119 protein-coding genes, 2 tRNA genes and 1 other RNA gene (2 of these 122 only partly in view) are annotated in these 110,764 nt (G+C 69.0%); 58 read left to right on the top strand and 64 right to left on the bottom strand.

Translation table 11 applies throughout. The features are described 5' to 3' along the window. Positions 1-43 carry the 3' end of a hypothetical protein gene (locus HD841_RS12660; RefSeq protein ID WP_179509224.1) on the top strand. The gene continues 299 nt to the left of window position 1, outside the view, so only the last 43 of its 342 coding nucleotides appear in the window; its start codon lies off the left edge, out of view; it ends in the stop codon at positions 41-43. A 303-nt stretch (positions 44-346) separates the two neighbouring features. Continuing rightward, the gene (locus tag HD841_RS12655) at positions 347-757 is read left to right on the top strand and encodes a hypothetical protein (protein ID WP_179509223.1); all 411 of its coding nucleotides are present in this window, start codon (positions 347-349) and stop codon (positions 755-757) included. 616 nt (positions 758-1,373) lie between these two features. Here the strand turns inward: HD841_RS12655 and lepA are convergent. Then, positions 1,374-3,197, bottom strand: coding sequence for a translation elongation factor 4 (gene lepA / locus HD841_RS12650; RefSeq protein WP_179509222.1), 1,824 nt, complete (start codon positions 3,195-3,197; stop codon positions 1,374-1,376). Between the two features lie 236 nt (positions 3,198-3,433). On the opposite strand from lepA, the gene HD841_RS12645 reads away from it, so the two are divergent. Then, a complete protein-coding gene (locus HD841_RS12645; RefSeq protein ID WP_218845545.1) occupies positions 3,434-4,276 on the top strand; it encodes an SH3 domain-containing protein in 843 nt (280 codons plus the stop codon). A 78-nt stretch (positions 4,277-4,354) separates the two neighbouring features. Here HD841_RS12645 and HD841_RS12640 read toward each other — a convergent pair whose 3' ends face one another. Further along, positions 4,355-4,879 carry an AAA family ATPase gene (locus tag HD841_RS12640; RefSeq protein WP_179509220.1) on the bottom strand — a complete coding sequence of 175 codons (525 nt, stop codon included), beginning with the start codon at positions 4,877-4,879 and terminating at the stop codon, positions 4,355-4,357. Then, a complete protein-coding gene (pnuC, locus tag HD841_RS12635) occupies positions 4,876-5,448 on the bottom strand; it encodes a nicotinamide riboside transporter PnuC (RefSeq protein WP_218845525.1) in 573 nt (190 codons plus the stop codon). Before pnuC ends, HD841_RS12640 begins: the two co-directional genes overlap by 4 nt. A 140-nt stretch (positions 5,449-5,588) precedes the next feature. Here pnuC and HD841_RS12630 point away from each other — a divergent pair. The 3 genes from HD841_RS12630 to HD841_RS12620 all read left to right on the top strand — a co-directional run bounded on the left by HD841_RS12630 (position 5,589) and on the right by HD841_RS12620 (position 6,253). After that, positions 5,589-5,665 (top strand) — tRNA-Pro (locus HD841_RS12630). Between the two features lie 33 nt (positions 5,666-5,698). Continuing rightward, positions 5,699-5,775: transfer RNA gene (locus HD841_RS12625), tRNA-Arg, on the top strand. Positions 5,776-5,803: 28 nt separating this feature from the next. Continuing rightward, a complete protein-coding gene (locus tag HD841_RS12620) occupies positions 5,804-6,253 on the top strand; it encodes a hypothetical protein (protein WP_179509218.1) in 450 nt (149 codons plus the stop codon). A gap of 567 nt (positions 6,254-6,820) precedes the next feature. Here HD841_RS12620 and HD841_RS12615 read toward each other — a convergent pair. Together HD841_RS12615 and HD841_RS12610 are read right to left on the bottom strand one after the other, a co-directional pair. Continuing rightward, positions 6,821-7,414: an isochorismatase family cysteine hydrolase gene (locus HD841_RS12615; RefSeq protein WP_179509217.1), complete on the bottom strand. Its 594-nt coding sequence runs from the start codon at positions 7,412-7,414 to the stop codon at positions 6,821-6,823. Positions 7,415-7,774: 360 nt separating this feature from the next. Beyond that, complete coding sequence (locus HD841_RS12610; RefSeq protein ID WP_179509216.1) at positions 7,775-8,185, bottom strand: GNAT family N-acetyltransferase; 411 nt, start codon at positions 8,183-8,185, stop codon at positions 7,775-7,777. A 632-nt stretch (positions 8,186-8,817) separates the two neighbouring features. Between HD841_RS12610 and HD841_RS12605 the strand changes: the two genes are divergently transcribed. Genes HD841_RS12605 through HD841_RS12595 form a run of 3 tightly spaced genes read left to right on the top strand, consistent with a single transcriptional unit; the run spans position 8,818 to position 11,025 of the window. Then, entirely contained in the window at positions 8,818-9,135 is a 318-nt protein-coding gene (locus HD841_RS12605) for an iron transporter (RefSeq protein ID WP_179509215.1), read from the top strand. Continuing rightward, a complete protein-coding gene (locus HD841_RS12600; RefSeq protein WP_179509214.1) occupies positions 9,132-10,679 on the top strand; it encodes a PepSY-associated TM helix domain-containing protein in 1,548 nt (515 codons plus the stop codon). Before HD841_RS12605 ends, HD841_RS12600 begins: the two co-directional genes overlap by 4 nt. Continuing rightward, complete coding sequence (locus HD841_RS12595) at positions 10,672-11,025, top strand: hypothetical protein (RefSeq protein WP_179509213.1); 354 nt, start codon at positions 10,672-10,674, stop codon at positions 11,023-11,025. The genes HD841_RS12600 and HD841_RS12595 overlap by 8 nt, the downstream gene beginning before the upstream one ends. A 61-nt stretch (positions 11,026-11,086) precedes the next feature. Here the strand turns inward: HD841_RS12595 and rplS are convergent, their stop codons facing one another. Together rplS and trmD are read right to left on the bottom strand one after the other, a co-directional pair. Continuing rightward, positions 11,087-11,479 (bottom strand): 50S ribosomal protein L19, encoded by a 393-nt coding sequence (rplS, locus tag HD841_RS12590; protein WP_037530145.1) that lies wholly within the window; start codon positions 11,477-11,479, stop codon positions 11,087-11,089. Positions 11,480-11,483: 4 nt separating this feature from the next. Continuing rightward, positions 11,484-12,209 carry a tRNA (guanosine(37)-N1)-methyltransferase TrmD gene (gene trmD, locus HD841_RS12585; RefSeq protein WP_179509212.1) on the bottom strand — a complete coding sequence of 242 codons (726 nt, stop codon included), beginning with the start codon at positions 12,207-12,209 and terminating at the stop codon, positions 11,484-11,486. Positions 12,210-12,324: 115 nt separating this feature from the next. On the opposite strand from trmD, the gene HD841_RS12580 reads away from it, so the two are divergent. Then, the gene (locus HD841_RS12580; RefSeq protein WP_179509211.1) at positions 12,325-13,230 is read left to right on the top strand and encodes an NAD(P)/FAD-dependent oxidoreductase; all 906 of its coding nucleotides are present in this window, start codon (positions 12,325-12,327) and stop codon (positions 13,228-13,230) included. A 388-nt stretch (positions 13,231-13,618) separates the two neighbouring features. On the opposite strand, the gene rimM is transcribed toward HD841_RS12580, so the two are convergent. The 5 genes from rimM to HD841_RS12555 form a co-directional block, all read right to left on the bottom strand. After that, positions 13,619-14,122, bottom strand: a complete 504-nt coding sequence (gene rimM, locus HD841_RS12575; protein WP_257015499.1) for a ribosome maturation factor RimM — start codon at positions 14,120-14,122, stop codon at positions 13,619-13,621. Further along, on the bottom strand, positions 14,085-14,231 hold the full coding sequence (locus HD841_RS12570; RefSeq protein ID WP_179509210.1) for a hypothetical protein: 147 nt from the start codon (positions 14,229-14,231) through the stop codon (positions 14,085-14,087). Before HD841_RS12570 ends, rimM begins: the two co-directional genes overlap by 38 nt. Positions 14,232-14,332: 101 nt before the next feature. Further along, positions 14,333-14,758, bottom strand: coding sequence for a 30S ribosomal protein S16 (gene rpsP, locus HD841_RS12565; RefSeq protein ID WP_179509209.1), 426 nt, complete (start codon positions 14,756-14,758; stop codon positions 14,333-14,335). 41 nt (positions 14,759-14,799) lie between these two features. Continuing rightward, positions 14,800-16,296, bottom strand: a complete 1,497-nt coding sequence (gene ffh / locus HD841_RS12560) for a signal recognition particle protein (protein WP_179509208.1) — start codon at positions 16,294-16,296, stop codon at positions 14,800-14,802. 508 nt (positions 16,297-16,804) lie between these two features. Beyond that, positions 16,805-17,380 carry a DUF924 family protein gene (locus tag HD841_RS12555; protein WP_373563012.1) on the bottom strand — a complete coding sequence of 192 codons (576 nt, stop codon included), beginning with the start codon at positions 17,378-17,380 and terminating at the stop codon, positions 16,805-16,807. Here HD841_RS12555 and mtaB point away from each other — a divergent pair. The 3 genes from mtaB (at position 17,379) to HD841_RS12540 (ending at position 20,438) form a co-directional block, all read left to right on the top strand. Beyond that, complete coding sequence (mtaB, locus tag HD841_RS12550) at positions 17,379-18,695, top strand: tRNA (N(6)-L-threonylcarbamoyladenosine(37)-C(2))-methylthiotransferase MtaB (protein WP_179509207.1); 1,317 nt, start codon at positions 17,379-17,381, stop codon at positions 18,693-18,695. The two genes, HD841_RS12555 and mtaB, sit on opposite strands and share 2 nt — an antisense overlap. Continuing rightward, positions 18,692-19,630 (top strand): signal recognition particle-docking protein FtsY, encoded by a 939-nt coding sequence (gene ftsY / locus HD841_RS12545; protein ID WP_179509206.1) that lies wholly within the window; start codon positions 18,692-18,694, stop codon positions 19,628-19,630. Before mtaB ends, ftsY begins: the two co-directional genes overlap by 4 nt. 136 nt (positions 19,631-19,766) lie before the next feature. Continuing rightward, positions 19,767-20,438 (top strand): inner membrane-spanning protein YciB, encoded by a 672-nt coding sequence (locus HD841_RS12540; protein ID WP_257015498.1) that lies wholly within the window; start codon positions 19,767-19,769, stop codon positions 20,436-20,438. A 155-nt stretch (positions 20,439-20,593) separates the two neighbouring features. On the opposite strand, the gene HD841_RS12535 is transcribed toward HD841_RS12540, so the two are convergent. Then, entirely contained in the window at positions 20,594-21,199 is a 606-nt protein-coding gene (locus HD841_RS12535; RefSeq protein WP_179509205.1) for a superoxide dismutase, read from the bottom strand. Positions 21,200-21,285: 86 nt separating this feature from the next. Then, positions 21,286-22,350: a phage shock protein operon transcriptional activator gene (gene pspF, locus HD841_RS12530; protein WP_179509204.1), complete on the bottom strand. Its 1,065-nt coding sequence runs from the start codon at positions 22,348-22,350 to the stop codon at positions 21,286-21,288. Positions 22,351-22,524: 174 nt separating this feature from the next. On the opposite strand from pspF, the gene HD841_RS12525 reads away from it, so the two are divergent. The 9 genes from HD841_RS12525 to HD841_RS12485 all read left to right on the top strand — a co-directional run bounded on the left by HD841_RS12525 (position 22,525) and on the right by HD841_RS12485 (position 25,802). Continuing rightward, the gene (locus tag HD841_RS12525) at positions 22,525-22,662 is read left to right on the top strand and encodes a hypothetical protein (RefSeq protein WP_179509203.1); all 138 of its coding nucleotides are present in this window, start codon (positions 22,525-22,527) and stop codon (positions 22,660-22,662) included. A 62-nt stretch (positions 22,663-22,724) separates the two neighbouring features. Further along, positions 22,725-23,390, top strand: a complete 666-nt coding sequence (pspA, locus tag HD841_RS12520) for a phage shock protein PspA (protein ID WP_179509202.1) — start codon at positions 22,725-22,727, stop codon at positions 23,388-23,390. Between the two features lies 1 nt (position 23,391). Continuing rightward, positions 23,392-23,655 (top strand): envelope stress response membrane protein PspB, encoded by a 264-nt coding sequence (pspB, locus tag HD841_RS12515; RefSeq protein ID WP_179509201.1) that lies wholly within the window; start codon positions 23,392-23,394, stop codon positions 23,653-23,655. Between the two features lies 1 nt (position 23,656). Continuing rightward, complete coding sequence (gene pspC / locus HD841_RS12510; protein ID WP_179509200.1) at positions 23,657-24,034, top strand: envelope stress response membrane protein PspC; 378 nt, start codon at positions 23,657-23,659, stop codon at positions 24,032-24,034. Between the two features lie 45 nt (positions 24,035-24,079). Continuing rightward, entirely contained in the window at positions 24,080-24,385 is a 306-nt protein-coding gene (locus tag HD841_RS12505; protein ID WP_373563022.1) for a hypothetical protein, read from the top strand. Between the two features lie 12 nt (positions 24,386-24,397). Next, positions 24,398-24,685 (top strand): hypothetical protein, encoded by a 288-nt coding sequence (locus HD841_RS12500; RefSeq protein ID WP_179509199.1) that lies wholly within the window; start codon positions 24,398-24,400, stop codon positions 24,683-24,685. An 18-nt stretch (positions 24,686-24,703) separates the two neighbouring features. After that, a complete protein-coding gene (locus HD841_RS12495; protein ID WP_179509198.1) occupies positions 24,704-24,946 on the top strand; it encodes a hypothetical protein in 243 nt (80 codons plus the stop codon). Between the two features lie 13 nt (positions 24,947-24,959). Continuing rightward, entirely contained in the window at positions 24,960-25,193 is a 234-nt protein-coding gene (locus HD841_RS12490) for a hypothetical protein (RefSeq protein WP_179509197.1), read from the top strand. A gap of 204 nt (positions 25,194-25,397) precedes the next feature. Continuing rightward, positions 25,398-25,802, top strand: coding sequence for a SufE family protein (locus HD841_RS12485; RefSeq protein WP_179509196.1), 405 nt, complete (start codon positions 25,398-25,400; stop codon positions 25,800-25,802). Positions 25,803-25,811: 9 nt separating this feature from the next. On the opposite strand, the gene HD841_RS12480 is transcribed toward HD841_RS12485, so the two are convergent. The 9 genes from HD841_RS12480 to HD841_RS12440 form a co-directional block, all read right to left on the bottom strand. Continuing rightward, positions 25,812-26,135: a (2Fe-2S) ferredoxin domain-containing protein gene (locus HD841_RS12480; RefSeq protein ID WP_179509195.1), complete on the bottom strand. Its 324-nt coding sequence runs from the start codon at positions 26,133-26,135 to the stop codon at positions 25,812-25,814. Continuing rightward, on the bottom strand, positions 26,120-26,659 hold the full coding sequence (locus HD841_RS12475; RefSeq protein ID WP_179509194.1) for a J domain-containing protein: 540 nt from the start codon (positions 26,657-26,659) through the stop codon (positions 26,120-26,122). The genes HD841_RS12480 and HD841_RS12475 overlap by 16 nt, the downstream gene beginning before the upstream one ends. Before the next feature lie 43 nt (positions 26,660-26,702). Continuing rightward, positions 26,703-27,085, bottom strand: an RNA gene (gene rnpB / locus HD841_RS12470) — RNase P RNA component class A. Between the two features lie 81 nt (positions 27,086-27,166). Further along, positions 27,167-27,856: an N-acetylmuramoyl-L-alanine amidase gene (locus HD841_RS12465; RefSeq protein WP_179509193.1), complete on the bottom strand. Its 690-nt coding sequence runs from the start codon at positions 27,854-27,856 to the stop codon at positions 27,167-27,169. Between the two features lie 41 nt (positions 27,857-27,897). Further along, the gene (locus tag HD841_RS12460; protein ID WP_179509192.1) at positions 27,898-28,752 is read right to left on the bottom strand and encodes a CheR family methyltransferase; all 855 of its coding nucleotides are present in this window, start codon (positions 28,750-28,752) and stop codon (positions 27,898-27,900) included. After that, a complete protein-coding gene (locus HD841_RS12455; RefSeq protein ID WP_179509191.1) occupies positions 28,749-29,849 on the bottom strand; it encodes a chemotaxis protein CheB in 1,101 nt (366 codons plus the stop codon). Before HD841_RS12455 ends, HD841_RS12460 begins: the two co-directional genes overlap by 4 nt. 18 nt (positions 29,850-29,867) lie before the next feature. Continuing rightward, positions 29,868-30,233, bottom strand: a complete 366-nt coding sequence (locus HD841_RS12450; RefSeq protein WP_179509190.1) for a response regulator — start codon at positions 30,231-30,233, stop codon at positions 29,868-29,870. Positions 30,234-30,298: 65 nt separating this feature from the next. Then, positions 30,299-30,724 (bottom strand): chemotaxis protein CheW, encoded by a 426-nt coding sequence (locus tag HD841_RS12445; protein ID WP_179509189.1) that lies wholly within the window; start codon positions 30,722-30,724, stop codon positions 30,299-30,301. Next, positions 30,724-33,018, bottom strand: a complete 2,295-nt coding sequence (locus tag HD841_RS12440) for a chemotaxis protein CheA (RefSeq protein ID WP_179509188.1) — start codon at positions 33,016-33,018, stop codon at positions 30,724-30,726. The genes HD841_RS12445 and HD841_RS12440 overlap by 1 nt, the downstream gene beginning before the upstream one ends. Before the next feature lie 264 nt (positions 33,019-33,282). On the opposite strand from HD841_RS12440, the gene HD841_RS12435 reads away from it, so the two are divergent. Continuing rightward, positions 33,283-33,771, top strand: a complete 489-nt coding sequence (locus tag HD841_RS12435) for an Hsp20 family protein (RefSeq protein ID WP_179509187.1) — start codon at positions 33,283-33,285, stop codon at positions 33,769-33,771. A gap of 59 nt (positions 33,772-33,830) precedes the next feature. Next, positions 33,831-34,355 (top strand): Hsp20/alpha crystallin family protein, encoded by a 525-nt coding sequence (locus HD841_RS12430; RefSeq protein ID WP_179509186.1) that lies wholly within the window; start codon positions 33,831-33,833, stop codon positions 34,353-34,355. 53 nt (positions 34,356-34,408) lie between these two features. On the opposite strand, the gene HD841_RS12425 is transcribed toward HD841_RS12430, so the two are convergent. Continuing rightward, on the bottom strand, positions 34,409-35,107 hold the full coding sequence (locus HD841_RS12425) for a Crp/Fnr family transcriptional regulator (protein ID WP_218845524.1): 699 nt from the start codon (positions 35,105-35,107) through the stop codon (positions 34,409-34,411). 82 nt (positions 35,108-35,189) lie between these two features. Between HD841_RS12425 and HD841_RS12420 the strand changes: the two genes are divergently transcribed. From HD841_RS12420 to HD841_RS12390, 7 genes are all read left to right on the top strand, one after another. Then, entirely contained in the window at positions 35,190-35,684 is a 495-nt protein-coding gene (locus HD841_RS12420; protein WP_179509185.1) for an Mpo1 family 2-hydroxy fatty acid dioxygenase, read from the top strand. A gap of 364 nt (positions 35,685-36,048) precedes the next feature. Next, positions 36,049-37,470 (top strand): coniferyl aldehyde dehydrogenase, encoded by a 1,422-nt coding sequence (locus HD841_RS12415; protein ID WP_179509184.1) that lies wholly within the window; start codon positions 36,049-36,051, stop codon positions 37,468-37,470. A 13-nt stretch (positions 37,471-37,483) separates the two neighbouring features. Further along, on the top strand, positions 37,484-38,560 hold the full coding sequence (locus tag HD841_RS12410) for an AraC family transcriptional regulator (RefSeq protein WP_179509183.1): 1,077 nt from the start codon (positions 37,484-37,486) through the stop codon (positions 38,558-38,560). Positions 38,561-38,691: 131 nt separating this feature from the next. After that, positions 38,692-39,768: an efflux RND transporter periplasmic adaptor subunit gene (locus tag HD841_RS12405; protein WP_179509182.1), complete on the top strand. Its 1,077-nt coding sequence runs from the start codon at positions 38,692-38,694 to the stop codon at positions 39,766-39,768. A 3-nt stretch (positions 39,769-39,771) separates the two neighbouring features. Then, positions 39,772-42,813 (top strand): efflux RND transporter permease subunit, encoded by a 3,042-nt coding sequence (locus HD841_RS12400; protein WP_179509181.1) that lies wholly within the window; start codon positions 39,772-39,774, stop codon positions 42,811-42,813. After that, on the top strand, positions 42,806-44,227 hold the full coding sequence (locus tag HD841_RS12395; RefSeq protein ID WP_179509180.1) for an efflux transporter outer membrane subunit: 1,422 nt from the start codon (positions 42,806-42,808) through the stop codon (positions 44,225-44,227). The genes HD841_RS12400 and HD841_RS12395 overlap by 8 nt, the downstream gene beginning before the upstream one ends. A 60-nt stretch (positions 44,228-44,287) precedes the next feature. Next, positions 44,288-45,589, top strand: coding sequence for an MFS transporter (locus HD841_RS12390; RefSeq protein ID WP_179509179.1), 1,302 nt, complete (start codon positions 44,288-44,290; stop codon positions 45,587-45,589). Here HD841_RS12390 and HD841_RS12385 read toward each other — a convergent pair. Then, positions 45,576-46,667 (bottom strand): aldose epimerase family protein, encoded by a 1,092-nt coding sequence (locus tag HD841_RS12385; RefSeq protein WP_218845523.1) that lies wholly within the window; start codon positions 46,665-46,667, stop codon positions 45,576-45,578. The genes HD841_RS12390 and HD841_RS12385 overlap by 14 nt on opposite strands. 142 nt (positions 46,668-46,809) lie before the next feature. Here HD841_RS12385 and HD841_RS12380 point away from each other — a divergent pair, with 142 nt between their 5' ends. Both HD841_RS12380 and HD841_RS12375 read left to right on the top strand, forming a co-directional pair. After that, positions 46,810-47,604 carry a hypothetical protein gene (locus tag HD841_RS12380; RefSeq protein ID WP_179509178.1) on the top strand — a complete coding sequence of 265 codons (795 nt, stop codon included), beginning with the start codon at positions 46,810-46,812 and terminating at the stop codon, positions 47,602-47,604. Beyond that, positions 47,601-48,392 carry a metallophosphoesterase gene (locus HD841_RS12375; protein ID WP_179509177.1) on the top strand — a complete coding sequence of 264 codons (792 nt, stop codon included), beginning with the start codon at positions 47,601-47,603 and terminating at the stop codon, positions 48,390-48,392. The genes HD841_RS12380 and HD841_RS12375 overlap by 4 nt, the downstream gene beginning before the upstream one ends. Positions 48,393-48,398: 6 nt before the next feature. On the opposite strand, the gene HD841_RS12370 is transcribed toward HD841_RS12375, so the two are convergent. Further along, complete coding sequence (locus HD841_RS12370) at positions 48,399-49,055, bottom strand: sulfite oxidase-like oxidoreductase (protein ID WP_179509410.1); 657 nt, start codon at positions 49,053-49,055, stop codon at positions 48,399-48,401. A 154-nt stretch (positions 49,056-49,209) separates the two neighbouring features. Here HD841_RS12370 and HD841_RS12365 point away from each other — a divergent pair, with 154 nt between their 5' ends. From HD841_RS12365 to HD841_RS12350, 4 genes are all read left to right on the top strand, one after another. Beyond that, on the top strand, positions 49,210-49,752 hold the full coding sequence (locus tag HD841_RS12365) for a DUF2076 domain-containing protein (protein ID WP_179509176.1): 543 nt from the start codon (positions 49,210-49,212) through the stop codon (positions 49,750-49,752). A gap of 313 nt (positions 49,753-50,065) precedes the next feature. Beyond that, positions 50,066-50,404, top strand: a complete 339-nt coding sequence (locus HD841_RS12360; RefSeq protein WP_179509175.1) for a hypothetical protein — start codon at positions 50,066-50,068, stop codon at positions 50,402-50,404. Between the two features lie 121 nt (positions 50,405-50,525). Continuing rightward, on the top strand, positions 50,526-51,593 hold the full coding sequence (locus tag HD841_RS12355; protein ID WP_373563011.1) for a potassium channel family protein: 1,068 nt from the start codon (positions 50,526-50,528) through the stop codon (positions 51,591-51,593). 7 nt (positions 51,594-51,600) lie between these two features. Then, entirely contained in the window at positions 51,601-52,035 is a 435-nt protein-coding gene (locus HD841_RS12350) for an HIRAN domain-containing protein (protein ID WP_179509174.1), read from the top strand. 617 nt (positions 52,036-52,652) lie between these two features. Here the strand turns inward: HD841_RS12350 and HD841_RS12345 are convergent. Continuing rightward, the gene (locus HD841_RS12345) at positions 52,653-52,874 is read right to left on the bottom strand and encodes a hypothetical protein (protein WP_179509173.1); all 222 of its coding nucleotides are present in this window, start codon (positions 52,872-52,874) and stop codon (positions 52,653-52,655) included. A 177-nt stretch (positions 52,875-53,051) separates the two neighbouring features. Here HD841_RS12345 and HD841_RS12340 point away from each other — a divergent pair, with 177 nt between their 5' ends. Further along, complete coding sequence (locus HD841_RS12340; protein ID WP_179509172.1) at positions 53,052-53,621, top strand: hemerythrin domain-containing protein; 570 nt, start codon at positions 53,052-53,054, stop codon at positions 53,619-53,621. A 36-nt stretch (positions 53,622-53,657) separates the two neighbouring features. Here HD841_RS12340 and HD841_RS12335 read toward each other — a convergent pair whose 3' ends face one another. Then, the gene (locus HD841_RS12335; RefSeq protein ID WP_179509171.1) at positions 53,658-53,885 is read right to left on the bottom strand and encodes a hypothetical protein; all 228 of its coding nucleotides are present in this window, start codon (positions 53,883-53,885) and stop codon (positions 53,658-53,660) included. Between the two features lie 134 nt (positions 53,886-54,019). Between HD841_RS12335 and HD841_RS12330 the strand changes: the two genes are divergently transcribed. From HD841_RS12330 to HD841_RS12310, 5 genes are all read left to right on the top strand, one after another. Next, positions 54,020-54,226: a hypothetical protein gene (locus HD841_RS12330; protein WP_179509170.1), complete on the top strand. Its 207-nt coding sequence runs from the start codon at positions 54,020-54,022 to the stop codon at positions 54,224-54,226. A gap of 79 nt (positions 54,227-54,305) precedes the next feature. After that, positions 54,306-54,848 (top strand): hypothetical protein, encoded by a 543-nt coding sequence (locus HD841_RS12325; RefSeq protein WP_179509169.1) that lies wholly within the window; start codon positions 54,306-54,308, stop codon positions 54,846-54,848. Between the two features lie 356 nt (positions 54,849-55,204). Next, a complete protein-coding gene (locus HD841_RS12320; RefSeq protein ID WP_179509168.1) occupies positions 55,205-55,426 on the top strand; it encodes a hypothetical protein in 222 nt (73 codons plus the stop codon). A gap of 141 nt (positions 55,427-55,567) precedes the next feature. Continuing rightward, positions 55,568-55,861 (top strand): hypothetical protein, encoded by a 294-nt coding sequence (locus HD841_RS12315; RefSeq protein WP_257015494.1) that lies wholly within the window; start codon positions 55,568-55,570, stop codon positions 55,859-55,861. A gap of 234 nt (positions 55,862-56,095) precedes the next feature. Continuing rightward, positions 56,096-56,950: an MBL fold metallo-hydrolase gene (locus HD841_RS12310; protein WP_179509167.1), complete on the top strand. Its 855-nt coding sequence runs from the start codon at positions 56,096-56,098 to the stop codon at positions 56,948-56,950. Between the two features lie 3 nt (positions 56,951-56,953). Here the strand turns inward: HD841_RS12310 and HD841_RS12305 are convergent, their stop codons facing one another. Together HD841_RS12305 and HD841_RS12300 are read right to left on the bottom strand one after the other, a co-directional pair. Beyond that, complete coding sequence (locus HD841_RS12305; protein ID WP_179509166.1) at positions 56,954-57,307, bottom strand: hypothetical protein; 354 nt, start codon at positions 57,305-57,307, stop codon at positions 56,954-56,956. 204 nt (positions 57,308-57,511) lie between these two features. After that, positions 57,512-60,730: a TonB-dependent receptor gene (locus HD841_RS12300; protein WP_179509165.1), complete on the bottom strand. Its 3,219-nt coding sequence runs from the start codon at positions 60,728-60,730 to the stop codon at positions 57,512-57,514. Between the two features lie 452 nt (positions 60,731-61,182). On the opposite strand from HD841_RS12300, the gene HD841_RS12295 reads away from it, so the two are divergent. Beyond that, positions 61,183-64,251, top strand: coding sequence for a family 78 glycoside hydrolase catalytic domain (locus HD841_RS12295; RefSeq protein ID WP_179509164.1), 3,069 nt, complete (start codon positions 61,183-61,185; stop codon positions 64,249-64,251). A 33-nt stretch (positions 64,252-64,284) separates the two neighbouring features. Here the strand turns inward: HD841_RS12295 and HD841_RS12290 are convergent, their stop codons facing one another. Continuing rightward, positions 64,285-65,175: a helix-turn-helix transcriptional regulator gene (locus tag HD841_RS12290; protein WP_179509163.1), complete on the bottom strand. Its 891-nt coding sequence runs from the start codon at positions 65,173-65,175 to the stop codon at positions 64,285-64,287. A gap of 133 nt (positions 65,176-65,308) precedes the next feature. On the opposite strand from HD841_RS12290, the gene HD841_RS12285 reads away from it, so the two are divergent. After that, on the top strand, positions 65,309-66,172 hold the full coding sequence (locus HD841_RS12285) for an N-acyl homoserine lactonase family protein (RefSeq protein ID WP_179509162.1): 864 nt from the start codon (positions 65,309-65,311) through the stop codon (positions 66,170-66,172). Between the two features lie 178 nt (positions 66,173-66,350). Here the strand turns inward: HD841_RS12285 and HD841_RS12280 are convergent, their stop codons facing one another. Continuing rightward, positions 66,351-67,010 (bottom strand): trimeric intracellular cation channel family protein, encoded by a 660-nt coding sequence (locus tag HD841_RS12280; protein WP_179509161.1) that lies wholly within the window; start codon positions 67,008-67,010, stop codon positions 66,351-66,353. Between the two features lie 53 nt (positions 67,011-67,063). Next, positions 67,064-67,657, bottom strand: coding sequence for a hypothetical protein (locus HD841_RS12275; protein ID WP_179509160.1), 594 nt, complete (start codon positions 67,655-67,657; stop codon positions 67,064-67,066). 218 nt (positions 67,658-67,875) lie between these two features. Between HD841_RS12275 and ychF the strand changes: the two genes are divergently transcribed. The 3 genes from ychF (at position 67,876) to HD841_RS12260 (ending at position 70,849) form a co-directional block, all read left to right on the top strand. Further along, positions 67,876-68,976 carry a redox-regulated ATPase YchF gene (gene ychF / locus HD841_RS12270; RefSeq protein ID WP_179509159.1) on the top strand — a complete coding sequence of 367 codons (1,101 nt, stop codon included), beginning with the start codon at positions 67,876-67,878 and terminating at the stop codon, positions 68,974-68,976. Positions 68,977-69,077: 101 nt separating this feature from the next. Continuing rightward, positions 69,078-70,391 carry an alkaline phosphatase family protein gene (locus tag HD841_RS12265; protein ID WP_373563010.1) on the top strand — a complete coding sequence of 438 codons (1,314 nt, stop codon included), beginning with the start codon at positions 69,078-69,080 and terminating at the stop codon, positions 70,389-70,391. 11 nt (positions 70,392-70,402) lie between these two features. Next, positions 70,403-70,849: a MaoC family dehydratase gene (locus HD841_RS12260; RefSeq protein ID WP_179509158.1), complete on the top strand. Its 447-nt coding sequence runs from the start codon at positions 70,403-70,405 to the stop codon at positions 70,847-70,849. Between the two features lie 41 nt (positions 70,850-70,890). Here HD841_RS12260 and HD841_RS12255 read toward each other — a convergent pair whose 3' ends face one another. The 5 genes from HD841_RS12255 to petA all read right to left on the bottom strand — a co-directional run bounded on the left by HD841_RS12255 (position 70,891) and on the right by petA (position 75,111). Further along, positions 70,891-71,565, bottom strand: a complete 675-nt coding sequence (locus HD841_RS12255) for a hypothetical protein (RefSeq protein ID WP_179509157.1) — start codon at positions 71,563-71,565, stop codon at positions 70,891-70,893. A gap of 94 nt (positions 71,566-71,659) precedes the next feature. After that, positions 71,660-72,190 (bottom strand): adenine phosphoribosyltransferase, encoded by a 531-nt coding sequence (locus tag HD841_RS12250; RefSeq protein ID WP_179509156.1) that lies wholly within the window; start codon positions 72,188-72,190, stop codon positions 71,660-71,662. Positions 72,191-72,375: 185 nt separating this feature from the next. Further along, on the bottom strand, positions 72,376-73,218 hold the full coding sequence (locus tag HD841_RS12245; RefSeq protein ID WP_179509155.1) for a cytochrome c1: 843 nt from the start codon (positions 73,216-73,218) through the stop codon (positions 72,376-72,378). Between the two features lie 25 nt (positions 73,219-73,243). Further along, positions 73,244-74,530, bottom strand: coding sequence for a cytochrome b (locus HD841_RS12240; RefSeq protein WP_179509154.1), 1,287 nt, complete (start codon positions 74,528-74,530; stop codon positions 73,244-73,246). A 14-nt stretch (positions 74,531-74,544) separates the two neighbouring features. Next, positions 74,545-75,111 carry a ubiquinol-cytochrome c reductase iron-sulfur subunit gene (gene petA / locus HD841_RS12235; protein ID WP_179509407.1) on the bottom strand — a complete coding sequence of 189 codons (567 nt, stop codon included), beginning with the start codon at positions 75,109-75,111 and terminating at the stop codon, positions 74,545-74,547. Between the two features lie 176 nt (positions 75,112-75,287). Between petA and HD841_RS12230 the strand changes: the two genes are divergently transcribed. Continuing rightward, a complete protein-coding gene (locus HD841_RS12230) occupies positions 75,288-75,752 on the top strand; it encodes a tRNA (cytidine(34)-2'-O)-methyltransferase (protein WP_179509153.1) in 465 nt (154 codons plus the stop codon). A 176-nt stretch (positions 75,753-75,928) separates the two neighbouring features. Here HD841_RS12230 and HD841_RS12225 read toward each other — a convergent pair whose 3' ends face one another. Then, positions 75,929-76,609 (bottom strand): AcvB/VirJ family lysyl-phosphatidylglycerol hydrolase, encoded by a 681-nt coding sequence (locus HD841_RS12225; RefSeq protein ID WP_373563009.1) that lies wholly within the window; start codon positions 76,607-76,609, stop codon positions 75,929-75,931. Between the two features lie 115 nt (positions 76,610-76,724). On the opposite strand from HD841_RS12225, the gene hemF reads away from it, so the two are divergent. Next, positions 76,725-77,567: an oxygen-dependent coproporphyrinogen oxidase gene (gene hemF / locus HD841_RS12220; RefSeq protein ID WP_179509152.1), complete on the top strand. Its 843-nt coding sequence runs from the start codon at positions 76,725-76,727 to the stop codon at positions 77,565-77,567. Next, positions 77,558-78,142, top strand: coding sequence for a GNAT family N-acetyltransferase (locus HD841_RS12215; RefSeq protein ID WP_179509151.1), 585 nt, complete (start codon positions 77,558-77,560; stop codon positions 78,140-78,142). The genes hemF and HD841_RS12215 overlap by 10 nt, the downstream gene beginning before the upstream one ends. Positions 78,143-78,148: 6 nt before the next feature. On the opposite strand, the gene HD841_RS12210 is transcribed toward HD841_RS12215, so the two are convergent. Both HD841_RS12210 and HD841_RS12205 read right to left on the bottom strand, forming a co-directional pair. Next, complete coding sequence (locus HD841_RS12210; RefSeq protein WP_179509150.1) at positions 78,149-78,901, bottom strand: hypothetical protein; 753 nt, start codon at positions 78,899-78,901, stop codon at positions 78,149-78,151. Next, entirely contained in the window at positions 78,898-79,746 is an 849-nt protein-coding gene (locus tag HD841_RS12205; RefSeq protein WP_179509149.1) for a hypothetical protein, read from the bottom strand. The genes HD841_RS12210 and HD841_RS12205 overlap by 4 nt, the downstream gene beginning before the upstream one ends. 102 nt (positions 79,747-79,848) lie before the next feature. Between HD841_RS12205 and lipB the strand changes: the two genes are divergently transcribed. From lipB to HD841_RS12190, 3 genes are all read left to right on the top strand, one after another. Then, positions 79,849-80,499 (top strand): lipoyl(octanoyl) transferase LipB, encoded by a 651-nt coding sequence (gene lipB / locus HD841_RS12200; protein WP_179509148.1) that lies wholly within the window; start codon positions 79,849-79,851, stop codon positions 80,497-80,499. 115 nt (positions 80,500-80,614) lie between these two features. Beyond that, on the top strand, positions 80,615-80,878 hold the full coding sequence (locus tag HD841_RS12195; protein WP_179509147.1) for a hypothetical protein: 264 nt from the start codon (positions 80,615-80,617) through the stop codon (positions 80,876-80,878). A gap of 186 nt (positions 80,879-81,064) precedes the next feature. Continuing rightward, positions 81,065-81,826 carry a hypothetical protein gene (locus HD841_RS12190; protein ID WP_179509146.1) on the top strand — a complete coding sequence of 254 codons (762 nt, stop codon included), beginning with the start codon at positions 81,065-81,067 and terminating at the stop codon, positions 81,824-81,826. 329 nt (positions 81,827-82,155) lie between these two features. Here HD841_RS12190 and queE read toward each other — a convergent pair whose 3' ends face one another. The 9 genes from queE to HD841_RS12145 all read right to left on the bottom strand — a co-directional run bounded on the left by queE (position 82,156) and on the right by HD841_RS12145 (position 91,955). Next, complete coding sequence (queE, locus tag HD841_RS12185; protein WP_179509145.1) at positions 82,156-82,788, bottom strand: 7-carboxy-7-deazaguanine synthase; 633 nt, start codon at positions 82,786-82,788, stop codon at positions 82,156-82,158. 4 nt (positions 82,789-82,792) lie between these two features. Beyond that, positions 82,793-83,482, bottom strand: coding sequence for a 7-cyano-7-deazaguanine synthase QueC (queC, locus tag HD841_RS12180; protein ID WP_373563008.1), 690 nt, complete (start codon positions 83,480-83,482; stop codon positions 82,793-82,795). A gap of 198 nt (positions 83,483-83,680) precedes the next feature. Beyond that, on the bottom strand, positions 83,681-84,586 hold the full coding sequence (hslO, locus tag HD841_RS12175) for an Hsp33 family molecular chaperone HslO (RefSeq protein WP_179509143.1): 906 nt from the start codon (positions 84,584-84,586) through the stop codon (positions 83,681-83,683). A gap of 573 nt (positions 84,587-85,159) precedes the next feature. Beyond that, the gene (argF, locus tag HD841_RS12170; RefSeq protein WP_179509142.1) at positions 85,160-86,077 is read right to left on the bottom strand and encodes an ornithine carbamoyltransferase; all 918 of its coding nucleotides are present in this window, start codon (positions 86,075-86,077) and stop codon (positions 85,160-85,162) included. 139 nt (positions 86,078-86,216) lie between these two features. Next, entirely contained in the window at positions 86,217-87,413 is a 1,197-nt protein-coding gene (locus HD841_RS12165) for an aspartate aminotransferase family protein (RefSeq protein ID WP_179509141.1), read from the bottom strand. A gap of 100 nt (positions 87,414-87,513) precedes the next feature. Continuing rightward, positions 87,514-90,000 (bottom strand): TonB-dependent receptor, encoded by a 2,487-nt coding sequence (locus HD841_RS12160; protein WP_179509140.1) that lies wholly within the window; start codon positions 89,998-90,000, stop codon positions 87,514-87,516. A gap of 154 nt (positions 90,001-90,154) precedes the next feature. Further along, positions 90,155-90,808: a sigma-70 family RNA polymerase sigma factor gene (locus HD841_RS12155; RefSeq protein ID WP_179509139.1), complete on the bottom strand. Its 654-nt coding sequence runs from the start codon at positions 90,806-90,808 to the stop codon at positions 90,155-90,157. A gap of 94 nt (positions 90,809-90,902) precedes the next feature. Then, on the bottom strand, positions 90,903-91,040 hold the full coding sequence (locus HD841_RS12150; protein ID WP_179509138.1) for a hypothetical protein: 138 nt from the start codon (positions 91,038-91,040) through the stop codon (positions 90,903-90,905). Between the two features lie 105 nt (positions 91,041-91,145). Beyond that, positions 91,146-91,955 carry a response regulator gene (locus tag HD841_RS12145; RefSeq protein ID WP_179509137.1) on the bottom strand — a complete coding sequence of 270 codons (810 nt, stop codon included), beginning with the start codon at positions 91,953-91,955 and terminating at the stop codon, positions 91,146-91,148. 272 nt (positions 91,956-92,227) lie between these two features. Here HD841_RS12145 and HD841_RS12140 point away from each other — a divergent pair, with 272 nt between their 5' ends. From HD841_RS12140 to HD841_RS12130, 3 genes are all read left to right on the top strand, one after another. Continuing rightward, positions 92,228-92,395: a NepR family anti-sigma factor gene (locus HD841_RS12140; protein WP_161773120.1), complete on the top strand. Its 168-nt coding sequence runs from the start codon at positions 92,228-92,230 to the stop codon at positions 92,393-92,395. Between the two features lie 8 nt (positions 92,396-92,403). Continuing rightward, positions 92,404-93,996 carry a sensor histidine kinase gene (locus tag HD841_RS12135; protein WP_373563007.1) on the top strand — a complete coding sequence of 531 codons (1,593 nt, stop codon included), beginning with the start codon at positions 92,404-92,406 and terminating at the stop codon, positions 93,994-93,996. A 266-nt stretch (positions 93,997-94,262) separates the two neighbouring features. Next, a complete protein-coding gene (locus tag HD841_RS12130) occupies positions 94,263-94,397 on the top strand; it encodes an entericidin A/B family lipoprotein (protein WP_038662115.1) in 135 nt (44 codons plus the stop codon). Positions 94,398-94,526: 129 nt separating this feature from the next. On the opposite strand, the gene tatC is transcribed toward HD841_RS12130, so the two are convergent. The 10 genes from tatC to HD841_RS12080 form a co-directional block, all read right to left on the bottom strand. Then, positions 94,527-95,303, bottom strand: coding sequence for a twin-arginine translocase subunit TatC (tatC, locus tag HD841_RS12125; RefSeq protein ID WP_373563021.1), 777 nt, complete (start codon positions 95,301-95,303; stop codon positions 94,527-94,529). 5 nt (positions 95,304-95,308) lie between these two features. Further along, positions 95,309-95,686, bottom strand: coding sequence for a Sec-independent protein translocase protein TatB (gene tatB, locus HD841_RS12120; RefSeq protein WP_179509135.1), 378 nt, complete (start codon positions 95,684-95,686; stop codon positions 95,309-95,311). A gap of 30 nt (positions 95,687-95,716) precedes the next feature. Beyond that, positions 95,717-95,956, bottom strand: coding sequence for a Sec-independent protein translocase subunit TatA (locus HD841_RS12115; protein WP_179509134.1), 240 nt, complete (start codon positions 95,954-95,956; stop codon positions 95,717-95,719). 27 nt (positions 95,957-95,983) lie between these two features. Further along, positions 95,984-96,562 carry an SMC-Scp complex subunit ScpB gene (gene scpB, locus HD841_RS12110; protein ID WP_179509133.1) on the bottom strand — a complete coding sequence of 193 codons (579 nt, stop codon included), beginning with the start codon at positions 96,560-96,562 and terminating at the stop codon, positions 95,984-95,986. Further along, positions 96,559-97,284, bottom strand: coding sequence for a segregation and condensation protein A (locus HD841_RS12105; RefSeq protein WP_179509132.1), 726 nt, complete (start codon positions 97,282-97,284; stop codon positions 96,559-96,561). The genes scpB and HD841_RS12105 overlap by 4 nt, the downstream gene beginning before the upstream one ends. Then, entirely contained in the window at positions 97,284-98,285 is a 1,002-nt protein-coding gene (locus HD841_RS12100; protein ID WP_179509131.1) for a glycoside hydrolase family 3 protein, read from the bottom strand. Before HD841_RS12100 ends, HD841_RS12105 begins: the two co-directional genes overlap by 1 nt. Positions 98,286-98,535: 250 nt before the next feature. Beyond that, complete coding sequence (locus HD841_RS12095) at positions 98,536-99,255, bottom strand: SPOR domain-containing protein (RefSeq protein WP_179509130.1); 720 nt, start codon at positions 99,253-99,255, stop codon at positions 98,536-98,538. Next, complete coding sequence (argS, locus tag HD841_RS12090) at positions 99,255-100,979, bottom strand: arginine--tRNA ligase (RefSeq protein ID WP_179509129.1); 1,725 nt, start codon at positions 100,977-100,979, stop codon at positions 99,255-99,257. The genes HD841_RS12095 and argS overlap by 1 nt, the downstream gene beginning before the upstream one ends. A gap of 250 nt (positions 100,980-101,229) precedes the next feature. Continuing rightward, positions 101,230-102,378: a DUF1501 domain-containing protein gene (locus tag HD841_RS12085; protein ID WP_179509128.1), complete on the bottom strand. Its 1,149-nt coding sequence runs from the start codon at positions 102,376-102,378 to the stop codon at positions 101,230-101,232. Positions 102,379-102,382: 4 nt separating this feature from the next. Beyond that, positions 102,383-103,879 carry a DUF1800 domain-containing protein gene (locus HD841_RS12080; protein ID WP_179509127.1) on the bottom strand — a complete coding sequence of 499 codons (1,497 nt, stop codon included), beginning with the start codon at positions 103,877-103,879 and terminating at the stop codon, positions 102,383-102,385. Between the two features lie 207 nt (positions 103,880-104,086). On the opposite strand from HD841_RS12080, the gene HD841_RS12075 reads away from it, so the two are divergent. Beyond that, entirely contained in the window at positions 104,087-104,383 is a 297-nt protein-coding gene (locus tag HD841_RS12075; protein WP_179509126.1) for a hypothetical protein, read from the top strand. Positions 104,384-104,459: 76 nt separating this feature from the next. Here HD841_RS12075 and HD841_RS12070 read toward each other — a convergent pair whose 3' ends face one another. The 4 genes from HD841_RS12070 to ftsA form a co-directional block, all read right to left on the bottom strand. After that, positions 104,460-105,626, bottom strand: a complete 1,167-nt coding sequence (locus tag HD841_RS12070; protein WP_179509125.1) for a deoxyguanosinetriphosphate triphosphohydrolase — start codon at positions 105,624-105,626, stop codon at positions 104,460-104,462. Beyond that, on the bottom strand, positions 105,623-107,623 hold the full coding sequence (locus HD841_RS12065; protein ID WP_257015484.1) for an SPOR domain-containing protein: 2,001 nt from the start codon (positions 107,621-107,623) through the stop codon (positions 105,623-105,625). Before HD841_RS12065 ends, HD841_RS12070 begins: the two co-directional genes overlap by 4 nt. A 342-nt stretch (positions 107,624-107,965) precedes the next feature. Continuing rightward, positions 107,966-109,480, bottom strand: a complete 1,515-nt coding sequence (ftsZ, locus tag HD841_RS12060) for a cell division protein FtsZ (protein WP_179509123.1) — start codon at positions 109,478-109,480, stop codon at positions 107,966-107,968. Between the two features lie 111 nt (positions 109,481-109,591). Beyond that, positions 109,592-110,764 carry the 3' portion of a cell division protein FtsA gene (gene ftsA / locus HD841_RS12055; protein WP_179509122.1) on the bottom strand. It continues 90 nt past the right edge of the window, so only the last 1,173 of its 1,263 coding nucleotides appear in the window; its start codon lies beyond the right edge, outside the window; its stop codon occupies positions 109,592-109,594.

The raw sequence follows: 110,764 nt of genomic DNA, 5'->3' as shown, positions 1-110,764 counted from the left end.
GAAAAAGCAACTGTCGAAGTCCGATCCCGGACTCGTCGTATAGGACGATTGGGCGTTCAGCCCCCCGGGAGCCCCGTCACGGAGCGATCTGTGTTCCCGGAGGCGCAGGGAACGCGGACATATTGCCCCTGCGGCATCACGGGCGTGCCGGAGCCCGTTACGATGACGGCAGTACGCCGCCCGGTGCGATATTCTCCACGCCCTCGCGTGACCCTCCTTGTCCTGTACGGATCGACGCATCAGACGTGGCGATCCTACGGGGCGGCATCGTAGCCAGCCGTCCCGCCCCCCTCCCGGAACCATCACTCCTCCCGCCCATTGTCGCGGGCGTAACGAGGAGTAAGACATGTTTCGCCCCATCCTGATCGGTGCTGCGCTGATTGCCGCCCCGGTCGTCGCGCAGACCACCGCACCCGCTCCGGCGACCTCACCTGCGGCCGACGCCGCCGCTACCGAGACCGCGCCGGAAGTCGCCGCCGCCAATCGTCAGGTCGGGGCCATGGCGAGCTTCGACAATGGTGCGGTGACGGCGGTCAACGCCGCCAACGCGGCGCGCTATCAAGCGGATGTCCGCCGCTACCGGGCGGCGATGCGCGCACGCCGGCAGACCATTGCCGCCGATGCCGCGTTGCAGGCCGATCGCGAGCGCGCCTATGCGATGGCGATGGCCGATTGGCGCGATCAGGTCGCCGCCTGCAAGCGCGGCCGCACCCGCGCCTGCCGCATGCCGAGCCCCAACCCCGCCAATTACATGTAACGCCGTCCGGCCCGACCCGCCGGACCTGAAACACGCAACGCCCGACGACGATCGGGCGTCGCACGCAGCCCACCAGACGGATCGCCCCCCCCCCAATTCCTCCCCCGCCAGGGGGAGGTGGCGCGGCGAAGCCGCGACGGAGGGGGAGGTAAAAGACTTCTTTGGTGGCGTGCCCCTGCCCCACCGGCATGCCAAAGTGCCGGGGTCGCACGTGCCCCCGGAAGCGGCTTGCACCGCCACCGGCAATCCAATCCGCCCCCCCCCCCGGCCGGAGGAGAAGTTCCCCCAAACCCTAAACGTCGATCCGCCATAGGCCGGATCGACATTCAGCCTAATTTCTTCCCCTCAAGAGGAAGGACTATCGCCTATGGCTCCGGTGACGAGGTTCGAACGGCGTCCACCTCGCATCCGTCACCCCGGACTCGTTCCGGGTTCCACCGGGCCACAAGAGAACGGTGTCCCATCGAGCCTCCCCCCCTCGCCGCAGAGTGGACCCCGGAACGAGTCCGGGGTGACGGGGCGGGATTGGGAGGCAGCGGACTCAAGCGAACGTCCACACGATAGCCTTGCCCTGCCGAGGCCGGCGTGATCTCCAAACCCTAAACCTCGATCCGCCCTAGCTCTCGTCGCCCATGCGCAGCGCGGCGATGAACGCCTCCTGCGGGATGCTGACCGAGCCGTATTCGCGCATCTTCGCCTTGCCCTTCTTCTGCTTGTCGAGCAGCTTGCGCTTGCGGGTGGCGTCGCCGCCATAGCATTTCGCGGTCACGTCCTTGCGCATCGCGCTGATCGTCTCGCGTGCGATCACCTTGCCGCCGATCGCCGCCTGGATCGGGATCTTGAACAGGTGGCGCGGAATCAGTTCCTTGAGCCGCTCGACCATGCCGCGCCCGCGCACCTCGGCGGTGCCGCGGTGGACGATCATGCTCAGCGCGTCGACCGGCTCTTCGTTGACCAGGATGCTCATCTTGACCAGATCGCCCTCGCGATAGCCGATCTGCGTATAGTCGAAGCTGGCATAGCCCTTCGACAGCGACTTCAGCCGGTCATAGAAGTCGAACACCACTTCGTTGAGCGGCAGTTCGTAGGTCGCCTGCGCCCGCCCGCCGACATAGGTCAAATTCTGCTGGATGCCGCGACGATCCTGGCACAATTTCAGGATCGAGCCGAGATATTCGTCGGGGACGTAGATCGTCGCATTGATCCACGGCTCGCTGATCGTCTTGATCTTGTTGACGTCGGGCATGTCGGCGGGATTGTGCAGGTCGATCTGCGTCACGCCCGCCGGATCGGGATGGGTCAGCTCGATCTGATAGACCACCGACGGCGCGGTGGTGATCAGGTCGAGGTCATATTCGCGGGTCAGCCGCTCCTGAATGATTTCCAGGTGCAGCAGGCCGAGGAAGCCGCAGCGGAAGCCGAAGCCGAGCGCCGCCGACGTCTCCATCTCGAAGCTGAAGCTCGCGTCGTTGAGGCGCAGCTTGCTGATCGACTCGCGCAGCTTCTCGAAGTCGTTGGCGTCGACCGGGAACAGGCCGCAGAACACCACCGGCTGCACTTCCTTGAACCCCGGCAGCGGCTCGGCGGCGGGGCGCTTGGTGTCGGTCAGCGTGTCGCCGACGCGCGCCTGCGCGACGTCCTTGATCTGCGCGGTGATGAAGCCGATCTCGCCGGGGCCGAGGTCGGTGAGCTGTTCGATCTTCGGCCGGAAACAGCCGACGCGATCGACCAGATGCGTCGTGCCGGCCTGCATGAAGCTGACCTGCTGGCCCTTCTTGAGCACGCCTTCCATGACGCGCACGAGGATGACGACGCCGAGATAGGGGTCGTACCAGCTATCGACCAGCATCGCCTTCAGCGGCGCGGTCGGATCGCCCTTGGGCGGCGGGATGCGCGTGACGATCGCCTCGAGGATCTCGTCGATGCCGATCCCCGACTTGGCGCTGGCGAGCACCGCCTGCGACGCGTCGAGGCCGATCACGTCCTCGATCTCCTTGCGCACCATCTCGGGCTCGGCGGCGGGCAGGTCGATCTTGTTGATCACCGGCACGATCTCGTGATCGTGCTCGATCGACTGATAGACGTTGGCGAGGGTCTGCGCCTCGACACCCTGCGCCGCGTCGACCACCAGCAGCGCGCCTTCGCACGCGGCGAGGCTGCGGCTGACCTCATAGGCGAAGTCGACGTGGCCCGGCGTATCCATCAGGTTGAGCGTATAGGTGACGCCGTCCTTGGCGGGGTAGGACAGGCGCACCGTCTGCGCCTTGATCGTGATCCCGCGCTCCTTCTCGATGTCCATGTTGTCAAGCACTTGGCTCGACATTTCACGATCGGACAGCCCCCCTGTCCTTTGGATCAGACGGTCGGCGAGGGTCGACTTGCCATGGTCGATATGCGCGATGATCGAGAAGTTACGGATCGTGTCGGGGGGAGTAGCCATATCGTTACGCGCCTAGCGCACCCGGCGGCCCGGTGCTAGATGCCGACGGCTCCGGGGCGGCGATCAGGGGGGCCCTGTGACGACGTCCCGAACGAGCGTTTCGCTTGGGAGGAACAGTGGAAGTGGGAAAGCAAACACTTGTCGCCGCATTGGCCGGCGTGGCCCTTGTCGTGTCCGGCACCGCCGACGCGCAGAAGCTGGCCCGCGAGTCGAGCGGGCAGAAGCTCCAGAACAAAATGTCCGCCGAAGTGCCGCATTGCACGCGCAAGCTCGGCACCCTGTCGATCGTCGACGGCGACGATCCGCAATGGTGGACGCAGTATAACCTCGCGCCGCCGTCCAAGCTGCTCAAGGTGCTGGTCCAGCGCTCGGGCTGCTTCAACCTTGTCGATCGCGGCAGCGGCCTCAATGCGGCGCAGATCGAGCGCAACATCGGCGGCAACCTCGGCATGCAGCGCGGCTCCAACGTCGGCCAGGGCCAGATCAAGGCGGCCGATTACGTGATGGTCGCCGAGATCCAGGGCGCCAACAACAACGTCAGCGGCAATGCCGTCGCCGGTATCGCCGGCGGTCTGCTCGGCGGCGCTGTCGGCGGCCTGCTCGGCGGCATCAAGAGCAAGAAGATGGAGGCGAACACCGTCCTCTCGCTGACCAACGTCCGCACGACCGAGACGATCGCCACCGAGGAGGGCTATGCCGCCAAGAACAACCTCGCCTTCGGCGGCGGCGGCTTCCTGTCGGTCGCCGGCGCGGCGGGCGGCGGCTATGACAATACCGACATCGGCCGGATCGTGACGCTGTCGTTCATCCAAGCCTATACGAAGCTGGTCACCGGCCTCGGCCTGGTGACGCCGGGCTCGGCCGGCACGGCGGAAGCGACCCCGGCCAAGACCTTCACGGCGCAGGCCCCGGTCGCGCTGCGCGCCACCGCGGTCGCCACCGGCAAGGTGCTGCGCACGCTGCCGACCGGCGCGATCGTCTATCCCACCGGCAAGAAGGACGGCCTGTGGTGGGAGGTCGCCGACGAGAACGACAATGTCGGCTGGGTGCTCAACACCAAGCTCGCCCCGTCGAGCTGATGCGTCGGGGGTGGTCCGTCGGGTGACGGATCGCCCCTACCGTCCGCTGCGGCCGCGCCCTTGGCGCGCGCCCCGCCCTCAATCCCGGCTCAGCGCCTCGATGGCGCGCAGCGCGTTGAGATAGCGCGCCGACCCCTCGCCCGACACCAGTGCCCAGCGCACGCCGCGCTCCTCCAGCACCGCCCGGCTGAGCGCGAAGAAGCGCTGCCGCTCCGCCGTGCTGCCGAACATGCGCGTGCCGTCGTCGACCCAGGGCAGATCGACGTCGAACAGCAGATAGATGTCGGCGGTGTTGGTCCAGGTCGCGAACCATGGATCGCGACGCCCGAACATCATGTCCGCCCAGACCGCGGTCATCAGCGGGTCGGTGTCGGTGATCACCGGATAGTTGCGCTCGGCGAGCGCGTGGCGCACCTTGGCGTCATGGCCTTTGCCGATCTCGACGAGGTCGGCCATCGTCAGGTCGGTACCGAACGCCTCGCAATAGGCGCGGCCGAATTCGGCGACGCACGGCACCCCGCCGAAATGCTGCGCCAGTCGCGGCATCATCGTCGATTTGCCGGTGCTTTCCGGCCCGTGCAGGCAGATCGATCGGAGCTTCATGCCAATGCCATCCTCACCTGCCGCGCCAGCGCGCGCCGCCAGTCGATCAGCCCCCATACCGACAGGCCGAGCAGCACGCCGTACAGGCCGGCGGTGAACCACAAGGCCTTGGCGGCGTAGAGCGGGATGCTGGCGACATCGACCGCGATCCACACCCACCAGCTCTCGATCGCCCGGCGCGCCTGCATCAGCTGCGCCGCGACCGACGCGATCGCGATCCCGCCGTCCCACCACGGATAGGACGCATCGGTATACCGGTGCATCACCGTTCCCCAGACGAGGCACGCCGCGACGCCGCCGCCGAGCCACGCCAGCCGCGTCGCAGGGTCGAGCCGTTCGACCACCACCTCGCCCGCGTCGGCCCGGCTGCGCGCCCAATTGGCCCAGCCGTACAGATTGGCGGCGAAGAAGAAGCCCTGCAGCAGCGCGTCGCTGTACAGGCGCGCGCCGACGAACACCCAGCCGTAGATCGCCACCGCCGCGAGCGCGACCGGGTAGTTCCACACGCTGCGCGCCGCGACCAGCGCGACGTTGACGATGACGAGGGCTGCGGCAAGCGCTTCGACCATGTTCACCCCATCCGCCTAAGACCTTGCCAAAGGATTTCGCAAGAGTGTGATTCCGGTGCTTGCATCCCCCCATCAGCGTGGGTATAGGCGCGCCTCCAAGCACGGACGGACCCTTTCCAAGGGCCCCGGACGTACTCCGTCGGGGAGTAGCTCAGCCTGGTAGAGCACTGTCTTCGGGAGGCAGGGGCCGGAGGTTCGAATCCTCTCTTCCCGACCATATATATCCGCCACGGCTCCCGCCGTGGCACATGCGCCCGTAGCTCAGCTGGATAGAGCATCAGACTACGAATCTGAGGGTCGGACGTTCGAATCGTTCCGGGCGCACCATTTTCCATCGATAGCCGGAGCCACGCACGTGGTGGACAAGAGCTGGGGCACGCCCTCGCCATCGCCGGACTTCCGTGTCCGCAGCAATCTCAGCCTCGAACAGCGCGTCGCCGAGCGCGCCGCCGCCCGCGAGGCGCGCGCCCGCGACCGCGCCGGCGAGATGGAACAGCGCCTCAAGGAGCGGCTGGAGAGCCGCGAGGTCGAGACGCGCGAGCGCGAACAGGCCCGCGAGGCGCGCCGCGCCGAAGAACAGAAACTAGCCGAGGGCGATCCGCATGCCGCCGCCGCGCAACGCCGCCGCGGCTCGGGCCGCAAGGACGTGGTGCGCGAGCAACGCGACACCCGCGGCTATACGACGGTGGTGGATGTCGCGCGGATGCGCGAACTGGCCAAGCGCGGCGCGTCCGTCACCGGCCTCGCCGGCGCGTTCGGGGTGTCGGTGGAAGAGGTCGAGGCGGCGCTCGCCGCCACCGACTGACCGGTCAGGCGCGGCGCTGGCGGCGGTAGGCGACGATTTGGACGATCAGACTGAACACGGCACACCTCGATGACGCCGCGGCACGCGGCGCGGTGCCTATGTCTCCCGCGTTGATGACGGGCAAATGCAACGTCGGTTGCGCTGCTTGCAGCGCAAGCAATTGTCCCGGGATGGATCGGCCTCCACGACGGGCGGACACATGGCGGCCGAAGAGGATCGCGCGCAGAGGCGCAGAGGACGCGGAGGTTTTCCGCCTATGGCATCCGCGATCCTGTCCACAATCTCGGCGATGACGGGGCAGGCTGTCCCGACCCCTACATCTCTGCGCCTCTGCGCCTCTGCGCGAACGACTCTCGGCCCCATCCCGACACGTGCAGCTCCGATGGATAGATAAGACTCAGGCCGGATCAACATTCAGCCCAATTCCTCCCCCGCCAGGGGGAGGTGGCGCGCCCGGAGGGCGTGACGGAGGGGGAGGTAAGCGATGTCCTCGGTGGCGGCCCCTTTGTCATGCCGTCGGCATGCCACCCCCCCGCGGGAAGGAATTACACTATATGCCCACCCCGCCTAATCCGCTGCGTCGATCCACTCGGCGAGCGTATAGTCGGTGGTGGGCCGGGTTTCCGCCTGCATGCTGTTCTTCATGATCTCGATGGCCCAGCGGCTGCGTCCCTCGTCGTCGCCGGCGATCGCATCGGCCGGCACCCAAAGGTCATATTGCCGCATATGCGCGTCGGCGGCGGTGAACAGCACGCAGATATCAGCCGCGACTCCGGCCAGCACGAGCCGGCTCGCCCCCAATTGCGGCAGCAGCACCGGCAGGTTGGTCGCATAGAAGCCGGAAAACTGCGGCTTGATGATGAAATAGTCGTTTTCGCGGGGCCGCAACGCGGCGGTCAGCGCGCGCCCCGGCGTGTCGCGCGACAAGGTGTCCTCGATCAGCCGTTCGCGGCCCGCATGCCATTGGCCGTCATTGTCGTTGACGTAGATCACCGGCACCCCGGCGCCATCCGCCGCCTCGCGCAGCGTCAGGATCGGCGCGATCGTCGCCTCCGCCGAGTTCTTCAGCCGGTCGCCGCCCTCGAAGTCGAGCGCATTGACCATGTCGATGATGACGAGCGCGGTATGCCCGGCAGCGGGAGGAAGTTGCTGTTGCGCCATGCGATCCGCGTAACGCTTTCGCAGCAGCAGCGCCTTGATCTGTAATGCGTCGGGTGCGTAACGGGATCACCGGTGACGGCAACGCGACCGCCGTCCGGCAGGCGCGGCTGGACGCTGCCCGGCGGCCGGTTTACTCTGCCTATTCAAAGCCGGGAGGGCCCCGGCGCATCGGTTTCATGATCGCATGCACATCAAGGGGCTGACGCAGATCGTGTCCGGCATCCCCTGACCCCGCCAGCGCTCGAGGCTGTTGATTGCGGGCTTCCTGAATAGCCCTTCCAACTGGTGTGCCCCCGCTCCGAGTGACGGCGTCGATCAACACTCTCGAAAAGCATCCCAAGGGAAGTGAGTGGAGGTCAATCAGGTCAGTAGGCGGTATCGCCGCATATGGCGGTCGCCTCGCGCATATAGGTCGCTGTCCGGCGGAACTGCAACCGTACCCTCGTAGCTCGCCCCCGCCTTATCCAACGTGCGGCAAGACGCCACGTTGTCCGGCCGAACGGTGATCCAGATCTCTCTGAAGCCGCGGCGGCGGGCGATCGGGCGCAATTCGGTCAGCGCCTCGCTCGCATAGCCATGCCCTCGATAGTCCGGCTCGACCCGATATCCCACATGCCCGCCATACAGGCGCATGTAGTCGGTGTTTCCAAGGCGAAGCTGGATGGTGCCAACGACCATTCCGGCAGCCGCCATGTCGTAGAATTCGGCCGGGACCCAACCACGTGTTGGGTCGGCCTCCGTCACTTTCTGCAACCTCAAGGTGATCGCCACGCCTCGCCCCTATTGCCGGACCGCCCTGGCCCATGACGTCATATGGTCCACCCTTTCCGCCTTCACCCTCTTCCCCGATTTCAAGCGAATGTCGGGAATGTCCGACTGCAACGGAAAACTTCGAGCGGGATAACGCCCAACCACGATTGGCCTTTTCACACCACCCGCCCCGCGGCACCGGCCAGCCCAATGTAGAAAACAGGCCCCAGAGCAGCGGGGTAAATCTGTATACGGGAGTTGCATCACACAGCTATCCCGTCCTTTCGACAGCAGCCTCCAAGCCCCGTCCCATTCCCTGCAACGCTGATGTTAGCGGCCTGCTCTTTCTCGTCGTCGTGTCACCGCACGCCTCAACGTTCTCCGCAGTGTCTGCCCCTTGGAAGCACGCATCGAGTTGCAACGGACGATGTGAGGGCTGGCTGCCCCCACCTGCCTCCGATCCGCCCAGTGGAAGCCGTTGGCATTCCTGCATCATCACCAAAACGAAAACGATGCGAGTGGATCGTCTTCGAATAAGCTTCGATGTAGCCGTCTTAATGAATTTCGCCACAACACCCAAACAAATTCCGCTATTGATAGGCACTCGCAAGACTGTCTATAAGGCCCGCCATGGCTGGCCCTACGACCCTTCCATGCTGATGCAATCGACCCCGCCCGGCCGGTCGTCCGTCGCGACGAGACCGGCGCGCTGGCCGATGGTCGTGCGCTGCGTCACCGCGCTGATCGGCAGCTATGCCGCCGCGGCGGCGCTGGCGGCGCTCCTTGCCCGGCTGCTGCCGATCGACCGGGCGGAGGCGACGGGCTGGGCCTTGATCCTCTCGGTCCTGCTCTATGCCGTCATCGGCCTGTGGTGTTTCCACGAGACGCGGCTCAGCCGGGTCGCGGGCTGGGTGTGGGGCACGGCGCTGGTCGGCGGCGCGCTGCTGTGGCTGCTCGGGGTGCGGCCATGACCGGGACGCTGCGCCGGAACATGGCCTGGATCCACGGCTGGCTCGGGCTGGTCGCCGGATGGATCCTGTTCGCGATGTTCCTGACCGGCACGGCCAGCTATTTCCGGCCGGAGATCACGCGCTGGATGCAACCCGAGCTGGCCTCGGTCCTGGTGCCGCCCGCCACCGCGGCGCGCAGCGCGGTCGCCTATCTGCAACGCGCGGGCAGCGACGACGAGGCCTGGTACATCGAATTGCCCGACGAGCGCGACGCCGTCACCCGCATCTTCGTCCAGCCGGGCGCGAAGAGCACCGCCAAGCCCGGCCGTCCAGACGAGCTGCTGCTCGACGGTGCCACCGGCCAGCCCGTCCATGGCCGCGACACCCGCGGCGGCGAGCATTTCTACCGCTTCCACTTCCAGCTGCAACTGCCGTATCCCTGGGGGCGCTGGCTCGCCGGCCTGTGCGCGATCTTCATGCTCGGCGCGATCATCTCGGGCGTGGTGACGCACAAGCGCATCTTCGCCGACTTCTTCACATTACGCTGGAACAAGGGGCAGCGTAGCTGGCTCGACGCGCACAACGTCTCGGCGGTGCTCGCCCTGCCCTATCATGCGGTCATCACCTACACCGGGCTGATCACGCTGATCGTCATGTACATGCCCTGGCCGATCGCCGCCAATTACGCCAGGCCGGCGGATTTCTTCCAGGCCGCCTATGGCCTTCCCCCCGAACAGCCTGCGGCCGGCCGGCCGGCGAAGCTGGTCGCGGTGGCGCCGCTGGTGGCCGATGCCGAGCGACGCTGGGGCGCGGGCGTGGCGCGGATGATCGTCCGCCACCCCGACGATGCCGCGTCGACCGTGACGCTCTACCGCACGCCGCGCGCCTCGCTGAACGCGCGCGGACCGTCGCTGACCTATGCCGGCACCAGCGGCGAGCTGATCGCCGAGTCCGGCGGCGGTGGCCCGGCGATCGCCACCGGCGGCGTGATGCTTGGCCTGCATATCGCGCAATTCGCCGGCCCGGCGCTGCGCTGGACCTTGTTCGGACTCGGCCTGACCGGCGCGGCGATGGTCGGCACCGGCCTGCTGCTCTGGACCGCGGCCCGGCGGCGTCCCAACGCCCAACCCTTTTTCGGCCTGAAGCTGGTCGAACGCCTCAACATCGCCACCATCGTCGGCCTGCCGATCGGCATGGCGGCGTTCCTGCTCGCCAACCGGTTGATCCCGGCCGATCTGCCCGGCCGCGCCGATTGGGAGGTGAAGGCGATGTTCTGGACCTGGGCGGCGGTCGCGCTGGCGCAGTTCCTCCGTCCCAGCCGCCGCGCCTGGCCCGAAGGCTTCGCGCTCGCCGCGCTGACCTTCCTCGCCATTCCCGTGACCGACGCGCTGACCACCAGGCGCGGACTGCCCGGCACCTTGCTCGCCGGCGATACGCTGTTCGCCACCTTCGACCTTGCGATGCTCGCCATCGCGCTGCTGCTCGGCGTCGCCAGCTGGCGCGCCGGCCGGCCGCCCCGCCAGGTCACCCGCCGCACCCGCCAAGCCGAGACGATCCATGCCTGAAACCATCCTGCTGTCCGCCACCGCTTGGCTGCTATTCGCGGGCGCCGCGTTCCGCTTCCGCCGCGAGGCCGGGACGAACAGCCGCGGCGAGGTTCGCCTGCTCCGCATCCTGGCGACTGCGCTGCTCGCCGTGGCGCTGTTCCACTGCGGCGCGCCGCTCACCGGCGAACGCTGGGTGCGGCTGCTGACCGGCGCCTCGATCGGGGCGGTGCTGGTGGTGCTGGCGCTCTCCGCCCAGCCCGTGCACGCGATGGCACCGGTCCGCTGGCTGCTGCTCGCCACGCGGCGCGCTGCCGCTTCGGTCAGGGCGGTGGTAGGGCCGCAGACCACCGCCACCAACGGCTGACGCAAAAAGGGCGCGGGAGGAAGCCTCCCGCGCCCTTCTGTCTCTCACGCAACGCGACGGATTACTCCGCGGCGACGGTGCCCTTGGCGGGACGCGTGTCGCGACGCTCGGCGATACGCGCCGACTTGCCGGTGCGGCCACGCAGATAGTAGAGCTTCGCACGACGCACGGCGCCCTTGCGGACGACATCGATCGAGTCGATGTTCGGCGAATACAGCGGGAAGACGCGCTCGACGCCCTCACCGAAGCTGATCTTGCGCACGGTGAACGACGAGCCCATGCCCTTGTTCGAACGCGCGATGCACACGCCTTCGTAATTCTGGACGCGGGTACGCTCGCCTTCGACCACCTTCACGCCGACCTTCAGCGTATCGCCGGGGCGGAATTCGGGGATCGCGCGCTTCGCGGTCAGCTTTTCGATCTGCTCGGCTTCGAGCTGCTGGATCAGATTCATCGCATCAGTCCTTTTCATGCCGCGCGCCAGAGGGAGGTTGGACCCGAGCACCCTCATGGCGCTCCCACAGGTCCGGCCTCCGTAGCCGTGTATCGGTCTCGGCCTTCGACTTGCGCCAGGCCGCGATCCTCGCATGATCCCCCGATCGCAGCACTTCGGGGATCGTGCGCCCTTCCCAATCAAATGGTCGGGTATATTGCGGATATTCGAGCAGCCCCGTTTCGAAGCTCTCGTCCACACCGCTTGAAGCCGCGCCCATTACGCCGGGGAGCAGCCGAATGCAAGCATCGAGCAGCACCAGTGCGCCCATCTCGCCGCCCGACAGGATATAGTCGCCGATCGACACTTCCTCGATCGGGCGCCCTTCGAAGATGCGCTCGTCGAACCCCTCGAACCGGCCGCACAGCACGATCACCCCGGGCCCGGCGGCCAGTTCGCGCACCCGCACCTGCGACAGCGGCCGGCCGCGCGGCGTCATCGCCAGGATCGGACGATCGTCGGCAACGCTGTCGACCGCCGCGGCGAGCACGTCGGCGCGCAGCACCATGCCCGCGCCGCCGCCCGCCGGCGTGTCGTCGACCGAGCGATGCTTGTCGGTGGCGAAGTCGCGGATCTGGACCGGATCGCAGCGCCACCCCCCTTCGCGCAGCGCGCGCCCGGCGAGCGACACGCCGAGCGGGCCGGGAAACATCTCGGGATACAACGTCAGGATCGTCGCGGTAAAGGTCATCGGGTTCCGTTTTCTACGCGTGCCATGCCGACCGCTCCGTACAGACCACGCGGTATATACATGCGCGTCGGGGCGACAAGGGAACCGCAGCGCGTCTGCCGCGTCCGGGGTGGCTATGGACGATTGCATCATCATCGGCGCCGGCCCCGCGGGGCTGACCGCCGCCATCTATCTGGCCCGCTTCCACCTTTCGATCCGGCTGTTCGACAGCGGATCGAGCCGGGCAGCGATGATCCCGTGCACGCACAACCATGCCGGCTATCCCGACGGCATCGCGGGCAAGGATCTGCTCGGCCTGATGCTGGCACAGGCGGAGAAATACGGCGCGCATCGCGAGGAGAAGAAGGTCACCGCCATCGAGCCGGATGGCGAGACGTTCGAGGTGGTCACCGATCACGGGCGCTATAGCGCGCGAACGGTGTTGCTGGCGACCGGGGTGGTCAACCATCGGCCCAACATCCCCCCTGCGGTGCACGATCCCGCGCTGGAGCGGGGGCTGTTCCGCTATTGCCCGATCTGCGACGGCTATGAGGTGACCGACAAACGCGTCGGCGTGATCGGCACCGGCGACCACGGCATGCGCGAGGCGCTGTTCCTGCGCGGCTATACCCGCGACGTGACATTGATCTCCCCCGAGGCCGAGCATCTGCTCGACGATGCCTGTGCCGCCAAGCTCGACGAGGCCGGGATCGCGCGCGTTCAGGGTCCGTGCGGCGGCTGGGCGATCGAAGGCGACCAGCTCGCACTCGACACCGCGCGCGGGCGGATGGCGTTCGACAGCGTCTATCCGGCGCTGGGCTCGCGCATCCGGTCGCGGCTGGCGGTCGCGGCGGGTGCGACGGCGAGCGAGGAAGGCTGTCTCGAGGTGGACGATCACCAGCGTACCAGCGTCCCGGGGCTGTTCGCCGCGGGCGACGTGGTGAAAGGACTGGACCAGATCAGCCATGCGATGGGCGAGGCTGGCGTCGCCGCGACGACGATCCGCAACCTGCTCAGCGAGCGGCAGCCGATCCGGCGCTGAGCTTGGGCGACATGGCAGTTTGATGGAAGCGGTCGCCGCCCGAGCGTTTCCATCCCGGAGCTGATCGTTGTCGGTCGATGACGAGCGATGGGGGGCATCGCGAGGTGTAGGACGGCGCAGACGGCGTAACCCTCTCTGGAAGCATCACCGTCGCATATGGCTGCGGCGCTGAGGCTCGACCGGCTCCCACGAAAGCGCCGTCACCCCGGACGTGTTCAGGGGTCCACCGGGCTGCAGGCGCGCGCTCACGCTTCAAGCCACTCTCCTCGCCGCGGAGTGGACCCCGGAACACGTCCGGGGTGACGGATATGATGAGGAACCCGCGCGCGCCTCACCGGCGCAATCGGCGTGGCCGCGGCTCAGCGCGAAGGACGGAGACCGTCACGCCTCACTCGACGAAGTCGGCGTTCACCACCAGCCGGTCGGCATCCCATTCGGGCACCGCATCGGCGTTCATCGGCACCATGAAGCGCTTGCCGTCCGGTCGCTCGATTTCCAGCACGTCGCCGGCCCCGAAATTCTCGATCAGCACGACATGGCCGAGCGCGCTGCCGTCGGTCGATACGGCGGGCAGGTTCAGCAGATCGGCGTGATAATATTCGCCCTCCGCCAGCGGCGGCAGCGCAGAGCGCGGCACGGTCAGTTCGGTGCCGCGCAGCGCCTCGGCCGCGTTGCGATCCGCCACTTCCGCGAAACGCACGATCAGGCCATTGTTGCCCGCCTGCGCCGACTTCAGCGTCAGCGCACCGCCGTTGAAGCTTTTGTAGCTGCCGAAATCCTCGGCGAAGACCTTGAGGCGCACCTGGCCGTTGACGCCATGTGCGCCGATCACCACGGCGAGCGTGACGCTGGGCTCAGCCCGGCGATCCGCCGTCTCCTGCTGGGGCATCATCGTCTCCCTCCGCGGGGTCGGTCGCCGACACGCCCTGATTGGTGGCGTCGTCGGTCGCAGCGTCGTCGATCGTATCGGCGTCGGTGCGGGGATCGGGTTCGATGGCCATGATGCGTCAACTCCTTCGGAATGAAGGGCATCAACGCACCATGGCCGATCGGGATGCTGTATCCGCCGAAACTCGCAAAAGAACGAGCTTCGGACAGAGACTTACGCCTCGGCGGTCTCGGCGTCGGCGGCCGGAGCCTCCTCGTCGGCGGCCGGGGCGGCGGCAGCGGCCGCTGCGGCCTCTTCCTGCGCCTTCAGCTTCTCGGCACGCTCCTCGGCGCGCTCGGTCGCCTTCTCGCCCGGCTTGCCCTTGTTCGGGTTCGAGCGGGCGGCGCGCTCACGGACGCCGGCGACGTCGAGGAAGCGGGCAACGCGGTCGGTCGGCTGCGCGCCGTTCGACAGCCAGTATTTCGCGCGCTCGGCGTCGAGCACGATGCGGTTCTCGGCGTCCTTGGCGAGCAGCGGGTTGTAGTTGCCGATCTTCTCGATGAACTTGCCATCGCGGGGCGAACGCGCGTCGGCGACGACGATGCGGTAATAGGGACGCTTCTTGGAGCCACCGCGCGACAGGCGAATGCTGAGTGCCATTGTAGATATTCCTTCGTTCTAAGTCGTTTGACGTTGATCTGTTATTTCTTCTTGAGAAGATGTTCGAAACCGGGGGGCAGTTTGGGCATGCCGTCCTGACCGCCGCCGAGGCCGGGGAGCCCCTTGGGCAGGCCGCCGCCGGCCTTATCCATCATGTCGCCGAGGCCGGCGCCGCCGAGGGCATTGCCGAGGCCGCCCATGCCGCCCTTGCCGAGCATCGCCATCATGCCCTTGAGCCCGCCCATCTTCTTGATCTTCTTCATGGCGGTGGACATTTCCTGGTGCATCTTCAGGAGCTTGTTCACCTCCTGCACCGTCGTGCCCGATCCCTTGGCGATGCGGATCTTGCGCTTGGCGTTGATCAGCTCGGGCTTGGCGCGCTCCTTGACGGTCATCGACCCGATCATCGCATCCATGTGGATGAGCATCTTGTCGCCGCCCGCGGTGGCCAGCGCGCCCTGCGCCTTCTTCATCCCCGGCATCATGCCGGCGAGCGCGCCGAGCCCGCCCATGCGGCGCATCTGCTGGAGCTGGCCGCGCAGGTCGTTCATGTCGAACTGACCCTTGGCGAGCCGCGCGGTCATCCGCTCGGCGTCTTCCTGCTGGATCGATTCGGCAGCGCGCTCGACGAGGCTGACGACGTCGCCCATGCCGAGGATGCGGCCGGCGACGCGGCTGGGGTGGAAGGCTTCGAGCGCGTCGAGCTTTTCCCCGGTGCCGGCAAATTTGATCGGCTTGCCGGTGACCGCGCGCATCGACAGCGCCGCACCGCCACGCGCGTCGCCGTCCATCCGGGTCAGCACGACGCCGGTCAGCGGCACCTGTTCGGAGAAGTTCTGCGCGACGTTGACCGCGTCCTGACCGGTCAGCGAGTCGACGACGAGCAGGATTTCCTGTGGCGTGGCGATCTCCGCCACCGCCTTCATCTCGTCCATCAGCGCCTGGTCGACGTGGAGACGACCGGCGGTGTCGAGCATCAGGACGTCATAGCCCTGCAGCTTGGCGGCCTGGAGCGCGCGGCGGGCGATATCGACCGGCTGCTGGCCGGCGATGATCGGCAGCGTCGCCACCTCGATCTGCGTGCCGAGCGTCGCGAGCTGCTCCTGCGCATTGGGGCGATTGACGTCGAGCGACGCCATCAGCACCTTCTTGCGGTCGCGCGCGACCAAGCGCTTGGCGATCTTGGCGGTGGTCGTCGTCTTGCCCGAGCCCTGCAGGCCGACCATCATCACGACCGCGGGCGGCGTGACCGCCAGTTCGAGTTCCGACGCATCGGCGCCGAGCATCTCGACCAGCGCGTCGTTGACGATCTTGACGACCTGCTGCCCCGGCGTGACCGAGCGCAGCACGTTCTGGCCGACCGCCTGTTCGGTGACCTTGTCGACGAAGCTGCGCGCCACCGGCAGCGCGACGTCGGCCTCGAGCAGCGCGACGCGCACTTCGCGCATCGCGGTCCGCACATCGGCCTCGGTCAGCGCGCCACGGCCACGCAGGCGGTCGAATACCCCGCCTAGCCGGTCGCTCAGACTGTCGAACATCGCCTCGAAATCCTCATCAAGCCACGCAACGCAAAAGACGCCGGCGGGCGAAACCTCGCCGGCCAGCGTGCACCCGTAGGCGCTTCATCGATCGCATTCCGTGGAGGAACGTGCGGCGCCTTTAGGCGAAATCGCGACAGGGCGCAAGGTTGGTGGTTTTTGAGGGCAGGTGGCGGTGCGAGGATGCTGGGCGCCCTGCCCCACGGTGGTCCCGGCGGACGCGAGGACGCATGGTCACGAAGGTGGCGGCGGGTTGCGCGCTAGGTCGTGGCGCGGCAGGTCGATCGCAAAAAACGTTTGTTTCAGCCGGCCGCCTTCCCACCCCACCCCGTCACCCCGGACTTGTTCCGGGGTCCACTCTGCGGCGAGGAGAAAGGCTCGATTCGACACCGTTCCCTCGCGGCCCAGTGGACCCCGGAACGAGTCCGGGGTGACGGATCTGGCGAGGAGAGCGATCGAGCCTCATCATCGCAGTCACCTGCGCTAGCCCCGGAGACGACCTCGCGCGTCACCAACCCGCGTCGGGCTGCGCGAGATACGCGCGTTCCGCCTCGGTCGATTCGCGGCCCAGCGCGGCGTTGCGGCTGGGAAAGCGGCCGTAGCGCGCGATCACGTCGCGATGGTCGCGCGCGAAGGCGAGGTTCTCCGCAATCCCGAGCGCCTCGAACTTCGCCACCGATAGATCCTGCATCGCGAGGTCCTCGGCGTGCATCAGCGGCATGTAGAGGAACACGCGCCGCTCTGGCGGATAATGATCCTCCCATCCCCGCGCGATCGCCATCCGCGTCAGTTCGAGCGCGAGGCCGTCCGCCGCGAACGCCTCAGCCGAGCCACGGTGCAGGTTGCGCGAGAACTGATCGAGCAGGATGATCGCGGCGAGCAGGCTGTCGGGATCGTCGCGCCAGCCCTCCGCCCGCGCGCGCAGCACGCCGTCGCGCATCGCGCCGAACCGATCCGCGATCGTCCGGTCGAGCGCATCGTCCTTGGCGAATTGCTGCTCGCCGGTCAGCCCGAACCAGAAGTCGAGCACCGCCGCCGCCATGTCATGGACTTGACCGCCGTCGTTGACTAAATCGCCCGCCATGTCTGCTCCTGCGCCAGAGGTGATCTCCCTCGGCTGCCGCCTCAACATCGCCGAGAGCGAAACGATCCGGACGCTCATCGCCGGGCGGGACACCGTGGTCGTCAACTCCTGCGCGGTGACCAATGCCGCGGTCAAGGCGACGCGGGTCGCGATCCGCCGCGCCCGCCGCGCGCGGCCCGGCGCCGAGCTGGTCGTCACCGGCTGCGCGGCGCAGCTCGATCCCGCCGGCTTCGCGGCGATGCCCGAGGTCGACCGAGTGATCGGCAATGGCGAGAAGCTGCTGCGCGCGGCGTGGGACAGCCTCGCGCCGGTCGTGGTCGGCGATATCATGCAGTTGCGCGAGACCGCGCCGCATCTCGCCGCGAGCTTCACCGGCCATGCCCGCGCCTTCGTCGAGGTGCAGAACGGCTGCGACCATCGCTGCACCTTCTGCGCGATCCCGTTCGGACGCGGCCCGAGCCGCTCGGTGCCGGCGGGCGCGCTGGTCGTGCGGATCGCCGGGCTGGTCGACGCCGGCCATGCCGAGGTGGTGCTGACCGGGGTCGACCTGACCAGTTACGGCCACGACCTGCCCGGCGCGCCGACGCTGGGGATGCTGGTCGAGCGCATCCTGCGCCACGTGCCGGCGCTGGAACGGCTGCGGCTGTCGTCGCTCGACTCGATCGAGATCGACGAACGCCTGTTCGAGCTGGTCACCGGCGAGGCGCGGGTGATGCCGCACCTCCATCTCTCCTTCCAGGCGGGCAACGACTTCATCCTCAAGCGGATGAAGCGGCGGCACAGTCGCGCGCAGGCGGTGGCGACGGTGGCGCGGCTGAAGGCGGCGCGGCCGGATATCGCGATCGGCGCCGACCTGATCGCCGGCTTCCCGACCGAGGACGAGGCGATGTTCGCCGAGACGCTGGCGCTGATCGACGATGCCGATATCGTCCATGGCCATATCTTCCCCTATTCGCCGCGCGCCGGCACGCCGGCGGCGCGGATGCCGCAGGTCGACGCGGCCGCGATCAAGGCGCGCGCCGAGCGGTTGCGCGACGCGGCGGCGCGGCGCAGGGCCGCGTGGCTGGCGGCGCAGGTCGGGTCGGTGCAGCAGGTGCTGCTCGAACGCCCCGGCGACCGCGGCCATGCGGCAAATTTCGCTGAGGTGCGCCTCATGCCCGCCCCCGTCCGGGCTGAGTCTGCCGAAGCCCCGCTCTCCCCAAGCGCGGCGCTTGCGGATAGCCGCCCTTCGACAGGCTCAGGGCTAACGGGACAGATCGTAACGTTACGCATCACCGACGCGACCGACACCCACCTTCTAGGTACGATGATATGAGCACCACACCGACATGGCACGAGCGGCTGCTCGGCGGCTTCAAGAAGACCTCCGACCGGCTGGTCGGCAATCTGGCGGGCCTCGGCGGCGCGCGGCTCGACGATGCGACGCTCGATGAGATCGAGGAGGCGCTGATCGCCTCCGACCTCGGCCCCGATACCGCGGGCAAGATCCGCACCCGCCTCGCCGAGGGGACGTTCGAGCGCAACATGGAGGAGCTCGGCATCCGCCTGGTCGTCGCCGAGGAGGTCGAAAAGGCGCTGGAGCGTGTCGCCAAGCCGCTGGAGATCGAGGCGTTCCCGCGGCCGCAGGTGATCCTGGTGATCGGCGTCAACGGATCGGGCAAGACGACGACGATCGCCAAGCTCGCGCATCTGCTGATGGAGCAGGATTATGGTGTGATGCTCGCCGCGGGCGACACGTTCCGCGCCGCGGCGATCGGGCAGCTGCGCACCTGGGCCGACCGCGTCGGCGTGCCGATCGTCACCGGACCGGAGGGCGGCGATGCCGCGGGCGTCGTCTGGGATGCGGTCAAGAAGGCGACCGAGACGGGCATCGACGTGCTGATCGTCGATACCGCAGGGCGCTTGCAGAACAAGCGCGAGCTGATGGACGAACTCGCCAAGATCCGCCGCGTGCTCGGGCGGATCAATCCGGCGAGCCCGCATGACGTCGTGCTGGTGCTCGACGCGACGACGGGACAGAATGCGCTCAGCCAGATCGAGGTGTTCAAGGAGGTCGCCGGGGTGACGGGCCTCGTCATGACCAAGCTCGACGGCACCGCGCGCGGCGGCGTGCTGGTCGCGGCGGCGGAGAAATACGGGCTGCCGATCCACGCGATCGGTGTCGGCGAAGGGATGACCGATCTCAGGCCGTTCGACGCCAACGAGGTGGCGCGGATCATCGCCGGGGTCGATCAGGGGGTGCGCAAGTGACCGCGATCCCATCCCTCCGTCACCCCGGACCTGTTCCGGGGTCCACCGTTCCGCAAATCGAACGGGCCGCGAGGCGCGCGGATGAGTGGACCCCGGAACACGTCCGGGGTGACGAAACCCGTGGGGAGACGGCGGCATGACCCGACAGCAATCCCCCGGCCTTCGCATGGGCGTCGAATACGGCCCGCTACTCGTCTTCTTCGCGGTCAATTTCCTGTTCCCCGCCAGCCTTGCGATGCAGATCGTCGCGGCGGGGACCGGCTTCCTCTCCGACCTCGACCGCGCCGGGGCACTGGTGATCGCCAAGGTGATCGTCGCGACCACCGCCTTCGTCATCGCCACTGTGATCGCGATGGTGGTGTCGAAGACGAAGCTCGGCACGATCTCGCCGATGCTGTGGATCTCGGGCGGGTTCGTCGTGCTGTTCGGCGGCCTGACCGTCTGGTTCCACGACCCCAAGTTCATCCAGATGAAGCCGACCTTCGTCTACGCGATGTTCGCCGCGGTGCTGGCCTTCGGCCTGCTCACCGGGCGGCCGTTGCTCCAGGGGCTGCTCGGCACCGCCTATCCGGGGCTGAATGCCGCGGGGTGGCGCAAGCTGACGCGCAATTGGGCGCTGTTCTTCGTCGGCATGGCCGCGCTCAACGAGGCGGTGTGGCGCAACACCAACTGGGATTTCTGGGTCGGGTTCAAATTGTGGGGGGCGATCCCGCTCACCCTGCTGTTCGCCTTCGCCAATATTCCGATGCTGCTGCGGCATGGCCTTAACACGGGCGACGACCCGCAGGCGGGCATCCCGCCGGAGTGAAATTCCTCCCCCGCCAGGGGGAGGTGGCGCGCCCGCAGGGCGTGACGGAGGGGGAGGATACGGCGAGGTCACCGTGTGCGGAAACGCCCCCTCCACCACCCGGCTGCGCCGGGCGGTCCCCCTCCCCCACTGAAGCGAGGGAGGAGTTAAGATGGTTACGCCGCGTCGAAGCGCTTGCCGGCTTCGTCCCAGTTCACCACGTCCCACCACGCCTTGAGATAGCCCGGCCGGTCGTTCTTGTAGGTGAGGTAATAAGCGTGTTCCCACACGTCGTTGCCGAGGATGGGCGTGCCCTTGTCCTTGGCATCGTCCATCAGCGGATTGTCCTGGTTGGGCGTCGAGGTGACCTTGAGCGCGCCGCTCGAATCCTTGATCACCCAGGCCCAGCCCGAACCGAACTGGCCCGCACCCTTGGTGTTGAAGTCCTCCTTGAGCTTGTCGAGCCCGCCATAGGCGTCGATCGCGTCCTTGAGCGCGCCCGACGGCTGCGTCGAACCCTTGGGGCCCATGATCTTCCAGAAGAAGTCGTGGTTCCAATAGCCACCGCCATTGTTGCGGACGAGCGGCGGCAGCGACGAGATGCGGCCGAGGATGTCCTCGATCGACAGCCCTTCCAGGCTGGGATCGGCGGCGACGCCCTCGTTGAGCTTGGCGGTATAGGCTGCGTGATGCTTGTCGTGGTGGAAGGTCATCGTTTCCTTGGAGATGACCGGTTCCAGCGCGTCATAGTCGTACGGCAGCGGCGGCAGTTCGAATGCCATGGGCAAGGCTCCTCTTGGATAGGGACGATGTCGTCCCCGCGTTAACGCAAAAGCCGGCCTAACGCTCCCGCCCCGTTACGCAAGCGTCACGAACCGGTCGCGTTGATCAACTCGTGTCGTCGCAGCGCATGGCGTAGCTGGTCATAACTGAGGCCGAGCGCCTCGGCAGTGGCGCGCTGGTTGAAGCGATGCTCGGCGAGCGCGCGGGCGAGCAGGTCGCGCTCGAACTGCGCGACGCGCGACTTGAAGTCGGAGGGGCCGGCATCGCAGGCGGCGACGGGGCTGTCCTCGGGCTCGTGCGGCTTGGCCGCGTCCGCGGGCGGCGGCGAATCGGCGGCCGGCGCCCGGCTCGGGCCGCCGCCGGGGCCGCCCTGCGGCCGGAACGGCGAGGCGAAGGGATCGATCTCGATCGCATCGACCGGACCGTCGCTTTCCCAGCGATAGACCGCGCGCTCGACGACGTTGCGCAATTCGCGCACATTGCCCGGCCAGCGATGATTGTGGAGCTGGTCGAGCGCGCGCGGGCCGAAACCCGGCCAGCGGTCCCAGCCGATCTCCGACGCCATCCGCCGCCCGAAATGATCCGCGAGCACCGCGATATCGCCCGAGCGCGCGCGCAGCGGCGGTAGCGTGACGACCTCGAACGAGAGGCGGTCGAGCAGGTCGGCGCGGAATTCATGGCGGTCGACCTTGTCGGGCAGATGCTCGTTGGTCGCGGCGACGATGCGCACGTCGACGCGCAGCGGCCGTGACGCGCCGATCCGCGTGATCTCGCCATATTCGACCGCGCGCAGCAGCCGGTCCTGCGCGGCCATCGACAGCGTGCCGAGCTCGTCGAGGAACAGCGTGCCGCGATGCGCCTCCTCGAACCGGCCGGCGCGCGCCTTGGTCGCGCCGGTGAAGGCGCCCGCCTCGTGACCGAACAATTCCGCCTCGATCAGCGTCTCCGGCAGCGCCGCGCAGTTCATGATCACCAACGGCTGGTCCCAGCGCGGCGACAGGCGGTGAAGCCGCTCGGCGACCAGTTCCTTGCCGGTGCCGCGCTCGCCGATCACCAGCACGGGACGGTCGAGCGCCGCCGCGCGGCTGGCACGTTCCAGCGCATCCAGAAAGGCCCCCGACTGGCCAATGACTTGCGACGTGCGTTCCATCGCCAACATCTGGCGGAAAACGCCAACGTTACGCAAGCGTTCATCCGTGTGCTACATCCCTATGACACCAGAAAAGCGCGCATTTCTGCCGTTTCCGCAATTGGCACGACCCCTGCAATGCTGCTGGCATCCCGCCAACGAGCGGAACCAAGGTTCAGAAATCAGGAGGTTTCCATGTTCAATTCCGAGATCGGTCGCAAGCTCGCCGCCGTCGTCTGCACTGTCCTGTTCAGCGCCGCGTGCGTCGCTGGTGCGGTCGGTCCGGCGACCGGCGGGGGCGAGACCGTGACGACCGCACGCCTGACGGCGTAAAGCGGTCGCAAACCGGGCGGCGCCCTCGTCCACCCGGCCCGTTTTCAGGAGCATTGATACCGATGGGCATTTTTTCCCGCACCCGCGACATCGTCGCCGCCAACTTCGCCGACCTGCTCGAAAAGGCGGAAGATCCGGCGAAGATGATCCGGATGATCATCCTCGAGATGGAGGAGACGTTGGTCGAGGTCCGCGCCTCGGCGGCGCGCACGATCGCCGACCAGAAGGAGATGCGGCGCCATATCAGCAAGCTGGAACAGCTGCAGGAGAGCTGGACCGAGAAGGCCGAACTGGCGCTGAGCAAGGACCGCGAGGATCTCGCCAAGGCGGCGCTGGTCGAGAAGCAGAAGGCCGCCGACATGGCCGAGCAGCTCAAGATCGAGGTCAAGGTGCTCGACGATGCGCTGCGCGCGTCGGAGGAGGATATCGCCAAGCTGCAGAAGAAGCTGACCGAGGCACGCACGAAACAGTCGAACGTGCAGACCCGGCTGGAGAGCGCCAACAACCGCTATCGCCTGCGCGAGATGTATTCGGGTCCGAAGACCAACGAGGCGTTCAGCCGCTTCGACATTCTCGAACGCCGCGTCGACGATGCCGAGGGCCGCGCCGAGGCGATGGGCCTGGGCGCACCGAAGAGCCTCGAGGAGGAGATCGCCGAGCTGCGCCAGAGCGACAAGGTCGACGCCGAACTCGCCGCGCTGAAGGCGCGCATGAAGAAGGAGGATTGAGATGGAAGACGTCATCCCCTTTTTCGCGATCACGATCCTCTTCATCGGCCTGCCGTGGCTGGTCTTCCACTATATCACCAAGTGGAAGCAGGCGCCGAAGATCACGCAGGAAGACGAGAAGCTGCTCGACGAGATGTTCAATCTCGCCCGCCGCCTCGAAGATCGCCTCAATACGGTCGAGCGGATCGTCGCCGCCGACAATCCCGACTTCAAGCCGAGCCTGAGCGCGCAACAGCCCACCTACCAGATCGACCGGAGGAACTGAGATGTCGAGCCGCACCAAATTCTACCTCGATCCGCAGGATGCCAAGTGGAAGGGCGTGTGCGCGGGGATCGCGGATTATACCGGGGTCGACGTGCTCTGGGTTCGTCTCGGGGTCGCGGGGATGACGATCATCGCCCAACAATGGTGGATCGTGATCGCCTATATGATCATCGCCTGGGTGGCGGACAACAAGCCGACCGGCCTGTACGACACGCCAGAGGATGCCAAATTCTGGCAGGGGGTGCGCTCCAATCCGACGCGCTCGACCACCGAAGTGCGCAGCAAGTTCCGCGACATCGACCGCCGGCTCGCCGACATCGAACTGCACTACACCAGCCGCAACAGCCGGCTGGCCGAGGAAATCGACAGCCTGCGCTGAGCAACGACTCGCGCGACGGCAGGTTCAGGGAGAATCACGATGGACATGGGTTGGATGGTGCCGGTGGGTATCGTCGGAGCGATCAGTGCGCGCCACGCCTTCACCACCTGGGTCAAGGCCAAACATGGCTACCCGATCGAGGACGACAGTCGCCGCAGCCGGCGCCGGCGCGGCACGAGCGGCGCCGAGGACATCGAGGCGGAGCGCAAGATCATGCTGCTCAGCAACGAGAACGACAAGCTGACCGGCCAGGTCAGCCGGCTGGAGGAACGGATCGCCGTCCTCGAACGCATCGCCACCGATCCCGCCGAGCGCACCGCCCGCGAGATCGAGGCGCTTCGCGACCGCTAGGAGGAACGCGCGATGAACGGGTTTACGATCTTCATGCTCGCCGTCGTTGTCATCGGCCTGCCGGTGACGCTGGGTATTGGCAGCGAGATGTTCAAACGCTGGCTGCGGCACAAGGAGACGCTGGCCGCAGCGCTCAACGCGCAGACCGCGGAGAAGGCGGCGCAATATGCCGCGCAGACCGAGCGGCTGGAGGAGCGGGTCCGCGTCCTCGAACGCATCGTCACCGATCGCGGCGCCGATCTGGCGCGGGAGATCGACAGCCTGCGCGACACCCGGCCCGGCCGGCTGCCGATCAACTGATCCCGAAAGGACGGATCGATGAACCCGCAGGAAATGGTCGTCATCATCGTGGCGCTGGCGATCCTCGGCGGCGTGCTGCGCGCCCGCATCGCCGCCGCCCGCCGCCACGACGTGCCGCTGCCGGCGCGTGACGATACCGAGCGCCTCGCCAGCGAGGTGCAGCAACTCAAGGAGCGCATCCAGGTGCTGGAGCGCGTCATCACCGACACCCGCAGCAGCGTCGATCTCGACCGCGAGATCGAACGGCTGCGCGACCGCTGAACGGAGGCCGATCATGACCGATCCCAACGTCTATCTCACCCTCTCGCTGGTGGCCCTGGCCGGGCTGGCGATGCTGGTCAGCGCCTGCCTGTCCGGCTGGCGCGGCTGGCTGGCGCTGAAGCAGCAACAGCTTGCTGCGCATCATGCGATCCCGGCGGGACCGTCCGCCGGCTCGCGCATCGAGATCGCCGACCTGAAGGAGCGGATCCGCAAGCTCGAGGCGATCGCGGCGGGGGTGGATCTCTGAGCCCCCCTGATACCCACCCGCTTCGTCATCCCGGCGAAAGCCGGGACCCATGGACAAGACGAACCCGGCGGTAGCCTGCACCATCAGCCGCCCGCGACCATGGGTCCCGGCGTTCGCCGGGATGACGAACGGGAGAAGAAGCCGGACCAACCGGCACCGCCGGCAACGGTTGCCCCCTCTCCTCCCCGGCTGTACCGCCACGGCATGACCAGCATCGCCGACATCCGCGACGAATACGACTTCCTCGATCCCGACGATCGCTATCGCCTGCTGATCGATCTCGGCCGCGCGCTGGAGCCGATGCCCGAGGCGCTGAAGACCGAGGCGACGCTGGTGCGCGGCTGTTCGGCGTCGGTCTGGGTCTATCCGACGCGGCGCGAGGACGGCACGCTCCACTTCCTCGCCGACAGCAACGCGGCGATCACCAAGGGGATCATCGCGCTGGTGCTGCTCACCGTGCAGGACCGCGCACCGGCGGCGATCACCGCGGCGGATATCGAGGGCGAGCTGGCGCCGTTCGACCTCAAGAACCAGCTCAGCTCCAACCGGACGCAGGGCATCCCCAACATGATCGCGCTGATCCGCGAGACCGCCGCGCGCTACGCCTGATCGCCGCCGTCAGCGGGCGGCGGCCGGCCCCACCGCCAGCCGCGCCGCGAGTTCGGCGACGTCGGCGTCCCGCGGCACCACCAGCCACGTTCCCGGCGCGCGGCCGTCGATCACCGCCACCGCGCGGCCCGGACACAGGCCGAGGCAGCGCGTCTCGACCACGCCGAGCGCCGCCTTGCGACCCTTCCCCACGCCCAGGATCTTGCGCAGCAGCTTGGCGAGCGGCGTGCGCCCCTTCTTGCCGAACCCGCCGTCGAGCTTCTTCGAACATTTGCCGCAGACCAGGATCGCGCCCTGCCAGGCGCTGGGGATCTGCTTCAGCGGGGGCGCCACTCGCGCCGCTCCTCCGCCGACCGCAGCACCTCATAGGCCGCCTGTACCGTCTGGAAGCGCACCGCGGCATGGCTGTCGCCGGGGCGCACGTCGGGGTGGTTCTCCTTGGCGAGCTTGCGCCACGCGGTCTTCACCGCGTCGAAATCGGCGTCCGTCTCCAGCCCCAGCGCCTCGAGCGCGCGCATCTCGTCGCGCGAGCGGGTGCCGTCGCCCGAACCGCCCCAGGCATAATGACCCGAATTGGCATAGCCCGAGGCGGTACGCGTCTCCGACGCCTCGCGCTGCGCCGCCTCCTCGGCGGACAGGCCCTCGAAATAATTCCAGCCGCGATTGTATTCGGCGGCGTGGGTCGCGCAGAAATACCAGCGGTCCGGGCTGTTGGGCGATTTCGGCGCCGGGCAGTCGCCCGGTTCGTCGCAGCCATGCCGGTCGCAGATCCGCACCGTCGTCGTCTCGCGGCCCGAGCCATAGCCGCGCCAGCGCGGGAACCCCCAATCGTTCGAACGAGATGTGCTGCGCGCCATCGGAACCACATAAGCCCTGCGCCGCCCGGTGCAACGGGGGCATGATGTCAGAGGGTCTGTAAGCCGGGTTCTGTCCACCCCCTTGCGGAGGATAGGCGACCATTCCTCTAGGACGACGCTCGCGCGCCGCCTCCAGCAACCAACCCGGGCGACGGGCTGAAACGAAGCCCCGGAGCCTGAAGCCCCTTGCCGCCCCTATTCGGTCTTGCTCCCGGTGGGGTTTGCCGTGCCGCCCCTGTTACCAGGCGCGCGGTGCGCTCTTACCGCACCCTTTCACCGTGGCGTGGCCGAAGCCGGCGCCGTCTGCTCTCTGTGGCACTTTCCCTGGGGTCGCCCCCGCCGGGCGTTACCCGGCACCGTCGTTTCGCGGAGCCCGGACTTTCCTCGCGCACCCAAATGGATGCCCGCGGCCGCCCGACCCTCTGACGCCGGTCGCCCTAGCGCGTGACGGCGCGCGAGGGAAGCGGTGCCGGTCCGCACGCCGCTCCGCCGCGGCGGTCAGCGCGATCAGTCGTCGCCCTGCGGCTTGGGCAGCAGGAGCGCGAGCAGGATCATCCGGCATTCGGCATCGATCTCGCCGTCGATCAGCTCGGGGCGGTAGCGACGCTGGAACGCCATGATCGCCGCCATCGGATCGGCGACGTCATAGCCGAAGCGTTCGAGCGCGAGCAGGAAGCCGCCCTGCGGCCACATCGGGTCCATCAGGTTGCGCGTCGGCCGCGGCAGCGCGAGGCGCAGCCGGGCGAGCCGCGACCAGGGGAACAGCTCGCCCGGATCGCGCTTGCGCGCCGGGGCGATGTCGGAATGGCCGACGATATTGCCCCGGGTGATGGCGTGGCGCTCCTTGATCGCGGCGACCAGCGGGATCAGCGCGTCGATCTGTTCCTCGGTGAAGGGGCGATAGCCCCATTCGTGGCCGGGATTGACGATCTCGATACCGACGCTCGCCGAATTGACGTCGGTGATGCCGCGCCAGTGCGAACGGCCGGCGTGCCAGGCACGCATCTCTTCGGGCACCAGGCGGCAGACGGTGCCGTCCTCCTCCACCAGATAATGCGCCGACACCTTCGCCTCCGGGTCGCGCAGGCGCGCCAGCGCCGACGGCCCGTCCTGCATGCCGGTATAATGCAGCACGATCATACTGATCGGCAGCGACCGCTCGTCGAAGTTCGGCGAGGGCGTGTCGAGGATGGTCATCGCGACAGCCTAGCGGAGGCCACGCCGTTGCGTAAGCGGAATCAGGCGGCGGCGGCGCGCGGCTGGTGCGGCGCCTGGCCGGTACGCTCGTACAGGCCGCGCAGGCGCCGGCTCGGCTCGAAGGCGTTGGTCTGGCCGATCACCGTCTCGCCCGCGCCGAGCGCCAGCGTGCCGCCCGGCCGGATCGCCGCGGCGAAGCGCGTGAACACGCTGCTCTTGGTCGCGGCGGACAGGTAGAGCAGCACGTTGCGGCACAGGATGACATCGAACGCGCCGGGCGGCGGCTGTTCGGCGACGAGATTGTGGCGGCGCACCGTCACCAGCCGGGTCAGTTCGGGCTTGGCGACCCAGTCGCTGCCGTCGGCGTAGAACCAGCGGACCATCCGGCGGATCGGCAGGCCGCGCTGGATCTCGAATTGCGTATAGCGGCCGGCGCGGGCGCGGGCGACCGCCGCCTCGGACACGTCGGTGGCGATGATCTCGGGCACCGGCGCGCCGCCGTCGGCGCGCTCGGCGAACAGCATCGCCAGCGACAGCGGCTCCTGGCCGCTCGAACAGCCCGCACACCAGATGCGCGGGCGGCGCCCCGCCGCCTCGGCGGTGGCGACCGCCTCGATCACCAGATCGAAGACGGGTGCATCGCGGAAGAAGGAGGTTTCCTGATTGACCAGCGCGTTGACGATCTGGTCGCCGACCCGCGCATCCTGCCCCTCCAGCAGCAAGGTGACGAGCTGGTCGAGCGTCTCCAGCCGGCGCTCGCGCAGCAGCGGCTTGAGCGCGGTGTCGATCCGCCACGACCGGTAGCTGGCGATCTGTTGCCCGGTCCGCGCCTCCAGCAACGCGCTGAACACGTTGAGCGCGACCTGCGAGACGGCGGGGTGCGAGGCGGCGGTCATGGCCGGCGCCGGGCGGCGGCGAGGCGGCCGATCGCGGCGGGCGGCAGCACCGCATCGGCATGGCCACCGTCGGCGACCGCGCCGGGCATGCCCCAGATCACCGAGCTCGCCTGATCCTGCACGAGCACGCAGCCGCCGGCCTGGTGGACCAGCCGTGCGCCCTCGGCGCCGTCCCGGCCCATGCCGCTCAGCACCACCGCGAGCATCCGCGCGCCGAACACCGCCGCCATCGAGGCGAACATCGGATCGACCGAGGGGGTGCAGCCGCTCGCCGCCGGATCGCTGCTCAGCCGGATCGCGGCCGAGCCGTCGCCGAGCGCGACGCAGCGCATGTGCGCGTCGCCCGGCGCGACGATGATGCGGCCGGGGCGCAGCCGCAGCCGGTCCGTCGCCACGTCGCAGGGGCGGTTGCCGATCACCGCGAGCTGCGCGGCGAAATAGGGCATGAACGCGGTCGGCAGGTGCTGGGTGATCAGGATCGGCAGGCGGAAGGACACCGGGATTTCCGCCAGCAGCGCGCTCAGGGCGTGGATGCCGCCGGTCGAGGCGCCGATCGCCATCACGTCGAATTCGTCGCCCGCCGGGATCACGGGCGGGGGCGGCGTCGCGACGGCGCGCATCGGCACGGGTGCAGGCGCAGGCTCGCCCGCCGCCACGACTCCGGTGAGCCGGTCGAGCTTGTCGACCAGGATTTCGCCGAACTGGCCCAGCCGTGCGCCACTCGCCGGCTTGAACACCGTATCGGTCGCGCCGAGCGCCAGCGCCTGCAACGTCGTCGCCGCGCCCTCGCCTGCCTGGCCGGAGACGACGATCACGTTCGCCCCCTGCCCCGCTGCGATCAGATCGGGCAAGGCGGTCAGTCCGTCGACGCCGGGCATCTGCACGTCGAGCAGCACGAAGTCGACGCGCTCACGGCCGAGCACGGCCAGCGCCGCGGCGGCGGTGCTGACGCTGGCGACCACGTCATAGCGGTCGGTGGCGGCGATGATGCGTTCCATGACCGCACGCGCCACCGCCGAATCGTCGACGATCAGCACGCGCGCGGGACGGCGCGTTGCGGCGACGTTCGCCGCGGACAGGGGATGGGCGGTGGCCATGCCGGGGGCGCCTGCCCGTCAGGCCATGCCGACGATCTGGAGCTTCGATTCGAGCGTGTCGCGGTCGAACGGCTTCATCACATATTCGTCCGCGCCCGCCTCGATCGCGGCGCGGATATAGGCCATGCCGTTCTCGGTCGTGCAGAACACCACCTTCGGCCGCGACGCGATCGGCGCCTCGCGCAGCGCGCGCAGGAATTCCATCCCGCTCATCACCGGCATGTTCCAGTCGAGCAGGATCACGTCGGGCGGCGAGGCCAGGCAGGCATCCAGCGCCTCGCGTCCGTCGCACGCCTCCGACACGGTGAAATCGAGCGTCTCCAGGATGTGGCGCGCGACCTTGCGGATCACCTTCGAATCGTCGACTACGAGGCACGTCTTCATGGATAAGCCTTTTTACCAGCGATGACCGCTACTTGGCAGAATGACAGCCAAGCGTAAGCGTCGCGTTAAGCGGCGAGGACCTGTTGCGGCACGAGGGCTGCGAGATCGATGATCAGCAAGGGTTCGCCATCGCGCTCGACCAGCCCGACACCGGCCTGCGCCCAGCCGTGATCGAGCGCGAGGCCGGGCGACAGCGGCTGGCGGTCGAACACCGACACATCCTCCAGTTCGTCGACTAGAATCGCATAATGATGGCCGTCGATCCGCGTGATCACCGCGCGGCGCGCGGTGTCGGGGGTGGGATCGAGGCCCAGCGCGGTGCCGGTGTCGATGACGGTGACCACCCGGCTGCGCAGCGCGACCAGCCCGCGCACCGCCGCCTCGGCGCGCGGCACCGCGACGATCTCGGCGATGTCGACCACCGAATCGACCTGGCTGGTCTCGATGGCGACGCCGCGGCCGGCGATATGCGCGATCAGGAACAGGCCCATCAGCGTTCTCCCACCGCCTGCGCCAGCGCGTCGAGCAGCGCGGGACGATCGTAGCGATAGATGCTGGCGGGATCGCCGGCATCGTGCCGTTCCTGTCGCAGCCGCACGACGTTGCGCGCCGCGGCCGGCGCGACCGCAGCGTCGCTCATGATGAAGGCGACATCGGCGGGGCCGTCCGCCGGCGGCTGCATCACGCAGCGATAGCCGAGCGCCTCCAGCATCGGCCGCAGGAACGTCTCCATCCAGCCGCCGGCATCGGGGTGCAGCCAGCACAAGCGGTCGTCGGCGAACGGGCGCATCTCGCCGGCGAACAGCGCATGCGCGTCGAGCAGCTCGACCTGTTCGCCGTCGATCATCACTACGCCCGCGACCGGGCCGACGCCGCGCGCGGGTGCGACCGCGGTCGGCAGCTGGACGATCTCGATCGGCTCGTGGATCGCATAAGCGATCTCGGACACGCCGTCGGTCAGCCGCAGCACCGGCACCTCGCCGCGCTCGCCGATCGGTGCGGCGGAATAAAGCGGCACCAGATGGCCGCCGATCGCCAGCCGCAACTGGCCGCCGGTACGGCGGATCGCCGCGGTCGCGACCGGCTCGACCCGGTCGATCGCGGCGAGCGGCAGCACGCGGCGCTGGCCGTCGAGGTCGTCGAACAGCAGCGCGAGCACGCCGGGCGGCGGCGCCGCGGCGGCGGCGTCATCCTCCGCCGCGATGCCGTGGAGGAAGCGCAGCCCGGCGACGGTCGCGATGCCCGAGGCATCGAGCAGCAGCATCGGCAGGCCGGAATCGGGCAGGGTGTGGCCAGCATAGACGCCGGTCGCCATCACCGCGGGCGCGGCGGGCTTCACCACCAGTTCCTCGGTATCGATGACGTGATCGATCGCCAGCGCGTAATCGCCCTCGCGTGTGGAGACGATCGCCAGCGTCGTCTCGCCGCCCTCGCCGATGCCGAGCAGCCGGCCGAGCGACACCAGCGGCAGCCGCCGCCCGCGCACCGTCGCGACCGCGGCATCGCCGATCGTGTCGATGCGCACCGTATCGCCACGCACGCGCAGGATCTCGTCGACCGACTGGCGCGCGATCGCGAACCGCTGGTCGCCGACGCCGACGACGATCGTCGACATGATCGACAGCGTCAGCGGCACCGCGATGACGATCGTCAGCCCCTGCCCTGGCCGGTTGGTGAGCTGGATACGGCCGCCGATATGCTCGATATTGGCGCGGACCACGTCCATGCCGACGCCACGGCCCGAGATGGCGGTGACCGTGTCGCGGCTCGACAGGCCGGCGTGGAAGATCAGGTCGAGCCGCGCCGCCGCATCCATGCCGGCGAGCGCGGCGTCGCTGACCAGACCCAGCGCGCGCGCCTTGGCGGCGAGCCGGTCGCTGTCGATGCCGCGGCCGTCGTCGGCGATCTCGATCAGGATCTGGTTGCCCGACTGCCGCGCCGAGACGAGCAGCCGGCCGCTGTCCGGCTTGCCCGCGGCGCGGCGCTCGGCCGGCGGCTCGATGCCATGGTCGACCGCGTTGCGGATGATGTGGACGAGCGGATCGCGCATCAGCTCGATCATCTCGCGATCGAGCTCGACATCGGCCCCGTCGATGCTGAGAGCGACCAGTTTGCCCAATTCCCCCGCGGTATCGCGCACCATCCGCGGCAACGCAGAAAACAACGCATCGATGCGTTGCATCCGGGTGCGGGTGACGGTGTCGCGCATCTCGGACACGGTCAGCGACAGCCGCTCCAGCGCCGCCTCGACCAGCGGATCGACCTGTTCGTCGCGCAGCCGGCGGGCGAGCTCGTTGCGCGCCAGCACCATCTCCGACATGCCGCTCATCATCCGGTCGAGCAGGTCGACGTTGAGGCGCACCGAGCGACCATTCGCGCGGACCATCGCCGCAGGCTGGACCTGCGCGACCGGGCGCGCATCCTCGGCAAGTGCGGCGATCAGCAGCTCCTCGCTCGAATCGTCGAGCGCCGCGCCCGAATCAATCGCCTCGACCAGTTCGCCGATCCGGTCGACGATCGCCAGCACCGCATCGACCAGCAGCGTGTCGGGCACCCGCTGGCCGTCGCGCACCGCGGCGAGCACATCCTCGGCGGCATGGCTGAGCCGCGCCAGCCGCGGCAGGTCGAGGAATCCGCAGCTGCCCTTCACCGTATGGACGAAGCGGAAGATCGCATCGAGCCGCGCGCGATCGGTCGGTGCCGCCTCCCACGCGACGATCTCCCCCGAAAGCGCCTCGAGCGTTTCGCGGGTCTCGGCGATGAATTCCTGTAAAAGGTCGTCCATGGGTCCCCGGCAGCTACCTGCAGCTCATGACCCTGCACAGGTTAAGGCAGCGTTTACTCGGGAAGCGCCGGCCCGTAACTTCCGCCCCGACCCGGATGCTGCGAAAGAGTCGAAAAAATCCTGCTCGGACAGACTTGAACCCCGGAAATCCTTGCCTAGCTGACGGTCGCCGGGCGCCGTGTTCGGGTCCGGTTGGACGTAGAGGGCGTCGGCTCTCGCACCGGCGCGTCTCAGGTCCAGATTGCTCGTCAGGAGGATTTGGAGATGAGAACCAATTTCGATTTCACGCCCTACCGGCGTTCGACGGTCGGCTTCGACCGTCTGTTCGACCTGCTCGAAACCGGGCCGCGCGGCGATGCCGGCGACGGCTATCCGCCGTTCGACATCATCCGCGAGGGCGAGGACAGCTACCGGATCACGATCGCGGTCGCGGGCTTCCGCCCCGACGAGATCGAGATCGTCGCGCAGGAGAATCAGCTCACCGTCACCGGCAAGCGGGGCGAGGACAAGAGCGAGGGCCAGTATCTGCATCGCGGCATCGCGACGCGGTCGTTCGAGCGGCGCTTCCAGCTCGCCGACTATGTCGAGGTGCGCTCGGCCGAGTTCGACAACGGGTTGCTGAGCATCGCGCTCCAGCGCGTCGTCCCCGAGGCGATGAAGCCCCGCAAGATCGCGATCGGCAGCGGTACCGCCTCCGAGCCGAACGGCGCGCGGATCGAGGCGCCGCGCGAGCGCGAACCCGCATCGGCCTGATCGCCGCGCATCCCGTTCCATCAATCATCCACCATCCAGCCAGGAAAGGAGTAAGACCCATGGCCATCCGTGATCTGATACCCTGGAGCCGGCAGGAAAACCGGCTGCCGCTGCCCGTCGACGCGCCCTCGGCACGCGACGATCATCCGTTGCTGTCGCTGCACCGCGAGGTGAACCGGCTGTTCGACGACGTCTTCCGCGGCTTCGGCGTGCCGGCGCTGGGCGAGGTCGGGCGCTTCGCCACCCCCTTCGCTACCCCCAATGTCGAACTCGGCGAAACCGATACGGAGATCCGCGTCACCGCGGAACTGCCCGGGCTCGACGAGAAGGATGTCGAGCTGACGCTGGAGGACGGCGTGCTGACGCTGCGCGGCGAGAAGAAGGCCGAGGTCGAGGACAAGGACCGCGGCTATTCCGAACGCAGCTACGGCCGGTTCGAACGGCGCATCGGCCTGCCGCGGGGCGTGGAGGCGGACAAGGCGAACGCCTCGTTCCGCAACGGCGTGCTCACGGTGACGCTGCCCAAGACGACGGCGTCAAACGAGAACGTCCGTCGCATCCCGGTCAACACCAAGGCGGCCTGATCGTCGCCCCGTCGCAGCGCCGGACGGCCCGCCGCGGTCGTCCGGCGCTTCGCTTATCCAGGCCCGCCGGCGTCGCGCACCGCCGCCAGCCCTGCACCGTCGATCACCTCGATCCGCGCCTGGCCGAGCGCGATCAGCCCCGCGGCCTCGAACCGCTTGAGGATGCGGTTGATCGTCTGGCGCGACAGCGACAGCATCGCCGCCAGTTGCTCCTGCGACAGCCATAGCGTCGGCTGGCGTGCACCGGTGCCGCCATAACCGTCCGCCATCATCGTCAGCCGCGCCGCCACCCGCTGCGGCGCGCTCATCAGCGCCGCCGCCTCGGTGACCTGGAAGGCGAGGCGCAGCTTCTCCGTCGTCAGCCACGCCAGTTCGCGCCACCAGGCTGGATCACGGTCGAGCCGCGCCCGCAGCGGCGCAACCGGGACGTGGAGCAGCCGCGATTCGCGCGCCGCCTGCGCGTCATGGGTGCGCGGCCGCCCGTCGAGCAATGCGATCTCGCCGAACCACATGCCCGGCTGGATATGGGTGAGCATCGCCGCATGGCCGTCGGCATCGACCGCGCCGATCGCCACCGCCCCCTCCACCACCGCGTAGAGGCCGTCGGCGGCGTCACCGCGCCAGAAGATCGGCGCGCCCTCCGCCAGATGCAGCATCCGCGCGTCGGCGAGCAGCGCAGCGCGGAACGGCGCCGACAGCCGCCCGAACCACGCGCCCGCGGCGATGCTGGCCGGCGCCGGGTCGATGCTCACCACCGCACCGCGATGTCGCCAAGGCGACAGCCCCGCCGCCCACGTCCGATTACGCTGCCGCCCCAGCAAGAGGAGAGAAGGGATGACCGATCTGGCGAGGCATCTGTCCGCATATGCCGACTATCATCGCGACGAACGCAATATCGCAACCCATATGGTCGGCATCCCGCTGATCGTGCTGGCCATCGCGGTGCTCGCCTCGCGGCCGGGCTGGACGCCGGCCGAGGGGATCGTGCTGACCCCGGCCATGCTGCTGTCGGCGGCGGCGGCGCTGTTCTACCTGCGGCTCGACCGGCGCTTTGGCCTCGTCATGGCGGCGTTGCTCGCGCTGGGCTGCTGGGCGGGCGTGGCGATCGCCGGCCTGCCGAACGCGGCATGGCTGGCCCTAGGCATCGGCGGCTTCGTCGCCGGCTGGGCATTCCAGTTCCTCGGCCATTATTACGAAGGGCGCAAACCTGCCTTCGTCGACGACCTGTCGGGCCTGATCGTCGGACCGCTGTTCGTCGTCGCCGAACTCGCCTTTCTCGCCGGGCTGCGGCTCGAGGTGAAGCGGAGCATGGCGGCACCGGCGACTTGAAGCAGGCGAGACGGCGTCGCGGAGAGGCGCTGCGCGGCGATTGCTACAAGCATGTCCATGAGCCCGCCGTGTCCCAAGCCACCCCGTCAGCCCGGACTCGGTCCGGGGTCCACCGGGCAGCAAGAAAGCGGTTTCGAACCAAGCCTCTCTCCTCGCCGCAGAGTGGACCCCGGAACAAGTCCGGGGTGACGGAGAAAGCTGAGGGAAGCGGTCCCGCCACATCCTCAGCCATATGCAATCTATGCGTGTTCACGGCCGAACAAGCGCAATCCCTTGATCGGCCGCATCGCGCTTGTCCGGGGCGGGGCCGCGGCATAGGGCGGCGGCGGGTCGCCGGACGACCGCGCTGGAGAGGATGGACGGGATGCCCGAGTTGCAGCTGCTGCACACCGCCTTCGATCGCCAGCATCGCGCCTCGCGCGACGTGGCGGCGCCCGACCTCGCGACCCGGCTGGCGCTGCTCGACAAGCTCCGCGCATTGCTGGTCGACGGCCACGCGGCATTGGTGCGGGCGATCTCGGACGATTTCGGCGGACGCGCGCACGCCGAGACGGAGATGCTGGAGATCGTGCCGCTGATCGCCGCGATCCGGCACGCCCGCGGGCATCTGCGCCAATGGATGCGCGACGTGCCGCGCCGCGTCGATTTCAGCCTGCAACCGGCGCGGGCCTGGGTGCGCTACGAACCGCTCGGCGTGATCGGCGTGATCGCGCCGTGGAACTACCCGCTGTACCTGACGCTCGGACCCACGCTCGATGCGCTGGCGGCGGGCAACCGCGTGCTGGTCAAGCCATCCGAATCGACGCCGGCCTTTGCCGCGCTGCTCGCCCGGCTGGTGGCGGAGCGGTTCGACGCCGATCGCCTCGCCGTCGTGCCCGGCGGCGTCGCGGTGTCGCAGGCGCTGGCTGCGCTGCCGCTCGACCATCTCATCTTCACCGGCTCGACCGGGGTCGGCCGCCACATCCTGCGCGCCGCCGCCGAGCATCTGACGCCGGTGACGCTCGAACTCGGCGGCAAGTCGCCGGCGATCGTCGCGCCCGATTTCGCCATCGATCGCGCCGCCCGCTCGATCGCCTTCGGTCGCTATCTCAACGCCGGCCAGACTTGCGTCGCGCCCGATTATGCGCTGGTCCCCGCCGCCTCGGCGCGCCGCTTCGCCGAGCGCGTACTCGCCGCCGCGACGCATAGCTATCCGGCGATCGTCGACAATAACGACTACAGCGCGATCATCGACACGCGCCATCACCGGCGACTGACCGACGCGATCGAGGAGGCGCGCCACAAGGGCGCCGAGATCCTGACGCACCCGGCCGCGGCGGCGACCGGCGCGCGCATCGCGCCGACGGTCGTCCTCGGCGCACCCGACGATTGCGCGCTGATGCGCGACGAGATCTTCGGCCCGGTGCTGCCGGTGCGGCCCTATGCCACGCTTGACGCGGCGCTCGCCTATGTCCGCGCGCGGCCGCGGCCGCTCGCGCTTTATTGCTTCGCCGACCATGCCGACACGCAGCGCACGATCCTCGATGGCGCGACATCCGGCGGGGTCACGATCAACGGCACCTTGCTACACGTCGCGCAGCACAGCCTGCCCTTCGGCGGCATCGGGGCGAGCGGCATGGGTGCCTATCATGGCCGCGACGGCTTTCGCCGGTTCAGCCATGCGCGCGGCGTGCACAAGGCGGGACCGGTCGCGATGGTCGAGCGGATCGGGCCGCCCTGGGGCCGCGCCGCGCGGCTGGCGATGCGGCTGCTCGCCGGCCTCAAGCCGATCGACGGCGAGCGGTGAGCGCCGTCCACGCATGAGCGACCGGCTGTTCTCGCTCGACGACGCGCTGTTCCTGCTCGACGCGGCGCTGCGCGGCGGCGCCATCGCGCTGCTGCTGCTCACCGCCGTGATCTTCGCCCGGCTGCCCGCGTCGCGCCCGCGCAGCTTCGGCATCGCGCTGGCGCTGTGCGCGGTCATGGCCGCGCTGCAAGGGTTGCCGCGCATCCCGGCGCTCGACGGTGTCGGCCTGATCGTCGATGTCGGCGGCGATGCGGCGGTGCCGGCCTTCTGGCTGTTCGCCCGCGCCTGGTTCGACGACGAGTTCCGCCCGTCGCGGCGCGCCATCGCGCTGGTCGCGGTGTTCGTCGCCGCCGCGGCCTATCTGGCGCTGCAACGCGCCGCGCTGGTCCCGCCGCTGCCGGCGCTCGACCTGATCCTGCAGGCGGCGGGCACCGCCCTTGCCGTCCAGGTGCTCTGGCTCGCCTGGCGCCACCGCGCCGGCGACCTGGTCGAGCCGCGCCGCCGCGCGCGCACCGCCTTCGTCCTCACCGTCGGCGCGATCATCCTGTGGACGGTGTGGAGCGGCATGATCGGCCGCTGGGCGCTGCACACCGCGATCGCCAATCTGTCGGGGGCGGTCGCGCTGTTCGCCGGGGCGCTGGCGCTCGCGCTGCTGCTGTTCGGATTGCGCCATCCCGCGATCTTCCCATCGCCGGCCGCCGGCGATGCGCCACGCGACGCCGCCACGCCGGCAGACCTCCCGGTCGACCCGGCGGTGCGCGACGGGCTCGACCGGCTGATGCGCGACGAACGCGCCTATCGCGACCCGGACCTGACCATCGGCACGATCGCCGCGCGGCTCGGCGTGCCGGACTATCGCGTCCGCCGCCTGATCAACGGCACGCTCGGCCATCGCAACGTCAGCGCCTTCCTCAACGATCACCGCATCGCCGAAGTCCGCGCCGCGCTCGCCGATCCCGCGCAGCGCGACGTGCCGATCCTGACGATCGCGATGGACGCCGGCTTCGGCAGCCTCGCTGTGTTCAACCGCGCGTTCAAGGACCGGCTGGGCGAGACCCCCAGCACCTTCCGCCGCCGCCATCTCGGCTGACGCCGCCCGCCCTTCCGACGATCGCCTGCCGGACCGATCGTTTTCCGAAAACGCTCGGTCGGTTTCGAGGATCGGCAGGGCATTGCGCGCCTGAACCGCCAGGGGCGACCCGTTCACCAACGGGATGCCCCATGCCTCACCTGATCCGTTCCGCCGCCGCGGTGCTCGCGCTTGCGCTGCCCGGCTGCACCGCCTCCTCCCCGCCCGTCGCCGCGCCCGCGGCGACGATCATCGATGCGGTCACCGTCCGCCATGCCGAGGCGCATGGCGCGACGCTCGCCGGGGTCGTCGTGCCGCGGCGCGAGATCGCGCTCGCGTTCAAGGCGAGCGGGCGGCTGATGACACTGGCCGTCACCGCCGGCGATCAGGTCCGCGCCGGCCAGGTGCTCGCCCGGCTGGCCGGCGACGATGCCGCGGCGGCCATCGATCAGGCGCGCGCCGAACGCGCCGCCGCCGCTGCCGAGGCCGCCCGCGCCCGCGACGCGGCGACGCGCGCGGCGGGGCTGGACAGCGCCGGCGCGCTCGCCGCGGTCGATGTGCGCGACCGCGCGCTCGTCGCCGATGCCGCCGCCGCGCGCCGCGACGCCGCCAGCGCCGCGCTCGCGCGCAGCCGCATCGGCCGCGGCGACACGGTGATCGTCGCGCCCGAGGATGGCGTGGTCCTGGACCGGCTCGCCGAGCCCGGCGCGGTGGTCGAGGCGGGACGGCCGGTCCTGCGCCTCGCCGCCGGGGGTGTCGAGGTCGAGGCGCAGGCCGCCGAGACGCTGCGGCTCGCACCGGGGATGATGGCGGATGCCAGCCTGTGGGCGATCGGCGACGATCACGCCGTGGCGCGGCTGCGGACGATCGCGCCGGCCGGCGACGGCACCACCCGGCTGCGCCGCGCCCACTTCACGCTGATCGGCGGCGCGCAGGATCTGCCGCTCAACAGCTCGGCGACGCTGCTGCTGCGCCCGGCCGCGGCGACGGCGCCGGTCCGCGTCCCGATGACCGCACTCGATGCGCGCGGCGGCCGGCCGATGGTGTGGCGGCTGACCGACGGCGGACGGCACGTGCGGCGCACCGCGGTGCGGCTGATCGGCTTGCGCGGCGACGATGCCCTCGTCGCCGGCCTCGTGGAGGGCACGATGCTGGTCGCGAGCGGCGGCGCCACGCTGACCGACGGACAGGCAGTGGTGATCGCCGGCACCGGGCCGGAGGACCGCTGAGCCATGGACCGGTTCAACCTCTCGCGCTGGGCGGTGCGCCAACCGGCGCTGATCGGCTTCCTGATCGCTTTGCTGTTCGCCACCGGCGCGGCGGAGTTCTTCGCCCTGCCCCGCGCCGAAGACCCCAGCTTCACCCTCAAGGAGATGATCGTCGCGGCGCGATGGCCCGGCGCCGCGCCGGACCGGATGCGGTCGCTGGTCGCCGGCCCGATCGAACGTAAGCTGCGCGGCACCGAGTCGCTCGACTTCCAGCAGAGCTATTGCGTCGAGGGGGCATGCGTCATCCAGCTCGCGCTGCGCGACGACGCCGCCAAACAGCGGGTGCCGGAAATCTGGCAGCAGGTCCGCCGCGAGATCGCCGATGTCGCGCCCGATCTGCCGGCGGGCGCGCAGGTTTCGGCCAATGACGATTATTCCGACGTCTACGGCTATGTCTTCGCCCTCACCGGCGCGGACAACCGGCGGCTGGTTCAGATCGCCGAGCAAACGCGCGATGCGATGCTGCGGCTGCCCGGCGCCGCCAAGGCGCAGATCGTCGGCGAGGTGCCGCGTCGCCTGTTCGTCGATGTCGATGCTGGCCGGCTGGCCGGCATGGGCATCGCCCCCGGCCAGCTCGCGCAGGCGCTCGCGCAGCGCGCTGCGGTGACCCCCGCGGGCATCAGCGAATCCGCGCTGCGCGTCCCGGTGCGCGTCGATGGCGCCCCGGACGGCATCGACGCGCTGTCCGGACTATCGGTCGCGACGCCCGCCGGACCGATGCGGGTCGGCGATCTCGCAACGGTGAGCAACGGTCATGCCGATCCCCCCGACGCCTTGGTGCGGCACGCCGGCCGCCCGGCGGTGGTGCTCGCGATCGCGATGGCGCCGGGGGCGGACGGCCTCGGCTTCGGCGCGGCGTTGCGCACGACCGCGGCGGCGATCGCGCGCACCCTGCCCGCCGGCGTCCGCATGACGCAGGTCGAGGATCAGAGCGCGGTGATCCGCGAGGCGATCGACGCCTTCATGATCAAATTCTTCTGCGCCCTCACCGTGGTGCTGGTCGTCGCCTTCCTGACGCTGGGCTGGCGGATGGGGATCGTCGTCGCGCTGTCGGTACCGCTGACGCTGGCGATCGTGGCGCTGGCGATGGGCGCGGCGGGGATCGGGCTGGAACGGATTTCGCTCGGCGCGCTGATCCTGTCGCTCGGCCTGCTCGTCGACGATGCGATCATCAGCGTCGAGGCAATGGTGGTGCAGATGGAAAAGGGCGCGGCCCGCGAGGAGGCCGCCGCCTACGCCTGGACGCACACCGCCTTTCCGATGCTCACCGGCACGCTGCTCACCATCGTCGGCTTCCTGCCGGTCGGCTTCGCGCGCTCCACGACCAGCGAATATGCCGACGGCATCTTCTGGGTGACCGGCACCGCGCTGATCGTCAGCTGGATCGTCGCGGTGGTGTTCACCCCCTATCTCGGCGTCCGCCTGCTGCCCGCGGTGCCGGCCGATCGTGCCCGTCACGACCCGCACGACACGCCCGCCTATCGGCGGCTGCGCCGGATCGTCGGCTGGTGCCTCGACCATCGCTGGCTGGTGGTCGGCGCCACCGGCGCGCTGCTGCTCGTTAGCATCGCCGGCACGGCGCTCGTGCGGCAACAGTTCTTCCCGACCTCCGACCGGCCGGAGCTGATCGTCGACGTCGCACTGCGGCCGGGCAGCGCGATCGGCACGACGCAGGCGGCGGTACGCCGGATCGAGGCCGCGATCGGGCGCGATCCCGACCTGCACAGCATCGACAGCTATATCGGCGAGGGCACGCCGCGCTTCTACCTGCCTTACGGCCCCGCGCTGCCCAATCCGGCGCGGGCGACGCTGATGCTGGTCGCCACCGATCTCGCCGCGCGCGAGCGGCTGGCGGCGCGGCTGGCCACGCTGCATGCCGCGCCCGCCGCGACGCTGCACGTCCGCCGCCTGTCGCTCGGCCCCAGCACCGGCTTTCCCGTGCAATATCGCGTCATCGGCCCCGATCCCGAGCGGCTTCGCGCCATCGCCGCGCAGATCGTCCGCGTGCTGCGCACGACACCCGGCGCGCGCGACGTACAGACCGACTGGGGCAGCCCCGCCCCCGCGACGCAGGTCCACGTCGACGGCGCGGCGCTGGCGCGGCTCGGCACCGACCGCAGCACGCTCGAAGGGGAGATCGACGCGCTGGTCAGCGGCCGCTCCGCCGGCGAGGTGCTCGACGGCAGCAAGCGGATCGGCATCATCGTGCGCGCCGCGTCGCGCGACCGCGGCGACCCCGGCCAGCTCGCCGACCTGACGATCCGCACGCCCGCCGGCGCGGTGCCGCTGCGTACCATGGCACGGATCGGCACCGCGATGGAACAGCCGATCGTCTGGTCGCGCGACGGCGCAAGATGCCTGACGGTGCAGGCGGACATGACCGGCGACGTGCAGGCGGCGCAGCTGGTCGACGCCGCCGAGCCGCGCCTCGCCGCGATCCGGGCCGCGCTGCCGAACGGCTACCGTATCGAGGACGGCGGCGACGGCGAGCTGTCCGCCAAGGCCAATGGCGCGATCTACGACCTGCTGCCGGTCACCCTCGCGGCGATGCTGCTCCTGCTGATGATCCAGTTGCGCAGCGTCGGGCGCACCCTGCTCGTGCTGGCGACGGCGCCGCTCGGCATCGTCGGCGCGGTCGCGGCGCTGCTCGTCACCGGCGCCCCGTTCGGCTTCGTCGCGCTGCTCGGGCTGATCGCGCTCGCCGGCATGATCATGCGCAACGCGATCATCCTGGTCGATCAGGTCAGCCGGCACGAGGCGGAGGGGATGACCGTCACCCAGGCGATCGTCGCCGCCACGGTCGGCCGGTCGCGCCCGGTGGTGCTGACTGCGCTGGCCGCGGTGCTCGCGTTCATCCCACTGTGTTTCAACGTGTTCTGGGGGCCGATGGCGATCGTGATGATCGGCGGGCTGATCGGCGCGACGATCATGACCCTGGTCTCGCTGCCGGCGCTGTTCGCGCTCGCCTTCGCCCGCCACGCTGCCGAGGAGACGATCGATGCGTGATGCCACCCTGCCCCGGTTCGCCGTCGCGATGCTGCTGTCGCTCGCCGGCTGCACGATGGGCCCGGACTTTCACCCGCCGGTCGCCGCGCTGCCGCCGGTCTGGGCCGGGCTGCCGGCCGCGACCACCGCGCAGACGCCGGACTGGTGGCGCGCGTTCGGCGATCCGACGCTCGACGCGCTGGAGGCGCGCGCGATGGCGGCGAACCTCGACCTCGCCGCCGCGCGCGAGCGGCTGGCCGCGGCGCGGATCGCGCGCGGCGCGGTTGCCGCGGCAGGGCAGCCGACGCTGACCGGCACCGCCGGCTACAGCCGCGACCGGATCGGCACGCAGGGCGCCGCCGCGCTCGCCGCGCCGATCCTCGGCCTGGCGCCGCAGACCGGCACGCCGGCCAAGGGCGTCGACTTCGATCTCTACAGCCTCGGCGTCGGCGCGCGTTGGGAGATCGACCTGTGGGGGCGCCAGCGCCGCGAGACCGAAGCGGCCGGTGCCGAGGTCGCCGCCGGCGCCGCGGCGACCGACGGCGTCGCCCTGGCCGTCGCCGCGGAGGTCGCGCGCACCTATCTCCAGCTGCGCGGGCTGCACGCGGAGCAGCGCTTCGCCGCCTCCGCCCTCGCGCTCGCCGACCGCGCGCTGGCGATCGCCCGCATGCTGCACGCGCGCGGCCTGCGCAGCGCGCTGGAGGTCGCGCAGGACGAGGAGGATCGCGCCCGGCTGATCGCCGACCGGGTGGAGCTCGACCGCCGCACCGCCGCGCTGGCGCGGGCGCTGGCGGTGCTCGTCGGCGGCGACCCCGATCATGCGGTGATCGCGCCGGCCGCGACCCTACCAGCCTTCGCCATCGGCCCGACTCCCGCCCGCCTGCCGTCCGAGACGGCGCGGCGGCGGCCCGACATCGTCGAGGCGGAGGCCCGCCTCCACGCCGCCACCGCGCGGATCGGCGTGGCGCAGGCCGATTTCTACCCGCGGATCGACCTCACCGGCCTGTTCAGCTTCGACGTGCTCCGCCTCGCCGATCTCGGCTGGGACGCGCGCAATACCAGCGTCGGCCCGGCCTTGACGCTGCCGATCTTCGCCGGCGGCCGCCTGCAGCGCCAGCTCGACCTGCGCCGGTCGGAGGAGCGCGCCGCGGCGCTCGCCTATCGCGCGACGGTGCTCGCCGCGTGGCGCGAGATCGACGACGCCGTCGCGGATGTCCGCGCCGCCGCCGCTCAGGCCACCGCCGCCGCCGCCGATCTCGCCCGCCGCCGCGCGGTCGAGACGATGGCGACCGCGCGCTTCGCCCGCGGCGACATCGCCGCGGCGGCCGTCATCGACGCGCAGACGCACAGGATCGAGGCGGAGGCCGCGCTGATGCGCCGCCGCCTCGCCGCCGCGCTGGCGCAGGTGCAGCTCCACCGCGCGCTCGGCGGCTGACGCGAGGGGCCACACGACACAAAATCCACACACGTCTGCGCTAGCGCTGCGACGATGGGGATGGCACCGCCTGGCTCAGACACGATGCGGCGCGCCGCGGCGGCCCTCTCGCCCTATCTGCTCGCGCATTTCGCCAAGAGCCAATTGTGGCATGCCAGCACGATCCTGTTCGGCTTCTTCCTCACCGAGGCCTGCGGGCTGAGCGCGACCGCGATGGGACTGGTGATGGCCGGAACGCTGGTGCTCAACGGCGCCATCGACGCCGCCTTGGGAATAGGCTGGCGGGCGCAGGTCGTCGGCCTCGCCGGCGCGGCGCGATTGCAGCTTGCCGCCGCGCCGGTCGTCTGCCTGTTCTTCCTGCTGTTCTGCGCGACGCCGCTGGTCGGGCCGGACGCGCGCCTGCCCTGGGCACTGGCGATGCTGCTCGGCTTCCGCCTCGCCTATCCGGTGCTCGACGTGCCGCAGAATGCGATGGTCGCGCTGGCGCCGCTGGGCGAGGACGGGCGCTGCACCCTGCTCGCGCGGCGCAACATCGCCTCCGGGCTGGCGAGCATCGCGGTCGGTGCCGCCGCCGGGCCGCTGCTGATCCGCGGCGCGGGCATCGGCCCGTGGCTGGCCTGGGCGGCGGTCCTGTCGCTGCTGGTCTGCGCGACCGGCTGGTGGCTGCGCCGGTCGCCGGTGACCGGCGTGGTCGATCGGCCGGCGCGGCGTGATGCCGACGCCACGCCGCTGCCCTTCGCCACGATCCTCGCCGCGCTGGCGGTGATGATGGCGGCAAGCTCGACCTTCCGTACGCTCGAACCCTATTATGCCGCTTATGCCGCGGGTGGCAGCGGCCTGCTGCTCTGGGCGGCGATCGGCGGCCTCATCAGCCAGCCGGCGTGGCTCGCCTGTCGCCGCCGGACCAGCCCGGCCGGCGCGCTGAGCCTGGCGGCGCTGGTGCTGCTGCTCGCCGCGCTCGTCCTGCTCGCGCCGCTGCGTACCACCGCCACCGGCGTGATCGTCGCCGGACTCGGCTTCGGCGCGGGATCGAGCGGCCTGTGGCTGATGCTGTGGGCGGCGATGATGCGCCGCGCCGCCGCCGGCGCTGCGACCGCCTATGTCGGCATCTTCACCTGCGTGTCGAAGCTGGCGCAGGCGGCGGCGATGCTGCTGCTCGGCCGGGTGCTCGCCGCCTCGGCGTATCGCGTCACGCTCGCCGATCCCGGCTCCGCGCCGTCGCTGCTGATCGTCCTGTCGCTGGCGATCCTGGCGGCGACGTGCCTCGCGCTCGCCTTCGCGCACGCCCGCGCGGCATCGGCCGGCGCGCCCGGCCCGGCCGGCGCTCTGCCGGTCGCGCTGCCGCCGCTCAGCGGCAGCTAGGCGCCGCGCTGCCGTCGGTGCCGAACCGCCAGATCGTCGTCTGGCGATAGGTTTGGCCGGGGCGCAGGATCGTCGTCGGAAAGCCGGGATGATGCGGGCTGTCCGCCACATGCTGCATCTCCAGAGCAACGCCGTCGCCGGGCTGGTAGACGCGGCCGCTCGGCCCCGCGTCGCGGCCGTCGATATAGCCGCCGGTATAGACCTGCACCGACGGCTCGGTCGTCTCGATCGTCAGCGTCCGGCCCGACGCGGGATCGATCAGCCGCGCGACCGGCGCCAGCCTGCCCGCGGGCTTGTCGAAGAACCAGGCGTGATTGTAGCCGCGTCCGGTCGACGGCAGGCGATCGATCCGCTCGCCGATCCGCCGCGGACAGCGGAAATCCAGCGGCGTGTCCGCCACCGGCGCCAGCGCGCCGGTCGGGATGCCACCCGCGTCGGTGACCACCGACCGGGCCGCCTTCAACTGCAGCCACTGGCCCAGCACGCTGCCGCTGCCCTCGCCCGCCAGATTGAAATAGCTGTGGTTGGTGATGTTCAGCGCGGTCGGCCTGGTGGTGCGCGCCGCATAGTCGATGTGCAGCGCATTGTCGGCGGCGAGCCGATAGGTGACGGTCACCGTCAGCTGGCCGGGGAAGTTCTGGAAGCCGTCCGGGCTGACCAGCGTAAAGGTCGCGCGGTCGCCACCCGCTCCCGGCCGGCGGCGGACCTGCCAGTCGGCGGTGTCGAAGCCGAACGGGCCGCCGCCGTGCAGCGCATTGGCGCCGTCATTGGCCACCAGGGTCACCCGCCGCCCGTCGATGGTGAATCGCGCGCCGGCGATCCGGCCCGCATAGCGACCGATCGTGGCGCCGAAGCCGTTCTTGCGGATCTTGCTGCGATAGTCCTCGGGCGTGGCATAGCCGAGCACGACGTTGGCGCGCCGTCCGTCGCGGTCGGGCACTTCGATCGCGGTCACGATCGCGCCTTGCGGGATCAGGCGGACCGTCATGCCGTTGCGGTTGCGCAGCGTGATCGTCGGATCGGCGGGCAGCGGCGCGGCGGCCGCGACCGCCGCGGCGAGGAAAGGAAGCCATGTCACCGCAACGGTCTAGGACACGCCTTCCACCCGCGCGACCGCCTTTTCACCGCCGCCTGCCAAATCGACGGCGCGCTGCTCCCAAATCGGATACAGCCAAGGTTCAGCGATCATGCTTAACAGGCCCCTTATGGTTGACCCAGACTTGCCAGCATCCGGTCCGCATGCGTCCCAGCCGACGCCCAAGATCAAGGGCGTTGCCGACGACATGGCGGCGATCTTCGGCCCTGCCTTGCGCCGCGAACCCGCCGCGCTCCCCGTTCCCGTCCGGACCGAGCGGCGCCGCCGCAAGCGCGGTCCCTGGCTCGCCCTATTGGGCGCAGGCGGCGTCGTGACGATGCTCGCCGCCGGCGTGATCGGCGGCAACAGCGCGATGGAGGCGCCCGCCACGGCTCCGGCGACGCGCGTCGCCGCGAAACGCGTGAAGGCGCCGCCCCGTCCGGCACCGGCAGCGGCGCAGCCAGCCGAGCCGGTCCAGCTCGCCGCCGCGACCCCGACGCAGCCGCCGCTGCCCCCGGCGGTTGCGGAGGGACTGGTCAGCGCACCCGCGCCGCACGCCGACGTCCCCTACGCCGAAGAGGTCGCCGCCGTGCCGCAGCGGTCCGCGCCGCCGCGCGTCGAACGACCGGCACCGGCGCCCGACCGCCGCGCGGCGATCACCACCGTGTCCTCGCAACGCGCTGCCTGCTACGACGAGGCGAGCTGCCTCGCCCCGCAACTGCGCACGGCGGAGCGCAGCGTCGCCGTCGCCTATGACCGGGCGACGCAGGCGCAGGTGCGCGCCGGCACGCTGCGCGACTATCGCGACGAATGGCTGCGCGCCCGTCGCGTCGCGCTCAAGCGCCCGCGCGAGGCGCTGCGCATCTACAGCATGATCGCCTCCGACCTGCGCGTCTTCGCGGAGGATGCGCCGGAGGATGAGCGGGTCGCGCTGCGATGATCGGCTTCCGTCGCGAACGTCATGTCCCGGCAAGCGGGGTCCGCAGCGGACCGCAGCCGCTCTACGCGATCGGTGACGTCCACGGCCGCTACGACCTGCTCCATGCACTGCTTGCCGAGGTCAACCGCGACGCCGCCGAACGCTATCCCGGCGTGACGCCGCTGCTCATACTGTCCGGCGACTATGTCGATCGCGGCCCCGCGTCCGCCGAAGTGCTCGCCGCCCTGACTTGGCTGCTGCGTTCGACCGCGGTCGAGGCGCGATTGCTCGAAGGCAATCATGAGGCGATGCTGCGCGACTTCCTCGAACAGCCGGTCAGGCATGGCCGCTGGCTCGCGGTGGGCGGCGCGGCGACGCTCCGCTCCTATGGCGTCGCTTTACCCGATCCGCCCGAGCTGGACGATCCGGCGACGCTCACCGCGCTGCGCGACAGCCTGCTCGACGTGATGCCGACCTCGCACTACCATCTGCTGCACCGGCTCGAACTGCTGGTCGAGGTGGGCGATTACGCCTTCGTCCATGCCGGGATCGTCCCCGGCGTCGCGCTGCACGCTCAGAACCGCGACGACCTGCTGTGGATCCGCGAGGAATTCCTCGACCATCCCAAACCGTCCGCGTCGGTCATCGTCCACGGCCACACCTGGACCGGCGATCGCCCGACGCTGCTGCCGCACCGTATCGGCATCGACACCGGCGCCTACAAGACCGGCGTGCTGACCGCGCTCCACCTGTGCGACGACCGGGCCGAGATCATCCAGGCCGTCGACGACGCTGCCGCCACGGGCTGATCCCGGTCAGCCGTAGCGTTCCTCCGCCCACGGGTCGCCGCGCATGTGATAGCCGTTGACCTCCCAGAAGCCGGGCTTGTCCGCGCCGAGGAAGTCGATCGCGCGCAGCCATTTGGCGCTCTTCCACAGGTAGAGGTGCGGCACCAGCAGCCGCGCCGGGCCGCCATGCGCGCGGGTCAGCGGCGCGCCGTTCCAGCGATGCGCGATCATCGCCTGCTCCGCCGCGAAATCGGCGAGCGGCAGGTTGGTGGTATAGCCGTCATAGCCGTGCAGCATGACGAACGCCGCCTCGTCGCGCGGCCGGACGAGCGCGATCAGGTCGCGCGTGGCGATCCCCGTCCAGTCGTTGTCGTAGCGCGACCAGGTCGTGACGCAGTGGATGTCCGACCGGGTCTGCGTCTGCGGCAGCGCCATGAACGCCGCCCAGTCGAGGATGGCCGGCCGCTCCACCATCCCGCCGATGCGCAGCTCCCATCGCTCCGTCGGGATATCGGGCTGGCGGCCGAGGTCGAGCACCGGCCAGTCGCGCACCAGATGCTGGCCGGGCGGCAGCCGCTCGTGCTCGGGCCGCGCGGGCGTGCCGGTCAGGAACTTGTGCTCGCTCGCCCAGCGCTGTTTCGAGCGCGTCAGCTTGCTGTCGGGCGGCGTCGCATCGTCGGTCATCTCGATCTCCGTTGCACCGTTCATGGTGCGTCATCGCCGCCAAAGGCAAGGCCGCGCCGGGGCGCAGGTGAAATTCACGTCACAATCGCGTCGCGCGGTTGAACCCGCCGGGGTGGCCGACGATCTCCGCCGGCGTCAACGCGAGGGACAGGATATGACACCCGACGAACGCACGCTTCTGACGAATTTCCTCAACGAACTGGTCGCCACCCGCGGCATCGCCAAGGATCAGGAGGCGGATGCGATGATCCGCCAGGCGCTCGCCGCCAACCCCGATGCGAGCTATCTGCTGGTCCAGCACGCCATCGTCGCCGACCAGTCGCTGCACGCGGCGCAGGCGCGGATCGCCGAGCTGGAGCGACAGCTCAACCCGCCGGCCGCCGCGACCAGCTTCCTGCCGTCCGACCGTGGTGGACCATGGGGCGGATCGTCATCCACCTACGCACCGCCCCCGCCCGAGGCGCGGCCGGGCATCCTCTCGGGCGGCGGCGGCCTCGGCAGCTTCCTGCGCTCGGCGGGCACCACCGCGGCGGGCGTGGCCGGCGGCGAGATGCTGTTCAGCGGCCTTTCCAATCTGTTCGGCGGTCATCACGGCGGCGGCTTCGGTGGCCAGGGCTTCCTCGACGCGCCCGAAGAGAACATCACGATCAACAACTACGGCGACGGCGACGACGATAGCGACAGCAGCGACTGGTAGCATCGCGTGACGGCTTGAACCCAAATCAGCCGCTCGCGTGTTGGGGACGTGCAGATCATGGCAAGCAGAAGGAGCCGGATGGTGACAACCCAATTTCTCGTTGCGCTGATCGGTTCGATGTCTTTCTCCGCGCTGGTGACGATCCCGTTGGCGCGGTGGTGCGCGACGCACCTGCCGCGCTGACGGCGCTCGCGCCATTCCCGCCGCCGCCACGCGCCGCGGCGGGGCACGCACTTCGCCCTCGGTATTGGCCGGCAGCTGGTGTAGCGGTGCGCGTGCCCGCCCGACGCGGGACGAGGATTGAGGCAGAGGCATGGCCCGCAAGCACACCAAATACCGCCCCGACGACGATCTGCCCGCCGACGAGGACGCCGCCGCGCCGGTGCCGCCCTGCTGGCTGTGCGGCCGCCCGACGGGCAAGACGATCGTCTGGCATCATCCCGTGCCGAAGAGCCGGGGCGGGCGCGACGTCGTGCCGATGCACCCGATCTGCCAGCAGACGGTGACCGCCAACTTCACCAATTCCGAACTGCAACGCCACGGCATGAGCGTCGACGGGCTGCTCGCCGACCCGGCGACGCGCAAGTTCGTCGACTGGGTGGCGAACAAGGACCCCGACTTCACCGCGACCATCACCAAGAAGCAGCGCTGATCCGCAGCATCGGCGCCGGGCACGCGCGCGACGCCGCGGCGCTTGCGCTCGACCCGCATCCTCCCGCATCAAGGCGCATGGTCCTGCCCGCCGCGTGCTTCCCGTGACATATCGTCCCCCCGTGCGGCCCGCACTGGCGCCGGGCCGGATGGCGGCCCGGTCGGGACGGCGCGACGTGCGCCCGCGCTTCTACCGTGCCGGGCGGCTCGGCGCGCTGACCATGCTGGCGATCCGCGCCGCCGCGGTGCTGCTGCTGGTCGGCATCGCGCTCGGCGGCCATTGGATCGACCGCGCCGGGCTGCGCGACAATACCGACGGCGCGGTCAGCTTCCTCGACATCGTCTATTTCACCGTCATCACCGTGACGACGGTGGGCTATGGCGACATCGTGCCGGTCAGCGATTCGGCGCGGATGTTCGACACCTTCGTCGTCACGCCGATCCGCATCTTCGTCTTCCTCATCTTCCTCGGAAGCGCGTACAGCTTCATGCTCAGACAGGGATGGGAGCGGTGGCGGATGGGCCTCGTCAGGCATGAGTTGAAGGACCACGTCATCGTGTGCGGCTTCGGCCGCTCGGGTTCGGCGGCGGTCGGCGAGCTGCTCGAACGCGGCCACCCGCCCGGGCAGATCGTCGTGGTCGATGCGAACGCCAACCGCCTGCGCCTCGCCGAGGAATGGGGCGTCGCCACCGTCGAAGGCGATGCGACGCACAATACGGTGCTGGAAATGGCCAAGGTCGGGGCGGCGCGCACCGTCATCGTCTGCCCCGGTCGCGACGACACCGCGGTGCTGATCATCCTCACCTGCCGCCGCCTCGCGCCGCATGCCGGCATCGCCGTGTCGATCGCCGCGATCGAGAACGAGCTGCTGGCGCGCGACGCCGGCGCCAGCATCATCGTCAACCCGGTCAGCTTCGGCGGGCAATTGCTCGCGCAATGTACCGCCGGCCCGCATGTCGCCGATTACGTCGCCGATCTCGTCACCCGCGGCGGCAAGATCGAGTTGCGCGAACGCGCGGTGCGGCCCGAGGAGGTCGGCACATCGCCGCGCGCCAGCACCGACGGCCAGATCGTCCGCATCTATCGCGACGATCATGCGATCGGCGTGCTCGAGCCGGAGGCGCAGCAGTTGCGCGCGGGCGACTGGGTGATCGAACTGGTCCCGGCCGGCCGGCCCGCCGCCGCCTGACCCCGCGATGCAGGAACTGACCCTCGCCGTCGTCGGCCTCGACTTCCCCAATGCGGACGGCAGCAACCGCCGCTCCGAAGCGATGATGACGCTGCCCGGCGCCCCGGTCGCGCTGGTGCCCGAGCCGAAGAACAAGCACGATCCCAATGCGATCGCGGTCTTCAGCGGGCAGGGCGCGCAACTCGGCTACATCAATGCCGAACGCGCGCCCTATATCGGTACCCGGCTGAACCGCGGCGAGGAGGTGGCGGCGATCTTCCAGGGGCTGGATGGCGGATCGGCGTTCGTCCGCGTCCGGTTCGGCGGCGGCCTGCCGACCCTGCCGCCAGCCGCCGCCCGGCCCGCCTCCCCGCCCGCCCCGCCGCGACCGGCGCGGCGATCCGAACCCTATGACCCGCACGCTTTCTATCCGGACGAGGACGGGCCGGAATGGGGCGCCTGAGCGCCGCCGGACGACCGTCCACGCCGGCCGCGCCGGGCCGCGGGCGCGGGCGCGAGATGAAGCAGGGGGTCACCGGCAAGCGGGAGGCAGGCCGTCCGGGGCGGGATCGCCATTCGAGCTTCGCGCGTGCGGCCTTCCCTGCGGGCAGGTCTATCGCATAGAAACGTGTGCTTGAGCCGGCCGCCGTCCAACCCCACCCGTCACCCCGGACTTGTTCCGGGGTCCACCCTGCGGCGGGGAGAAGGGCTTCATTCGACACCATTCCCTTGCGGCTGGGTGGACCCCGGAACGAGTCCGGGGTGACGGCGATGATGAGGACACCGATCGAACCTCACCACCCCAGCCATAGGCAATCGCCCTGCCCTGGCGAAGGCTATCGCATAGAACGTCTGTTTGAGCCGGTCGCCTCCCGACCCTACCCGTCACCCCGGACTCGTTCCGGGGTCCACTCCGCGGCGGGGAGAAGCGCGTGATTTGACACCATTCCCTTGCGGCCGGGTGGACCCCGGAACGAGTCCGGGGCGACGGCGGTGATGAGGAAACCGATCGAACCTCACCACCCCGGCATCGGCCATCGCCCTGCCCCGGCAGGGCAAGGAACCCGACCGCATGCCAACCTAGCGCAGCCCGAACCCTGCGGCACTGTTCTCGCCATTGTCGGTACGCTCACGGCCGGCGAGGACGTTCTCCAGCTCGGCGAGCGTATGCGGCACGTCGAGGTGCTGCGCGCCGAGGAACAGGCGGCTGCCCTCGCCTTCGGGTATTGCATGGGTGAGCTTGTCGATATCGACCAGCGCCTTGCCAGAGGGCAGCATTTCGATCCGCACGAACCGCATCATCGTCTCCCGCGTCACGCCGGACCGGCATGGATGGAGTGGGCAACGATCCACGGCGCGGAAAAGACGCGCAAGCGCCGGATCGGCAGGCCCGGATGACCCCCACAATGCTAACAGATCGCAACAGGAACAGCCGCTTAGCACGGCACGTTGCCGCTTTCGAATGTGGGAGTGAGCACGATGACGAGCCAACAGAATACCGAATCGAACACCGTCCGCCGCACCATCGCGATCGGCGCGGCGGCAGGTATCGCCACCGGGCTGCTCGCCAACCTGCTGCGCAAGGCCGCGGTGCAGGCGCCGACCGTCTTCGCCGGGCCATGGGACAAGGCGCTCGCCGCCGAACATGCCGCCGCGCTGAAGATCTTCGACCTGCTCGAAGCGACCGACGACGACGCCACCGCGCGCCGCTCGTTCCTGCTGATGCAGCTCAAGCATGCGATCAGCAAGCACGCCTTCCAGGAAGAGAATGTCGTCTATGCGATGATGCGCGACCAGGGGCTGACCGAGGCGGCGGATCACCTCAATCACGAACATGGCTATGTGAAGCAGTATTTCTTCGACCTGACCGAGATGCCGCGCAACGACCCCGCATGGCTGCCCAAGCTCAAGGAATTCCGCGGCCTGATCGAGAGCCACATGCGCGAAGAGGAAGACGAATTGTTCCCCAAGCTGCGCGATCAGCTGTCCGACGAGCAGAACAAGCACATCACCGCCGCGATGAACAAGGAAGGGCTCAAGCTCGCCTGATCCCGTGAGGGGGGCGCGTCGCACGCACCCTTCGGCTCAGCCGTTCAGCCAGTCGCTTTCGGCATCGTCGAGCGCGGCAAAGGCATCGCCATCGGCCTGCTGGCTGCGCAGGTGCGCCCGCACCGCCTCGGGATCGCCGTTGCGCGGAAAGCTGCGGTCGGCGCGCGCCGCGTCGGCGATCCCGTCCACCCAGTCGCCCCGCCCGCGTTGCGTCAGCAGCCAGCGTCCGAACGCGATCGGGCTGCCATCATCCGGGTTGATCATGCTGCGCTCCTCCATTGCCGCACCCTATCGCACACGCCCGATGTTCTTGCAATGTTCTTGTCAACGCCCTTCGTGTCGGCGTAGCATGGCGCATGCCGAGTCGCGCCGACCCGGCGACGAACAGGAGCCTCGGCATGGAGCAGGACCTCCCGCTACGCGCGGCCGCGCGTGCGATCTACGACGCATGTTATCCGTCCGAGGAATGGACGCCGTGCAGCTTCGACGAGGCGGAGCGGTTCGGCACGGTCCATTATCGGCAGGCGGTCGGCGCCGCCTGCCACGCGCGCCGCGCGCTGACGCCGGACGAGGAATGCCAGTTGCTGCTGTCGGTCGTACTGTGATCGCAACGCTCGCCTGATGCGCGGCGTGGAACCTGCCGCCCGCCCATCGGTCGGGCAGGTCATGCCCCAGCCGTTTCCCATGCCCGCCACCTTCGTCGTCAGCCGCGTGATGCGTCCGGGACGGGAGGATGCCTATGAACCCTGGGTGCGCCGCCTGCTCACCGCCGCGCAGGCGCACGACCGGTTCGCCGCGGCGGTGCGGCTCGATCAGGCGGGCGGGCTCCACCACCTGCTGCTCCAGTTCGGCGGGCCCGACGCCTTGCAGGCCTGGCTGGCGCAGCCCGCCTATCGCGACCTCGCCGCGGAGGCGGAGGCGTTTTCGGTCGGGCTGGATCAGCGGGACAGCGGCAAGGTCGTCGGCTTCACCCTGCCGAGCGAGGTCGCCGCGAAGAAGTGGCGGACGGCGCTCGTCACCTGGATCGGCGTCGTCCCGACGCTGCTGATCGTCAGCGGCGTCGTGGGATGGGCGCTGCCGGCGCTGCCGCGCGTGCTGCAACAGATCCTGTCGTCGATCGTGCTGACCGCCGCGCTCACCTGGCTGATCCTGCCGCGTGTCCGCGGCTGGTCGCGCTTCTGGATGCTGCGGGATTCACAGGGCAAGTTGCGCAAGACCGCCGACTAGGCGGCAGTCCAATGCCCCCGACGCGCAGGGCGATTGCAGATCGCTGGGGCGGTGAGGTTCGATCGGTTTCCGCATCAGATCCGTCACCCCGGACTCGTTCCGGGGTCCACCCATCCGCAAGAGAATGGTGCCAAATCAATCCCTTCTCCCCGCCGCAGAGTGGACCCCGGAACAAGTCCGGGGTGACGGAATGGGGTTGGAAGGCGACACGCCCAAAGCTTGAATGTCGATTCCGCCTGGCCGATGAGCGAAAAACGGCGGCAGGGCGTTATGCCTGCTCGATCCGTCCGGGAGAGTCCGATGCCAGATTGCCCTATCCTTCGCCCCGCCCCTCCCATCGTCCGGGCCGCCTGACCATGGCCGAGGTGGTAATCAGCCCCAGCGGCCCCGGCGCGATGGAAGCCGGCCTGATGATCGACAACACCGGCACCCGCTTCGTCGTGCTGACGTTCCAGGAGCCCGAAGCCGATCCCGTCATCGTCACCTTCACCGTGCCGATCTTCCAGGACTATGTCCGCCATCTCGCCAAGACGGCCGAGGCGGCGGCGGACGAACTCAACTGGGTCATGCCCGACTGAGCGTCCACGCGCCACGCCCCGGCCACCGCCGACCGGCGCCTGCCCCCCTGACCTGCCCGAAGGAGACGAACGATCGCGCACGCCAGCAACGTCGTATATTGCGACGGACCGAACAGCCCGCACGCCTTCGACATCATTCCGTTGCAGCCGCGCAATGGCACGCTCGATGCCAAATGCCCGATCTGCCACGGCTACGGCCAGTGGAATACCGAGATCGACCTGGTCAGCTTCCGCTGCAAGCGCGCGATCTGCGACCATTGCCATGGCGCCGGCTGGATCGAGACGGGCGACGATCCCGTCGGCCATGCCGATATCGTCATGGCGCCGGACGGCTATCCGCAATGGGTGATCAGCTACGCGGCGCCCCCCGCCACCGGCGACGCCCCCGGCGACGCTGCGGTGAGCGATCCCGCCGCACCGCTATCGGCGGACTGACCGTCTAACATATTGATCTCGCTGCATCGCTTGTCGCTCCCCGGCGTTGGACCGGGAAGGAGACGATGATGACGCATGATCCCGATACCGACGCGCCGAGCCCCGACGAGCAGGCCGAGGAGATGGAGAAGGTCCAGGAAGACGCCGCCGAGGAGCGCGAGGGCAATCGCGGCTACCAATGATGCCGCGCCGGCGCTGACGCGCGACACGATCCCCAGGCAGAGGAAGCGGCCATTGCGTATCCACCATCTCAATTGCGGGACCGATTGCCCGCTCGGCGGCGCGCTGTTCGACGGCCGCAGCCGCGGCGTGCTGGGGACGATCGTCTGCCACTGCCTGTTGATCGAGACCGATGCGCACGGGCTGGTGCTGGTCGACACCGGCTATGGCCTGAAGGACGTCGCCCATCCGCATCGCCATCCCGATCCCCGCATCACCCTGCCGTGGCGGGCGATGCTCAACATCCGCCTGCACGAGCGGGAAACCGCCGTCCGCCAGATCGAAGCCCTGGGATTCCACACCCACGAAGTACGCCACATAATCACCACCCACCTCGACTTCGATCATGCTGGCGGGCTTGAGGATTTTCCGCAGGCGACCGTCCACGTCATGCAGCGGGAATATGACGATGCGACAGGGCCGCGTGCCGGGATCGTCGCGCGCAACCGCTGGCGGCCGCGCCAGTTCAACGACGTGCAGCGCTGGCAGACCTATGGCGCTCGCGGCGAAGGCTGGTTTGGGTTCGACGCGGTGCGCGACCTCGCCGGCCTGCCGCCCGAGATTCTGATGGTGCCGCTGCCGGGCCACACCTGGGGCCATGCCGGTGTCGCCGTCCGCAAGGACGACGGCAACTGGCTGCTCCACGCCGGCGACGCCTATTTCTACCGCGGCGAGATGCGGCAGGCGAAGCGGCACTGCACCCCCGGCCTGCGCGCCTATCAGCGGCTGATGGAGGTCGACGCCACCGCGCGCATGACGAACCAGGAGCGGCTCCGCGCACTCTCGATCGCGCAGCGCGATGTCCTCACCGTCACCTGCACCCACGATCCGGTCGAACTGGAGCGATGCCAGGCCGGGCGCCCACTCTGACGCTCATCCCGTCGCCGGCGCGGCCTGCAGCACGCGGCGGACATGGTCGACCACCTGATAGCCGGCGAACGGCGCAATCAGGATGCTATGCGCGATTCCCGACGCCCTGGGCGTCTGCGCCCGCCGCGCGGTCAACAGGATCGGCACGCCGGCGCCGACCAGCGCCGCGGCGCCGCTGAACGCCTCCGCCTCGAACACGTCGACGCTGATCACCGCGGCGTCCGGCATCGGCTGCGCCGCTGTCAGCAGCGCATTGGCCTCCACGACCGACCCAGCCGGCCCCAACACCTCCAGCCCTGCCTCGCGCAACACCGTCGCCAGATAGCCAGCGAGAAACGCATTCTCCTCGACCAGCACGACCCGCCGCCCCGCCGACGCTATGGAGCCGACGCTATGGAATAGCCATTCATTTCATAAGTTTAGCACCAATGCCCCGCCACCATGCCAACCCACGGCAATATCGGCGGAATGTCGCCCTAACGCCAAGCAGCCATGGCCGTGGCGAAACAGAGGCCGCAAAAATAAGGGCGGCGCCTTGCGGCACCGCCCAGGTTGGGGAACTCAGAAGTTGGCGCGCAGGCCGACGACGAAGTTGCGACCAGCATAGGTCGCACCGTCGGGCTGGGATTCGCGGTTCTCATATTGGTTGTACTGCACCTGCTTCAGCAGGTTCTGCGCCTGAATGGTGAATTGCAGGCGCTTGTACCAGGGCAGCGGGAACGAGATCTGCGCATCCATGTAATCGGTCGCCGTCGTATAGAGGTCGCCGGGAATGTTGTTGCACGGGCAGACGTTCGAGATGTTGGCGTCGCGGTGCGTGTAGGACATGCGGATCTGGAAATCCTTGGTCTCGTAGTAGAGCGTCCCGTTGTACGTCCACGGCGCCAGCCCGGACAGCAGGGCATTGGGGTTGAACCCGGCCGGCACCGCGGCGCCGCTCAGCCATTGCTTGATCTGCGTGACGTTGGCGTTGAAGCCGACGCCCTTGACGAGGAAGTCGAGCGGCTGGATCCACTGGAATTCCTGGCCGAACAGGTTGATCACCGTATCCGAATTGAGCCGCTGCAGCACGTTGATCACCGCATTGTCGGTGTTGCCGCCGCCCAGGTTGGCAAGGCCGGTGCGCTGACGGTCCGACAGGCGGGTCAGGTCGATCCCCAGTTGCGAGAACGGCACCTGCGACGGCAGCACGAACGGATAATCGTAGATCTTCTTGAACCAGCCGTTGAACGTCAGCACCGAGCGCGAGCGCGGATACCATTCGACACCGAAGTCGAAATTGTCGGCATAGAAGGGCCGCAACGCCGGATTGCCGATCGTGTAGGAATCGGCGTCGAGGCTGAGTTCGTAGCGCGGCGACAGATCCGCCGGATTGGCACGCGTCACCGTCCGCGCCGCCGCACCGCGCACGATCAGCGTGTCGGTGAGGAAATAGGACAGGTTCAGGCTCGGCAGCCAGTTGGACGATTTGGAGGTGAAGCGCGGCACGCTGCGCGTCCCCGCCCCGCCGATCAGGATGAAGTCGTTGACCAGCCCCGCAACCGCCTGCTGGTTGCTGGTATAGCGGATGCCGGCGTTGAAGCGCAGGTCGCGCCCGAACAGCTGCATCCGCCCGTCCGCCATCAGATAGCCGGCGACCGTGTCTTCCTCGAGCACACGCGGCGAATAGGTGTTGAGGTAATTGGCCGGCTGGGTCCCCGGATTGAGCTCGTAGCGGAAATAGTCGAGGTTCACCGCCTGCCGGATCTTGGCGAAGTCGGGCACCAGCCAGCCGTTGTTGAGCCCTGCGTTGAACGGCGCGCCCTTGAACAGCTGCATCGAGGGCAATTCGGTGAGATATTGCGGGATCGCCGAATTGGGGATGACCTCCTGGATCGACGGTTCGGTCGAGGTGAAGGTGCTGGTGCACGCGCCGCGGCTGGCGCAATCGAGCGCCTGCCAACCAGCGATGGTGCGCCGGAACCGCTGCTTCATGAAGCCCGTCGACAATTGCAGGCTCTGCACGTCGCCGCCGACCAGATCGAAACGATAGGCGTCCTGGTCGAGCTTCTGCCGGTTCTCGGCGAGGAAGATGCTGTTCCACGACCAGTTGGTGAAGGTGGGCAGGTCGATGTTGGTCGAGATCGACGGCGTGATGTCGCCGGGCTTGTAGGTGTAATGCGCATATTGCCCGGTGTTGACCGGGGTCAGGTCGGACGCCGGCTGCGTCGCGGGCGACGGCACGCCGGCGGGGAAGACGGCGGGCGCGATCCGCGGCGCGGCCGACTGCATCGTATATTGCAGCTGCGAATCCTTGAACCGGCCGCTGTTCTTCATCACCTGCGCGGAGAAGCGGAAATTGTCGGCGATGTCCCACTCCGCCGCCAGCGAGCGGTAGAACAGCGAAGTGCTGTTCTGCTGATCGGTGCTCTGGTTGAGGAAATAGGCGTTGCCAAAGGTGCCGTCGGTCAGCACCTTATCCTTGTCGAGCGTAAAGCCGATCGGGACCGTATTGTTGTAGCTGCGCACCGCCAGCATGACGTCATATTGGCCGAAGTCGTTGCCCGATTGGCTCTTGATCGCATCGACGCGGAAGCGGATCGCCTCGGTCGGGCGATATTCGAAATTGACCATGCCGGTCTTGCGGGTGCGGTTGCCGACGATCTGCTCGGCGCGGACGAGCCGCGGCACGATCGCGTAGCTGAGGTCCTGGCAGCTCAGCCCCGACGTGCCGCCGGGCGTGCCGTTGCCGCAGATCGACAGCGGCGAGCCTGCCGCGCCGAGGCCGAGTTCGGGGGGCACGTTGCCCGGCACCGTCGTCAGCAGCGCACCCGCGCCACGGCCATAGCCGCCGGTGGCGATATTACCGGTATTGCACCCGGTCCGCGTCGACGGGCAGAACGGATTGACGTTCAGCGTGGTGTAGCCGACCGTGTTGAAGATCTCGCTGCGATAGTCGCGCTGCGCATAGGCCCCGCCGAGCAGCAGGCCGAATTCACCGATCGAGGTCTTCCAGCGGTCGCTGACGATCACCGCCCCGCGTGGCGTCGTCGTGCCGTTGGCGTCCTGATACTGGCCCTGCCCCTGCACGCTGACGCTGAACCCCTTCTGGTCGAAGGCGCGCACCGGCTGCAGGTCGACGACGCCGGCGGTGCCGCCCTCGACCGTGCTGGCGGTCGGCGACTTGCTCAGCGTGACCCGCCGGAACAGCTCGGACGGCAGGATGTCGAGGCTCGACCCGCGCCCTTCGTTGACGCCCTGGCTGGAGGTGGTGACGTTGAACCCGTTCAGCGTCGTCACGGTGAAGCCGGCGCTGAGGCCGCGGACGTTGATCGTCGTGCCCTCGCCGGTGTTGTCGCGGTTGAGCTGCACGCCGGGCAGTCGCTGCAACGATTCGGCGAGGTTGAGATCGGGAAACTTGCCGATGTCTTCGGCGTAGATCGAATCGATGAAGTTGGTCGCGTTCTTCTTGGCGTTGGCCGAATCTTCCAACGAGCGGCGATAGCCGGTCACGACGATGTCGCCGGGCTGCGCCTCGCCCGAGGAGACCTGCCGGCCGACGCCGCCGTCATCCTGTGCGGTGCCGCCACCGGGGGAGGCGCCGGTGACCGCCTGCGTCGATGCGTCGGTCTGCGGAGTGGTGGAGCTGCCGCCCTGCTGGACGGCGGGCGTGGTACGGTTGGTCGTCGCCGGCGGGTCCGCCTGGACGCCGGTCTGGCTGGCGGGCGGGCCGGACGTGGTCGCGGTTTGCGCGTGAGCGCCCTGCGTCATCAGCGTCGCCACGACACCGGCACTGGTCACCAGGAGCCAATAGCTCCGGGCACGGCCACAGACGGATCCCCTGCGCATCGTTTTCCCTCTCCTGTTTGGCCAATTTTGATAATTGGCTCACAAGCAAGGTGCCGTTTACTCCTACAGAAAGCAAGATTGGTTTTACGAATTTTTTGAAGATGTTGCCGTCGTCGCCACGCGGAGCGCCTGCTGGCGGGGCAATGGCGCTCGTTTTCCTGAAATTCCGGCAGTTCTCACAACAGGACGCGGCGCTTACGGTATGGAAGCAAGCGCCCTGCAATCGACCGCAACGAGAATCGGCGGCACACCTACACCGGAGTTTCACGATCAGACCTCCCCGGCATATCTGACCAATCCAGATCATGTTTCGCGTTGCCGAACCGTCGTGATCGGTTATGTCGGACATATCGCCGGTGCGGCACGGCCAAAGCATCGGCAGCGATAATCAGGGAGGATGCGCGGTGCGGTCGATCGATCGGCGTACGATGATGGCGGGCATGGGCGTCGGCGCGACCTTGCTCACCCACACAACGCAGGCCGCGGCGCGAGCGCCGCTCCGCGTCACCGACCTCACCACCGCCGGATTGCGCGATCCTCTCGCGGTCGGCGATGCGCGGCCGATGCTGGCGTGGCGGATCGCCGGCCCCGACGGCACGATGCAGGCGGCGTTCCAGATCCGGGCCGCCAGCGATCCGGCACTCCTCACCGCCGGCCGGCCCGACCTGTGGGACAGCGGCCGGACCCAATCGCCGATCGCGACCGGCACCGCCTATGGCGGTCGATCGCTCGCCCCGCGGCAACGCTGCTGGTGGCAGGTGCGGATCTGGGACGCAGCCGGCGCCCTGTCCCCGTGGAGCGCGACGGCGCGGTGGGAGGCGGCGCTCGGCGCGTCGGACTGGCGCGGCGACTGGCTCGCGGTGGAAAGCGCCGACGAGCGCGACGACCGGCTGGCGCCGCCGCAATGGAGCGGCGTGGACCTGCCCGACGACCGCCAGCCGGCGCAGTTCCGCCTGTCCTTCACCAGCGATGCCGGCGACGGCCTGCTGACGATCGACACGCGCAGCCGCCTCATCGCCTTGCGCCTCGACGGCCGGGCGATCGCGCTGCCGGGCTGGCACAAGGACGCCTATGGCGGCCCGCCCGCCGCGCGCATGACGCTGCCGCTCGCCGCCGGACCCCATGTGCTGGTCGCGGAGGTCGCGCCGCAGAAGGCCGGCGCGCGCGTCTCCGCCACCCTCGCCGCGCAATTGCGCGTCCCCCGCTCCGGCGGCGGCGTGCGCCGTATCACCGGTGGCTGGGAGACGCGGGTGCCCGACGGCACCTGGCGGCCCGCGACGGTCGAAACGCGGCAGGATCATTTCGCCTGGCCGCCGACGCCGGCGCGGCTGTTGCGGCGGCGGTTCGCCTGCGCCGCGGTGCCGCCGGTGGTGCGGCTGCACGTCGCAGCGCTCGGCGGCTATCGCATCTGGATCAACGGCCGCCGCGTCGGCGACGACGAACTGCAAGCCGAACCCGCCGAATACCGCCGCCACATCCCCTATCGTAGCTATGACGTCGCATCCTTGCTGCGGCCGGGCGAGAATGTCGTCGCGGTGATCGTCGGCGACGGCTTCTATGCCAGCTATCAGGCGCCCGATGGCCGCTATGCCTATGGTCCGGCGCCCCGCCGCCTCCGGCTGATGATCGAGGATGGCGCCGGCACGCCCCTTGTCGTCGGCGACGATCGCTGGCGACATAGCGAGGCGCCGATCACGCTGTCGGAAATCTACGCGGGCGAGGATCACGACCGCCGCCGCTGGCCGGCCGGCTGGGACAGTCCCGGCTTCGACGATCGCGACTGGGACGCGGTTTGGGCCGCGCCGTCCCCCGCGGCGCTCCCGGCGGCCCCGCTCGCGCCGCCGATCCGCATCACCCGCACGCTGCGCCCGGTCGCGATCCGCCGCGTCGGCGCGACATCGCACATCGTCGACTTCGGGCAGAATTTCGGCGGCCGCGTCCGCCTGTCGGTCCGTGGCGCCGCTGGGAGCACGGTGGTGGTCAGCCATGCTGAGATCCTCGCAAAAGACGGCACGCTCGACCGCCGCAACCTGCGCGTCGCCCGGGCGCAGGACCGCTACGTGCTCGCCGGCGGGGGCGACGAGGAGGGGCTCGAACCGGTCTTCACCTTCCAGGGTTTCCGCTATGCGCAGGTCGACGGTCTTGCCGAGCTGACCGCGGCGATGGTCACCGGCCTGGTCGTGTCGAGCGATCTCGCCGAGATCGGCACCTTCGCCACCGCGCAGCCGATGGTGCAGAAGCTGTGGCTCAACACGCTGTGGAGCCAGCGGTCCAATTTCCGCGGCATCCCCACCGACTGCCCGCAGCGCGACGAGCGGCTGGGCTGGACCGGCGACGCGCAGGTGTTCTGGGACACCGCCGCGTTCAACATGGCGGTGGGCGGTTTCACCCGGTCGTTCACCCGCACCTTGCGCGACGATCAGGCGCCGAACGGCGCCTATCCGATGTGGTCGCCCGCTCCCCGCGGCCTCGGCTGGGATACCGACACGCCGACGCCGGGCTGGGCCGACGCCGGCGTGATGCTGCCCTATGTCGCCTATCTCCACGGTGGCGACCGCGCCGTCGTCGACGACAATTGGGCGGCGATGGCGGCCTATTGCGACGGCATCCTCGCGCGCAACCCCGACGGGCTGTGGCGCAACGGCCGCGGTGCCGACCTCGGCGACTGGCTGGCGCTCGACGCCAAATGGCCCGGCGACGAGACCACGCCCAAGCCGCTGATCGCCAGCGCGATGCTGGCGCGCTCGCTCGACCAGATGGCGGCGATGGCGGCATGGACCGGCCGCGCCGACGCCGCGGCGTGGCAGGCCAGGGCTGAGCGGACCCGCGCCGCCTTCGCCGCCGCCTTCGTCACCGCGGATGGCCGGGTCGGCAACGGCAGCCACACCGGCTATATCCTCGCGCTGCGCCTCCGCCTCGTGCCGCCCGGCCTGCACGCCCGCGTCGGGCAGCGGCTCGCCGCGGAGATCGCGCGGCGCGGCGGGCTGCTCACCACCGGTTTCCTCGGCACGCCGCTGGCGCTCGATGCGTTGGTCGACGCCGGGCAGGCCACCCTCGCCTTCGACCTGTTGCTGCGCACCGCCTTCCCCTCCTGGGGCTATATGGTCGAGCATGGCGCGACGACGATCTGGGAGCGGTGGAACGGCGACACCGGCGACGTGTCGATGAACTCGTTCAACCATTATGCGCTCGGCGCGGTCTGCGCGTTCCTCTACCGCCGGCTGGGCGGGGTCGAGCCGGTCGCGCCGGGCTTCCGCCACGTCCGCGTCGCGCCGCTGTTCGATCCCCGCATCGCCTCCGCCGGCGTGACGCTCGACAGCGCGTCGGGGCGGATCGTGACGTCATGGCGCCGCGAGCGCGGAGAGGTGACGCTCGACTTGACCGTCCCGGCCAACACGCTCGCCGAGGTCGTGCTGCCCGGTATCACCGTGTCCCGCGGGTCCGGCGACCACCGCTTCACCGTGCGCGCGTAGGAGACCGGCACGCGCCGCCGAAGCCGGTGCGGGTCACCCCGCGTTGCGCAACGCGCGCGGCAGCGCGCCATAGGCCGCGCGGACACGCCGGGCGAAATGCGACCGCGAGCGATAGCCCGCAGCCTGCGCCGCCTGCGTCACCGGCCGATCGGCCGCCAGCAACTCCGCCGCCGTCGTCATGCGGACGCGCAACAGGATCTGCCGGAACGACGTGCCCGCCGCACCAAGCTGCCGACGGAGCGTCGAATCGCCGAGGTTGAGCGCACGGGCGACCTCCGCCACCCGCCAGCGCCTACCCGGATCGGAGCGGATCACCGCCTCGACCCGCTCGATACGGCTCGCCCCGCCGAGCAGCACGGCGAGATGGGTCCGGCCGACCAGCAGCAGGATTTCCAGCACGCGATGCCGCGCGACCGCACCGGCCAGCGCGGCATCGCCCGGCAACAGCACGCTGGCGGCATGGCCGTAGGCTTCGACCAGATCCTCGCTCAGCGGCACCGCCAGCGTGGCCTCCACCGCTCGCCGGTACGCCATAGGCCGCAGACTGGCGCTCAGCTGGTCGCGCACCGCGGCGTCGACCCGAATGCACAGCGCCTCATATAGGCCACTCCGCGGATCGGGCACGTTGACGAGATCGTACTCGATCCCCGCCGGAAGGACGAACGGTTCGCCTGCCGCAAAGCGCTCCACCGTCTCGCCGTGCCAGATCTCCTTGGTGCCACTCAGCACGACCACCAGGGACGCACTGTCGAAGCGCATCCGGGCGACGCGCTCCTGCGTCCGCACGCAATAGCCGAACACGCTGACCCCGGCCGTCGCACCATAGGGCAAGGCTCCGTCCTGATCCGCCGGCGCGCGCAGGGGCGCGAGGCGCGCCAGCAATCGCGCCCCCAATGCCGTCGTGTGGATCACCGCATCGTTCATGCCGCGACTATTCGCGCAAGACGCCGTCCGGGCCAAGGCCGGTGCGAGCGTTTCGGGCGCATCATCGAGCGCATGCGGGCCATCGTCCCGCACACCGCCGCTAAGACTAATTGCGATGATCAAGGAGGATGACATGACTCTGTTGCGATGGCTGCATGGGGCGGTAGGCGCGCTGGCGCTCGCCGGTGGCAGTCTGGCGTACGCCGAACCGGCGTGGGCATCGGCGTCAGCGCCAGAGGTGGCGCTGTGGCGGCTCGATTGCGGCACCATCCAGATGAACGACGCCTCGCCGCTGTCGGACACCGGCCTCTATGCCGGACAGTCGCGCCGGCTGACCGACGGCTGCTATCTGATCCGCCACGGCGACGATTGGCTGCTGTGGGACGCGGGTCTGCCCACCACCCTGCTGGGCAAGCCGAACGACGGCGCGGCGATCAGCCCCACGCTGTCGCAGGATCTCGTCGGCCAGCTCGCCCGCATCGGCGTGCGCCCGGCGCAGATCCGCCGGCTGGCGATCAGCCATTATCACTTCGACCATGTCGGTCAGGCGGCGACCTTCCCGCAGGCGACGCTGCTGATCGGCGCGGCCGATTGGGCGGCGCTGCACGCGAAGCCCCTACCGTTCGGCGCCGACCCCGCTTTGCTCGCGCCTTGGCTGACCGGCGGCGGGAAGGTCGATCCGGTGCACGGCGACCGTGACATCTTCGGCGACGGTTCGGTGGTGATGCTCGCCGCACCCGGCCATACCCCCGGCGAAGCGGCGCTGCTCGTCCGGCTCGCGCAGACCGGGCCGGTGATCCTGAGCGGCGACGTCGTCCATCTTCAGGCGCAATGGTCGTCGCTGGCGGTACCGACCTGGAATACCCAGCGCGCGGACAGCCTCGCCGCAATGGATCGGCTGCGGCGGCTCGCCGCCACGCTCGGCGCGACGATCATCGTGCAGCATGATCCAGCCGACGTGGCGAAGCTCGCCCCTTTTCCCCGATCCTCGGGCTGACACCGTCTGCGCAAGGGTGTCGGTCTGTCGTACATCGCCGCCACTACTATGGCGGCGGTGCATGCTCGACCGCTCCTCCTCATCGTCGATCGGATCATCACGCAAACGGAAACGGTAAACCCGGATCGTTTCCGTTGAGGTTTCCCCGTCGTCCACCATGGCGGCGCGCGCAGGGGAGTCAGCCGCCTTCGTGCCGCTCGCCGTCGCGGCTGCGATAGGCCGGCAGCGCCAGCCGGAAGCGGATCGCGAAGGCGCGCAGCGCAAAGCCCGCCGCCGCGGCGATGATCGCCGCCGGCGCGCCGGCCAGTCCCAGCAACCCCAGCGCCACGTACAACGCAGAGGACAGCGCCGCCGCGGTGACGTACAATTCGGGGCGCATCAGGATCGACGGTTCGCCCGCCAGCACGTCGCGGATGATGCCGCCCACGCAGGCGGTCACCACGCCCATCAGCGCCGCGGGCACCGGCGGCACACCGTAGCCGATCGCTTTGGCCGCGCCGTAGACCGCATAAGCGGCCAGCCCGACCGCGTCGAACCATGCGAGCGCGCTGTCCCGCCACCAGCGTTCCGGCGTCACCCACACCAGCGCCGCCATCAGCAGGCAGACGGTCGAGGCGCGCGGATCGTGCACCCAGAAGACCGGCGCGTCGATCAGCAGGTCACGCACCGTGCCGCCGCCGACGCCGGTGATCAGCGCAAAGAAGGCGAGCGTCACCGCAGTCTGCCCGCGCTTCGCCGCGGCCAGCGCGCCGGATACGGCGAACACCGCGAGCCCCGCGACATCGAACCACGGCGCGAAGGCGGGAAGCAGATCGGCGGCAGGAAGCGGCGGCAGCATGGCGGCGGCCTAACCCAGGATGCCCGCGGCCGGAAGCCGCGACGACGCCGCGGTCAGAAACGGTGGCCGAGCACGAGGTGGACCATCGGATTGACCGGATTGCCCTCGCCCCGCTCGCCCCGCAGTCGCCGCGTCATGTCGGTGGCGTTGGAATAGACGTGCCCCTTCATCGCGCCGACCTCGACACCGATGCTGGTGTCCTCGTCGACGGCGCCGCGATAGCCCAGGGTCACCGCCGGTGTGCGCCGCAACCCGGGCCGGCCGCCGGGGACGTTGATCTGGCGTGGCACGCCCGCCAGCCTGCGGCCGGCGGCGGAGTCGCCTGCCCGTTGATCGTACACCCGGGTGCCCGCGGACAAATGGAAGCCGCTGCCGTCGACCGGATACAGGTCGATCATCGACCCGGCGAGCCGCTGATGGGCCTTGTCGCGCAGCCCTGGCGCGCTCGATACGGTCGCGACGCGCAGCCGCAATTTGGCGGTGATACGCGCGTCACGTTCGTCGCGACCGCCGAGCGCCAGCGACTGGAGCGGCGGCGACGCCGCGGTCGGCGACGGGTCACCGGCAGGCGTTGCCACCGTCTGAGCCGCGCCGGGCACCGCCCAGCTTCCCGCCATGATCGCCGCGATCATCCCCATGATCCGCATGCCTGCTCTCCCACGGCGATCGAGTCGCCGCTCCCGGTTCGAGTCCGGCAAGGCTATCACGCCTTCTACTAACGCACAGGACCAAAATGGTCTTTCATCTCCCGCTGCGACGAACCGAGCCGTCCGGCCGTCGGGTCGCCGCCAACAGCGGCCATCTGGTCAAACCGGGCGGCGGACGGTAAGGCGCGCGCTTTCCCCCCATCAGAATAGAGCGCATCATGGGTTTCCGCTGCGGCATCGTCGGCCTGCCCAACGTCGGCAAGTCCACCCTCTTCAACGCATTGACCGAAACGGCGGCGGCGCAGGCGGCCAATTACCCGTTCTGCACGATCGAGCCCAACGTCGGCAACGTCGCCGTCCCCGACCCGCGGCTCAACCAGCTCGCCGCGATCGCCGGCTCGGCCAAGATCATCGAGACGCAGCTCGCCTTCGTCGACATCGCCGGCCTGGTGCGCGGCGCGTCGAAGGGCGAAGGGCTCGGCAACCAGTTCCTCGGCAACATCCGCGAGGTCGATGCGATTGTCCACGTGCTGCGCTGCTTCACCGACGGCGACGTGACTCATGTCGAGGGCAAAGTCGACCCGATTGCCGACGCCGAGACAGTCGAGACCGAGCTGATGCTCTCCGACCTCGAAAGCCTCGAAAAGCGCGTGCCCAACCTCATCAAGAAGGGCCAGCAGGGCGACAAGGACGCCAAGATCGGCGCCGCGGTGCTCGGCCAGGCGCTGGACCTGCTCCGCGACGGCAAGCCCGCGCGCCTCACCCAGCCCAAGGACGCCGAAGAGGCGCGGGTGTTCGCCCAAGCGCAGCTGATCACCGCCAAGCCGGTGCTCTATGTCTGCAACGTCGACGAGGCTGACGCCGCCAACGGCAACGCGCTGTCGGCCAAGGTGTTCGAGAAGGCCAAGGCCGAGGGTGCCGAGGCGGTCGTCGTCTCCGCCGCGATCGAGGCGGAGATCGCGACGATGCCGGTGGAGGACCGCGCCGAGTTCCTTGCCGAACTGGGCTTGCAGGAGACCGGCCTCGCCCGCGTCATCACCGCCGGCTACAAGCTGCTCAACCTGCTCACCTTCTTCACCGTCGGGCCGAAGGAGGCGCGCGCCTGGACCGTCCATGCCGGCGCCAAGGCCCCGCAGGCGGCGGGTGAGATCCACACCGACTTCGAACGCGGCTTCATCCGCGCCGAAACGATCGCCTTCGACGATTACATCGCCTGCAAGGGCGAGGCCGGCGCGCGCGACACCGGCAAGCTGCGCCAGGAGGGCAAGGAGTATGTCGTCCACGACGGCGACGTGATGCTCTTCCGCTTCAACGTCTGACCGGAGCCCCGCCGGAGCGGCGGGCGGCGCAGTTTGGGTTGTGGCAGCAGCCCTGTCCCGCGTAGAGGAGCCGCGCCCTCCACGTCCGGGACGATCTGCCTGTGAGACTGATTCCCCTCGCCGCCCTCGCGTTGTCGCTCGCCGGCTGCGCGCTTCCCTATACGCCGCCCGCGCTTTCGCCCGCCACCCGGCCAGCCCCGGCGCAGGGGGCCGCCAGCCTGCCGCCGGCGCCGCTGCCGCGGATGCAAACCGCGCCCGTCACCATTCTCGTCTCGATCGACGGCTTTCGTCCCGACTATCTCGACCGCGGCGTGACCCCGAACCTGTCGGCGCTCGCGGCGAGCGGCGTCAGCGCGGCGATGCGGCCGTCCTTCCCCTCGGTCACCTTCCCCAACCACTGGACGCTGGTCACCGGCAAGGTGCCCGATCATCACGGCATCGTCGGCAACAAGATGGAGGACCCGGCGCGTCCCGGCGAAACCTTCACCATGGCGAGCGACGATCCCTTCTGGTGGAACGCCGCCGAGCCGATCTGGGTCACCGCCGAAAAGGCCGGGGTGCGTACCGCGACGATGTTCTGGCCGGGCGCCAACGTCGGCTGGGGCGGCACGATCATCCCCAACAGCCACGGCGCGATCGCCAATGCGACGCGCCCCGAGGATTGGCAGCAGTTCAACCAGGCGGTGACCGGCGCGCAGCGCGTTGATGCGGTGATCGACTGGCTGCGCCGCCCCGCCGCGACCCGCCCCCGCTTCGTGACGCTCTATTTCGACACGGTCGACACGGCGGGTCACGCCAACGGCCCGCAGGCGGCCGGAACGACCCAGGCGGTCGCGGACGTGGATGTGCAGATCGGCCGGCTGGTCCAGGGCCTGCGTGACCTGCAACAGCCTGCCAATCTCGTCATCGTCGCCGATCACGGCATGGCCGCGACTGATAGCGCGCGCACCATCCCGCTCGACCGCATCGCCGACCCCGCGGATTACCGCCTGGTCGAAAGCGGCACCTATGCGACGCTCTTCCCCGTTCCTGGACATGAGGGGGCACTCGAAGCGCGCCTGCTCAAGCCGCATGCCCATATGGAGTGCTGGCGCAAGGGCGCGGTACCGGCCCGGTTCCGCTACGGCACCAATCCGCGCATTCCGCCCTATGTCTGCCTTGCCGAGACCGGCTGGCTGATCCTCAAGAGCGCGTCGACGGAGCCGTTCCACGGCGGTGCGCATGGCTATGACAATCGCGCGCCCGACATGGCGGCGCTGTTCATCGCCAACGGGCCGGCGTTCGTCGGCGGCAAGCGGCTCGCCAGCTTCGACAATACCGACATCAACCCGCTGTTGCGCGACCTCCTCGACCTCCCCGCCGGCGCAGGCCTGGACGGCGACGACGCGCCGTTTAGACCGGTGCTGAAACGATAGGAGAGGCCGTGATGCAGTATTTCGAGGATATTTTGGTGGGATCGACCGCGCGATTCGGCGATTATCCGGTTACGCGCGAGGAGGTGCTCGCCTTCGCCGAGAAATACGACCCGCAGCCCTTCCACCTTTCCGACGACGCCGCGGCGGCGACGCATTTCGGGCGGCTGTCGGCGAGCGGCTGGCATACCTGCGCGATGACGATGGCGATGCTGGTCGAGCACCTCAAGGCCAACAGGCAGGCCGGCCTGGGATCGCCGGGGATCGACGAGCTGCGCTGGCGCACGCCGGTCTATCCCGGCGACCGCCTGCGCTGCGAAACCGAGGTGCTGGAGAAGCGCCGGTCCGAAAGCCGGCCGGAGATGGGCATCTACAAAAGCCGGATGACCGTCCTCAACCAGGATGACGTGGTGGTCATGACCTTCATATCGAACGGACTGATCGAAACGCGCGCGCGCTGACGGTCGCCCCGGCCGGAGCCGGAGCAGCCATCACGCCGCCCTCACCGCCGCCCGCGCCAGCCGCCGCCGCCGCCACGCGGACCACCGCCGCGTGGGCCGCCGAACCCGCGATTGCCGCCGCCCCAGCCGCGCGGCTGGCCGGCGCCCGCAGGTGCCACCGCCTGCGGCGTGGCAGGCTGCGGCGTACCGGAGAAATTCTGGCGATTGCCGCGCCAGTTGCCACGATCGCCGCGCACGCCATCCCCGCGGACGCCCGGGGTGCGTTCGCCGCGGAATCCGTCACCCCGGACGCCATCGCCGCGGATACCGGGCGTGCGATCCCCGCGGAAACCCGGCCCACGATTGCCGCGCCAGCCATCGCCGCGACTGCGATCGAAGCCATTCCAGTCGTTGCGGAAGTTGCGATCGCCCCGCCAGCCGTTGCGGCGCTGCTCCCAATAGCGGCGCTGCCCGTCGTTCCAGCGATAGGGCCGCCGGTACTGATCGTAGACGTAGATGCCCGTCCCCGGATAATAATAGTCGCCGTACCAGCCGAAGTAGCTGGGATAGCCGCCATAACCGTAGCCGCCGCCATAGCCCGCGTAGCCGCCATCGTAATAGCCGCCGCTGCCGTAGCCGACGTTGACGCCGCTATAGCCATAGCCATCGGTGCATGCGGATGTGGCGATCCCCGCGCCGAACAGGAGACCAATCACGGCGAGACGCTTGAACAACATGATGCTCTCCCAGAAACCGGGCGCGAGCATGGGGCCAATACGCGCCGACTCGTCGCTCAACGGAGGCAAGTCATCGCAGGTTCCGGCTGAACGGTTAATGACCGGCGAACGTAACCAACGAGTCCACCTGGATATTCTCGGCACGCAAGGCGTCGGCACCGCCGAGATCGGGCAGATCGATGACGAATTGCGCCTGGACGAGCTGCGCCCCCGCCTTGCGCAACAGCCGCACCGCGGCACGCGCCGTGCCGCCGGTGGCGATCAGATCGTCGACCAGCAGGACGCGCTGGCCCGGCACCAGCGCATCCTCGTGCATCACGATCCGGTCCTCGCCATATTCGAGCGCATAATCCTCCGCGATCGTCGCGCCAGGCAGTTTGCCATCCTTGCGGATGAGCAGCACGCCGGCCTTGAGCGGCACCGCCAGCGCAGCCGCGAACAGGAAGCCCCGCGCCTCGATCCCGGCGACGAGATCGACCGGCCCGACGGTGGCGGCCACCATCCGATCGATCGTCGCGGCAAATCCGGCGGCGTCGAGCAGCAGCGTTGTGATGTCGCGGAACTGGATGCCGGGCTTGGGAAAGTCCGGGATGGTGCGGATGAGGGCCTTGAGGTCGTCGTTCATCCCCGCGGTGTGCGGTGATGCGCGCGCGGGGTCAATGCGCCGTCCATATTCCTCAGCCGTCAGCGACGCCCCCCGCGCCTTTGAAGAAATTCCCCTCGGCGCTACCGCGACTTGGGCGCCGGTTACGAAAAAGGGGAGCGTCCCGGGACGCTCCCCCTCCCCGATCCGTTCGTGAGCAGGTCAGATCAATGCTTCACGTCGCGCCAGACGTTCTGATACGCGCCCCAGGCGAGGAAGCAGAAGATCAGCAGGAAGATGCCGGCCGCGACGCCCGCCGCATGACGCGCGTTGAGGTTCGGCTCGGCCGTCCAGGTCAGGAAGGCCGCGACGTCGCGGGCCATCTGGTCCTTGGTCGCCTTGGTGCCGTCCGAATAGGTCACCTGACCGTCGGAGGTCAGCGGCGGCGGCATCGCGATGTTGAGGTTGGCGAAATAGGGATTGTAATGGAGGCCGGGCGGCGTCTTCGATCCCGGGAACTCCTTGACCAGCGCGGCCGGCTGCGCGCGATAGCCGGTCAGCAGCGCGTGGATGTAGTTGGAGCCATCCTCGCGGGCCTTGCTCATCAGCGACAGGTCAGGCGGCAGCGCATTGTTGTTCGCCGCACGCGCCGCGATCTCGTTGGCGAAGGGCGACGGGAAATGGTCGGAGGGCACGTTCTTGCGCGTCGCCGGCTCACCCGTCTCGGGGTTGATCGTCGGCTGCTCGATCACCCATTGGTTGGCGATCGCCTTCACCTCGGGCTCGGAATAGCCGATCTTGGTGAGGTCGCGGAAGGCGACGTATTTCAGGCTGTGGCAGGCCGAGCAGACCTCCTTGTAGACCTGGAAGCCGCGCTGGAGCTGCTGGTTGTCGAACTTCCCGAAGAAGCCGTTCGACGGCAGGTGGATGTTCTCCGGATGGAGGTGGAAGACGTGTTCGGCGCTTTCGGGCGCCGGGTCCTGGATCGCGGTCTTGGCAGTGCCGAAGAGCGCGATCGCAAGCACGAAGACGAAGGCGGCGCCGACCAGCGAGGCGATGATGCGAGGCATGATGTTCTGTTGTCCCCCAGTCGGTTCAGGCGTGCGCCGCGGTCTTGGCCGGGCTGGTGCCGCCATGCTTCGCCAGCACCGCTTCGGTGATCGAATTCGGCAGCGGGCGCGGACGCTCGGAGCGTGCGACCCACGGCAGGATGATCAGGAAGTGGGCGAAATAATAGGCCGAGGCGAGCTGGCCGAGGATGACGTTGCGCGCATTCGCCTCCGCACCGCCGACATACCCCAGCACCAGCACGTCGACCAGCAGGATGGCGAGGAACGCGCGATACTTCGGCCGGAAGTTGGCTGAGCGCACCGGCGAACTGTCGAGCCAGGGCAGGAAGAACAGCAGCAGGATCGAGCCGAACATCGCCAGCACGCCCCACAGCTTCGCCGGCAGGATGAAGTCCGCGGTGAAGCTCTTGAGGATCGCGTAGAACGGCAGGAAATACCATTCGGGGACGATATGCGCCGGCGTCGAGAGCGGGTTCGCCTCGATATAATTGTCGGGGTGGCCGAGCATGTTCGGGCTGAAGAAGATGAGCAGCGCGAACACCAGCAGGAACACGCCGAGGCCGACCGCATCCTTCGCGGTGTAATAGGGATGGAACGGCACGGTATCCTGCTCGCCCTTCACCTCGACGCCGGTCGGGTTGTTCGATCCCGGAATGTGCAGCGCCCAGATGTGCAGGATGATGACGCCCGCAGTGACGAACGGCAGCAGATAGTGGAGCGAGAAGAAGCGGTTGAGTGCGGCATTGTCCGGCGCGAAGCCGCCGAGCAGCCAGACGCGGATGGTCTCGCCGACCAGGGGTATCGCCGAGAAGAAACCGGTGATGACCTGCGCGCCCCAGAAGCTCATCTGCCCCCAGGGCAGCACATAGCCCATGAACGCGGTCGCCATCATCAGCAGGAAGATGACGACGCCGAGCAGCCACACCATCTCGCGCGGCGCCTTGTACGATCCGTAATAGAGGCCGCGGCCGATATGGATGTACACGACGAGCAGGAACATCGACGCGCCATTGGCGTGCGCATAGCGCAGGAACCAGCCGGCGTTGACGTCGCGCATGATGCTCTCGACCGAGCCGAAGGCGACGCCGGCATTGGCGGCATAATGCATCGCCAGCACGACGCCGGTGATGATCTGGATCGCCAGCGCGGCACCGGCGAGCACGCCGAAATTCCAGAAGTAATTCAGGTTGCGTGGCACCGGATAGCCGGCACCGACGGCGTTGTAGACGAGGCGCGGCAGCGGCAGCTTCTCGTCCAGCCAGCGCATCAGCGGCTGCTTCGGCTCGTAATGTTTGGCCCAGGGAAAGCTCATGATCCGGATCTCCCTCAGCCGACCGTGACGACGGTGTCGGAGTTGAACGTATAATCGGGCACGACGAGGTTCTTCGGCGCCGGTCCCTGGCGGATGCGCGCCGCGGTGTCATAGGCGGAGCCGTGACACGGGCAGAAATAGCCGCCGAACGGCCCCTTGTTCTCGCCCTCGCCCGCACCGAGCGGCACGCAGCCGAGATGGGTGCAGACGCCCAAAGTGATGAGCCAGTTTTCCTTGCCGGGCTTGGTCCGCTCGGCGAGCGTCTGCGGATCGCGCAGGCTCGCGACGTCGACCTTGTTGGCTTCGGCGATCTCGGCGGGGGTGAGGTTGCGGACGAACAACGGCTGTTTGCGGAACTGCGACTTGATCGCCTGTCCCGGCGCGATCTTCGCAAGATCGACCTCGGTGGTCGACTGGGCGAGCACGTCGGCCGACGGGTTCATCTGGTTGACGAGCGGCAGGACGATCGCCAGTGCGCCGACCCCGGCAAAGGATACGGCAGCGATATTGATGAAATCGCGACGGCGGGGATCGTGGACTTCCTCGTGGAACGGCTCCGGCGATTCACCGGGAGGCACCATGCTGTCAGTCGCCATTCGTCTCTGCCCTCGTCCATTCATTATTGCGGAGGAACCGGTCGTGCCGCGCCACCGAACCTCGCCGTCCCCACGGCGGGCTAGTGAACTGATAGACGGCGGGTCGACGCTTTGCCAACAGCATTTTACCGCGTGCGCCCGCGCCGCTAAGACGCCGCGCCATGACGACCGGCCTCCGCATCGCTTTGTATCAGCCCGACATCGCGGGCAACGTCGGCGCGGTGATGCGCACCTGCGCCTGTTTCGGCATCGGCCTCGACCTGATCGAGCCGATGGGCTTCCAATGGGACGACAAGCGCGTCGCGCGCGCGGCGATGGATTATATCGACCACGTCTCGATCACCCGCCACGCCGACTGGACCGCGTTCCTCGCGCAGCTGCGCGGCCGGCTGGTGCTGTCGACGACGCGCGGGGCGACGGCGCTGCCCGCCTTCGCCTTTTCGCCGGGCGACGTGCTGCTGTTCGGTCGCGAGAGCGCCGGCGTGCCGGAGGACGTGCATGCGCGCGCCGATGCGCGCGTGGTCATCCCGATGGCGCCGCCGCTGCGATCACTCAATCTGTCGGTGTCGGCGGGGATCGTCGCGGCGGAGGCCCTGCGGCAGACGGGTGGCTTTCCTTCCTTGTGATTCACGCGAAGGCGCGAAGGCGCGAAGGCGCAGAGAGGTTCGGGGGGTCACGTCACGGCATACGTGGTCCGGTCATCGGGCTGGTCCGGCGTGAAAGGCTGCGCCGCATGGACCGTCTCTGCGCCTCTGCGCGAACCCACTCCTTCGCGCCTTCGCGCCTTCGCGTGAATCCATGACTAGGCCGTCGCCGCCCGTACCGCCGTCAGCACGTGCCGAAGCAGCCCCGCGTCGTCATGGTGGATGTTATGCCCACCCGGCATGCCGATGACCCGCGCGCCCGGAACGTGCAGCAGCGGGCACAGGCTGTCGTCTTCCTCGACGCCGTAGATGCAGGTGAGCGGCGCCCAGGTCAGGGTGTCAGCGGTCGTCACGCCGACGCTGTCGGGCGGGTCGCCGTACGACCAGCCGGTGGGGTCGGCGCGAAAGTAGACCGAATCGCCGGGTAGGACGAGGATGATCGCCGCCACCTTCCGCCGCAGGTCGGTCGGCAGGTTGGCAAGGCCGGTCTGGACGATGTCCGCGCCATAGGATTGCCCCATCACGACGACGCGCCGCGCGCCGGTGCGGGCGAGACCGGTGCGCACGGCATCGGCGATGAACGCGTCGATCTCGGCACGGGTACGACGCTGGCGAAAGACTGCCGGCGAGGCGATGCCGACCACGGGGATGTGCTGTTCGGTCAGGCCGCGCGAGGTCGAGGCGCCGAGCAGGAAGCGCAGCCCCATGTCGCCCGACACGTTGACGACGGCGATCGGCGCCGCCGGCGGCACTGCCGGATAGACATGAACCGGATCGCGATCGAAATAGCCGGCCGCTGCGACCATGGCGCAGACGAAGGCGGAACTGGCCGCGGTCACGCGCAGGCCGCGAACAAGGACTTGCGCGTGAATCGGCTCATGGCAACGACTTGCCAGCGATGTGGCGCGATGACCAGCGCTCGACTTCGCTGTCCCGGATTGTCACAAGCACGCCATGCTGACCCTCGACGCCGAACAGACCGCCGCCCGTAGCTGGTTCGAATCGCTGCGCACCCGCATCTGCGCTGCGTTCGAGGCGATCGAGCGAGAGGCGGGGTCGGACGCGGCGTTCGACTATATCGCCTGGGACCGCACCGATCCCTCCGGCGCGCCCGGCGGCGGCGGCGTTCGCGGGGTGATGAAGGGCAAGGTGTTCGAGAAGGTGGGCGTCAACGTCTCGACCGTCGGGGGCCTGCTCGACGGCGAATTCGGCAAGTCGATCCACGGCGCCGGCGACGACCCGCGCTTTTTCGCGACGGGGATCAGCCTCGTCGCGCATATGGCCAATCCGCATGTGCCGGCGGTCCATATGAACACGCGTTTCCTCGTCACGACCAAGCGCTGGTTCGGCGGCGGCGCCGACCTCAACCCGCCGCTGCCGGTGGAGGACGATACTGCCGATTTCCATGCCGCGTTCAAGACAGCCTGCGACGCGCACGACCCGGCCTATTACCCGCGCTTCAAGGCCTGGGCGGACGACTATTTCTATATCCCCCACCGGCAGGTCCACCGCGGCGTCGGCGGCATCTTCTACGATCATCTCGAAGGCGACTTCGATGCGAATCTCGCCTTCACCCAAGCGGTCGGCGAGGCATTCCTCGACGTCTACCCGCGCCTCGTCCGACGGCGGATGGCCGAGCCGTTCGGCGCGGCCGAGGTCGCGCAGCAGCGCGCGTGGCGCGGCCGCTATGCCGAGTTCAACCTCGTCTACGATCGCGGGACGCTGTTCGGGCTGAAGACCGGCGGCAATATCGATGCGATCCTGATGAGCCTGCCGCCGGTGGCGACATGGGACTGACCCCCGTCGCGCCCGGCGAACTGGCGACGATCGTCACGACGCTGGAGATGACGCGGCGGCCGCCGCTGCGCCCCCTGCCCGCCTCGCCGCTGCGGCTGGTGCGCTGGGAGCGGCCGGAGCCCGGCAAATACCGCATGCTGTTCCGCCGCGTCGGCGGGCCGTGGCTGTGGTATTCGCGGCTGGCGATGGAGGACGAGGCGCTGACCGCGATCGTCCATGATCCGCAGGTGCAGGTCTATGCGGCGGTCGATCGTGCGGGGGTCGAGATCGGCTTCCTCGAACTCGACTTTCGTCATGCGGGGGCGTGCGAGCTGTCCTATTTCGGGCTGGTGCCCGAACTCGCCGGCAAAGGCCATGGCCGCTGGCTGATGGCGGAGGCGATGGCGCGTGCCTGGGTCAAGGGCATCACGCGGGTCTGGGTGCATACCTGCACGCTTGATCATCCCTCGGCGCTCAATTTCTATCGCGCGCAGGGGTTCGTCGCGGTGCGGCGGACGATCGAAACCTTCCCCGATCCGCGCGCGATCGGGCTGCTGCCGGTCGAGGCCGGCGCGCATGTGCCCTATCTGGCCTAGGTTCGACTATTTCGCCGGCATCGCCGACAGGCGGCGATAGGCCGAGATCGCCACCAGCCCGCCCGCCAGCTGCGTCAGCATCGCGACGCCGGCGGCGAACGCCTCGACGATCGCGACGCCGACCGGATTGCCGCCGCCCTCGCCGCCAAGATAGCGCGACAGCAGCATGAACGGCTGTCCGGCGAGGATCGCGGCGAGGTAGATGGTCACGATCGCGCCGAGCAGCCCCAATTGGCCGCGCCGCGTCATCCGCCAAGACGCGCCCACGGCCTGCATCGCACCCCGTTGCGGCTCGGCGAACAGGATCGGCCCGGCCAGCATCAGGCGGCTCATCAGCCACAATCCGGGGAGCAGCAGCACGTACATGCCCGCGCCCGCCGGGATGGACACGACGATCATCGCCAGGATGAAGCGCGGAAAGCGACGCGCGGCGCGCTGGATCCCCGCGCCCAATGCTGGCCGTTCCGGATCGAGGTACAGGCAGAAGATCACCGCCAGCCCGAGATAGGTGATGGCATAGGCGCCGACCGAGCCGAGCCCGTAGGTGCCGACCCAGCCGTCGAGCGCGGTCATCCATGCCTGCGCGCGCGCCTGCGTGTCGGCGATCTGCTCGTCCGGCATCGGCAGCGGCGCGGTAAGCAGCAGCAGCGCATAGGTTGGCAGGAAGAAGAACAGGCTGGCGATGCGCAGCAGCAGATCCGCATCGCGCCGGAACATCGCCCAGGCGTCGCTCAACAAGGCGGCAAGCGTCAGCCTCACGCCTGAACCTCGCCGCGCGTCGCCTTCTCGCGGAGCAGCCGCTCGCGCGCGAGCAGCGCGACATAGAGCTGCGCCGAGAAGACGATCGCCACCAGCGTCAGCGCGGTCGACACCGCCTGCCCGACCGCGGCGGCAAGAAAGGCGACCGTCTTCTGCGCGTCCGCGCCGAGCGCGAGACGGAAGATCAGCCCGCTCACCATCTGCGCCGCCCACGTGGCGATCATCAGCACGACGACGAACAACAGCACCGCACCGACCAGCCGCCACGTATGGCGCCGCGTCAGCCGCCAGCAGCGCGCGATCGCGGCGACGCCCAGCCGCTCGTGCAGGACGACCGCATAGAGCGGCAGCATCCGCGCACCGACGAACAGCAGCACCAGCCCGAGCATGAAGGCGTAGAGACCGGCGAGACCGGCGGCACCGGGGTTCGTCGGCGCCATCGGCGTGCCAGCGGCCAGCGCCTGATAATCGAAGCCGGCGCGGATCAGCAGCACGATCGAGGGCAGGAAGGCGATGGTGATGACGATCGTGAGCACGACCGCGACCAGCAACGCGGCAGCAAGACGGCTATTCGCCTGCGCGATCGCGGCGCGCCGGTCGGTCGCCGGATCGAGCGACGCCGCGATCAGCGCGAGCTGGCCCCAGATTGCGACAACCGCCGCCGAGACGACGATCACAAGCCCGATCATCGCGGTCGTCATTGACGACGGCGGCGCGAATGTGGTCCAGGCGGCGTTGACCAGTTGCGGCACGTACAGGCTGAGCGCCGCGATCCCGGCGAGCATCCCGCCGCGGCCGTTCAGCACCTCGGCGCTGCGGTCCCACACATTGCCCATCTTGACCATCCGGCACCCCTTCGCCCGCGTTTGCGATCGGTTAGCCCAAGCGCCGCGGCTTGGCCACTCGCCAACTTGCAAGCGCCGGGCGTCTGGCACACATGCGCTGCCATGACCGAGATCGATGGCATCGAATGGCGCGTATCGCCGGGCCTGACCCCCTATGACGAGGCGCTGGCCACCATGGAAGCGCGCGCGGCGGCGGTGCTCGCCGGCGAGGCGCGCGAGCTGATCTGGCTGCTCGAACACCCGCCGATCTATACCGCCGGCACCAGCGCCTCGCCCGGCGACCTGATCGATCCGCGCTTCCCCGTCGTCGCGACCGGGCGCGGCGGCAAATACACCTATCACGGGCCGGGGCAGCGGATCGTCTATCTGGTGCTCGACCTCGGCAGGCGCGGGCGCGACGTGCGCTGCTTCGTCCACGGGGTGGAAGCCTGGGTGATCGCCGCACTCGCCGAACTGGGTGTCGATGCGTTCCGCGCCGAGGGCCGGGTCGGCATCTGGACGCGCGACGGCGGGCCGGAAGCCAAGATCGGCGCGATCGGTGTGCGGGTGCGGCGCTGGATCACGCTGCACGGCCTGGCGGTCAACGTCGCGCCCGACCTGACGCATTTCGGCGGTATCGTGCCGTGCGGCCTCCCGGAGTTTCCGGTCACCAGCCTGGCGGAACTGGGGCGTGACAGCAGCCTGGCAACTTTCGATGCCGCCCTTGCGTTGAGCGCTCCGGCATTCCTCCACTCTCTGTCCTGTCCGGCATAAACGCGCCGGACGGAATTCGAGGCTTGAGGGCTGGGCGTTATGCGATTAATGTCCACTGCGATTTGGGTATTAAAGGGCCAGCAAGCCGTCCAAATCCTATTCTAGGGAGCTTCCAATGCGTGCACTCATCTCCAAGGTCCTGACCGGCTCGCTGATCGCCGGCGCCGCTCTCGCGGTTTCGGCCTGTGGCCCGAAGACCGAGACGACCACCGACAACACGATGGTCACCGACATGAACACCACCGACGACATGGGCACCATGAGCGACAACATGACCGCCGTCGACGGCGCGTCGAACGGTGGCATGATGGCGAACGACACGATGATGTCGAACGACACCATGATGTCGAACGACACGGCGACCACCAACGCCATGTAATCAACCGTCAGGTTGTTACGACAGTGAAACGGCCGCTCGGGCAACCGGGCGGCCTTTTCTTTGGGTGCAACGCCCCGTCGCATTTCATCGGATTTTATTCTCGCGCTTGTCGATCGGGGATTGGGTCCGATCGCGAAACCGTCTAGATTCGCCCGACAATGCCCGTTCGGTGAGGATGACGAAGAGATGACCGTGTTGCGTACCGCGCTGATGCTTGGCGGCGCGGCGATCTGCCTGACGGCGGCCGCGCCTGCTTCAGCCCAGTTCTTCCTGCGCTCGCATGACTTCCGCGGCGAGGCGGTGAAGGGGCATGAGGATGGCCTGGGCCAGCCGCTGCCCGGGGCGACCGAGGCGGAACTGCGTGCCGCGATGGCGTGGAGCGTTCGTGCGGCGCTCAACGTCGCGGCGCTGCAATGCCAGTTCGAGCCGACGCTGCTCACCGTCCCGAATTATAACGCGGTGCTGAAGGATCATGAGGCCGAGTTGAAGAACTCGTTCGACACGCTCACCAAATATTTCATGCGCGTCAACAAGGCGCCCAAGCTCGGCCAGGCGGCGCTCGACCAGTTCGGTACGCGGACCTATTCCGGCTATGCGACCGTCGCCGCGCAATTCGGCTTTTGCCAGACGGCGAGCGGCATCGGTCGCGACGCGACCTTCGTGCCGCGGGGCGGCTTCGGCACCTTTGCGATGGATCGCGTCCGCGAGCTGCGCAACAGCCTGACGCCCTATGGCGAGCAGCATTTCCAGCGTTATCTGGGTCGCGACTATGCGTCGCAGCCGCGCCTCGATGCGATCTGCTGGAACAAGAAGGGCGAATGGGTCACCAAGAAGTGCGGCGCCTTCACCTGGCCGCCGGCGCGCCCGACCGGGACCGCGTCGGTGCCCGCCGCAGCCACCGCTGCGGTGGCGCCGACGGTGACGGCCACGGAGACTGCGCAGCGGTAACGCCGGCCCGCGGGCGGGAGGGCTGATCGCCTATGGCGGCCTGCATGGGGCGGTCGCCTACCGCGCTCACCCCGTTACATTGGACGTGTTCGAGACATCTGCGAACCTGCCCCAGTGCTCCTGCGAAAGCAGGAGCACTGGAGTCCCGAGCGCCGTACGACGTTGTTTTGCTTGGCCCTAGGCTCCTGCTTTCGCAGGAGCACTGGGATGCTTCGCCGGAGATGGGGGCTTCGCAGCGGTCTCGATCACGTCCGGGGGACGGGGTGGGCCTGGCAGACGACAAACCCATGAACACGCTTACATACAATCGCCCCGCCCTCCGCGGGGCGTCAGCGCAGCCCGAGCAGCTTGTGCGTCTGTAGCGACAGCCGCCATTGCGGCCGCTCCATCACCACCGCGATCGCCGCTTCGATATTGACGGTGCCGCGCGCGTCGTCCATCGGCTGCAACAGGCGGTTGGCGAAATCCCAACGTTCGATCTCGGCAATGTCGGTGCCGGCCTGGGGCCAAACCAGTTTCAACTCGTCGCCCGACCGCTGCACGACGACGCTGCCGGCCTTGGGGCTGACGCAGACCCAGTCGATCCCCGGATGCACCGGCAGCGTGCCGTTGGTCTCGATCGCGATGCGGAAGCCGACGCCGTGCAGCGCGTCGACCAGCGCATCGTCGATCTGCAACATCGGCTCGCCGCCGGTGAGGACGACGAACCGCTCCCCCTGCCCCGCGCCCCAGAACGCCTCGACGGCCGCGACCAGCGCCGCGGCATCGGCGAACTTGCCGCCACCCAGCCCGTCGACGCCGACGAAATCGGTATCGCAGAACCGGCAGACGGCGGTGGCGCGATCCTGCTCGCGCCCGCTCCACAGGTTGCAACCGGCAAAGCGCACGAACACCGCACGCCGGCCGGCGTTCACGCCCTCGCCCTGCAGGGTGAGGAACATCTCCTTGACCGCGTAGCTCATCCGCTCAGGGCCGGACGGCGTAGACCGTCGGATCGGGAATACCCGCGTCCTCGAATCCCTTGGAGCGCAGCCGGCAGCTGTCGCAGGTGCCGCAGTGGACCCCGCCCGGCGCCGGATCGTAGCACGACCAGCTGAGCCCCATGTCGACGCCGAGCCGCCTTCCCTCGCGGACGATATCGGCCTTGGTCATATGCTGGAGCGGCGCGTGGATCTTGAACGGCTCGCCCTCGACCCCCGCCTTGGTGGCGATCTCCGCCAGCCCCTCGAACGCCTGGATGAACTCCGGGCGGCAATCGGGATAGCCGGAATAATCGAGCGCATTGACGCCGATGAACAGATCGCGCGCGCCCGCCGCTTCGGCCCAACCCAGCGCGAGGCTGAGGAAGATGGTGTTGCGCGCCGGCACGTAGGTGACCGGAATCCCCTCGCCGACGCCGTCCTTGGGCACGTCGATATCGGCGGTGAGCGCCGAGCCGCCGAATGCCGACAGATCGAGCGGCAGCACGATATGCCGTTCGGCGCCGAGCGTCGTCGCGACGCGCCGCGCCGCGGCCAGTTCGACGCGGTGGCGCTGGTTATAGTCGATCGACAGGGCGAGCAGGCGATAGCCGGCCTCGCGCGCGCTGGCGGCGGAGATCATCGAATCGAGCCCGCCGGAGACGAGCACGACGGCCAGGGGGGCCTCGGTTTGCATGGTCATGATCCCCGCGGCGCTAGGCCAAAGTGGCCCAAAAGAAAAGGGCCGCGGATAAGGCGGCCCTTTGAAGGAGAGAGAAGCGTCCGCTTCTCTGGGAGAAAAGCGTGCCGGTCATGAACAGGCACCACGTTTCCCTAGCGCGCGGACCTTAAAGGGAGATTAAAGCGCGCGATCCCTGCAGCTTGCGCCGGGCGGTCAGGCGACCGGATCGGCCTCGGCGGCGACCGGGAATTTCGTCGCGCAGAAGGCGCAATCGACCTGGATGAAGCCGTCGTCGTCCGCCATCTCACGCCGCTCCTCCAGCGAGAATTTGGCGAGGACGCTGGCGATATAATCGCCGGTGCAGCGACAGCCGCGCACCAATGGCGTCGAGGCGAGCACGCGCACGTCGGGTTCCTCGTTGAACAGCCGCCAGACCAGCGTCTCAAGCGAGAGCGCCGGGTCGGCGAGTTCGTCGGCGCCCATCGTCTGGCCGAGCGCCTCGACATGCTCCCATTCGGGATGGTCGAGCCGGGTGTGCAGCCGCTCGCGGCCGACCTCCCCCTCGGGCAGATGCTGGAGGAACAGGCCGCCGGCGATCGTGCGATCCCCGTCACGGGCGATGCCGACGCGGACGAGGCTGGGGATCTGCTCCGACTGGACGAAATAGCTCTGCGCCGCCTCGGCCAGCGTCTCGCCGTCGAGCGGGACGATACCCTGATAGCGTTCGCCGGTCGCGGCGAGGTCGAAGGTGATCGCGAGATAGCCCTGGCCGAACAGCGCGAACAACGTCGGCTGCTCGGGCGTCGTGGCGAGTTTATCGGCGTCGTAATCGATATAGCCGCGCACCTCGCCGCCGCGATAATCGCAGACGAGCAGCTGGACGACGCCGTTTTCGGTGCGCGTCTGCATGGTGAGCTGCGCCGTCGGGTCCTTGAGCGTCGAACCGATCAGCGCGGCCAAGGTCAGCGCCTCGGCGAGCAACGCCTCGATGGCCGGCGGATAAGCGTGGGCGGCGAGCACCGCGTCGAGCGTCGGCCCAAGCCGCACGACACGCCCGCGTGCCGAACGGGAGGGGATCGCGAACCCGAGCGCGCGATCGATATCAGGGGATTGTTGCATCGGGGGGAAATGGGATGCGGAACGATGGTGGTCAACCTTCCGGCTCCGCAGCTTGCGGCGGGATTGGGATTCGAGTTCTGGAGAAAACTCCTGGCCCGCCGGGGAGCGCCGACCGGCAGTCCAGCATATGCCGGGAGCAGGTGTAACCGGGTGCTGTGGCATGACGGAGGGAAAGAACACGCCAACGAAGGCATCGCTTACCTCCCCCTCCGTCACGCCCTTCGGGCGCGCCACCTCCCCCTTGCGGGGGAGGAATTGGGGGAGTGTCGATCCCGTCTAATCCCACCCCGTCACCCCGTCACCCCGGACTTGTTCCGGGGTCCACTCTGCGGCGAGGAGAAAGGCTTGATGGGATGCCGTTCCCTTGCGGCCCGGTGGCCCCGGAACAGGTCCGGGGTGACGGATATGAGGAGGATGGCGATCGAACCTCACCACCGCGGCCATAGGCGATCGCCCTCCCCCGGCAGGGACGGAATTGGGGTGATCGATCCGGCCTAGCGCCGCCGACGGAGCACCGGAAAGTCGGCGACGGAGCAGCGGGAAATAGCCGTTTACCCGCGCTCCCCGCTTGGTTCAGCCGATCTGTCCGAAGACCCAGCGGAGCACCGCTTTCTGCGCGTGGAGGCGGTTTTCCGCCTCCTGCCAGATCAGCGACTGCGGGCCGTCGATGACGGCGTCGACCACCTCCTCGCCGCGATGCGCGGGCAGGCAGTGGAGGAAGCGCGCATCGGGCTTGGCGTGCGCCATCAGCGCCTCGTCGACCTGATAGGGCATCATCGCGGCGAGCTTGGTTTCCGCATGCGCCTGGCCCATCGAGATCCAGGTATCGGTGACGATCACGTCGGCACCCTCTACGGCTTCGCGGGGCGAGGCGACGACGCGGGCGCGCCCCTGCCCGCGCGCGACGTCCGCATCGTCGGGCATGAACCCCTGCGGACAGGCGGCGGTGACGTCGAACTGCATCAGCCCGCCGGCCTCGATCAGCGAGGCGAGCACGTTGTTGCCGTCGCCGAGCCACGCCAGCTTGAGCCCGGGCAGCGCCTTGCCATCCTCAAGGATCGTCTGGAGGTCGGCCATGATCTGGCAGGGATGCGACTGGTCGGTGAGGCCGTTGATGACGGGTACGCTGGCGTAGCGGGCCATGTCCTCGACCTTCGCATGGTCGTCGGTGCGGATCATGATCGCGTCGACATAGCCCGACAGCACGCGCGCGGTGTCGGCGATGCTCTCGCCGCGGCCGAGCTGCATCGCGCCGGCATCCATGACAATCGAGCTGCCGCCCAGCTGCCGGATCGCCATGTCGAAGCTGACGCGGGTGCGGGTCGAGTTCTTCTCGAAGATCATCGCCAGCACATGGCCGGCGAGCGGCGCGTCCGCGTCGACGCGCCCCTTGGGCAAGCCGGCACGCGCCGCCTTGCGGTCGATCGCGTCGGCGAGCATCGCGGCGACGCCATCGGCGCCGGCATCGGACAGGTTCAGGAAATGGCGCATTCTCGTCCTCCCTCGCGCAGCGGGATGGGTGATCGCGGCGATCACGCCGCGGTGGCGGGGGCGTTTCCCCGGAAAGCCGCCCGCCGTCCCCCTCCACCGGCTGCGCCGGTCCCCCTCCCCCTGGCGGGGGAGGACTAGATCAATCGTCGCTGGCGGGCACGAAGACCCGCGCGGCGGCGCTCAGCTTGTCGATACATTCGGCGACGTGGGCGTCCTCGATCACCAGCGGCGGCAGGATACGCACGACGTTCTCGCCCGCCGCGACCAGCAGCAGCCCGTGGTTGTCACGGGCATGGGCGACGAACTCACGCGGTTCGACGCCGGCCTTGAGCTTGAGGCCGAGCATCAGCCCCTTGCCGCGGACGCTCTCGAAGATGTGATCGTGGTTGGGGATCAGCTGTTCGAGCGCGCTGCGCAACCGCTCGCCCATCGCCTCGACGTGCGCGAGGAAGCCGTCGGCCAGCATCACGTCGAGCACCGCCTGCCCCGCCGCCATTGCCAGCGGGTTGCCGCCATAGGTCGAACCATGCGTACCGATCACCATGCCCGCCGCCGCAGCCTCGGTGGCGAGGCACGCGCCGAGCGGAAAGCCCGCGCCGATGCCCTTGGCGACCGCCATAATGTCGGGCGTGATGCCGTAATGCTCATACGCCCACATCTTGCCGGTCCGACCATAGCCGCACTGGACCTCGTCGAGGATCAGCAGCAGGCCGTGCTCGTCGCAGGCCCGGCGCAGGCCGGTGATGAACTCCGGCGTGCCGACCGACACGCCGCCCTCGCCCTGGATCGTCTCGACCATAAAGCCGGCGGTGGTGTCGTCGATCAGCGCCAGCGCGGCGTCGAGATCGTTGAACGGCGCATAGGCGAACCCCGGCAGCAGCGGTTCGAAGCCGTCGCGCATCTTGGGCTGGTTGGTCGCCGAGATCGCCCCCATCGTCCGCCCATGGAACGCGTTGTTGAAGGTGATGATCTTGGTACGCTGCGGATTGCCCGCGGCATAATGGAAGCGGCGCGCGGTCTTGATCGCGCATTCGATCGCCTCGGCGCCGGAATTGGTGAAGAAGACGGTGTCGGCGAAGCTGTTGGCGACGATCCGCTCGGCGAGCGCCTCGCCCTGCGGTGAGCCGTAGAGGTTGCTGACGTGCATCAGCGTCGCCGCCTGGTCCGCGATCGTCTTGACCAGATGCGGATGGCCGTGGCCGAGCGCGTTAACGGCAATGCCGGCGGCCATGTCGAGATAGCGGCTGCCGTCCTCGCTGATGAGATAGCAGCCCTCACCTCGGACCGGACGCACCCCGCACCGTGGATAGACGGGCATCAGCGCGGTAATGGTCACGGGGCATCTCCTCATCTCGAAACGAGAAAGGGCGGCCCTGCACGGACCGCCCGTCCTCTCTGTACCTGTCGGCGCGGGGCCGGGTCAACACCGCCGCCGATCAGAATCCGGCGCGGATCGTCGCGAACACCTGCCGCGGCGCGACGGGGAAGAAATTGTAGGTGCCCGAGGCGGCGCCGATGCTGAGCGTCGATTCCGCGCGCTTGTTGGTCAGATTGGTGACGTTGACGCTGACGTTGAGCGTCTTGGCGATCCCCCGCCCGCTCAGCGGCATGTCGAAGCCGATCCGCCCGGACAGTTGCAGATAGCCGTTCACGCTGAGATCGTTGGTATAGGTCGCGTAGCGGCGGCCGATGTAATCGCCGATCAACTGCACCTCGACGCCATCGGTGCGCAGCGTCGCCACCGTCTTGTTGAGCCAGTCGGGCGAGCCTGGCACCTTCTTGCCCGCGGTGGGGACGGTCGTCTGCGCGGCGCCGGCGCCGGTCAGATAATCGTCGCTGTAGCGCGAATTGTTGTACGACAGCGCATTGTACAGCGTGAATACGTCGCCAAAGCGGAAAGTGCCGGCGATGTCGACGCCGTCGGTCCGAACGCTGCCGACGTTGTTGATGATCGGCGCGCCGCTCTGGATCGCGGTGATCGTCGCGGTCGGGCTGACCGCGAGCAGGCGGTTGCTGAAGTCGACGTGATAATAACTGATCTGCCCCTCGAAGCCCGTCAGCGGGCCGGCGTCGAGCGTGCGGCGGGTGCGGGCGCCCGCCTCATAGGTCCAGCTCGTCTCGGGCTTGGTATTGTCCTTGAAGAATTCAAACAGCGTCTGGCTGCCGAGCGCGAACGGCGACAGGCCGGCGGCGGCGCTGGTCTGGAACTGGCGGATGTTCTGCTGGACGTTGAAGAACAATTGCTCGTGGCCGGTGACGTCCCACAGGCCGCCGACCTGCGGCAGGAACACCTTGTTGGTGTTGAGCCGGCCGACCGGGAATTCGCGCGAGCCGGTGAACGAGCCGGGGATCGGCTGGACCGGCATCGTCTGCCGCGCCTTCTGGAAGGTGCTCTTGAAGCCGGCCTGCAGCGTCACGCTCGGCACGATCTGCCACGCATCCTGGATATGCGTCTGGATCTCCTCGACGCGAATCTCGCTGCCATATTGGGTGATCAGCGGCTGCGCCTCGTCGAGCGGGCGGGTATAGGGCGAGGAGGGATCGTTGACGTCGAGCGCGTACCAGCGGCGATAGGCCGACGAACTCTGATGCTCGTACCAGCCGCCGATCTCGACATTATGGTTGCCGATCTGCGCGACCAGGGTCGAGATCGCACCGACGCGATCGATGCGATATTCGGTGGTGCGCGTCGCCAGCCCCGATCCCCCGAAGATCGTGCTGAGCCGCGCCAGATTGGCCGCCGAGTTGGGATTGCTGCCCGCCGCGCCGGGATAATAGAAGGAGAAGAGCAGCGGCAGCCCCGCCGCGGTGATAGGCCCGGCGACCACGCCGACGCCGTCGTTATGGTGGAAATAGGCCTGGTTCGACCAGGTCAGGCCGGGCGCGGCGTGCCAGTCGTATTTGACGTAGCCGAGATAGTCGGTGCGCTGCGCGTCGCTGTAGTAATTGCGGTAGTTGGACCCGGGCGCGGCGTTGACCGCGGCATATTCGGCAGAGCCGTAATAGGCGCGGGCCGCGGCAAAGTCGGGATAGAAGAACGGCCGGGTATAAGGCGCGACACCGCGGTTATCGACCGCGGCGCTGGTCGCCGTCGCGGGGCGGACGACGATCGCGGTCGCATCCTCGTTGGGTTCGGTCTTGTCCGAATAGGAGAAGAAGGCGGTCAGCTTGCCGGTGGCGTCGTCGTGGACGATCTTGCCGTCGGCCTGATAGCCGCCCTGCTTGCCGTTGAAATCCCAGGCGCGCGCATCGTGGCGCACGCCAGAGACGTAGAAGCGCGTATTGTAGCCGATATCGCCACTGTCGATCCGGCCATAGGTGCGCGACGTGTCGTAGCTGCCGACCACCTGTTGCAGCGTGATGCCGAACGCATCGCGCGGGTCGCTGGAGAAGGTGTCGATCGCGCCGCCGAGATTGCTGGTCGAGGCGGTGCCGAGATCGCCCGCACCCGAGGCAAGCACGACGCGGCCGACGTCTTCGGAGATGATCGCGCGCTGCGGGCTGAGGCCGTTGTAATTGCCATATTGCTGGTCGCCGAGCGGCACCCCGTCGAGCGTATAGCCGAGCTGCTGCGCGTTGAAGCCATGGATGAACAGCGAGATGTTCTGCTCGTTGTTGCCCCAGGGATCGGCGGTCAGGAAGGTCACGCCGGGCAGGGTCTGCAGCGCCTTCAACGGGCTGAGCCCCGGCAGGATCTTCTGGATCTCGCTGCCGGAGATCTGCGTCACCGAGCGGGTCGCGGTGCCGCGGACGACGATCTCGCCATCGGGCGCATCGTCGGCGGCGACGGTCTGCGGCGCCGTGGCGCTGCTGCCGTCCCCGGCTGGCAGCGCGGCAGGTGTCACGGTCTGCGCGTCGGCGGCGTGCGCAACGCAGAAGGCAAGCGCGGTCGCGCCGGTCAGCAACATCGAACGGATCGTCATGGATTTCCCTTTTGGCTCTTGGCCTTAGGGCGCGTTGACGGCTTTACGCGTCACGGCGGTGACTGGCCGATGGCAGATCCATGACAAAACGGCCCCGCAGGTTCTGCGAGGCCGTGCAACAGCTTAAATAAAGGAGCGGACCACCCGCGGCGGATCAATGCCCGCGGCTGAGTTCGTCCACTTCGCCCATGATCGTGTCGAGCGCGGTCTTGTTGACGTCGGTCTCATGCTCGCGCCGCGACGGCAGCGAGCCCTCGCTGAGGATCGTCTCGAGCGCGACGCGGCCACGCGCGACGCGGCTCTTGATCGTACCAACCGCGACCTGACAGATTTCCGCAGCCTCTTCATAGGCGAAGCCGCCAGCGCCGACCAGGATCAACGCCTCGCGCTGCGGCTGCGGCAGGTGGAGCAAGGCGCGCTGCATGTCGCCGAGTTCGACATGGCGATCTTGGCTGGCCGGCGCCGCGAGGATGCGGTCGGCGACGAGATCGTCCCACTCGCCCTTGAACCGCGCGCGGCGCATCTGCGACAGATAGAGGTTGCGCAGGATGATGAAGGTCCAAGCGCGCATGTTTGTGCCGGCCTGGAAACGCTGCCGCGCCGCCCACGCCTTCAGCAGCGTTTCCTGCACGAGGTCGTCGGCGAGATCACGGCTGCCGGACAGCGACCGGCCGAAGGCGCGCAGATGCGGAATGACCTGCGCCAGCTGCTTCTTGAATTCCGGATCGGACAGCGCAACGTGCTCGACCGGCGCCACGGGAGCGTCGTCGTCTTCGTATTCGTCATCACGCGTAGCGGGCTGGGTCATGCAATTCCGTTCAAAGCCGGGGACATCATCGCCGCCTCGAGCAGCAAGATAAGGGTCCGCGCCGGCAAATGCCAGTGAGACGGGGTGAGCCGTGTTATCGCAGGATCAGAAAGGCGAAGATCGCGATGATCAGGACCAGCGACACACCCAGCACATATCGGGTGACGCCCGGAGTCGAGCCCGCCCGCGCCTCGGTGGTGGTGACATGGACGGGTTCGTTCTGATCAGCCATGTGCGTCAAACACCTGACGTCCGTTTTGGGTCCGTAACTTTCTTGGGCCTGCGGTGGTAAGTCGATGCCGGCGCGGCGCCCCTCGGGCCGCCGCGCCGGTACGGGTCACGCGACCGCGTTGGGGATCGTCGCCTCGTCGAAGAACAGCGCCTGGCTGATCGCCGCCTTGACCGTCGAACGCTGGAACGGCTTCGTAATCAGGAAGGTCGGCTCCGGCCGCTCGCCGGTGAGCAGACGCTCCGGGAATGCGGTGATGAAGATCACCGGCACTTCGAACTCGGCCAGGATGTCCTTGACCGCATCGATCCCCGAACTGTCGTCGGCGAGCTGGATGTCGGCGAGCACGAGGCCGGGACGATCCTCCATCGCCAGCGCCACCGCCTCGTCGCGGGTGACGGCGACGCCGGTCACCTCATGGCCGAGATCGCGGACGATCGTCTCGATATCCATCGCGATGATCGGCTCGTCCTCGATGATCAGCACCCGCGCGCGGGTCTGCTTCTCGATCTCGGCCAGCGCTTCCGACACCAGGGATTCGACCTCGCTGGTGTCGACGTCGATCAGATAGGCCGCGTCCTCGGGGGTGAAGCCCTCCATCGCGGTGAGCAGCAGCGCCTGGCGCGACAGCGGAGTCATGCGGGCGAGGCGGGCGCGGGCGACGGCCTCGGTGCCTTCGGCGTCGCTCGGCGAGGTCTGCTCCTCGCCATCCGAATTGGCCGACGACCAGATGCCCTGGAACATGCGGTACAGGCCGAGGCGCGGATCGACGTCGCGCGGAAACTGATCGGGTGCCGCGACGATCGCTTCGAGCGTGGCGCGGACATATTTGTCGCCCTGCTGCTGGCTGCCGGTCAGGGCCCGGCCATAGCGCCGCAGGAAGGGAAGATGCGGTGCGAGTTGCTGTCCAAGCGACATGGGTGGTGATCACTCCCTGAAGAACTGCCCGGATACCGGGACCTGAGATATCGAACGGACGCCTGATCTGTGCGGGCGCCCGCCGCTTTGCAACGATGTTTGTCGAAGAACCCGGCCGGCCCCAGGGACCTGCGGAAATTTCGCGCCACGATGGAACCATCGAGGGCCAATTTGGTTTCATCGCCGATTGAATGGGTCAGCCGCTCTGAATTGCGGCTCCCGTTCGTTGTGCGTCGATTGCCCGGCACGACCGGGTCACCCAGGGGGACATGTTGGAACTGCCCAGCGACAAGGACAAGAAGACGTCTTCCAAAAAGTCTCCTGCCAAGGTCCAGAGCAAGGATCGCGACATGGGCGCGGCTCTTCGCTCCGCGTACCAGCGGACGATTGATGAAAGCGTTCCTGACGAAATGCTCGACCTGTTGAACAAGCTCGCCTAGCAGAGGGCATGGCCACACCCCACGCCGCCGCATCATCCACACGACGTGCGGCGATGGCCCCGGTGTCGGCGCTTTCGCGCCTGCCCACCGGTGCCAAGCTGTTCATCATGCTCAGTGTTGCGCTGCTGCTGCTCGCGCTGATCGCGATCGGCGCGACGTTGCAGACCGGCAGGACGGCGGACGCGGAAGCGCGTGCGCGGCTTCGCATCGCCGCCAACGAGAGCGCGCGCAGCATCGCCATCGAACTGATCGGCGATATGACCGCGCTTCGGGTCGCGGTGAACGCGTTGCAGGCGGATGCCGGCGACGCCCCGAGTTGCGCCCGCGCGCAGGGCGTGTTCGCGCAACAGGCCACCACCGGCACCCGCTTCTCGATCGTCGACCATAACGGCCGGCTGCTGTGCGGCGAGCCGTTCGACACCGACGTGGCGATCGACACCAGCACCGCCGTCGGCGCGGCGATCGTACCCGACAAGGGCCTGATCCTGTCGGTTGCCGGCCCCCGCCGCGGCCCCAGCGCACGCGTGTTCTTCCCGCGCACCTTCCTGGCGCGCCTCGCGACGCCGACCAGCCGCGCGGTGCCGCTCGCCAGCGCGCTGGTGCATGACGGCAACTCGCTCGAACTGGCGAGCATTCCCGACCTCGGGCCGCTCGACCGCGTCGAAACCGTCGAGACGGACCTCGGCCTTGGCGGGCTGACGCTGCGGACCAGCACGCGCAGCGCGCCGATCACCTCCTCCTTCCTCGTCGCGCTGACGTTGCCGCTGCTGATGTGGGCGGCGGCTGCGGGGCTGGCATGGTTCATCGTCGACCGGCTGCTGATCCGGCCGTTGCGCCTGCTGCGTGCCAGCGTCGCCTCCTACACGCCCGGCGAGGTGATCGATCCGGGCCAGCTCGGGCCGCTGCCCGCGCAGGAGATCCGCGAACTCGGCGACACCTTCCGCGCGATCAGCCGCACGGTCGCGCTGCACGAGGCCGGCCTCGCCGAGGCGGTGGTGCGGCAGACCAAGCTGACGCGCGAGGTTCATCACCGCGTTAAGAACAACCTGCAGGTCATCTCCAGCCTGATCAACTTCCATGCGCGCGGCGCGCCGAGCCCGGACGCGACGGCCGCCTATGCATCGATCCAGCGCCGGGTCGATGCGCTGGCGGTGGTCCACCGCAACCATTTCGCCGAGATGGAGGACAATCGCGGCCTCAACCTGCGGGCGGTGATCGGCGAACTGGCCTCCAATATCCGCGCCACCGCACCCGAGGGCGCGACCAGCCTGGCGATCGCGCTCGACGTCGATCCCTATCTGGTCAACCAGGATGTGGCGGTCGCGGTGGCGTTCCTCGTCACCGAGACGATCGAGCTGGCGATGAACTGCGACCGCGCCGCACAGATCCGCGTCGCGGTGAAGCCGGGCGACGACGACAAGAAGGCGAAGCTGCGCGTCGTCTCGCGCGCCTTCGTTGCCAGCGAGACGCTCGAGACGCTGCTGTCGACGCGCTACGGCCGGGTGATCGAGGGATTGTCGCGGCAGCTGCGGGCACCGCTGCACCACGATCCGATGACCGGCGCGTATGAAATCGCCATTGCGGTGCTCGGGCGCGACTGACCGAAAATAATTTCTCCACCCACCGTATTTGCACGGAACCAACAATCCGGGGTCGGGTTATGCAATACGGATCGCGACTTTATGCCCCCCCGCTCTCGCGGTCCACGACATAGGCCCGGAAGCACTCACCCTCCCCCCCCCGGTGATTGCTTCCGGGCCTTACTCATTTCAGCGATAGCGCGCCCCGCGCGGGCAAAGAGTTCCGCTTCCGGAACGAATGCGCCGCCCGATCATTCCCCTAGCGCTATTCAAGCCCAGGAGGTTCTATGCGTAAGGTTCTCGGATTGGTCGTCGTCGCAGGCGCGCTCATGGTCAGCGCGTGCAACACGGTCGAAGGCGTCGGCAAGGACGTGAAGTCGGCCGGCAGCACCGTCGCCAAGACCGCCGACGACGCCAAGTAAGCTTCCACCTCACGTGGTTGGGAAAGCCTCCGCCCTCACGGGCGGGGGCTTTTTTGTGTCTGTGCCATGGCGTGAGCAGCAGTTCGTCAAACGCCCATTTGGCGCCGAGCCGCTCCGTCACAGGAAAGATCAGGCTTTGACCACTTCGCTAGCGGCATTCTTCGAGCGCTTGCGCTCGGTGAACCAGATGCCGATGATGGCGATTTCGTAGAGCAGGATCAGCGGCACGGCGAGCAGCACCTGGCTCATCAGGTCCGGCGGCGTCAGCACTGCGGCGATCGCGGTTGCGCCGACGATGGCATACCGGCGTGCACCAATGAGCTGCTTGCGGGTGACGATCCCGGCCCGTTCGAGCAGCATCAGCAGCACCGGCAGCAGGAAGGCGAGCCCGAACGCAAACAGGAACTGCATGACGATCGATAGGTAATTGCCGATCGCGGGAAGCGCCTGTTGGTGGACACCGCCTACGTCGCCCTGGAAACCGAGCAGGAAGTGCAGCGCCATCGGTATCGCCATGTAATAAGCGAGCGCGGCACCCGATATGAAGAGCAGCGGCGTCGCCAGCAGAAACGGCAGCAAGGCACGCTTTTCCTGACGATACAGACCGGGCGCGACGAATTGCCACAATTGGTTGGCGATGATCGGAAAGGCGATCATCATCGCCGCAAAGAAGGCGACCTTCACCTTGACGAGGAAGGCCTCGAAAAGCTGGGTGTAGATGACCGTCTTCTGCCCGGCATGCAGCAACGGCTGGACCAGAAAGCCGAAGATGTCCTCCGCGAACCAGTAACTGACGCCGAACGCCACGACCACGGCTGCGATACAGTATAGCAGGCGCCGACGCAGTTCGATGAGATGGTCGAGCAACGGCGCGCGGCTGGCGTCGATCTCGTCTTCCATATCCATGCCGCTCATGACGGGGTGATATCCGTCTGGACCACAGGCCGATGGTCGGGTGCCGGCGAAACCGCGGGCTTCTCGACCATCACCGGCGCGTCATGGTCCACAGCCGCGACCGGCTCGGCAGCGGCAACGGATTCAGCCTCGGACGTGGCGGGATGCTCCGCCATGATCCGCGCATTCTCGGCCGCCCAGCGCTTCTCCATCTCTTCCAGCTCGGCTTCACGGACCATGTTGTCGAAGCCTTGCCGAAACGAGCGGCTGACTCCCCGCGCCTTGCCGACCCAATAGCCGACGACCCGCATCGCCTTCGGCAGGTCCTTAGGCCCGATAACGAGCAGCGCGACGACGGCGATTAGCAGGAATTCGGAAGAATCTACGCCGAACATCGGATGCCGTGACTATCTGAAGGGCGCAGCTTAGCGGTCTTCGCGGACGCGCTCGCCGTCGCGATCGAACGCGGGCTCGGCCGCCTTCTGCGCCTCGATGCGCGGCGCCGGCTTGGTCGTCGTGTCATGGTCCTCTTCGGCCATGCCCTTTTTGAAATTCTTCACGCCCTTGGCGACATCGCCCATCAGGCTGGAGAATCGGCCGCCGCCGAGCAGCAGGATCGCGACGACCGCAAGAACGAGCAGATGGATCGGGCTGAAGCTGCCCATGGCTTATCTCCTAGAATGCAGCCTTATCTAATCGCTATCGCCGTCCTTTGCCACCACCAAAGCTTCCTCCAGCGCGAGGTCGACGGGATCGAGCAGGCCGGCGGCGCGCAGATCCTCGACACCGGGCAGGTCACGGCGGCTTTCCAGGCCGAAATGGCTGAGGAAGCCCGGGGTGGTGGCATACATCAGCGGCCGGCCGGGCAGTTCGCGGCGGCCCGCCGGCCGCACCCAGCCCGCCTCCATGAGCACGTCGAGCGTGCCCTTCGCCGTCGCGACGCCGCGGATCGCCTCGATCTCGGCGCGGGTCACGGGCTCGTGATAGGCGATGATCGCCAGCGTCTCGATGCCGGCGCGGCTGAGCCGCCGCACCTCCTCGCGGTCGCGGCGCAGCAGATGGGCGAGATCGGGCGCGGTCTCGAAATGCCAGCGGTCGCCGCGACGGACCAGGACGATGCCGCGGCCGGCATAATCCTGCTCGAGCCGGGCGAGCACCGCGCGCACATCGACCTTGCCGACATAGGCGCGGATCGAATCGACGGTGAGCGGCTCGGCAGCGGCGAACAGCAGCGCCTCGACCGCGCGCACGCCATCGTCCGGCGGGGTCATCGCAGCGCCCGCAGGTAGAGCGGCGCGAACGGCGCCTGCTGGCGCAACTCCACCCGCCCCTGTTTGGCGAGTTCGAGCGCGGCGAGGAACGAGGAGGCGAGCGCCGACTTGCGCAGCCGGCCGGAGCCGTCGGGCAGGAAGCTCTCCAGCGTCGCCCAGTCGAGCTCGATGCCGATCAGCCGCGAGACACGCTCCAGCGCCGCTTCCAGCGTCATCACCTCACGATCGGCGACGACATGCATCACCGGCCGGGTACGCGCGCTGACCCGCCCGTAAGCGGAGATGAGATCGTAGATCTCGGCATGCCAGCGGGCGTGGCGGATCGTCCGCAGCCCCTCGGGCGCGGACCGCACGAACACGTCGCGGCCGAGCCGGTTGCGTGCCATCAGCCGCGCGCCCGCCTCGCGCATCGCGGCGAGCCGTTCCAGCCGCAATTGCAGCCGCAGCGCCAGTTCCTCGGGGTCCGGCTCCTGCTCGGGATCGCGCGGCAGCAGCAGCGCCGATTTGAGATAGGCGAGCCACGCCGCCATCACGAGATAATCGGCGGCGACCTCCAGTTGCAGCGTCTGGCGCTGCTGGATGAAGCGCAGATATTGCTCGACGAGCGCGAGGATTGACAGCTTGCGCAGATCGACCTTCTGCGCGCGCGCGAGCGTCAGCAGCAGGTCGAGCGGCCCTTCCCACCCCTCCAGATCGAGCGTGAGCTGTTCGGATTCGGCCATCAGACCAGAGCGAGGAAGGCGTCGCGCGTTGCGATCAGGTCATCGACATCGCCTGCGGGCGCGCCGACACTCGCCATGGCACGGTCGAGACGCGCGCGGGCGGCGTCGCCGATCGGGCCGAGCCGCCCGGCGATCTCGATCATCTCGTCCATTCGCGCCCAGCAATCGAGCACGAGGTCGCAACCGGCGGCGATTGCTCCCGCCGCCTTCTCGCCCGCGGTGCCGGAGAGCGCCTTCATGTCGATGTCGTCGGTCATCAGCAGCCCGTCGAAGCCGATCGCCCCGCGGATCACCTTTTCGATGACCAGCGGCGACAGCGTCGCCGGCCGCTCGCGATCCCATGCGTCGAAGACGATGTGCGAGGTCATCCCCATCGGCGCCTGCGCGAGCGTGCGGAAGGGTTCGAGATCGACCTCGAGCTCCGCCGCGCTGGCGGTGACGGTGGGGAGGAGATGATGGCTGTCGACCCGCGCGCGGCCGTGACCCGGCATGTGCTTGACCACGCCGACGACGCCACCGGCCGCCAGCCCCTCCAGCATCGCGCGGCCGAGCGCGGCGACCTGCATCGGCTCCGATCCGTAGGTGCGGCAGGTGATCGCCTCGGTGGTGTCGGGCTGGGCGACGTCGATGATCGGGGCGCAATCGACGGTGATGCCGACCTCGGCGAGCATCAGGCCGAGCGCCTGGCCATTGGCGCGCATCGCCTGGATCGCCGACATCGGCGCGGTCTCGTAGAGCGCGGCGAACGCGGGGCCGGCGGGAAAGGCGGGCCATTCCGGCGGCCCCATGCGGGCGACGCGGCCGCCCTCCTGGTCGATGAGGATCGGCAGGTCGGCGCGGCCGGACAGGTCGCGGAGGGAATCGGTGAGCGCGCGGACCTGCGCGCGATCGCGGATATTGCGCTTGAAGAGGATGTAGCCGGCCGGCTCCGCCTCGGTGAAAAAGGCGCGTTCGTCGGGAGTGAGGGCGAGACCGGCGATGCCGAAGATGACGGGCTTCATGCCGCACGGTTAGCGCGGGTATGCGCAAGATGCGAGGGTTGGTGGCCTGTGTCCGCCCCCGACGGGCAGGGCAATCGCATTGGGTCGCGGCGATGAGGCTCGATCGCTTTCCCCGAACAATCCGTCACCCCGGACTCGTTCCGGGGTCCACTGGGCCGCGGGGGAATGGCAGGAGGCTCAGGCTGCGCGCCTCGCCGCAGAGTGGACCCCGGGACAAGCCCGGGGTGACGGGGGGATAGGCCTCCCCGCCTCAGCTTGCGACGAAGCAGCTTTCGCCCGCCACGCGCAGCCGGCCGCAGATGTCGGCCGCCTGGTTGGCGCTGCCGGCGTTGACGCGCAGGCGGTAGAGGGTGCGGCCGCCGATGGCGACCGATTGCACCGACTTGCCGAGCGGCGCGAGGTAGCTGAACCGCTTGGAGAACGTGTCCCAGGCGCCGTTCGCCAGCGCCTCGGTCGGATAGGCGCCGAGCTGGACCAGCGAGCCGCTGGCGCCGGCATCGGCGGCCGGCCGGCGCTGGACGCTGACCGGCTGCGCGGCGACAAGCTTGCCGCTCGACGCGGGCACCTGCGCGACCGCGTTGCTGCCGCCGGTGCCGGCCGGCTTGGCGGTCGGCGCCACGCGATGGCCGTCGATCGGCTTTTCCGGCACCGCGCTGAGATCGATCGAGCCGTTGCCCGCCTTGCCCGCGCTGGTCGCGATCGCGGCATCGCCCTCGCCCTTCACCTTCAGGCCGCCGGGATCGTCCGGCTTGACCTTATAGTCGCCCTCCGGCGCGGCGATCAGCTGGCCGTCGGCGCTGGCGCGGGTCTGGAGCTTGTAGATGCCGAAGATGATCGCGGCGAGCACGGCGAGGCCGATGACGACCAGCGCGATCGTCTTCCCGATCGGCGCGCCCTGTTCCTCGTCGGGCTCGACGGTTTCGAGCCACGGCAGCCGGTCCTCGTCGCGCAGATCCAGTCCGTCCGCCATCACTTCATCTCCGAAACCGCGACCACACCCATGATGCTGAGCCCGTTACGGATAATCTGCGCGATCGCCGTCGCCAAGAACAGACGCGCGGCGGTGGCATCATGGTCGTCGACCACCAGGAAGCGGCGGTCCGGCCGGTCGTTACCGACATTCCAGAGCGCATGGAAGGCAGCAGCTAAGTCATACAGATAAAAGGCAATTCTATGCGGTTCGCGCGCCGTGGCGGCGGTTTCGACGATGCGCGGGAATTGCGCCGCGAGCTTCACCAGCGCGAGCTCCTCCGTATCAAGCCGGGACAGGTCGGCATCACGCGCCGCGATCCCCGCTTCCTCGGCACGGCGATGCAGCGAGGCGACGCGGGCATGGGCATATTGGACGTAGAAGACCGGATTGTCCTTCGACGCCTCGACCACCTTGGCGAAGTCGAAGTCCATCTGTGCGTCGGAGCGGCGGGTCAGCATGGTGAAGCGGACGACATCCTTGCCGACCTCGCGCACCACGTCGGCGAGCGTGACGAAATTGCCCGCCCGCTTCGACATCTTGACCGGTTCGCCGCCGCGCAGCAGCCGCACCATCTGGACGAGCTTGACGTCGAAGCGCGTCTTGCCGCCGGTCAGCGCGGCGACCGCGGCCTGGATGCGCTTGACGGTGCCGGCATGGTCGGCGCCCCAGATGTCGATGAGCTGGTCGGCGGTCTGGCTCTTCTGGAAGTGATAGGCGAGATCGGCGCCGAAATAGGTCCATTGGCCGTTCGACTTCTTGATCGGCCGGTCCTGATCGTCGCCGAACTGGCTGGAGCGGAACAGCGGCAGCTCGACCGGCTCCCAATCCTCGGGCGTCTCGCCCTTGGGGGCTTCGAGCACGCCGTCATAGACGAGGCCGCGCGCGCGCAGCTCCGCCTCGGCCGCCTCGGGCTTGCCGGCCGCCTGCAACTCCGCCTCGGACGAGAACAGGTCGTGGTGGATGCCGAGCAGCGCGAGATCCGCGCGGATCATCACCAGCATCGCCGCGACCGCGCGGGTGCGGAACAGCGCCAGCCATTCGCTCTCCGGCGCGCCGACGTAGCGGTCGCCGAACTCCGCGGCGAGCTCCTTGCCGACCGGGACGAGATAATCGCCGGGGTACAGGCCCTCGGGGATTTCGATCGTCTCGCCGAGCGCCTCGCGATAGCGCAGGTGCGCCGAGCGGGCGAGCACGTCGACCTGGCCGCCGGCATCATTGACGTAATATTCGCGGATCACCGTGTGGCCGGCATATTCGAGCAGCGCGGCGAGTGCATCGCCGACGACCGCACCGCGGCAATGGCCCATGTGCATCGGGCCGGTCGGATTGGCCGACACGTACTCGACGTTGACGGTGATCCCCTGCCCCTGCGTTGAGCGGCCGTAATCGTCGCCCGCCGCCTGAATCTGCGCGAGTTCGTCGCGCCACGCGGCATCAGTGAGGCGCAAATTGATGAAGCCGGGGCCGGCGACGCTCGCCTCGGCGACGTCGTCCAGCTTCGCCAGTTCGGCGGCGAGCGCCTCGCCGAGCGCGCGCGGGTTGAGCTTGGCGGGTTTGGCGAGGACCATCGCCGCATTGGTGGCGAGATCGCCGTGGCTGGCGTCGCGCGGCGGCTCGACCGTCACGTTCTTGCGGTCGAGGTCGGCAGGCAGCGTGCCGGCGGCGACGAGGGTATCGAGGGCCGCGGCGACATGCGCGGCAAAGCGGGTGTAAAGCGTCATGGGCGTCCGTTCGGCGAAAGTCCCCTGCCCTAGCTTACAAGCGGGGCAGGTTCAAATGGCTGCGGCGCAACATGGACAAGATGGACCCCTTCCGTTTCCCCTGAAGAGCCAGCCCGCCACGGTCGCCGCCGGTGTAGCAGCGATGCCGGATGTGGACAGCGGGCGGGGATAGGCCCTTGTAGCAAGGTCCTCGTCCGATCAGCCTCGACGATGGTCCCGCACCGGGGAGCTGCCGCCTGCGCGGGGCGCGTCACACCCGCAGCAGCCCCTCGATCGCCGCCGTCCGGGCGCTCGCCGGGAACAGCGCCGCCATCGCGCGCGGTGGCTCGACCGCGAAATGGTCGGCGACGGCGCCGCCGATGAAGGCGTCGAGCGGCGTGGTCGGCTTGAGGTCGCGGGCCTCGTAGAGGTTGGCGGTGGCGAGGCCGGGCCAGTCGGCGAAGACGCGGCCGCCCTTCACCGCGCCGCCGAACAGCATCGCCGCGGTGCCGGTGCCGTGGTCGGTGCCGCCGGTGCCGTTGATCGCGACGGTGCGGCCGAATTCGGTCGCGACCAGCACCAGCGTGTCGTCCCACACCGGGCCGAGCCCCGTCTGAAGCGCACCGATCATCGCGTCGAGCCCCTTGAGCTGCGTCGCCAGCCGGCCGCGCTGGCCGGCGTGCGTGTCCCAGCCGCCGGTCTCGATCGTCGCGATCCGCGCGCCGTTCACCGGCGCGAGCAGCCGCGCCGCCAGCGCGCCCGTCGCCGCGGCGTTGCGGCCATTGTCGCGGGCGAGGTCGCCGGTGAGCTGGCGCGTCTGCAATGCCTCGTTCCACAGGCCGTGCAGCTGCGCGTCGCCCTGATAGAGCTGCGTCACCCGCGCGAGCAAATCGTCCGAGGCATCGGGCAGCGACGAGGGCGCATAGCTCGCCACCTCGTGCGCGCCCCGCAGCGCCACCGGCACGGTGGCGGCGATCGCGATCGCCTTGGCGTCGTCGGTCGGCACGACGCCGAGCAGGCGGTTCATCCAGCCGTCCTTGAGCTGGTAGGCGCCGGCGCCCCCGGTCTCGAGCACGTTCTGGCCGTCGAAATGCGAGCGATCGCGATAGGGCGAGGCGACGGCGTGAGCGAACAACGCCTGCCCCTTGGCATAGAGCGCCGCGGCATTGGCCATCGCCGGGTGGAGCGAGAACATCGCGTCGAGCTTGGTGCCGGCGGTCAGGTCGGCGGCCAGTTCGCCGCGCGCGCCGACGAAGGCGGGGTCGCCGACCGGACCGATCGTGCCGAGCCCGTCGGCGGCACCGCGCTGGATGATGAAAACGAAGCGCTTGGCCGTGGCCGCCCTGGCGAAGGCCATGCGCGGCGCGAAGGTGCCGAGCAGGCCGAGGCCGCCGGCGGCGAGGAAGGAGCGACGATCCATGATCTTACCTCCGCATCATTTCGGGCGAGACGAGCAGCAGCGCGAGCGCCTGCCCCGGGCTTTCGGCGCGGGCGAGCGCCTGGCCGGTGGCGGGCGTCAGCGCGTCGGGGAACAGCCGCGGCGCCAGCGCGCGCGCGTCGATCGTCCGCGCCGATCGGGCGGCGAGCCGCTCCGCCGCCTCGACGCGGCGCATCACCGCATCCGGCCCGGCCCAGCTCGGCGCGGTGTCGTCATAGCCGATCGGCTGGCCCGGCTTCCACATCGGCTGGCCCAATTGGTTGAGCAGCCCCTGCACCGCCTGCGGCTTGACGTCGGCGAGGCCGAGCGCGCGATAGGAGGAGACGGTCCATTCCCACGGCGTCTTGAACTTGGCGGGCGCGGGCCGCCACGCCTCCGGCGAGGCGATCAGCGCGCGGTAGACGGTGGGCAGATCGCCCCCCGAGCGACGGAACGCCTTCTCCAGCCGCGCGACCATCGCCGGCGGCGGCGTGTCGCCGGCGAAATGGCGGGCGAGCTTGGTCGCGACATGCCGCGCGGTCGCCGGGTGGACCGCGAAGTCGGCGAGCGCCGCCTGCGCCTGATCCTCCTCGCCGGGCGGATAGGTCTTGCCGAGGATGGTACGCGCGCCGGGCTGATGGATGTCGGGGACGAAGGCGAAGCTGCCCGGCGGCCGCGCGGTGACGAAGCGCGCGCCCGCGCCACCGCCGATCACGCCGACCGTCCAGCCGGTCATCGCACGGGCGAATTCGGTGACGTCGGCCTGGGTATAGCCGGTGCGCACGCCGAGCGTGTGCAATTCCATGATCTCGCGCGCCAGATTCTCGTTGAGCCCGACCTTGCGCTGGCCGCGCGCGGCGACCTTCGCGCCGAGCGGGCTGTCGGGACCGACCGAGACCGCCTGATCGAGGTAGAGCAGCATCGCCGGATGCCGCTCGACCGCGAACAGCATATCGGCGAAGCGGCCCATGACGTGCGGCCGGATCGCCTCCATCTCCAGCGTGCCGGACAGGCCGGCCAGCTCGGACTTGTCCGCCGAGACGGCGAAGTGATTCGACCAGAACCAGACCAGCCGTTCGGCGAACGGCGTCGCGGTCGTCAGGGCGGCGCCGGTACGGGCGCCGATCAGGTCGACATAATCCTGTTGCAGGGCATGCTGGGTCGCGTCGAGCGCCTGCTGGCGGGCGTCGCGCTGCGGGTCGGCCGCGGGGGCGGACGGGGACACCATAGCCGGTGCGGTGGTCGATGCCGGCGCGGCGGGCATGGGTGCCGGCGGGGCAGCGGCGGCCGGGGCGGGCGCCTTGCGCATCATACGTTGCGCCGCTTGATAGGCAGCGACATCCGCCGACACCTTGGCGCTGGTCGGCGCAGTGGCCGTCGGGGGTGGTGCGGGCTGGTAGGACTCGAGTTGCAGGGTGAGCCAGCGATGCGGGTCGGCGGGTGGCGACTCGTCCGCCCGCGTACCTAAACCGAACCGATTCAACGCGATGGCAGCTTCAGACATTGCACGCTCCTCGCCCCTGCCCTGCGATACTAGCGCCGACCTGTCGCAAAACTGTACCAGCCGCTGCCCGAGCCGGTTGCACGCGCCGCAATCGGCCCGGTCCGGCTTTGCATTTGAGCTCCATGCTGCACTGCAATATAGGCGCCGCCAAGAACGTGACCGGGGAGGACCTGAACGGGCTCGGAGCATCCTTTGCGAGAGGCGATCATGCGCAAGACCGTTGTTATCCTGGCCGCGGCTGCGGCCACCCTGACCTCGACCGGCGCGCTGGCCCGCGACGGCGAACGTACCTTCCAGCAGGGCGGCGACACCTATGTCTATACCGCCACCGACATTGCGCCGAACCGGCACGTGATCCGCGGCCGCCACTATCCCGGCGGCGAATCCTTCCGCTTCGTGGTGAGCGGCGGGCGGGTGACCGGCGCCGCCAACGGCACGGCCGTGGCGTTCCGCACCGCTGATGCCAAGGGCGCGGTCGGCGCGACGCGGCTGGCGTCGCGCTAATCCCCGGGCGGGCGCCCCGAGCGTCGGGGAGCCGGGCGGTCATCCCCCGGCGCCCGCGCACGGGCGCCCGCCTTGCTCAGAAGCCTTCGGGCAGCTCGATGTCGCCGACCAGCTCGCGATAGCGGGCGATGGCGTAGCGGTCCGTCATGCCGGCGATGAAGTCGGCGATATGGCGGCTGCGGCCGGGTTCGTCGGCGGGCACGTCCTGCGCCCATTCCGCGCTCATCGCCGACGGATCGGCGCGATAGGCCTCGAACAGGCCGGCGACGATGCCATGCGCGGTGTCGGCCGCCGCCAGCTGCCGCGGATGGTGATAGAGGTTGGCGTACATGAAGCGCTTGAGGTCGCGTTCCTCCTCGCGCATCTGCGGCGAGAAGCCGCATAGCGCCTCCCCCGCCGCGCGCACGTCGTCGGCGCTGGCGACGCCCGAGGCGGCGATGCGACGGCGCGTCTCTTCGATCAGGTCGTTGACCATCGTGCCGATCTGACTGCGGACAAGTTCGCTCGCCAGCCGTTTGGGCGCGACATCGGGAAAGCGCGCGCAGGCCGCCGTCCAGCCGCGCGCGACGATCGGCACCGCGAGCAACTGGTCGAGCGTCAGCAGCCCGGCGCGCAGGCCGTCGTCGATATCGTGATTGTCATAGGCGATATCGTCAGCGATCGCGGCAACCTGTGCCTCCAGGCTGGCATGGCTGGTGAGGTCGAGCGGGAAGTGCGCGTCGGCCTCGCGCAGCGCCCAGCCGGGATGACGGACGGGACCGTTGTGCTTGGCGAGCCCCTCCAGCGTTTCCCACGTCAGGTTGAGCCCGTCCCAGCGCGGATAGGGCCGCTCGATCAGCGTCAGCGCGCGCAGCGTATGGCCGTTGTGATCGAACCCCCCGGCATCGGCGAGCGCGACCTTCAGCGCATCCTCGCCGGCATGGCCGAACGGCGGATGGCCGATGTCATGCGCGAGGCACAGCGCCTCGGTCAGATCCTCGTTGAGGCCGAGCACCCGCGCGATCGTGCGGCCGATCTGCGCCACCTCAAGGCTGTGGGTCAGGCGGACACGGAAATGATCGCCGTCGGGCGCCATGAACACCTGAGTCTTGTGACGCAGGCGACGGAAGCTGATCGAGTGGATGATGCGGTCGCGATCGCGCTGGAAGTCGTCGCGGGGGCCGCGTGCGGTCCCGGTCTGTTCCTCATGCAGGCGGCCCCTGCTGCGCGCCGGATCGGACGCCCAGGGTGCGCGCGGACTCACTTGGCCGACGATTTGCCGGACCCGAGCTTGGTCACGGCCTGGCCGGCCTCGCTGGTGAAGGTGAAAGTCGAGACGCCCTCCTTCTTGAGCTGGTTGACGAAGCTGCGCGCCTCGGCATCGGTCTTGAACGGGCCGACCAGCACGCGGTTGGTCGCGCGCAGCGGCGTCGACCAGGCGGCGCGGCTGCCGAACACCGACGGCGCCTTGGCCTTCACCGCGGCATAGGCCTTGGGCAGATCATTCTCGTTGGCGCCGCCGGCGACCTGCACCCAGATCCGTTCGGGATTGGCGCGGGCGAGCCGCTTCTCCTCAACGGCGGCCTTCTTCTCTTCGGCGGCGGCCTTGGCATCGGCGAGCTTCTTCGCATCGGCGAGCTTCTTGGCGGCCAGCGCCTTCTTGTCGGCGACTGCCTTGCGGTCGGCGGCGCGCTTCTCGGCCGCGGTCTGGATCGCCAGCGCCTTCTCGGCGGCGGCGTCGCGCGCCTCCTTCGCCTTGGCCTCGGCGACGACGCGCGCGGCGGTGTCGGCGGGCGGCACCGTCGCCGGAGCGGGCTTGACCGGCGTGACGACGCCGAGCTCCGACGCCGGGATCGACAGGCCGGCGACGATCCGGGCGAGCACGCTGTCCGCCTCGGCGCGCGACGGTGGCGCGCTGTAGCTCGCCGGCGGGGTGGTCGTCGCGGTGGCGGGTTCCGCCGGGACCGCGGCGGTCGGCGGCGTATAGGCGGGCTGCGCGGGAGCAGCGGCGTAGGTTTGGGCCGGTGTCGGGGTAGGTGTCGGCGTCGGTGCTGGCGTGACCGATGGGGCCGGCGCGCTGGCGCTGGTCGGCAGCGGCGGACGTGGCTGGACTGCGGCGAGTTGGACCGGCGTCGACGGCGTGACCGCAGGTGTCGCGGGACGGGTCTGCGACAGCGCGGGCGTCGGTGCCGGCGACGACATCGGCGCGGGTGTCGGTGTCGGCGTCGGCACGGTCGTTGCGGTGCTGGTGCCGGCCAGCGTCACCGGCGCGCGCTGCGGTTGTTGCGGCAGCGGCTGGACGCGGGCGAGCGCGGCGGTCGCCTGCTGGTAGGTGGGCGCGGGCGCCGGCGCAGGTGTGACCGCACGGGGCGCGGCACGCGACTGCACGGCTTGCGTGGTCGACGCGAGCGCCACGCCGTCGCGGTTGCCGCGGCGGCGGCGATCCTTCTTGCCGGGCTGGGCGGCGGGCTGCACCGCGGCGAGCGCCACCGGGGCGGGCTCGGGCGCGAGCTGCGGCAGGATCGGCGCGAGCCGCGCGTCCGCGAGCCGCTCGGGCGTGGTATGCACCTCGCCGAAATGGACCGCGAAGGCGCGGTCGGCGGCGGGGAGCGCGGGGAGTCGCCGGAAGAAGGGCGTCAGCCCCTGCGCCATGCCGGGCGGCAGCATGGTGGTCGCGATCTTCTCGGCACCCGCCTGGTCGCCACCCATTGCCAGGATGAAGGCGCGGATGCGCCACGCGCTGCGATCGGTCTTGCGCAGCAACGGGTCGAGCGTCTCCAGCGCCTGTTCGCGCTTGCCCGAGATAGCGAGCGACAGCGCGTAGCGGCGGACGATTTCGTCATCCGGATCGGTCTTGAGCGCGAGGCGATAGTCGCGCTGGGCGCGCTCCTGCTGGCCGATCAGATCATAAGCGAGGCCGCGGTCGCCGGCGAAACGGCGCACGTCGGCGCCGCCGGCCTCGGCCTGCGCGAAATAGCGCAGCGCCTCGCCGGGCCGTTCGGAGCGGACGAGGATCGCGCCCTCACCCGCCTTGATGCGGGGATCGGTGGCCGACACCTTCTCGGCGCGCGCATAAAGCGAGGCGGCGCCGCTGAGATCGCCGAGCGACAGCGACAGGTCGGCGGCGGCGATCAGCGCGTTGAGGTCGCGCGGGTTGGACGCGAGCGCGCGCATCTGCTCGGCGAGCCGGTCGGCGTCGGTGGTGCCGGGCAGCGCCTGCACCACCTCCTGCGCGAACAGGGCGGATGGCGCAGTCGCCAACAGGAGCGCGGCAGGCGCCAGAAAGGAGGATAACGGAGATCGCATGAGGTCGCGGCGACTAGAGCCGAGCGTCCCTGAACCGGCAATGTCCGATCACGGGTCGCGCGGCGAACGGTGGCTGGGCGGCGACGAACATCGGTGACGGGGGCTCTGGTCTTGTTCGGCGGGCGCGCCGGGATCGGGTGGGGCCGGCGCCCCCTGTTCGTCATCCCGGCGAACGCCGGGACCCATGGTCACGATACCGCAGCGTCGGCGCGCCACATCAGCGACACCTATCCATGGGGCCCGGCCTGCGCCGGGATGACGAACCGAAGGCTCCCCGCGCAAGCGGGGACCGCGGCGTTACTGGTTGTTCTGGCGATGCAGGAAGCGCGGGATGTCGATCGGGTCCTTGCCGTCCTCCGGCGCCTCTTCGCGTGCCGGGCCGCGGGCGGCGTTGGACATGCGCTCGAACAGCGTGCCGCCGAGCTTGACGCGCGGGGCCGGTGCCGCATCGGGTGCCGCGGCTTCGCTGCCGGGCGCGATCCACGGACGGCGGCCGGCCGCCGCTTCGGGTGCCGGGGCACGCGCGGGGGCGACATAGGGCTCGTCGCCATAGGCCTTGGGCTGCGCCGGCGGCACGATCGTCTCGGCGCCGAGCACCAGCTCATCGTCGCTGGCGGCGCGCGTGTCCGGCTTCACCGCATCGAGCGATTGCAGGTCGAGCGGCGCCGGGGCGGCAGGCGCCGAGGGGGCGACGGGCGCAGGCGCGGCGGGCGCCGGAGCGGCAGCCGCCTCGGGCGTCGAGGCGTTGGTCGGGCGGAACGAGGTGCTGTCGTCGGTCTTGCGGCCCATGCCGAAGCTGAACGACTTGGCGGCCTCCGGCGCAGGCGCGGCGGCACCCGGCTTGACGTCCGAATCGATGCCGGTGGCGACCACCGACACGCGGATGCGGCCTTCCAGTTCAGGATTGAACGCCGAGCCCCAGATGATGTTGGCATCGGGATCGACGAGATCGCGGATGTGATTCGCCGCCTCGTCGACTTCGAGCAGGCGCATGTCGTCGCCGCCGGTGATCGAGATGATGACGCCTTTGGCGCCCTGCATGCTGACGCCGTCGAGCAGCGGGTTGGCGATCGCCTTCTGCGCCGCCTCGAGCGCGCGATTGTCGCCCGACGCCTCGCCGGTGCCCATCATCGCCTTGCCCATCTCCTGCATCACCGAGCGGACGTCGGCGAAGTCGAGGTTGATGAGGCCGGGCATGACCATCAGGTCGGTGATGCCGCGCACGCCCTGCTGGAGGACCTCGTCCGCCATCTCGAACGCTTCCTTGAACGTCGTATTGGCGTTGGCGATCAGGAACAGGTTCTGGTTGGGGATGACGATCAGCGTATCGACATACTTCTGCAGCTCCTCGATGCCCCCGTCGGCGCTCTTGGCGCGACGGTTGCCCTCGAAGCTGAACGGCTTGGTCACCACGCCGACGGTGAGGATGCCCATGTCGCGCGCCGCCTTGGCGATCACCGGCGCGGCACCCGTGCCGGTGCCGCCGCCCATGCCGGCGGCGATGAAGCACATGTGCGCGCCTTCGAGCCGCTTGGCGAGATCGTCGATCGTCTCTTCCGCCGCGGCGCGGCCGATCTCGGGACGCGAACCGGCGCCGAGGCCCTGGGTGATCTTCGCGCCGAGCTGGATGCGATGCGGTGCGATCGACGACTTGAGCGCCTGCGCGTCGGTGTTGGCGACGAGGAAATCGACGCCCTGCACGTCCGCGCGCATCATATTGGCGATGGCGTTACCGCCGGCGCCACCGACGCCGATCACGGCGATGCGGGGGGTCAGCTCGTCGACCTCGGGAGTGATGAATTCGATGCTCATGACCTAACTTTCTCCGCCCCATCCGGTAAACGCGCCGGGACACTGATTTACTCTTTTGCCTCAACGACTCATGCGGTGCCACAGAAAACGCGCAATCGTCGTCATCGGCGCTCAATAATTCGCCCGCGCCGCCTGGATCAGCTTGCGCACCATGCCCATGCCACGCTGGCGATGAACGGTGGTTTGCTGCGGCGCCACCCCGCGCAGATCGACCGGGTCGGCCGCCGCGTAGAAGGCGAGCCCCGCCAGCGTCGCGAACGCCGGGCCGCCATGCGCCTCGGGCAGCGCGGTCAGCCCGCGCGGGCGACCGATCCGCACCGAGCGGCCGAGCGCCTGCTGCGCGTAATCGGCGATGCCCTTCAGCTCCGCGCCGCCACCGGTCAGCACCACCTGCCGCCCGACCGGCCCCTCGAACTTGAGCTGGGCGAGCGACTTGCGAATCTCGTCCATCTGATGCTCCAGCCGCTGGCGGACGATGCCGATCAACTGCGCCTTGGTGATCTGCATGCCGCCATGGACGTCGTCCTCGGCGGCGATCGGCATCACCGGGATCATCTCGTGATTGTCGCGCGGCGAGGCATTGGCCGAGCCGTGGAAGCATTTCATCCGCTCCGCCTGCGCGCGGCGGGTGCCGAACGCGCTGGCGATATCGTCGGTGATGTCCTGCCCGCCCATCGGGATCGAGCACAGGCCGACCAGCATGCCACCGGCGAACAGCGAGACATTGGTGATCCCCGCCCCCAGCTCGACCAGCGCGACGCCAAGCTCGCGCTCCTCGTCGGACAGGCAGGCAAGGCCGGTCGCGACCGGCGAGGCGATGATCGACTTGACCTCGAGATGCGCCGAGCGGACGCACAGATCGAGGTTGCGGACCGGCGACCCGTCGGCGGCGACGACATGGATGTGCACGCCGAGTCGATCGGCGTGCAGCCCCAGCGGCTTCTTGACGCCGGTGAGCCCGTCGAGCGTGTAGAGCGCGGGCTGGGCGTGGAGCACCATCCGCCCCTGCGGATCGATCGAGTTGCGCCCCGCCGCGAGCAGCGCGTCGATATCCTGCTGTTCGACGCGATGGCCGCCCAGCTCGAACTCGACCTCGGCGACGTCGCTGACCAGGCCGCCGGCGGAGAAGCCTACCCAGACGTTCTCGATGTTGATGCCGGCGATCCGCTCGGCCTGTTCCACCGCCTCGCGCACCGCCGCCTCGGTCGCCGCCATGTCGGCGATATAGCCGCGCTTGACGCCGCGGCTCTCGCGCTGGCCGGTGCCGAGCACGATAAGCTCGCC

Source organism: Sphingomonas melonis, from assembly GCF_013409985.1.
GTDB lineage: Bacteria > Pseudomonadota > Alphaproteobacteria > Sphingomonadales > Sphingomonadaceae > Sphingomonas > Sphingomonas melonis_A.
The sequence above is the reverse complement of the archived record's forward strand: the minus strand, read 5'-3'. Positions and strand labels throughout refer to the sequence as shown.

Bases quoted from the DNA above. Each gene is read 5' to 3' on its own strand.
- ftsZ (WP_179509123.1), bottom strand. From the start codon at position 109,480: ATGAGCATCGAATTCATCACTCCCGAGGTCGACGAGCTGACCCCCCGC.
- HD841_RS12260 (WP_179509158.1), top strand. From the start codon at position 70,403: ATGCAGTATTTCGAGGATATTTTGGTGGGATCGACCGCGCGATTCGGC.
- HD841_RS12430 (WP_179509186.1), top strand. From the start codon at position 33,831: ATGGCCATCCGTGATCTGATACCCTGGAGCCGGCAGGAAAACCGGCTG.
- HD841_RS12285 (WP_179509162.1), top strand. From the start codon at position 65,309: ATGACTCTGTTGCGATGGCTGCATGGGGCGGTAGGCGCGCTGGCGCTC.
- HD841_RS12155 (WP_179509139.1), bottom strand. From the start codon at position 90,808: ATGACCCAGCCCGCTACGCGTGATGACGAATACGAAGACGACGACGCT.
- HD841_RS12370 (WP_179509410.1), bottom strand. From the start codon at position 49,055: ATGACCGACGATGCGACGCCGCCCGACAGCAAGCTGACGCGCTCGAAA.
- HD841_RS12150 (WP_179509138.1), bottom strand. From the start codon at position 91,040: ATGGCTGATCAGAACGAACCCGTCCATGTCACCACCACCGAGGCGCGG.
- HD841_RS12075 (WP_179509126.1), top strand. From the start codon at position 104,087: ATGCGCAAGACCGTTGTTATCCTGGCCGCGGCTGCGGCCACCCTGACC.
- pspC (WP_179509200.1), top strand. From the start codon at position 23,657: ATGTCGAGCCGCACCAAATTCTACCTCGATCCGCAGGATGCCAAGTGG.
- HD841_RS12350 (WP_179509174.1), top strand. From the start codon at position 51,601: ATGCAGGAACTGACCCTCGCCGTCGTCGGCCTCGACTTCCCCAATGCG.
- trmD (WP_179509212.1), bottom strand. From the start codon at position 12,209: ATGACCTTTACCGCGACGATCCTGACGTTGTATCCCGAGATGTTTCCC.
- lepA (WP_179509222.1), bottom strand. From the start codon at position 3,197: ATGGCTACTCCCCCCGACACGATCCGTAACTTCTCGATCATCGCGCAT.
- pspA (WP_179509202.1), top strand. From the start codon at position 22,725: ATGGGCATTTTTTCCCGCACCCGCGACATCGTCGCCGCCAACTTCGCC.
- HD841_RS12325 (WP_179509169.1), top strand. From the start codon at position 54,306: ATGCCCGCCACCTTCGTCGTCAGCCGCGTGATGCGTCCGGGACGGGAG.
- HD841_RS12085 (WP_179509128.1), bottom strand. From the start codon at position 102,378: ATGGATCGTCGCTCCTTCCTCGCCGCCGGCGGCCTCGGCCTGCTCGGC.
- HD841_RS12580 (WP_179509211.1), top strand. From the start codon at position 12,325: ATGGACGATTGCATCATCATCGGCGCCGGCCCCGCGGGGCTGACCGCC.
- HD841_RS12485 (WP_179509196.1), top strand. From the start codon at position 25,398: ATGACCAGCATCGCCGACATCCGCGACGAATACGACTTCCTCGATCCC.
- HD841_RS12115 (WP_179509134.1), bottom strand. From the start codon at position 95,956: ATGGGCAGCTTCAGCCCGATCCATCTGCTCGTTCTTGCGGTCGTCGCG.
- HD841_RS12280 (WP_179509161.1), bottom strand. From the start codon at position 67,010: ATGCTGCCGCCGCTTCCTGCCGCCGATCTGCTTCCCGCCTTCGCGCCG.
- queC (WP_373563008.1), bottom strand. From the start codon at position 83,482: ATGCAAACCGAGGCCCCCCTGGCCGTCGTGCTCGTCTCCGGCGGGCTC.
- pspB (WP_179509201.1), top strand. From the start codon at position 23,392: ATGGAAGACGTCATCCCCTTTTTCGCGATCACGATCCTCTTCATCGGC.
- HD841_RS12375 (WP_179509177.1), top strand. From the start codon at position 47,601: ATGATCGGCTTCCGTCGCGAACGTCATGTCCCGGCAAGCGGGGTCCGC.
- HD841_RS12555 (WP_373563012.1), bottom strand. From the start codon at position 17,380: ATGGCGGGCGATTTAGTCAACGACGGCGGTCAAGTCCATGACATGGCG.
- HD841_RS12490 (WP_179509197.1), top strand. From the start codon at position 24,960: ATGACCGATCCCAACGTCTATCTCACCCTCTCGCTGGTGGCCCTGGCC.
- ychF (WP_179509159.1), top strand. From the start codon at position 67,876: ATGGGTTTCCGCTGCGGCATCGTCGGCCTGCCCAACGTCGGCAAGTCC.
- HD841_RS12205 (WP_179509149.1), bottom strand. From the start codon at position 79,746: ATGGTCAAGATGGGCAATGTGTGGGACCGCAGCGCCGAGGTGCTGAAC.
- argF (WP_179509142.1), bottom strand. From the start codon at position 86,077: ATGCGCCATTTCCTGAACCTGTCCGATGCCGGCGCCGATGGCGTCGCC.
- HD841_RS12320 (WP_179509168.1), top strand. From the start codon at position 55,205: ATGGCCGAGGTGGTAATCAGCCCCAGCGGCCCCGGCGCGATGGAAGCC.
- HD841_RS12100 (WP_179509131.1), bottom strand. From the start codon at position 98,285: ATGAAGCCCGTCATCTTCGGCATCGCCGGTCTCGCCCTCACTCCCGAC.
- HD841_RS12335 (WP_179509171.1), bottom strand. From the start codon at position 53,885: ATGATCAACCCGGATGATGGCAGCCCGATCGCGTTCGGACGCTGGCTG.
- HD841_RS12105 (WP_179509132.1), bottom strand. From the start codon at position 97,284: ATGGCCGAATCCGAACAGCTCACGCTCGATCTGGAGGGGTGGGAAGGG.
- HD841_RS12450 (WP_179509190.1), bottom strand. From the start codon at position 30,233: ATGAAGACGTGCCTCGTAGTCGACGATTCGAAGGTGATCCGCAAGGTC.
- HD841_RS12600 (WP_179509214.1), top strand. From the start codon at position 9,132: ATGACCGGGACGCTGCGCCGGAACATGGCCTGGATCCACGGCTGGCTC.
- mtaB (WP_179509207.1), top strand. From the start codon at position 17,379: ATGTCTGCTCCTGCGCCAGAGGTGATCTCCCTCGGCTGCCGCCTCAAC.
- HD841_RS12475 (WP_179509194.1), bottom strand. From the start codon at position 26,659: ATGGCGCGCAGCACATCTCGTTCGAACGATTGGGGGTTCCCGCGCTGG.
- tatC (WP_373563021.1), bottom strand. From the start codon at position 95,303: ATGGATATGGAAGACGAGATCGACGCCAGCCGCGCGCCGTTGCTCGAC.
- HD841_RS12230 (WP_179509153.1), top strand. From the start codon at position 75,288: ATGACGACCGGCCTCCGCATCGCTTTGTATCAGCCCGACATCGCGGGC.
- HD841_RS12415 (WP_179509184.1), top strand. From the start codon at position 36,049: ATGCCCGAGTTGCAGCTGCTGCACACCGCCTTCGATCGCCAGCATCGC.
- HD841_RS12340 (WP_179509172.1), top strand. From the start codon at position 53,052: ATGACGAGCCAACAGAATACCGAATCGAACACCGTCCGCCGCACCATC.
- queE (WP_179509145.1), bottom strand. From the start codon at position 82,788: ATGAGCTACGCGGTCAAGGAGATGTTCCTCACCCTGCAGGGCGAGGGC.
- HD841_RS12330 (WP_179509170.1), top strand. From the start codon at position 54,020: ATGGAGCAGGACCTCCCGCTACGCGCGGCCGCGCGTGCGATCTACGAC.
- HD841_RS12640 (WP_179509220.1), bottom strand. From the start codon at position 4,879: ATGAAGCTCCGATCGATCTGCCTGCACGGGCCGGAAAGCACCGGCAAA.
- HD841_RS12145 (WP_179509137.1), bottom strand. From the start codon at position 91,955: ATGTCGCTTGGACAGCAACTCGCACCGCATCTTCCCTTCCTGCGGCGC.
- HD841_RS12540 (WP_257015498.1), top strand. From the start codon at position 19,767: ATGACCCGACAGCAATCCCCCGGCCTTCGCATGGGCGTCGAATACGGC.
- HD841_RS12345 (WP_179509173.1), bottom strand. From the start codon at position 52,874: ATGATGCGGTTCGTGCGGATCGAAATGCTGCCCTCTGGCAAGGCGCTG.
- HD841_RS12135 (WP_373563007.1), top strand. From the start codon at position 92,404: ATGGCCACACCCCACGCCGCCGCATCATCCACACGACGTGCGGCGATG.
- HD841_RS12605 (WP_179509215.1), top strand. From the start codon at position 8,818: ATGCTGATGCAATCGACCCCGCCCGGCCGGTCGTCCGTCGCGACGAGA.
- HD841_RS12655 (WP_179509223.1), top strand. From the start codon at position 347: ATGTTTCGCCCCATCCTGATCGGTGCTGCGCTGATTGCCGCCCCGGTC.
- HD841_RS12360 (WP_179509175.1), top strand. From the start codon at position 50,066: ATGGCCCGCAAGCACACCAAATACCGCCCCGACGACGATCTGCCCGCC.
- HD841_RS12215 (WP_179509151.1), top strand. From the start codon at position 77,558: ATGGGACTGACCCCCGTCGCGCCCGGCGAACTGGCGACGATCGTCACG.
- HD841_RS12495 (WP_179509198.1), top strand. From the start codon at position 24,704: ATGAACCCGCAGGAAATGGTCGTCATCATCGTGGCGCTGGCGATCCTC.
- HD841_RS12645 (WP_218845545.1), top strand. From the start codon at position 3,434: ATGTCCGCCGAAGTGCCGCATTGCACGCGCAAGCTCGGCACCCTGTCG.
- HD841_RS12500 (WP_179509199.1), top strand. From the start codon at position 24,398: ATGAACGGGTTTACGATCTTCATGCTCGCCGTCGTTGTCATCGGCCTG.
- lipB (WP_179509148.1), top strand. From the start codon at position 79,849: ATGACCGAGATCGATGGCATCGAATGGCGCGTATCGCCGGGCCTGACC.
- hemF (WP_179509152.1), top strand. From the start codon at position 76,725: ATGCTGACCCTCGACGCCGAACAGACCGCCGCCCGTAGCTGGTTCGAA.
- ftsY (WP_179509206.1), top strand. From the start codon at position 18,692: ATGAGCACCACACCGACATGGCACGAGCGGCTGCTCGGCGGCTTCAAG.
- pspF (WP_179509204.1), bottom strand. From the start codon at position 22,350: ATGGAACGCACGTCGCAAGTCATTGGCCAGTCGGGGGCCTTTCTGGAT.
- HD841_RS12460 (WP_179509192.1), bottom strand. From the start codon at position 28,752: ATGACCGCCGCCTCGCACCCCGCCGTCTCGCAGGTCGCGCTCAACGTG.
- HD841_RS12595 (WP_179509213.1), top strand. From the start codon at position 10,672: ATGCCTGAAACCATCCTGCTGTCCGCCACCGCTTGGCTGCTATTCGCG.
- HD841_RS12420 (WP_179509185.1), top strand. From the start codon at position 35,190: ATGACCGATCTGGCGAGGCATCTGTCCGCATATGCCGACTATCATCGC.
- HD841_RS12395 (WP_179509180.1), top strand. From the start codon at position 42,806: ATGCGTGATGCCACCCTGCCCCGGTTCGCCGTCGCGATGCTGCTGTCG.
- rplS (WP_037530145.1), bottom strand. From the start codon at position 11,479: ATGAATCTGATCCAGCAGCTCGAAGCCGAGCAGATCGAAAAGCTGACC.
- tatB (WP_179509135.1), bottom strand. From the start codon at position 95,686: ATGTTCGGCGTAGATTCTTCCGAATTCCTGCTAATCGCCGTCGTCGCG.
- HD841_RS12160 (WP_179509140.1), bottom strand. From the start codon at position 90,000: ATGACGATCCGTTCGATGTTGCTGACCGGCGCGACCGCGCTTGCCTTC.
- argS (WP_179509129.1), bottom strand. From the start codon at position 100,979: ATGACGCTTTACACCCGCTTTGCCGCGCATGTCGCCGCGGCCCTCGAT.
- rpsP (WP_179509209.1), bottom strand. From the start codon at position 14,758: ATGGCACTCAGCATTCGCCTGTCGCGCGGTGGCTCCAAGAAGCGTCCC.
- HD841_RS12525 (WP_179509203.1), top strand. From the start codon at position 22,525: ATGTTCAATTCCGAGATCGGTCGCAAGCTCGCCGCCGTCGTCTGCACT.
- HD841_RS12465 (WP_179509193.1), bottom strand. From the start codon at position 27,856: ATGACCATCCTCGACACGCCCTCGCCGAACTTCGACGAGCGGTCGCTG.
- HD841_RS12505 (WP_373563022.1), top strand. From the start codon at position 24,080: ATGGGTTGGATGGTGCCGGTGGGTATCGTCGGAGCGATCAGTGCGCGC.
- HD841_RS12245 (WP_179509155.1), bottom strand. From the start codon at position 73,218: ATGCCTCGCATCATCGCCTCGCTGGTCGGCGCCGCCTTCGTCTTCGTG.
- HD841_RS12410 (WP_179509183.1), top strand. From the start codon at position 37,484: ATGAGCGACCGGCTGTTCTCGCTCGACGACGCGCTGTTCCTGCTCGAC.
- HD841_RS12570 (WP_179509210.1), bottom strand. From the start codon at position 14,231: ATGGCCATCGAACCCGATCCCCGCACCGACGCCGATACGATCGACGAC.
- HD841_RS12080 (WP_179509127.1), bottom strand. From the start codon at position 103,879: ATGTCTGAAGCTGCCATCGCGTTGAATCGGTTCGGTTTAGGTACGCGG.
- HD841_RS12365 (WP_179509176.1), top strand. From the start codon at position 49,210: ATGACACCCGACGAACGCACGCTTCTGACGAATTTCCTCAACGAACTG.
- HD841_RS12240 (WP_179509154.1), bottom strand. From the start codon at position 74,530: ATGAGCTTTCCCTGGGCCAAACATTACGAGCCGAAGCAGCCGCTGATG.
- HD841_RS12405 (WP_179509182.1), top strand. From the start codon at position 38,692: ATGCCTCACCTGATCCGTTCCGCCGCCGCGGTGCTCGCGCTTGCGCTG.
- HD841_RS12455 (WP_179509191.1), bottom strand. From the start codon at position 29,849: ATGGCCACCGCCCATCCCCTGTCCGCGGCGAACGTCGCCGCAACGCGC.
- ffh (WP_179509208.1), bottom strand. From the start codon at position 16,296: ATGTTCGACAGTCTGAGCGACCGGCTAGGCGGGGTATTCGACCGCCTG.
- hslO (WP_179509143.1), bottom strand. From the start codon at position 84,586: ATGCAACAATCCCCTGATATCGATCGCGCGCTCGGGTTCGCGATCCCC.
- HD841_RS12445 (WP_179509189.1), bottom strand. From the start codon at position 30,724: ATGGGCCTGTTCCTGATCGCGCATATCGCCGGCCGCGGCGTCGCCATC.
- HD841_RS12440 (WP_179509188.1), bottom strand. From the start codon at position 33,018: ATGGACGACCTTTTACAGGAATTCATCGCCGAGACCCGCGAAACGCTC.
- HD841_RS12400 (WP_179509181.1), top strand. From the start codon at position 39,772: ATGGACCGGTTCAACCTCTCGCGCTGGGCGGTGCGCCAACCGGCGCTG.
- HD841_RS12195 (WP_179509147.1), top strand. From the start codon at position 80,615: ATGCGTGCACTCATCTCCAAGGTCCTGACCGGCTCGCTGATCGCCGGC.
- petA (WP_179509407.1), bottom strand. From the start codon at position 75,111: ATGGTGCCTCCCGGTGAATCGCCGGAGCCGTTCCACGAGGAAGTCCAC.
- HD841_RS12190 (WP_179509146.1), top strand. From the start codon at position 81,065: ATGACCGTGTTGCGTACCGCGCTGATGCTTGGCGGCGCGGCGATCTGC.
- HD841_RS12275 (WP_179509160.1), bottom strand. From the start codon at position 67,657: ATGCGGATCATGGGGATGATCGCGGCGATCATGGCGGGAAGCTGGGCG.
- rimM (WP_257015499.1), bottom strand. From the start codon at position 14,122: ATGATGCCCCAGCAGGAGACGGCGGATCGCCGGGCTGAGCCCAGCGTC.
- HD841_RS12390 (WP_179509179.1), top strand. From the start codon at position 44,288: ATGGCACCGCCTGGCTCAGACACGATGCGGCGCGCCGCGGCGGCCCTC.
- scpB (WP_179509133.1), bottom strand. From the start codon at position 96,562: ATGACCCCGCCGGACGATGGCGTGCGCGCGGTCGAGGCGCTGCTGTTC.
- HD841_RS12615 (WP_179509217.1), bottom strand. From the start codon at position 7,414: ATGGCGCAACAGCAACTTCCTCCCGCTGCCGGGCATACCGCGCTCGTC.
- HD841_RS12095 (WP_179509130.1), bottom strand. From the start codon at position 99,255: ATGGCGGACGGACTGGATCTGCGCGACGAGGACCGGCTGCCGTGGCTC.
- HD841_RS12130 (WP_038662115.1), top strand. From the start codon at position 94,263: ATGCGTAAGGTTCTCGGATTGGTCGTCGTCGCAGGCGCGCTCATGGTC.
- pnuC (WP_218845525.1), bottom strand. From the start codon at position 5,448: ATGGTCGAAGCGCTTGCCGCAGCCCTCGTCATCGTCAACGTCGCGCTG.
- HD841_RS12250 (WP_179509156.1), bottom strand. From the start codon at position 72,190: ATGAACGACGACCTCAAGGCCCTCATCCGCACCATCCCGGACTTTCCC.
- HD841_RS12290 (WP_179509163.1), bottom strand. From the start codon at position 65,175: ATGAACGATGCGGTGATCCACACGACGGCATTGGGGGCGCGATTGCTG.
- HD841_RS12535 (WP_179509205.1), bottom strand. From the start codon at position 21,199: ATGGCATTCGAACTGCCGCCGCTGCCGTACGACTATGACGCGCTGGAA.
- HD841_RS12435 (WP_179509187.1), top strand. From the start codon at position 33,283: ATGAGAACCAATTTCGATTTCACGCCCTACCGGCGTTCGACGGTCGGC.
- HD841_RS12255 (WP_179509157.1), bottom strand. From the start codon at position 71,565: ATGTTGTTCAAGCGTCTCGCCGTGATTGGTCTCCTGTTCGGCGCGGGG.